The following is a 113,271-nucleotide window of genomic DNA, read 5'->3' as shown; positions in this document are numbered from 1 at the left end:
AGCGACGCGCCGTACCAGTTCGCTGGCGAGTTCTTCGATGTCTCGCTGGTCAACTCGGTCAACCACGAACTGGAAATCGGCTACATGCCCAAGCCGTTCCAGCAGCCATTCCCGCGGGTGGCGACCACCGCCATGAGTCCGTTCTCCGGCACCGCCAAGCTGGCCGGCAGCCGCGACTGGGATTTGATGTCGGCCAACTTCAACCCGACCGCCACCGTCGCCTCCCACTGGCAGGCCTACCGCCAGGGCGCCGAGGCGGCCGGGCACCAGGCCGACCCGCGCAACTGGCGGGTGGCACGCTCGGTGTTCGTCGCCGACTCCAAGGCCCAGGCCGAGGACTACCTGGCCGACCCCGACTGCACCCTGCGGCGCTACTTCGACTACATGATCGACAACCTCGCCAGCAACAACTACATGCAGATCTTCAAGACCCGGCCGGACATGACCGACGCCGAAGTCACCGTCGATCATTGCATCCGCGAAATGGTGATCTACGGCGATGCCGACAGCGTGGTCCAGCAACTGATCGCGTTCAGCGAGCAGACCGGCCCGTTCGGCACCCTGATGACCACCTTCCACGAGTGGGACAACGAGGCCCTGTGGCGCCGCTCCATGGAGCTCACCGCCCGCGAAGTGATGCCGCAACTGAGCCGTTTCATGCAGCCCCGGCTTGACGCCGCGCTGGCCGTCGGCGCCTGAGCGCCGTCCCCGAAAGACTACTGATCCACAGGTGGAAAATGACCCTGACAGTCGATTCAAAGCACGCCGATGAATTTGCCCTGACGCCCGCCGAACTGGCGCGGCTGCGAGACAAGGCGCAGTTCATCCGGCTGGAAACCATACGCCTCATCGAGATCGCCAAGGTCGGCCACTACACCTCGGTGTTCTCCGCGGCCGAGCTGTTCGCCGCGCTGTATTACGACGTGATGTCGCTGCGTCATGGCGAGCCGAAATGGGCCGGACGCGACCGCTTCATGATGGGCAAGGGCCACGCCGCCGTCGGCCTGTTCCCGGTACTGGTGGAGTGGGGCTTCTTCGCCAGGGAGATCCTCGACGGCTACACCCGCCTGGGCAATCCGCTGGGCGATCACCCGGACATGCGCAAGGTGCCGGGGGTGGACTTCTCCTCCGGCTCCATCGGCCACGCCCTATCGGGCGGGCTGGGCATGGCCATGGCCGGGCGCATGCTCGGCCAGGACTTCACCACCTTCGTCATGCTCGGTGACGGCGAGATGCAGGAAGGTCAGGTGTGGGAGGCGGCAATGGCGGCGTCCCACCACAAGGTCGGCAGCCTGGTGGCGATCGTCGATCGCAACGGCTTCCAGCTCGATGGCAGCGTCGATGACGTGATCGGCATCGAACCGCTGGCGGACAAATGGCGTGCTTTCGGCTGGGACGTGTACGACGTCGACGGCCACAACCTCGCCGAACTGACGCCGCTGCTGCGGCGGATCAAGGCCGAGCGCAACCGCGAGCGGCCGGTGTGCATCATCGCTCAGACGCTCAAGGGCAAAGGCGTCTCCTACATGGAGACCGAGCCGGGCTGGCACCTGGGCTACCTCGACCCGGAAGACGCCCAGCGCGCCATCGATGAAATCAAGAGCAAGGTGATCTGAACATGAACACTGCACCCCTGTCCGCGAACTCCTGGCAGTACCGCGCCCTGAACACCCAGACGCCGGGCCTCGACGCGTTGTCCGACGCCTTGCTCGAGCTGGTCGAGCAGGGCGAACCGGTGGTCGCAGGCACCGCCGACCTGCAGTACTCCAACGGCCTGGCGAAATTCGCCGAACACTGCCCGGAGCGCTTCGTGCAGTTCGGCATTTCCGAGCAGAACATGGTGTCTTGCGCCGCCGGCATGGCCGCGGTGGGCATGAAGCCTTTCGTCGCGACCTTTGCCTCGTTCCTGCCGCTGCTGTGCTGTGAGCAGATCCGCATGGACATCGCCTATTCGGCGCTGCCGGTGCGCCTGATCGGCCACCACGCGGGTATCTCGCTGGGCTTCTACGGCACCTCGCACCACGCCACCGAAGACCTGGCGATCATGCGCGCCATCGCCGATATCACCATCGTCGCCCCGGCCGATGCCAACCAGTTGAAGGCGGCGATCAAGGCTTCGGCCCATCACCCGCAGCCGATCTATTTCCGTATTCAGCGCGGGCGTGATCCGGTGGTCTACGAGCAGGAGCCGCTGTTCGAATTCGGCAAGGCCACCGCGCTGCTGACCGGCGAAGAACTGACCATCATCGCCACCGGTTCCACCGTGCACCCGGCGTTGCAGGCCGCTCGCGCGCTCAACGCCCAGGGCCGCTCGGTGGGCGTGCTGGACATGACCACGGTCAAGCCGCTGGATGTCGAGGCGGTGTTGCGCGTGGCACGGCAAAGCCGGGCGATCCTCACCGTCGAAGAGCACAACATCCTCGGCGGGCTGGGGGGCGCGGTCTGTGAAGTGATCGCCGAGGCTGGCATCGGCACCCGTGTCCGTCGCCACGGGATCTATGACGAGTACAGCCTGATCGCACCGCCGACCCACCTGTATCGCCATTACCGCCTGGACGCCGAAGGCATCGAAAGCGTGGCCCGCGAGCTGATCGACTGAGCCTGAGCGGGGCGGGCTCAGTGCCTGCCCCGCATCCCTTGCGTACTTGCCCAACAACAATAATCAGAGCGCAAGCATGAACCTGATCCCCCCTGATTACCGCTGCCCCGGCGGCTGACTCTTCTCGCGACAACCCCACAGCAAACGACTCGCGCTGCGATCTGGCAGCGGGTGAGTGCGCCTGTTTCCGCGCGCCCGCCAGGGATGGCTGTCGCCCGCTGTTTCCGATCGCCCGCACAACAACGACAACAATGAGCGGAGCAAGACCATGAAACGTATTTCCCTGAATCTCCTTGCCGGGACGACCCTGACCAGCCTGCTGTTGCCGGTACCGGCCGGTGCCCTGGAATTTACCGGCTACCTGCGCAGCGGCATCGGCGGCGCCGACGGCGGTGGCACGCAAAGCTGCTTCCAGTTGCCCGGCGCACCGTCCAAATACCGTCTGGGCAACGAATGCGAGCAACTTGCCGAGCTGCAACTGGCCCAAGACCTGATCAAACCCGGCGATGGTTCGACCCTTGGCGTCGAAGGCATGGCCCAGTTATTCAATGCCTATGGCCACGACCTGAAGTTCCGTGGCGAGCATGGCTACTCGCGGATGGTCCAGTTGTACGCGCAATGGCGTGACATGCCCGCGCTCAATGGCGGCTCGTTCTGGGCCGGGCGCCGTTACTACCGACGCAACGACATCCACATCTCCGATTACTTCTACTGGAACCAGAGCGCCACTGGTTTTGGCTTCGATGAAGTGGCGATCGGTGACCTGAAATACAGCTATGTGTTTTCGCGCAAGGACAACCTGTTCCAGGAGCCCTATATCAACCGGCATGACCTCAATGTCGGCGGTTTCCAGAGCAATCCCGGAGGCGAGATCGAGCTGGGCGTGAGCTATCTGCAACGACCGGACAGCCGTGACAGTCACAGTGGCTGGTCGGTGGCGATGCAGCACAAGCAGAAGGGTTTTCTCGGCGGCCTCAACACCGTCGCCCTGCAATACGGTCGCGGGCCGGGCACGGCGCTGGGGTATACCGGCGACCCGACCCTGGACCGCGACAACCAGAGCTGGCGGGTGGTGGAGTATTTCGACTGGCAGGTGACGCCGCGGTTTGGCGGGCAGTTCCAGGTGGTCTACCAGAAGGACAAGCGCCCGCAGGGCGGCGACCAGGACTGGCTGTCGGTGGGTGTGCGGCCGGTGTATGCCTTGAGCGAGCAGTTCAAGTTGATCACCGAACTGGGGCACGACCAGATCGACGCAGCGGATGGCACCCGAAAACTGACCAAGTTCACCGTGGCGCCAACCTGGTCACCCAAGGGACCGGGCTTCTGGACCCGGCCGGAGGTGCGTCTGTATTACACCTGGGCGCAGTGGAACGAGGCGGCGCAGCGGGCGGCCAACCAGTTGATGGCGGGCTCGGCGTTGTCTGATAGCGGGGCGTTTGGTAGCGCGTTGCATGGCGGGAATTTCGGGGTGCAGGTGGAGTATTGGTGGAAGTGAGGTAGGGGGGCTGAGGCCTGGCAACAGCGTCGTTCCCGCCAGGCCTCATCGCTGGCAAGCCAGCGCCCACAGGATCGATGCCATGCCCCGATCCTGAGGTCAGCAAGGACCTTGTGGGAGCCGGTCTTGCCGGCGATGAGGCCGCCAAGCGGCCTAACCGCGAAGCCTTACCAAACCACCTCGGTACTGCGCAGCCATTGATGAATCGACTCCCGTCGCGGCTGCCAGCCCAGCAGTTGCCGGGCATTTACTGCCCGTACCCGGCTGTTCGAGCCGATGGCGAAACGCGCCCAGTCTCCCAGTTCGGCAATCGCATCCTCCGCCGGCCAGCTTTCGATGCGGCCTTCGAAGCCCAGCGCATGGCTGATCGAGGTGGCGATTTCGATAAACGATGCTTCGCCATTCTCGGCAAAGAACAACGACGCCGACGGCGCCTTTTCCACCGCCAGGCGGTACAGCTCGGCGAGGTCTTCGATGTGCACGTTGGACCAGCGATGCACGCCCGCACCCAGGTAGGCACCCGCGCCGAACTGACGGGATTTCGCCAGCAGTTTCGGCAGTTGGTCGCTGGCGGTCGGCAGGCCGAGGGCATCGCCGTAGATCATGGTGGGGCAGAACACCACGGCGCGAATGCCGTCTTCCACGCCGGTACGGCGTACTCGCTGGTTGATCGCCACGCGGTCGCGGCGGATGTCCATCGGTTCGAACGGCGTCTCGTCAGTGAAGATCGCCTCGCGCTCATAGGCGCCACGGGCATCGTCACCGACCACGCTGGAGCCGGAGGTGTGAATGAACGCCTTGCCGCTGCCACGCAGGGCGTTGATGAAGGTCTCGACGCTGGCGAGGTGGTCGGAGTCTGCCGTGTGCACCACGGCGTCGGCGGCCTGCGCCTCGCGGGTGAGGATGAAGGCGTCGTCCAGGGTGCCGAGCACCGGGCGGATACCCAGCGCCTGCAAGGCATCACGTTTGGCAGGATCGCGAATCAGGCCGGTAACCTCGTGTCCGGCATCGGCCAGGTACTTGGCAACGGAACCGCCGATGTAACCGGAGGCGCCGGTTATGAAAATTTTCATTGAAGACCTTTGTTGTTTGAGAGTTGAAGGAAACGCGTTGAGCGCAACCCTAGGGTAGAAATCTGCCGCCACCCCCACCAGCCGCTGACCGGGAACAACAGTTGTGAGGTCAAGTCGTAGCGGTTTTTTGCGAATTCTGTTTACGCGGGAAGTGAATACGCCCGGCGTGCCGATCCGTAATAGATTCGCGCCGATAACAACGACAAGAGGCGCAGCACCATGGATTACCAACTGACCGGCAAGAACGTCCTGATCACTGGCGGTGCCACCGGCATCGGCCGGGCGATCGCCCAGTGCTTTCTCGATGAGGGCGCCAGGGTAGTGGTCAGCGGCCTGACCGACGAACAGGTCGAGCAGGCCTGTCACGAACTTGGTCCGAACTGCAGCGGCATGGCCGGTGACCTGACTCAGCCCGGTGCCGCCGAGGCCCTAGCTGATTTCGCCCGACGCCAAGGGTGCGTGGACTACCTGATCAACTGCGTGGGCATTTTCGAAGTGCGCGACTTCTTCGAGACCGACGATGCCCAGTGGTTTCGGTACTTCGACGTCAACGTCATGACCGCGGTGCGCATGAGTCGCCTGCTGATGGCCGACATGCTGGCGGCGGGCGAGGGCTCGATCGTGTTCATCAGCAGCGAGTCGGGGGTCAAGCCGCAGCCGTGGATGGTTCACTACGGGGCGATGAAGTCCTGCCTGCTCGGCGTGTCCCGCGCCCTGGCCGAGCTGACCAAGGGCACCGCGGTGCGGGTCAACAGCATTCTGCCGGGGCCGACCAGCACCGACGCGGTGAAGCGTTATCACGCAGAGATCGCCGAGGAAAAAGGCATCAGCCCGCAGCAGGTGGTGGCCGACTACTTCGACCAGACCGAACCCACCTCGCTGATCCGGCGCATGATCGAGCCCGAGGAAGTGGCCCGCAGCGTGCTGCACCTGGCTGCATCACCGGCCCTCAACGGCATGGCGATGCGCGTCGAGGGCGGGACCATTCGCAGCATCCTCTGAGGTTGATCAGCAGGCCGCCACGCCGGCCTGACGACGGCGCCACAGCAGCCATGCCAGCGGAAGGTGCACCAGCAGCGCGGCGGCGACCCCGGCCCAGGGCGTCAGCGCCAGTTGGCCGCTTTCCACCAGCAGGCTGCCGGCCCGCTCACCCAGAGTGATACCGAGGTTGAACGCGGAGATATTCAGCCCCGAGGCGAAGTCCACGGCGCCCGGCGTGTGCAGGCGGGCAGTGGAGAGCATGCCGGTCTGGAATGCCGGGGTCATGCCGAAGGCGACCACGCCCCAGATAAATACCGTCACGATCATCAGCGACTTGTACGGTAGCGCCAGCGCCAGGGCCACCAGGGTCAGGGCGAGCGCCACGAACAATAGGCGCAGGGTGCGTTCCCAACCGAGGCTGTCGGACATCCGGCCGCCGAGCAGGTTGCCGATCATGGTCGCGACACCGAACACCAGCAGCAGCGAGCTGGCACCCGTGGTCGAGAAACCGGTGATATCGGTGAGGATCGGGGTAATGAAGGTGAAAGCCGAGAAACTGGCGCCGAAGCCGAGCACCGTCACCAGCATCATCGCCCAGATCGCCGGGCTGCCCAGCGCGGCCAGTTGGCCCAGGGCATTGCCGGCTTTAGCCGCCGGTTGCCACGGCAGCCAGGCGGCGGTGGCGAGCAGGGCCAACAACGCCAGCAGTGACACGGCGTAGAACGGCAGCCGCCAGCCGAGTGCGTTACCGAGGTAGCTGCCCAGCGGTACGCCAATCACCATCGCCAGGGTCAGGCCGGCGAACATCGCCGCGATCGCCTTGCTGGCCTGGCCTTCCCGGGCCAGGCTGGCGGCCACGGTGGCGCCGATGGCGAAGAAGCTGCCGTGGGCCAGAGCGGTGATGATCCGGCCGAACAACAGTACCGGGTAATTGGGCGCCAGGGCCGATACCAGATTGCCCACCAGAAACACCGCGATCAGGCTGAGCAGTACGGCCTTGCGTGGGAAACGGCCAAGGCCGATGACAATGAACGGCGTGCCGATCGCCAGCGCGAGGGCGTAGAGCCCCACCAGACTGCCGGCGCTGGCAAGGGAAATATCGAAGGCGGTCGAGATCGACGGCAGGATGCCGACGATGATGAACTCCGCCACGCCGATGGCGAAGGCGGTGATGGCGAGCGTGAGGATACCGGGGTGCAGGCCGGTTTTTGAGGGGGTGCGCATAGAGGGTTCTCCGGTTCGGTGGTCGCTAGAGGTGCAGCAAGCCGTCGCCGGAGTTCTGGTTCTTGTGGGGCGTTTGGCGGAAGGGGCTGGAGATTGTGATTGTCGCCCCCGGCAGCGCCTGAAGCGCCGCGGTTGATGGGGCGTACTGTGCGGCAAGCGGCGCGTGCGGGGTATCCGGGCGGGCGGCACATCATTTGTGCCGTGGCGTCATGGGTGGTCGTGCATGGGCACAGGTAGGCGTTATCGCGTGCGGTGGGAGCAAAGTGGCAGACCATCCATCCCGGGACGCTTCGGCCTAATGAGCCTCTATTTATGACGCCTTGAAGGGTTCGAAAAAGAGTGGCGGTGTGAACAGTCAGATAAACAGCTTGTGAAGAAACTTCGTATACATTGTGAGTTTTCCGACAACGTGATCTTTACAGTCAAATACATCAGTCAGTGCCCGCCACGGTCGAGTATGTCCAATGCCTGTGAGAAGGCTCAGACATGCGCAGAAGTTGACGCTCACCTTTTGTCTCTCATCGATTGATATCGCGGGGTTTATCAAGTTTCCAGGCGCGCCTGAAGTTATCTTTCGTCTATGTAAACAGTGCGTTTATTCGGTAATACCTGCTGTTCGCTTCTGGAACGCTTGGCCGTTGGAAAGTCTCCAGCGCTGGGGCACTTTGTGGCCGACTTCTCTCGGTCTCACGATAAATGCTTCAAATTATTTATCGGAAAGTGCCACTTGACGCCCAAAGCAGGCGTTGATCATAGTTGGTTGCACTGACCTGCTGGTCGTTCCTGCTGCAACTTAAACTTAGGCTGGTCTCTTTTATTGGTGTTACTTGAGAATGTCCAATAGCGCTCTACCTGTTCGTGATAATAACTTTCAACGGTGCTTGCTGTCGCTGGTCGCATCTTGAAGCTGCCGCCAGATGCCTTTCTTGACCGCGCTGCACTTATCGTCACTTGGGTATACGTGGCCCATAAGTGCCTCGTGGCTAGTAGTGCCCGCGTTCGTGGCATCGAGGTGATTTTCAAGTGAACAGGCTTTTCACCGGCGCGGTGCTCCCGGCGGAGATGCGCACGATCCTCGCGCTCCGCTTGCTGTTTGTCATGGCCAATGTGCTGGGGCCATTCGCAGCCCTGTTTTTCAACCGCCACTACGCTCTCGACGGTCCGGAGGTGGCGCTGGTGATCACGCTGGTATCGGCGTTCTACCTGACGGGCAACCTGTTGGGCGGGGCCTTGGCCAGTCGCTGCTGCTTTCGCATGCTGTTGCGGGGCACCGCCTTGTGCTCGACGTTCTTCCTGCTGCTCGCGATGTTGTTCAGCACGCCGGTCCTGTCCATCGCAATGGTGCTGATGTTCATGCTGTGCGCCGGCCTGGTCACGCCAGTGTTCAGCGTGCTGACATCGCTAGCGGTGGATGACGGCAACCGCATCGCTGCCTTTGGCTATCTGCACCTGGCCAGCAACCTGGGGGCTGCGCTGCTGTTTGTCATAGGAGGATATCTGCTCAGCCTCGATAGCCATTTCCTAATGGTGTTCGCCGCCGTCGTCAGCGTTTCGTGCTGCCTGGCAAGTCTTGTGCTGGCGCTGCCCGACCGTCAGGTTCATGCACCTGAAGCACGATGCGGCATGCTGCGTGCCATGCTCGGCGTGCCGCGAATCGTGATCATCGCTGGCGCAATGTTTTTCGCGTTGTCGGTATTGGATGCGCAGCGTGAGTACCAGTTGCCGCTGTGGCTCGACGTGATCGCCGTCGACAGTGCTGCGCGCATTTTCGCAGCGGTGGGGCTCGTCAACGCGCTATTGGTCATCCTCATGACGCAGCCCCTGATCGCGTTGAGCGCCCGATTCAGCACACTCGCCAATCTGGCTGCGGCGTGCATGTTCTATGGCATCGGATTTGGCGCCTACGCGTTTTTCGAGCACACCGCGTGGATCCTGTCGTTCGTCGTCTTCTGGACGATGGGGGAAATCCTCGGCATCACGCATATCACGGCGTTGATTTCGCGGAAGACTTCATTGCAGGCCCAGGCCAGCCTGTTTTCGCTTATTCCCGTCCTGCTGGCGCTCGCCAGAATGGTCTCGGTAGGGGCGGGCGCCTCGTTGATTTCCAGCGTCGGGTTCACGCTTGGCTGGAGCCTCTATGGTGTGCTGGGTCTGTTACTCGGAGGTCTCTGCTGGGTGGCGGTGGGGCGGGGAGCCTTTGCGTCACAGGGTTCGTCGACGCGAGAAAATTGAGCTCAGCGGGCTCGCTTCAGACATCCAATTGCAAAGCAGATTTACCCTTCTGCAACGCCGGCCACCTGCTCAGATCGAAGCCGTCGGCGGCGCAAACGGATTCCCACACAGCCCAACCCCGCCCTGATGCGGCCAGGTCTCGACGAGGAAGTCCCGCACTGACTTGATCCGCGTGCTTTCGCGCATCGAGCGGTGGGTGCATAGCCAGACTTCGCGGCTCAGTTCGGGCACGTCCATCACCAGTTCCAGGCTGGCGGTCAGGCGGGCGGTGCGTTTTTCGACGATGCCGATGCCGCCGCCGGCAATCACGCAGTCGTAGATTCCCAGGGTGTGATTGCAGCGCAGCCACGGCGCCGGCGCGCCTTCCAGGCGTTCCCACCAGGCTTCCATGGTCTGGTCCATCCGCGATTCATCCAGGCCGACGAAATCCAGCTCGGACCAGTTGCGCTCGGCCAGTGCCTCGCGCTTTTGCGCCGCGTAGCTGCTGGAGGCATACAGGGCGAATTCGATTTCCCCCAGCGGTTCGGCGATCAGGTCGGTGGCTTCCGGGCGGGCATAACGCAGCGACAGGTCGGCCTCGCGCCGGGTGAGGTTGACCGGGAAGGGCGTGGTGAGGATTTCCATGCCCAGCAGCGGGTAACGGGTGCGGATCGGCGCGAGCAGGGCGGTCACCAGGAACGACAGCCATTCATCAGCATTGACCCGCACCGTGCCTTCCACGGTCTCCGGCGAGTCGGCCTCACGCAGCACTTCGTTGGCCGCGCCTTCCATCTGTTCCGCCCAGCCGACGATGCGCTGGCCAAAGGCGGTGGCGAAGCAGCCGGTCGAGGTGCGTTCGAGCAGTTGTCCGCCGAGTTGTTCTTCCAGCGCATCGAGGCGCCGCGACAGCGTGGCGGTGCTCAAGCGCAGGCGCTGGGCCGCGCGTTTCAGGTTGCCGCTGCGGACCACCGCCAGCAGCACATGCAGGTTGTCCCATTCCAGGCGTTTCATATATGCAACCGTACGTTAGGAAGTTGGTGGTTGAGGTGCATAAATGTAGGTCATATGCTGGCCGTGTTCAAACGTTGGGAGTAGAGAAAATGCTGCAGAAAAAGAGCCTGACCGACCGTATCGTCCATGCGCTCGGCTTCGAATTCTTCGCCTTGTTGCTGTGTGCGCCGACCATCGCCCTGGTGATGGACAAACCGCTGATGAGCGCTGGTCTGTTGACCTTGGCGATCTCGGTCACCGCGACCTTGTGGAACATGCTGTACAACGTGCTGTTCGACCGGCTGCAGAACCGCGTCGGTTTCCAGCGCACGCCGCTGATCCGCATCCTCCACGCCCTGGGTTTCGAGGGCGGGCTGATCCTGGTGGTGGTGCCGATGGCGGCGTGGTGGTTGTCCATTGGCCTGGTCGAGGCGTTCCTGATGGAGGTCGGCTTGCTGGTGTTCCTGCTGCCGTACACCTACCTGTACAACCTCGGGTTCGACCGGTTGCGCGAGCGCTATGCGGCGCGGCGGATGGCCGCCGCGGTAAGGTGCTGAGCCAACTTCACTTTGTGAAACAGAGCACCTTCGACGTCAGTTTCTGCAACACCTCATCCCGCTGATTACGGGTGATCGACTGCACCAGCACCATCCCGCGGTCTGGCTTGGAGCGCGATGGCGTGATTTCGAGGATGGTGCTGGTGACCTGGAGCACATCGCCCGGTCGGGTCGCCTGGGGCCAACTGATTTCGCCTCCGGCACCGATGACGCCGCGGCCCAGCGGAAAGCTGGCGACCAGCAGTTTCATGGTCAGCGCTGCGGTGTGCCAGCCGCTGGCGGCAAGGCCCTGAAAGAAGGTGTCGCGGGCCGCTTGCGGGTCGGTATGGAAGGGCTGCGGATCGTACTGGCTGGCAAAGCGGATGATCTCGTCAGCCTCCAGCGGATAGTGGCCGCTGACAAAAACATCGCCAACCGCCAGGTCATCCAGATAGATTGGTGGCTGGATTTTTCCTGCGTCCATTTTGTTTTCCTCTGACAGGGTCTGGTCGATGTTCATCGTCCAGACTCGCGGCCCGACATTCAACCCCTGACGAGTCTTTATGAGCGTTGATGCAAGCACTACCTCCGCCAGCGACTGGCTTCGCATGCGCCGCGATCAGGAAACCGGCATCGAGAGCGTGCACGCGCATTTCCAGGGCCACGCCTACGATCCCCACGACCACGACGAAATGCTGGTGGGCATCACCCAGCAGGGCGTGCAGCAGTTCAGTTGCAACCGCTCGCTGCATGTCAGCACGCCGGGGCGGGCGATGCTGATCGAACCCGGCGCGGTGCACGACGGCCACGCGCCGGAGAAGGAAGGCTTCACCTACGCCATGCTCTACCTGCCGCAGTCCTACGTGTCGGGTATGACCGAGCGCCTGGGCCTGGGCGATGCCTCGGCGCTGCAGGCGGCGTTCCACAACACGCTGACCGACGACGTTGAGTTGGTCGGCGCGATCCAGCAGGCATTCGTCGCCGTCCATCAGAACGAGGGCCGGCTGGCCCGCGACCAGGGTCTGGACCAGTTGCTCGCCAGGCTGTCGCGTCACCTGTACCTGAAGGCACCGTCGCTGCGTCGCGATTCGCCGCTGGAATTGCAGCGGGCGCGGGATTTTCTCCATGCGCAGATGGCCCAGGACGTCAGCCTGGAAGAGCTGGCGACCTATTCAGGGGTCGACCGTTTCCGCCTGACCCGGCAATTCAAGAAAGCCTTTGGCCAGTCGCCCCACGCCTATCTGGTGCGCCTGCGCCTGCGCGCGGCCCGGGCGTTGCTGGCGCGGGGCATGGCGCCGGTGGAAGTGGCGGCCGAAGTGGGCTTCGCCGACCAGAGTCACCTGGGTGTGTGGTTTCGCCGGGCGTTCCGCATGACCCCGGCGGCTTATCGGAAACAGTGCACAAACCTTACAGACTGAACCTGCCTCCCACTCCGATCATGGCGCCTCAGCTTTGATCTGGAGTTTCCGATGTTCGATACCAAAGTCGTCATTGTCGTGCGCAATGACCTCGCCACCTGGCAGCGCCTGAATGTGGTCGCGTTTCTTTCCACCGGCATCGCCGCAGCGGCGCCCGAGGTCATGGGCCAGCCGTATGTCGATGCCGCTGGCCATCAATACGGCAGCCTGTTCGGCCAGCCGATGATGATCTTCGAGGCCGATCTTCCCGGCCTGCAGAAAGCCCACCGCGCGGGGCTGGAGCGGCAGTTGACGATGTCGCCCTACGTCTTCGCGATGTTCTCCACCGGCCATGACGCCGCCAACCGTGAAGTGTTCCTGGCCGAGGATCCCGCCAACCTCAACCTGGTGGGCCTGGCCCTGCGTGGGCCGAAGAAGGCCGTGGACAAGGCGATCAAGGGTCTTTCCCTGCACGGATGAGGTGGTTCGGATGAGCAGTACGACGGTATGGGCCTTCTGGGCGTTTTCGATGATTTTCGTGGTCATTCCCGGCCCGGACTGGGCCTACGCGATTGCCGCCGGTGTGCGCGGCAGGGGCGTGATGGCGGCGGTCTGCGGTTTGCTGGTGGGCTATCTGGCCCTGACCCTGGCGGTGGCCACCGGCTTTGCCGTGCTCGGCGCCAGCAGTTCGGCGTTCATCACCGGTTTGACGGTGGTCGGCGCCCTGTACCTGGGCTGGCTGGGGGTTGGCCTGTTGCAGAACCCGCCGGTGCCACAGGCGGGCGCCAGCGATGCGGACGGTGTCAGCAGGGTCGGGCAGTTTCTGCGCGGCACACTGGTGAGCGGGCTGAACCCCAAGGGCTTGTTGTTTTTCCTCGCCTTCGTACCGCCCTGGACCAGTGCCCAGGCGAGCTGGAGCGTGCCGGTGCAGATCGCTGTGTTGGGCCTGGTCTACACCGCCAGTTGCGCGGTGGTGTACTCGATGGTCGGGCTGGGCGCGAGCGCCGCGCTGAAAACCCGGCCGGCGGCGGCGCGGATGATGGGGCGGCTGTCGGGCGGGGTGATGGTGGTGTTGGCCGTGGTGCTGGTGGGGGAGTTGTTCTGGGTGTGAGGCCAGCGTCGTCGCAATAACAGTCCTTGGCAATCAAATCGCCATGTCTATAATGCGACTCACTTTCATTCGCACGCCTCCCGCCATGACCAAATCCTCGTCCAACCCCGAACTGATCGGCGCACTGGCCCTGCATTACGACGACCTGGTGGCTTATATCCGGCGGCGCTTCCAGGGTTCCCAGTTCGCCCGCGAGGTGGTGCATGAGGTGTGCGTGCAGTTGCTGGAGAAGCCGCCGCAGCAACCGGTGAAGCTGCCGTTCGCCTTTCTGCGCAAGGTGTCCTTCAACAAGGCCATCGACCGCCGCCGGGCGGACAGCACCCGCAACACCTGGATCGACTTCACCCCGGACGTTCCCGACTGGTACGTCCACGACCTGGACGGCGCCGCCAGCCTGGATTTCGAGCAGCAACTGCACGCCCTGCTGGCGATCATCGAAGCGCTGCCGGCGCGGGCGCGGCAGGTGTTTCTGTTGCACCGCATCCACGGCATGGCGCAACGGGAGATCGCCGCCGAGCTGGGTATTTCGCTGAACATGGTCACCCAGCATTTCGCCCGGGCCATGCAGGCCATCGTGCGTGACTGGGAACCGGCACGCCGGGCGCTGGTGACGAAATGAAGCCCGGCGAAACCCCTGAACAGATTCCGGACGCCGACCCGCTGACGCCTTTCGAGCAAGCGCTGCGCAACCGCGTGCCGTCCCGCGAGGCCTTGTTGGCCGAGGCCAAGGCGCAGACCGCGCGTCAGCGCCGACGCAAGCAAACGCTGGGCGGCGGCCTGTCGTTGCTGCTGCTGGCCGGCGGTTTGTGGCTGCTCGATCCGGCGTTGTACAGCGATGACCTCCGCACCCCGGTCGGCACGCGGGACAGCCTGCAACTGGCCGACGGCAGTACGATCAAGCTCAACAGCGCCACCCACCTGCGCATCGAGCATCGCTTGCGCAGTCGCCAGTTCGAGTTGCTGGAAGGCGAGGCCACCTTCACCGTGGTCCACGGGCCGCAACCGTTTATCGTCCGCAGCCACGGCGTTGCGGTGCGCGATATCGGCACGGTGTTCAACGTGCGCAGCGACAGCCGCGGCGTCGCGGTCGTGGTGATCGAAGGCGAGGTGGAAGTGTCCGCCAATGACGCCGCGCCGCGCCGCGTCCACGGTGGGCAACAATGGCTGGCGGGCGCTGCGCAAGCGGGGACGCTCAGCGCCATCGACCCGGGCCGGGCCATCGCCTGGCAGCAGGGCAAGCTGCGTTTCGATGGCACGCCACTGCGCGAGGTGATCGCCGACCTGCAACGCTACCGCCAGGCGCCGATTCGCCTGGTCGATCCACGGCTTGGCCAGTTGCGGGTTTCCGGCGAATTCGACAGCGACGCGGTGGAACCGCTGCTGGACCTGCTGCCGTCGATCCTGCCGATCAGTGTCAGCCGCGCCGCCGATGGCAGCGTGTCGATCAAGGCTCGCTAACGGAAAAGAGAATATTTTTCATTTCAGACCTCAACATGTTCCGGTGCTCATTCGCCACTCCCTGTGAACGTCACTTTTGATCGTGTCATTGGGGAGTCAAATGAGCACCAATCCATCTTCGCGCCGCTCGCGGCTGAGCCGTCTGTCGCTGCTGACCGCAGGCATTACCCTGTCTTGCGCGCTGCACGCCCAGGACGCCCGCCATGCCGTGAACCTGCCGCCACAACCTCTGGACCAGGCGCTGAACGCCCTGGCCGGGCAGACCGGCGCGCGCATCCTGTTCGCCACCGACAGCGCCGAGGGCCTGCAGGCGCCCGGCCTGAGCGGTGAGCTGAGCGTGGAACAGGCGCTGCAACGGCTGCTGCGCGGCACCCGGCTGAAGATCCAGAAGTCCGGCGACGGCAGCTATCTGGTCTCCGCTCCGGCCTCCGCCAGCAGCGCGGTGGAACTGGGCGCCACCAGCGTCAACGCCAGCGGCCTGGGCGCCACCAGCGAGAACAGCGGTTCCTACACCACCGGCAGCATGAGCAGCGGCACCAAGCTGAATTTATCGGCACGGGAAACCCCGCAGTCGGTCAGCGTGGTCTCGCGCCAGCGCATGGACGATCAGGCCATGACCACCCTCGGCGATGCGGTGAAATACACCCCGGGCCTGACCCTCACCAAGTGGGGCGGCGAGCGCGAGCGCTTCAATTCCCGCGGCTTCCAGCTCAACAACCTGATGGTCGACGGCATTCCGGTGCAGTACGAGGAAGCCAGCCTGTCGACCGGCCTGCTGTCGATGTACGACCGGGTCGAGGTGGTGCGCGGCGCGGCGGGCCTGATGGAAGGCGCAGGCTCCCCGGGTGGCTCGATCAACCTGATCCGCAAGCGTCCCACCGATACCTTCCAGGGTTCGATCACCGCCGGCGCCGGCAGTTGGGACAACTACCGCACCGAGCTCGACCTGAGCGGTCCGCTGAACAGCAGCGGCAGCCTGCGCGGGCGCACCGTGGTGTCGTTCCAGGACAAACACTCGTTCATCGACGACTACAAAACCCAGCGCAATCTGGTCTACGGCGTGCTCGAAGCCGACCTGAGCGAGGACACCCGGGTGAGCCTCGGCGCCAGTTGGAGCCAGGACAACAACCCCGGCGCCGACTGGAACGGTCGCGGCACCCAGCCGGACGGCCGCTTTCTCGACATTTCCCGCTCCAGCCGCATGAGCCCGAGCTGGTCGTACTGGGACAAGGAGAGCACCAGCGTCTTCGCCGACATCACCCACCGCTTCGCCGACGACTGGACCGCCAAGCTGGCCGCCACCGCAGTGAAGAGCGAGATGGACATGCTCGGCACCTACCTCTATCGCCCGGATGAAGCGTCGCGGGTGATGGGTTTCGGCGTCGGCGCGTATCACTACGAAAACACCCAGACCAGCCTCGACGGCTATGTCAGCGGACCGTTCAGCCTGTTCGGCCGCACCCACGAACTGGTGGTCGGCGGCAGTTACCGTCAGCAGGATATCGATGACGGCCCTGGTGGCTGGCCGCTCGGTTTCGAATACGAATTCGACCCGCTGGCCTTCGATGGCAAGGCGGTGCCCAAGCCGCAGACCGTCAGGGCCTGGTCCCGCGATGGCCAGATCGACCAGTCCAGCGCCTACGTTACCGCGCGGTTCAGCCTGACCGAGCAACTGAAGATGGCACTGGGCGGGCGGCTGGACTGGTACGAGTACCAGGTCACCACACACTCCGGCACCTGGACCGGCAATGACGGCTACAAAGCCACCCGCGAGTTCACGCCGTACCTGGGTTTCACCTACGACCTCAACGACACCTACACCGCCTATACCAGTTGGACGCGCATCTTCAACCCGCAGAACTACGCGCTGGCCAGCGGCGGCCTGCTTGATCCGCAGACCGGCAGCAACTACGAGATCGGCCTCAAGGGCGAGTACTTCGATGGTCGCCTGAACGCCAGCGTCGCGCTGTTCCAGATCGATCTCGAAAACCTGCCGATGCAACTGGACAGCGGCCTGTGCCCTGGACAGCCTTCCGGTTGCTACGCCGCCTCCGGCGAAGTGCGCAGCCGCGGCGTCGAGTTCGAAGTGAGCGGTGAAGTGTTGCCGGACTGGCAGGTGTCTGCCGGCTACACCTACAACGACGCCCGCCATATGAAGGCCTCGCAGTTCGCGCCGATCGGCACCACCTCCAGCGCCGATCGCTACGCCACCAACCTGCCGCTGAACCTGTTCAAGCTGGCCACCAGCTACCGCCTGCCCGGTGACCTAAACCGCTGGCGCGTCGGTGGCGGATTGCATGTGCAGAGCGACATCTACACCAGCGACGGCATCGAGCAGGGCGGCTACGCGGTGACCGATCTGTTCGCCAGCTACGACGTCGATACCCACCTCACGGTCAGCGTCAACGCCAACAACGTGTTCGACCGCGACTACTACTCCAGCATCATCACCACCACCGGCGGCAACTTTGTCGGTGATCCGCGCAACTACCTGCTGACGGCGAAGTACCGCTTCTGAGGAGGGTTGGCGGCGTTGTGCGGCCTCGGCTGCACAACGTCGTCAGCGGATCGCTGGCTTGTCGAGGCGCCGAACCGCAGCGATCAGGCCGCAACGCAGGCCCCGAACAGCGCTCACATCAACAAAGCTGCGCCTCACCCTCGGTGCAATCCACCAGGCGAATGCTGTCCCGCCCACCGCGCTTGGACTCATACAGCGCCGCATCGCTCTGGTCGATCAGCGCTGCGAGGGTTTCCGGCGGGTGCTGGAACAGGTTGGCGCCGATGCTCAGGGTCACCGCCTCGGGGGTGACGAAGGCTTTGGCGGTGGTGTGGAATTGCTCGCGCAATACGCTGCCCAACCCGACGATGCGCTCACGCGAAGCATTGCCCATAAGGATGACGAACTCGTCGCCGCCCAGCCTTGCTGCCAGGGCATCCTGCGGCAAGGCCGAGCGGATCATCTCGCTCAGCGCCACCAGCAAGCGGTCGCCGGCGGAATGGCCGTACAGGTCGTTGACCAGCTTGAAGTTGTCGATGTCGATCAGCAGCAGGGCGCCGGGGCGGGCGGCGGACACCTCGTCAAGCAGGCGCGGCGCGCGCATTTCCAGGGCGCGGCGGTTGTACAGGGCGGTCAGCGGGTCGCGGGCGGCCAGGCGGGCGATGCGTTGTTCGCGGCGGTAGCGTTCGCTGCCGGTCATCGACAGGGCGATCAGCATGATCGCCATCGCGCCCTCGACCAGGGACACCTGGATGATCTCGCCACGGAAGGAGGCGAGGTCGATCAGCGTGCCGGGCACGATCGCCAGGCCGGCCTTGATGAAATAGAACAGGCCATGGATCAGCATCACGTAACGCAATTGCACCGCGCCGACACTCAGGGACTTGCCGTGAGGACGCAGCAGCAGGCTGGCCCGTAAGGCCAGCAGGCCGACCAGAGCCGAGTTGGCGAGCATCATCAGCTTCGACCAGGCCTGGTTTTCCGGTAACGCCAGCAGGGCCAGCCAGGTGGCGAAGATCAGGTACCAGGCGCGGGAAAGCCGGGTGTCGGTGAAGCGCGACACGCCCAGCAGAAAAAACCAGTGGGCGAGCACCAGCAGGCCGTTGGCGAACCAGATGCCGATCAGCAGAAAACCGTTGCTGCGCAGCAGCGACAGGGTGCAGCCGATGGTGATGGTGGCGAATCCCGCGCTCCAGAACAGCAGTGAAGATTCGCGCACGCTGCGCCATTCGATCGCGAGGTACAGCGCGGCCGAGGCGGCGAGCACGGTGGTGAGCACCAGCAGGGTAGGTGGGTCGAGCGCCATGGATGGACTGGCCTTGTTGTTCTGCCTGAAAGACGGCGATTGTAAGGGGTTGAAACGATTTTTCAGAGCATTTCCCGTATTTCCCGTTACACGCGTAAGCCAAGGGCTTTGCTGTGCAGGGTTGCCGGGACCTTGGCACTTTGCTGTCTACTCACGGCTAGTGAATACTCGCGGGCGACTACCCACCATGAAGCAGTGAGTGAATGGAAAAATCAGCAAGCGTCGAAGGAGCGATCTGGTTTCTGGGGGATGTGCACGGCCGCTTCGAGCATGTCATCCGGCTTGTGAAGCTTCACCGCCCCGAAGCTGTGGTTTTCCTCGGGGACCTCGAGTGCGATTTGCCCTTGGACATGATCCTTCGCCCGATCCTCGATCTGACGGAGGTCTGGTTTATCCATGGCAACCACGACAGCGACAGGCCCGCGTTCTGGCACAACCTGCACGGCAACAGCCTGGCGGAGCGCAACCTGCACGGGCGGGTCACCGAGGTTGCGGGCCTGCGCATCGCCGGCCTTGGAGGAACGTTCGAGTCCACGGTGTGGCGACCGGGTGATCCGGAAACGGGCGTGCAGAACTATCAGGATTACCTTGAGCGGCTGGCGCTTCGACCGCATCACGCGGACATCGTGGCGACCAAGAAGCAGCAGGCCCTCTCGGCGATTTACCCTGACGACTACTTTGCCCTGGCTATGGAGACGGCCGACATTCTGGTTTGTCACGAGGCGCCTGACTGCCATCCCTACGGCTACCTGGAAATCAATGAACTGGCCTTGGCCCTTGGCGCGAAGCAGGTCGTTCATGGTCATCACCACGACAGCCTGGATTACCGGGCCGAATGGAGCCGGATGGGGTTTGCAGCCTACGGCGTTGCGTTCCGGGCGGTGATGGATCTGAACGGAAAGGTCATCAGTTAGTCTGCCCAACAACGACAAAGGGCGCCGCAGTGGCGCCCTTCGTGTTCAGCGGTCAGACCGGATCACGCCCAGGGGCGGTCGCCGTTCTCGTCCTTGACGCGGGTCGGCAGACCCATTTCGTCGAGGGCGTGGAGGAACGGCTCAGCCGGCAGCTCCTCGACGTTGACCATGCGCTGCACGTCCCACTGACCACGGGCTACCAGCAGGGCCGCAGCCACTGGCGGAACACCTGCGGTGTAAGAAATGCCCTGGCTGTCGGTCTCGGCGTAGGCTTCTTCGTGGTCAGCCACGTTGTAGATGAAGACTTCGCGCGGTTGACCGTCCTTGGTGCCCTTGACCAGGTCGCCGATGCAGGTCTTGCCGGTGTAGCCCGGCGCCAGCGAGGACGGATCCGGCAGCACGGCCTTGACCAGTTTCAGCGGCACGACTTCCAGGCCTTCAGCGGTTTTCACCGGTTGCTCGGAGAGCAGACCGAGGTTGCGCAGCACGGTGAAGACGTTGATGTAGTGCTCACCGAAGCTCATCCAGAAGCGCACGTTGGGCACGTCGAGGTTCTTCGACAGCGAGTGCACTTCATCGTGGCCGGTCAGGTACAGGTTCTGCGAGCCTACGACCGGCAGGTCGTCGGTGCGCTTCACTTCGAACATGGTGTTGCTGGTCCACTGGCTGTTCTGCCAGCTCCATACCTGTCCGGTGAACTCGCGGAAGTTGATTTCCGGGTCGAAGTTGGTGGCGAAATATTTGCCATGGGAACCGGCATTGACGTCGAGGATGTCGATCGAATCAATGCGGTCGAAATACTGTTGTTTGGCCAGTGCCGCATAGGCGTTGACCACACCCGGGTCGAAGCCCACGCCGAGAATGGCGGTGATGTTCTTCTGCTGGCACTCTTCGAGGTGTTTCCACTCGTAGTTGCCGTACCACGGCGGTGTCTCGCAGATCTTGCCCGGTTCTTCGTGGATGGCGGTGTCCAGGTAGGCCACGCCGGTATCGATGCAGGCACGCAGCACCGACATGTTGAGGAACGCGGAGCCGACGTTGATCACGATCTGCGATTCGGTCTCGCGGATCAGTGCCTTGGTCGCTTCGACATCCAGGGCGTTCAGCGCGAAAGCCTTGATGTCGGCGGGCTGTTTCAGGCTGCCCTTGGCCTTGACGCTATCGATGATGGCCTGGCATTTGGAGATGTTGCGCGACGCGATGGCAATACGACCAAGTTCATCGTTATGCTGCGCGCACTTGTGGGCCACCACCTTGGCGACACCTCCTGCACCAATGATAAGAACGTTCTTCTTCAATTCTCTATCTCTCCTTATCTGCCAGCTCAGGAAAGGCTGGACAGGTAGTCTTCGAAACCAAACTCACGAACCAGCTCAACGCTACCGTCAAGTTGTTTCACTACGATGGACGGCATTTTCAGGCCGTTGAACCAGTTTTTCTTGACCATGGTGTAACCCGCGGCGTCGACGAACGACAGCCGATCGCCGATGGCCAGCGGACGATCAAATTGGTACTCGCCGAAGATGTCTCCGGCCAGGCAGGATTTGCCGCACACCATGAAGGTGTGCTCGCCCTGGCTTGGCGCCAGCTTGGCGTTGAGGCGGTAGATCAGCAGGTCGAGCATGTGCGCTTCGATCGAGCTGTCGACCACGGCCAGGTGCTTGCCGTTGTAGAGGGTGTCGAGCACGGTGACTTCCAGCGAGGCGCTCTGGGTGATCGCTGCTTCGCCTGGCTCGAGGTAGACCTGCACGCCGTAGGTTTCCGAGAACGACTTGAGGCGTTCGCAGAAGGCGTCCAGCGCATAGCCTTCACCGGTGAAGTGGATGCCGCCGCCCAGGCTGACCCATTCGACCTTGTGCAGCAGGTGGCCGAAGCGTTCCTCGATGGTGCCGAGCATCTTGTCGAACAGGCTGAAGTCGCCGTTCTCGCAGTTGTTGTGGAACATGAAGCCGGAGATCTGCTCGATCACCGCTTCGACCTTGACCGGGTCCCATTCGCCGAGGCGGCTGAAGGGGCGCGCCGGGTCGGCCAGCAGGTAGTCCGAGCTGCTCACCTGCGGGTTGACCCGCAGACCGCGGACCTTGCCTTCGGAGGCGTCGGCGAAACGCTGCAACTGGCTGATCGAGTTGAAGATGATCTTGTCGCAGTTATCGAGCATTTCCTCGATCTCGTCGTCGGCCCAGGCCACGCTGTAGGCGTGGGTCTCGCCGGCGAACTTCTGCCGGCCGAGCTTGAGCTCGTAGAGCGAGGACGAGGTGGTGCCGTCCATGTATTGCTGCATCAGGTCGAACACCGACCAGGTGGCGAAGCACTTGAGTGCCAACAGGGCCTTGGCCCCGGATTTTTCGCGCACGTAGGCAATCTTTTCCATATTGCCCAGCAGCTTTTGTTTGTCGATGAGGTAGTACGGTGTCTTGATCACTACGAGGCTCCGGGAAGGCCGGCCAAAAAAAGATCCGCATTGTGCCCGTACTCGATACATATCGAAAGGGCGGAACGCGGATTTAGCTGAGTCAATGGGTTGGGCGCAAGCCGTGCTGGCGTTTGGCTGGCCAACCTGTTGCTGGATGTTACGCGATGTTGGGGGTGGCTGGGGTTGGATCGGATGAAGGCCACCCTGTGCCTGCCGTGGTTTTGGTGGTGCCGCCTCGCGAGCAAGCTCGCTCCTACAGGGGGCGTTCGTTCTGTAGGAGCGAGCTTGTCGGGGCGCCGAACCGTCGCGATTGGCCCGGTGGCTGAAATCAATACTGATAGCGAAGTGTGACCGCGAAGTTACGAGGATCCCCATAGAACAATCCGCCCCAGTCATTGGAGGTCGGCAGCGACTGGTAGTAGGTTTTGTCCAGTGCGTTGTTCAGGTTGTACTGCACGCTCAACTGACGGTTGATCTGGTAGTTGGCGTGCAGGTTGAGCAGGGCGTAGCCGCTTTGTTCGATGTCGTAGGCTGCGGCGCTGGTGGAGGTGCGGCTCTGGGCATAGACGTCGCCACCCACGCGCCACTGGTCGAGCACACCCGGCAGGCGGTAGTCGCTGGACACCTTGAGCAGCCGGCGCGGGATCCGCGTGTAATAGTCCTTGCCCTTGTTGTTGCCGGCGACGTATTGCGGGTCGCTGTAGGTATAGCCGGCGCTCAGGTTCCAGCCTTCCAGCGGCTGGCCGGAGACTTCGATCTCGAACCCGCGGTTGCGCACCTCGCCGCCTTCTTCATAGCAGGTGCTGGTGCCGGTCACACCGCAGATCCGCGCGCCGGCGATGGACTCGGGCATGTTCATCAGGTCGGTCTGGAACAGCGCCAGCGAGGTGTTGAGCGCGCCGTCGAAATACTCGCCCTTGATCCCCACTTCGTAGTTTTCCCCTTCCACCGGTTCCAGCAGGCGGTTGCCGGTGCCGTAGTAGCTTTGGGTCTTGTAGATCTCGGTGTAGCTGGCATAGAGGCTGTGGTGGCGGTCGAGGTCGTAGACCAGGCCCGCGTAGGGCACGGCGCGACCGTTCTCGCGGTAGCGGTCGTTGGCGACAGGGCTGCTCACCTGGTAGTCCGACCAGCTCAGGCGCGTGCCGACGATCAGGCTCAGGTCGTCGCTCAGGCTGAACCGGGTGGCGCCGTACAGGCCGCGCTCCTGGCGCACGTAGTTGTAGTCAGACTGGGTGGCGTTGAGCACCGGGGCGGGAATGGCGCCGTGCTCGAAGTCGTTGATGTTGATGGTCGGCGTATTGCGGGCCGTGCGAGTGCCCACGTCGAAATCATCCTTGCGGGTGTTGGCGCCGAGCATCAGTTGATGCTCGCGACCGAACAGGGTGAAGGGCCCGGTGGCGTAGAGGTCCACGCCCAGCTGGCGGTCTTCGTAGTCGGCCTGGGAGACCACCAGGCGGTAGTTGTCGCCGCTGACCCGCGCAGGGTACGAGGACAGAAACTGTGCGTCGGACCAGACCGCGTTGAGCGCCAGGGTCAGGTCCCAGCCATTGGCGAAATGATGCTTGAGGTCGCTGAACAGCACCCGGTTGTTGCGGTCCAGGTGGGCCCAGTTGCCGGCCAGCGAGGTCGAGCGCGACAGCGGGTAGAACGAACCGTCGGCGCGGGTGTTGAAGCCGCCCCAGTCGTAGCCGTTGTTGTTGTCCTGTTGCAGGGTCAGGCCCAGGCTCCAGACCGTGCTTTCGCTCAGGTCCATTTCGCCGATCAGGTAGAGCAGTTGGTTGTCCTTGCCGGCGCCGTCGCGGTAGCTGTCGGCACTGTTGTAGTAGGCGACGGCGCGGCCGCGCAGGTGGCCGCCGTCGTCCAGCGGGCCGGACACGTCCACCTGGCCGCGGTAGTTGTCCCAGGACCCGGCGCCCAGTTCGGCGCCGAGGCGAAAGTCGGCGGTGGGGCGCTTGCGCACCAGGTTGATCGCCGCCGACGGGTTGCCGGTGCCCTGCATCAGGCCGTTGGCGCCGCGCACCACTTCGACCCGGTCGTAGAGCGCCATGTTGGCGGTGGACATGACGTCCATCGAGTAGTTTTCCGAGATGTTGCTCGGGATGCCGTCGAACTGCAGGTCATTGACCTCGAAGCCGCGGGCGTAATAGGTCGAACGGTCGGTGCCGAGCTTGGTGTAGGTGATGCCGGTGGTGGTGCGCGCCACGTCGTCGAGGCTCTGCAGGTTCTGGTCATCCATGCGCTGACGGGTGATCACCGAAACCGACTGCGGCGTCTCGCGTGGCGTCAGGGCCATTTTCGTGGCGGTGCGCGCCGGGCCGTTGATGTAGGCGTGGGAACCTTCGCTGGCCTCTGTCGCGCCGAGGCCGTTGACGTTGGTGGCGTCCAGCTCCAGGGCGCTGTCGTCGGCGCGGCGGATCACCAGGGTGTTGCCTTGCTGGCGGAAGTTCAGGCCGCTGCCCTGGAGCAGTTGCGCCAGGGCGCCGAGCGGTTCGAGCCGGCCGCGCACGGCGGGGGCCAGGCTGTCGGGGATGATGCTGTTGTCCACCGCCAGGGTCAGTTGCGCGGTTTCCGCCAGTTGGCGCAGCGACGTGGCCAGTGGCTGGCGCGGCAAGTCGATATCCATCGGGGTGGCCCAGGCCTGGCCGGCGATGCTCAGGGCGACGGCCAGCGCCAGGGTTCTCAAGGTTGCGTGGGGCATGGAAGGTCTCATGTCAGTGTTGGATACCCACTGACGGAGGGGCGGGTGAAATCCCTGATGTGCCGTTGCAAAAAAATTCAAAGCGCCCGCAGCCAGGTCACGTCCTCGGCGTGGCTGACCTCGATGGGCGCAATGGACGGCAATGCCTGGAGGAAGCCTTCGATGTCGTCCAGTTGCACCACCGCGTTGATCGCCGGCCGGCCTTTGCCGGGGCGCACGCGTACCGGTTGGCGGCGATAGCGCGACAGGCTACTGGCGATTTCCTCGACGCTGGCCTGCTCCAGCACCAGCCGGCCCTGGGCGAAGGCGAACGCGTTGCTGGCGGTGATCGGCAGCAGGGTCGGCCCGCGGTCGAGCAGGGTGCTGGCGACCTGACCGGCCTTCAACACCAGCGCGCCTTGCGCGTTGTCGACCCGCACCGAGCCGCGCTCGACGCTGACGCGCAACTCCCGTGCATCCCGCGCCACCACGAAGCGCGTGCCCAGCACGCTGACCCGGGCGAGCCCGGCGTCCACCGCGAAGGTGCGCGCAGTGTCGTGGGCGACATCGAAAATCGCCTGGCCCTGCAGCAGCCAGACCTGACGTCGGCCCTGGTCGAACTGCACGCGCAGGCGGGTATCGGCATCCAGGTGCAGCTCGCTACCGTCGGGCAGGCGCTCGCAACGGCGCTCGCCGATTGCCGTGACATAGGTCTGCTCGAATTCGCCGCGCCCGCCGAACAGGCGCCAGGTCAGGCCGACCGCCAGCAGCCCCAGCAGGCCCAAGGCCCCGCGACGCAGCACCGTGCGCCGACCGTGCTGACGCTCCAGTTCCCCGGCCAGCGCCTGGGTGCTGGCGGTGGACGAAAAGTCGCCCCACAGGTCGCAGAACGCCTGGTACTCGGCGGCATGTCGCGGGTCGGCGTCGAGCCACTGGCGCAAGCGCTGGCGCTCGGGGTGATCGTCCGGCAGGTGCATCAGCCGGGTGAACCAACGTGCGGCCTGTTCGCGAACGCTGCTCATGGCATCAGCCTCTCGCGGGCGGCACGCAGGTCGAGCAGGGCGCGGATCAGGTGGCGCTCGACGGCGCTGAGGCTGATGCCGAGCATGCGCGCGATGTCTGGCTGGCGATGGCCTTCGATCCGCGCCAGCCAGAACACCTCGCGGCAGCGGGCGGGCAGGCAATTGATGACCCGTTGCAGGGCTTCCAGGCGCTGCTGCATGTCGGCCAGGTGTTCGGCGGAAGGGGCGAAGTGTTCGCCGTCGGACTCGTAGGCCGCGGCCAGGCCCTCGGATTCGTCCAGCGAGCAGAAACGCCCGCTCACCCGGAAATGGTCGATCAGCACCGTCTGCGCGACGCGGCGCAGGTAAGCGTTGGGTTGGTCGATACGGGTCTGGCGGTCGGCCAGCAGGTAGCGGATGAAGGCGTCATGCAGCACGTCATAGGCCAGTTGCATGCAACCGGTCCGCCGCCCCAGGCTCAGCAGCAGATCGGTATAGGCCCAGCGCAGATCGATTCGATTCCAGTTCATGCTGCCCGACAATCCCTACAGCCCGCCGGGGCTCCGGCGGGTGACGGGAGGATAATGATCCGACAGGTTTTGCGCAAATACGAATCACTATCATAAGCGTGGCTGGCTGCCAGTCAGCGTTGCGGGCGGCGGTTGCTCGTCTTGCTGGCGGATGGACGCGGCCGTCGCCGCTCCAGCAGCACCAGCCGCAGGGCCTTGGCCAGCAACGCGCCGAGAATGCAGCCGGCCGCGGTGGCGATGATCTGCAGCAACAAGCCGAGCCCGCTGACCAGGGTCATGGCCTGAACCCAGGTGATCACTTCCGGCCACAGCGCCAGCCACAAGGCGATGAAGCCCAGCACCAGGTCATACCAGAGGCCGCTGACGCCCGCCGGGCGATAGCCGCGCACGAACAGGATGAAGGCGCTGAAGGCCATGGCCAGCAGCACGGTGCCGAAGGTCTGACTAAGGGCGTCGGGTCCGGACATGGGATTAACCTCCGTTGCCGGCGCGCAGGCGCAGGCATTGGTGACGGTGCAGGCCGAGGCGCACTTCGTCCATCAGCGCTTCGGCGCAGTCGAAGGCGCGCTGGGCGTCGGGGTTGCCAGCGGCCGCCGTGCCGCTGAAGTCATCGACCCGCAAGCCGTCGACCAGCGCTGGCGCTTCCACCAGCGTCCAGTCCAGGCCGCTGGCCTCCAGGCTGCGGCGCAGGCCGGCGCCGAGGGCTTCGTCATCGGCGGTGTCGGCATCCACCAGCCATTGCCATTGACCGATCAGTAGCAGCCTTGGCACGCCGGCGCGGCCCAGGCTCAGGGCGCCGTCGATCAGGTGGCCGCATTGCACCGGCAGGTCGTCCTGCACCTCGCCGCCGAGGCAGGCGAACACCACATCGAGCCCGGCGATGGCGCGGTTCACCGTCGGTGCCGAATCGAGGCTGCCGAGCTTGCAGCGCAGGCCGGGGCGGGCGGTCAGTTGGTTAAGGTCGTCGAGCACGGCGGTGACTTCGTGCTGGCGGTGCAGCGCGGCGGTGATCAACGCCTGGCCGAGGCTGTCGTGGGGCAGGAACACGCCCAGTTTCAGGCGCGGGGTTTCGAGGTTGTGCATGGGGCCTCCCGAAGGTGGACGGCGGATATGCATATCGAAGGCCGTCCATCGCTCGAGTTCCGCCGGTGTGACGCATGACACCCGGCGGTGACCATGGCTACAGGTCGTCGTTGCCGATGGAATTGAAAATGCGCAGGTTGCTGTCTCGCGGTCCGATGGTCCGGTCAATGCGGATTTCGGCGGTCTTGATCGCCGCGGCGGCACGCAGGTCGACGTCCGGCATGTGCTGGATGTAGTTGGTCATGACGTAGGCTTCGTTGATCGCCTGGATGGGCGTGAGCGTCGCCAACTGACCCAATTGGGGCGGCGCGCCCAGGTCCTGGTACAACGCCTCGAAGTCCGCCAGCACGGTAAAGGGCAGGCCGGACACGCACACGTCATCGGTCGCCAGGTACTTGTGGGTGCATTCGTGGATCAGGGTATTGGTCAGGGTGTTATTGCCGACGGTCGCGAGGGTGCTGAAGCGAATGTTGACGTCATGCGGGTTGTGATAGCCCGCAGGGTCCTTGTTCAGGCAGCCGTGAACCGACGGGCCGCCGAACAGCGCGTGGGACAGCGGCATCTGTACGTAAGCGACTGCACTCGCTGGCCGGAACCAGTGATAACCGTATTCGGCCAGGCGCAGGTCCGGGGAAAGCAGGCCGGTCATCAGCCGCTGCAGCTTCTGGGTCAGGCCCTCCAGGGCCTTGAAGATATCTTCGGGGTCTTGCAGGCGGAAATGGACGATCAGGTGCCGGAAGAAGCTGGTTTCCAGCAAACTCACGGCCTCTTCTGCATCGAAGCCGGTTTCTCTGGCGCTCCTGACCACATGCAAGGCGATCACCGTGGTTTCCGTGGCCTTCTTGACCAACTGCCGCGCCTGGCGCATTGCCTCGCTGAGTTTCTGCAGCCCCGCTGGCGCGATGTCATTGATCGCGATGATGTTCAAACCACCGATCTTGTAGGTCACTGCCATGTGTACACCGTGCCGGAAATAGGGAAGGAGTGCCGATAGTGCATGGATAGGCGGGCTCTGGCGACTGCCGATAAGGGTGCGCGATCACTTTTCCTGCGGCCTTGACTGGGGTCAACCGGCCAGCGCCCGCGCCGCGCTAGTCTGGCGCGCACGACGAGGCCCCTTCATGACCTATCCCTACCTGTTGACCCTGCACCTGTTTGCCGCGCTGATCTTCATCGGCACCGTGTTCTTCGAGGTGCTGTTTCTCGGCAGCATTCGCCGGCAATTACCCGACCGGCTGATGATGATGCTCGAACACGCCATCGGTCAGCGCGCCCGGCAAGTGATGCCCTGGGTGTTGCTGGTGTTGTTCGGCGCCGGGGTGGGGATGGTCCGCGAACGCTATCTGCCGTTGCTGGCGGCGCCGTGGGAATCGTCGTTCGGCACGTTGCTGGCGCTGAAGATCGTGGCCGGCGTCAGCGTGCTCGGGCACTTCCTCACGGCGCTGTGGTTGTTCCGCAGTGGCCGCATGACGGCGCGGGCAGTGACGTTCATTCATGCCAGCGTGTTCACCCATTTGCTGGTGATCGTGTTGCTGGCCAAGGGCATGTTCTTTCTGACGTGGTAAGCCGGAGGCCGCGATGCAAGTGATCGACCGCAACAAGGCGCTGGCTGTCACGCCACTGCTGCGCCTGGCGTTTCGCCCGTTCTTCCTCGGCGGCAGCCTGCTGGCGCTGATCGCCGTGCCGCTGTGGCTGATCGCTCTGGGCGGCAGCCTCGACTGGCAGCCGGCGGGCGGCTGGCTGGCCTGGCACCGGCATGAACTGCTGTTCGGTTTTGGCCTGGCAATCGTCGCCGGCTTTCTGCTCACCGCGGTGCAGACCTGGACCGGCCAGCCGGGCGTGAGCGGCAAGCCGCTGGCGGCGCTGGCGTTGTTGTGGCTGGCGGGGCGGGTCGCTTGGCTGGCCAATCTGCCGTTGCCCTTGCTGGCCTTGCTGGAACTGGGCTTTCCGCTGCTGCTGGCGCTGCTGATGGGCCGCAGCCTGTGGCGGGTCAAGCAGCAGCGCAATTACCCGGTGGTGGCGCTGTTGCTGTTGCTGGCCCTGGTGGACGCCATCGCCGTGACCGGGTTGCTCAACGGCGACGACGGCTTGCAGCGCCAGGGCGTGCTCGGCGGGTTATGGCTGGTGGCGGCGATGATGGGGCTGATCGGCGGGCGGGGAATTCCCTTCTTCACCCAGCGCGGCCTGGGTCGCGCCGCGGCGGTCGCGCCCTGGCCGTGGCTGGACTGGCTGTTGCTTGGCGTTTCGGCGCTGGTGGCGTTGCTGTATGCCGCAGGGCTGGCGTTGACGCCCTCGGTGTGGCTCGGCCTGCTGTTCGCCGGGTTGACCCTGGGCCACGGCATTCGTCTGCTGCGCTGGCATGATCGCGGGTTGTGGCGGGTGCCGCTGCTGTGGTCGCTGCACCTGGCGTATGCCTGGCTGGTGCTGGCGTGTCTGGGCATGACCCTGTGGCATTTCGGCGTGACGCTGAATCCGAGCCTGGCGGTGCACTGCCTGACGGTGGGTGCCATGGCCGGGCTGATCCTGGCGATGATCGCCCGGGTCAGCCTTGGCCATACCGGCCGGCCATTGCAGCCGCCGGCGGGGATGGGTGTGGCGTTTGTGCTGTTGAATGTCGCCGGGCTCGCCCGGGTATTTCTGGTGCCGCTCAATACCCACGCCGGGTTGGGGCTGGCGGCGTTGTGTTGGGTACTGGCCTTCGCGCTGTTCGCCTGGGGCTATGCGCCGATGCTGGTGCGCCCCCGGGTGGACGGGCATCCCGGCTAGCGCAGCGGAGCGAACGTCAACTCCCCAACGCCCGACAATCCTGTGCGGCCCAGCCGACCCGCATCCGCTGCCCCGGCGCCTGGGGCACGAGCCCCAGTGCGTTGGGGGTCTTGATCACGAAATCATCCTGGCCGCACAGGCTGACCCGCGTGCGCAAATGATCACCGTGGTAGATCACCTCGCAGACTTCCACCTCGAAGCTGTTGTCGCTGGCCGCTGCCGGTTGCAGGCAGACCCGTTCGGGGCGCAGCGACAGGCTGGTGCGTTCGCCTGCGGACAGCGGCTTGGCGGCCACGGCGTTGATCAGTTCGCCACTGTCGGTCTGCACCACGCAGCGGTCGCCGGATACCGAACGCACCGTACCGGCGAGGCGGTTGTTTTCCCCGATGAACTGGGCAACGAAGGCATTGGCCGGCCTCTCGTAGAGTTCGCTCGGACTGGCCAGTTGCTGGATGGTCCCGTCGTTGAACACCGCGACCCGGTCGGACATGGTCAGCGCCTCACCCTGATCGTGGGTCACGTAGACCGTGGTGATGCCGAGGCGGTCATGCAGGCGCTTGATCTCGTACTGCATCTGCTCGCGCAGTTGTTTGTCGAGGGCGCCCAGCGGTTCGTCCATCAGCACCAGCTTCGGTTCGAAAATCAGCGCACGCGCTACCGCCACCCGTTGCTGCTGGCCACCGGACAGTTGCGCGGGGCGCCGATCGGCCATCGCGCGCAGGTGCACCATGTCCAGCGCCCGGTTGACCCGCTGCTCGACCTCCGCGCGCCCGAGTTTCTGCACCTGCAACGGGAAGGCGAGGTTCTGCGCGATGCTCAGGTGCGGGAACAGTGCGTAGTTCTGGAACACCATGCCGATATTGCGTTTGTGAGTCGGCAGGGCACCGATGGGCCGGCCATCGAGGTAGATCTCGCCGGCACTGACGCTTTCGAAGCCGGCAAGCATCATCAGGCAGGTGGTCTTGCCTGAGCCGGACGGACCGAGCAGGGTCATGAATTCACCCTCGCGGATATCCAGCATCAGGTTCTTCACCACCAGGTTCTGGCCGTCGTAGGTTTTCTTCACTTCATGAAAACGCACGTAGGCATCGTTTGGTACGGACATGTTTCTCTAGCCTCTTGGTCTTGTCATTGGCAGGACTATGAAATTCAGTGCGTGCTCGGGCTCTTGGCGGCCATCCGGCTGGCGTAGCGTTGCAGCCAGCCGAGGGTCAGCAGAAACAGGGTCGACAGTAGCGTCAGCAGAAACGCGACGGCGGTGATCGACGGGCTGAGGTTTTCCCTGACCCCGGAGAACATTTCCCGGGGCAGGGTGCGTTGTTCCGGGCCGGCCAGCAGCAGCGACACCACCACCTCGTCGAATGAAGTGGCGAAGGCGAACACCGCACCTGAGGCCACGCCCGGCAGGATCAGCGGCAAGGTCACCCGCCGGAAGGTATGCACCGGCCCGGCGCCAAGGCTGGCGGCGGCCCGTAGCAGTGACCTGTCCAGCCCTTGCAGCGTGGCGTTCACCGCAATGACTACGAACGGCGTGGCCAGCGCGGTATGCGCCAGGACCATGCCGGTAAAGGTGCTGGTCAGGCCCAGGGTGGAGAACAGGAAATAAACCCCCACTGCGGTGATGACCGTCGGCACGATCATCGGCGACAGCAGCAGCGCCAGGAGCAGCCCTTTGAAGCGGAACTGCGCAAGGTTCAGGCCCAGCGCGGCCAGGGTGCCGAGGCTGGTGGCCAGGACCATGCTGGCGAGGCCGATGAGCACGCTGTTCTTCAGTGCCAGCAGCCAGCGTGGCGATTCGAATACCTCCGAGTACCAGCGCAGCGAGAAGCCGTCGAGTGGATAGCTGAGAAAACTGCCGCCATTGAACGACAGCGGCACGATCGCAAGGATCGGCGCCACCAGGAACAACAGGACCAGCGCCGCCGCGCAGCGATTGAGGTTCTGCCAGGAAACGAGTGCGTGCATGAAAGTTCTCCTAACGGCCAATGCGCTGGGCGCCGACCAGGCCGACATACACCCGGTACAGCAGCAGGGTGGCGACCAGCAGGAGCATGCCCAATGCCGCCGCGAGGCCCCAGTTGATGGTGCCGCTGGTGTAGAAAGCGATGTAGTAGCTGATCAACTGATCGTTCGGTCCGCCGATCAGCACCGGGGTGATGTAGTAACCAAGGGCGAGGATGAACACCAACAGTGAGCCGGCAGCGATGCCGGGCAACAATTGCGGCAGGTAGACCCTCCGCCAGGCGTACACGGGACCGGCCCCGAGGCTGGCCGCTGCGCGGATCTGCGATGGCGGCACCGCGCGCATGGCACTGCACAGCGGCAGGATCATGTACGGCAACAGCACATGACTGAGGGCAATGAGTACACCGGCGCGGTTATAGAGCATGTGCAAGGGTTCACTGATGATGCCGAGCGTCATCAGCAGCCGGTTGACCACGCCGTTGCCCTGCAGGATCACCACCCAGGCGGTGGTGCGCACCAGCACCGAGGTCCAGAACGGCAGCAGCACCAGCAACATCACCAGCGCCGCCAGCCGTGGCGGGGCGCTGGCGATCAGTTGTGCGACCGGAAACGCCAGCAGCAGGCAGATCAGCGTCACCGACAGGGCGATCCCCAGGGTCCGGGCAAAGATACCCAGGTAGTTCGATTGTCCCTCCGGTACCCGGACCATGTTGCCCGAGTCGTCGCGGGTAAGGTCCAGCGCGGTCAGCAGGTAGAGCCCGGTCAGTGGTCCGCGGGCACGGGCGATGGCGGCCCAGGTCGCGGTATCGGCCCATTGCCGGTCAAGGCCGATCAGGTGCGCCTGCCAGTCCACCGGCTCGCCGGGCGCCGGTTTGCGTGCGGTACTGGTGATGACATTGCGTATGCCCGGCAGGTCGTAGTTCAGGCGCCGGCCGATGGTCCCGACGGTACGCTCCTGGCGGGCCTGTTCGAGGTCGGCAGCCAGCGCGGCGAACGCTGCGGGCGCCGGCAGGGCCTTGCCGTCCCAGCCTTGCAGGGCTGCGAGGGTGCGCGGCAGCAGCGTGGCGATTTCCCGATCGTCTACCGCCAGCTTGAGCATGCCGCCCAAGGGTACGAGGAAGGTGACGACGAGAAACAGCAACAACGGAGCGATCAACAGCAGGGCCTTGCCCCGGCGAACCCGTTCCAGGGGGCAGGGCTGGATCCGTTCGGGGCTGAGGGCGACGGCGAGGCTACTCATGATGATTTCCAGGTCAGCGGGTTCGGGGCGGTCACTTGGCCGACCACGCGGAGAAGCGCTCGGTCAGGCTGTCGATGTTTTCCAGCCAGAACTGCGCATCGAAGGGCACCGATTGCGCCAGTGCCGAGGGCGAGGTGGGCAGTTCGGCCTGCACCGCCGGGTTGATCAGCGCATTGGCGTTGCGGTTGGGGACGCCGTAGCGGATCTTCGCCGGGAAACGTGCCTGGTTGGTGGCGTCGGCAAAGTAGTTGAGGAAGCGGTACGCGTCGTCCTGGTTGCGGCTGCCCTTGAGCATCACCCAGTTGTCGACCATGAAGATGCTGCCGTTCCACACCACGCGGAAGTTGCGCTGGTCGGAGTCGTTGGTGGCGAACACCCGGCCGTTGTAGGTGGTGGTCATCACGACCTCGCTGGAACCGAGCAACTGCATGGGCTGGTTACCCGCTGACCACCAGATCAGGCTGGACTTGATCTGATCCAGTTTGGCGAAGGCGCGGTCCACGCCCTGGGGCGTGCGCAACACCTCGTAGACCTGCGCTGGCGGCACGCCGTCGGCCATCAGGGCGAACTCCAGGTTCATCTTCGGGCCCTGACGCAGGGCGCGCTTGCCGGGAAACTTCTTCAGGTCCCAGAAATCGCCCCAGGATTTCGGCGCCTCGGCGAGGCGGTCGCTGTCATAGGCGATAGCGATGCTGTAGACGTTGGCGCCCAGGCCGCATTCGCTGGTTGCACCGGTAATGAAGTGTTCCCGGTCGCCGATACGCGACCAGTCCAGTGGCTGGAACAGGCCTTCTTCGCAGCCTAGCACCAACTCTTCGGGCTCCACCTGGACCAGGTCCCAGTTACCGTCGCCGGCCTGGATTTTCGAGCGCAGGATACCGATCCCTCCATCCCAACTGTCTTCCTTGAGTTTCAGGCCCTGCGCCCGCAGCGGGTCGAAGAACACCTGGCGCTGCGCGTCCTGGAACACGCCGCCCCAGGACACCACGGTGACATCGGCACTCGCGTTGCCCATCAGTAACAAACCGGCCAGCAGGCCACCCAGCGTGCAAGGTGCATTGAGGGACATGCGCTCATCCTCTTGGTTGGAAGGGGCGACGTCTGTGCGTCGCTGATTCCACGTTACGCATTTGCCTGACTGGCAACGTCACCCTGATGGGTGACCTCGTGCGCTGTGCTTTTGCCCTACCATGGCGGACCCCACCGGGTGCTGCTGCGCTGGCGTGGTTCATGCATCCGCTGTGCGGAGCAATCCCGGTAACAGGGCGTTGCCATGGCCATGCCACGCCCCGGCCGTTCGGGCACGCCGTCTGACCGACCCTTCGCTGAACCGACCACTTTCGAGGTGTACCCACGATGATCGCTGCCATGAACAGAATTGCGGATCTGGTTGGGGGAATTGGTAACAATCACTTCGATCAGGCCTTCTACAGCTTCTGCCACGAGTTGCTGCAGGCCGACCAATGCACGGTGTTCCGCTTCGACCGGCAGGGCGTTCCGCAATGCCTGATCGCCGAGGCCGAGGACAGCCAGTCGCGTTCGCTGGCCCGGCAACTGGCTTGTGAATACACCGAAGGCGCCTACCGGCGTGATCCCAACCTTGCCCTCGAACAGATCGGCCACCCCGGTGAAGTCCCTGTGCTGGTGCGTTGCGTGACGCCATCGAGCATTCAGGACCGCGGCTATCGGCGGCGCTTCTACGATGAGGCGCTGGTGCGCCAGGAACTGGCGATGATCGCGCCGCTGCAAGGCGAGACGCTGTACTGCAGTTTCTACCGCTCTGAAAGCCTCAGCGATTTCGCCCATGAGGATGCCGGGCAGTTGCAGCAGGTGGGCGCGATGCTGGCGCAGATGCTCGGCAAGCATGCTGAAGTCATGCACCTGCGTAATCGCGGTGAGTCACCTTTGCCCGAGCCCGCTCATCTCAATCCCGAGCGCCGCGCGCGCATGCTCGATGATCTGCGGGCGGCGCTGCTCAAGGCGCCTGGCGGCCTGACCCGGCGCGAGGCGGAGATCTGTGCATCGATTGCGCTGGGCTATACCACGCTGGGCATCAGTCTGAATCTGGGCATTTCGATGAATACCGTGGCGACCCATCGCAAGCGTGCCTATGCCAAGCTGGGCATCTCTTCGCAGAACGAGTTGTTTGCGCGGTATTTCGATAGCATGAATCTGGTGGGGCACTGATTTTCGGGCGGGGGTGTAACGAACAGCTTTTTGAAGAGCGCTGCCAGCGGTACGCGTGCAGTCCATCGAAGTGAGAGGCGGACACCGCAACGTCGCGAAAGCGCCGATCAAGCCCGCCCGAACTGCTTGCGGTAGCAGCTCGGGCTGCTGTCCAGTTTTGTCCGAAAGTGATGGCGCAAGGTCGCCGCAGTGCCGAAGCCGCACTGTTCGGCAATCAGCGGCATGGACAGGGAACTGGTCTCCAGCAGCGCCTTGGCGCGTTCCAGTCGGACCCCCAGCAGCCAATCCGCGGGCGTGGTCCCGGTGGCGTCGTGAAAGCGGCGCAGGAACGTGCGGCGACTCATATGGGCGGCATGGGCCATCTGCTCGATGGTCAAGTCGCTGTCGGGTTTGGCGCGCAGTTGATCCAGCAGCGGCGCCAGGCTACTGCCCGGTCTGACGGTAACCGGTTGTTCGATATATTGGGCCTGGCAGCCCAGGCGGTGGGGCGGCGTCACCATGCGCCGGGCGGCCCGGTTGGCCGCGTCGGGGCCAAAGTCCCGGCGGATCAGGTGCAGGCAGGCGTCGAGACCCGAGGCGCAACCGGCCGAAGTGAGGATGTTGCCCTCGTCCACATAGAGCACCGAGGGCTCGACCTGGATGTCCGGATAGGCCTTCGCCAGCGCCTGGTGATGGTGCCAATGGGTGGTGGCGCGCTTGCCTGCCAGCAGGCCGGTTGCCGCCAGGACAAAAGTACCCGCACAGATCGTGACGATCCGGCAGCCCCTTGCGCTGGCGGCGGTGAGCGCCTGGAGCAGATCGGGGGCAACCTCTTCTGCCAGATCGCGCCACCCCGGAATGACGATGGTTCCGGCCCGTTCCAGCAACTCTAGACCACCTTCCACGGTGATCTGCACACCACCGAAGGCCCGCAGCGGACCGGGTTCGGCCGCCGCGACGCGCAGTTCATAAAGCGGTCTTTTCAGCTCGGGATCGTCGCGGCCGAAGGCTTCGATGGCCGTGCCGAATTCAAAGGTGCACAACTGGTCGTAGACCAGCACGACCAGGGATCGATTGAAGGGCTGGGAGGCGGGATGGCTTTTTGGCATGAACTTGACGATACATGGCCTTCGTGCCGATTTCCACAACCCCCTCGGCGCCCGATCATCCTCCGACTATTTGAGTCGACGGAAACGTGCAATGAAGGATTCGGTGAAAGCGCTGGCTGCGGTTTGCCTGGCAGCGATGATGTTCGGTCTGGAGATCTCCAGTATTCCGGTGATCCTGCCCACCCTAGAAACGCTGCTCGAAGGCCGTTTCAGCGACCTGCAATGGATCATGAACGCCTACACCCTGGCCTGTACCACCGTTTTGATGGCGGTGGGCACGCTGGTCGATCGCTACGGGCGGCGGACATTGTTCCTCGCCAGTGTGGCCGTGTTCGGCCTGGCATCGCTGGCCTGTGGACTTGCCGAAGACGCGAGCACCCTGATCATCGCCCGGACTGTGCAGGGCGCTAGCGGCGGCGCCCTGTTGATCTGCCAGATCTCGATCCTGTCCCGGCAGTTCACCGAGCCCCGAGAGCGGAGCAAGGCCTTTGCCCTGTGGGGGATCGTGTTTGGCGCCGGGCTTGGTCTTGGGCCGATTATTGGCGCGGGCATCCTCGCGCTCGCCAACTGGCAGTGGGTTTTTCTGATTCACCTGCCGCTGGCGGTTATCGCGTTCGCCCTGGCGGGCGCCGGTGTGCACGCCTCCAGCGAGGCGCCGACGGGCAAGCTGGACAGCCTGGGAATCCTGCTGCTGGCGTCGGCGGTGTTCGGCCTGACGTTCGTGATTATCCAGGGCCCTGAACTGTCGAGCGCGACCGCCGGCGCGTTGGCCCTGGCGACCCTGCTGGCGTTCGTGGCCTTCCTGATTTCGCAGAGGCTCAACCCGCACCCGATGATGGATTTTTCGGTGTTCCGCATTCGAGGTTTTTCAGGGGCGCTGTTGGGTTCGGCGGGCATGAACTTCAGCTTCTGGCCGCTGATGATCTACCTGCCGATCTATTTCCAGGCGGGCATGGGGCTGGATAACGTCGACGCGGGTTTGCTGCTTCTGGCGTACACCTTGCCAACCCTGTTTGTGCCGCCGTTGGGTGAGCGCCTGGCGCTGAAACTTCAGCCGGGCGTGATGATTCCTGCCGGGCTGCTGGTGATCGGGGCGGGCTTGATGTTGATGTGCATCGCCATCGGCAGTGCCCATCTGCTGGTTCCCGTTATGGCGGCAGGCTGCGTGTTGGCGGGGACCGGGCTTGGTTTGACCAACACCCCGGTGACCAACACCAGCACCGGTTCCGTGCCGCCATCGCGGGCGGGCATGGCGTCTGGTATGGACATGAGCGCGCGGATGACCTCGCTGGCCATCAATATCGCGGTGATGGGCTGGGTATTGGTGCAAGGCATTGCCGGCAGTTTGCGCCAGAGCTTGCCGGGGTTGGGCGAGGGCTCCGCGTTGCAGGCCATGGCCCAGGCAGTGGCGGCCGGCAAACAGGCGATACCCGCCAGCGCCTTTCACACCGCACTGGATCAGGGCTTCGCCTGGGTGCTGATCTATGGCGCCGCCAGTGTGTGCCTGGCGGCAGTGGCCAGCCTTTGTGTGTTCAGGCCGTGGGCTGCAGAGGGCATCACTGATAATCGGGGCTTTGTGGGTCAGTAATGGTCGCGAGGTGCATGCCGGGAGTTTTCTGGCTCCCTTGGGATCAAGCGCAGTGCGGACGGCGCTTGAAAAACCATCGCCACTGCCCAGCCCCCAGCCAAGCCCGACGAGCCATTAAAAAAACCTTCCCTTAGGGCTGGATTCCATCGTTTTTCAAGGGGGCGCGTCCTCCCTATAGTCCTCGCAGACCCAATCGAAACACCGCGGTGTTTCATCGATGCGAGACAACAACATGAACAACGAAGCAAAGGTCGCTCAGGGCGTGCAACCGGGTGTTGGCACCTGTGTGGTGTGGGGCGGGGAGCAGGTCGAACACCCTTATAACGCCACCCAGACCCCGATCGTCGCCAGCGCCGCCTACGGCTATCACGATATCGATGCCTGGCATGACGTCGCGCTGGGCAAAGAGCCGGGCTTCATCTATAGCCGCATGAGCAACCCGACCGTCGCGGTGCTCGAAAACAAACTGTGCGCGCTGGAGCAGGCCGAGTCGGCCGTGGCCTTCAGTACCGGCATGGCGGCGATCAGCGGCGTTCTGCATACCTTCTTGTGCAACGGCAAACGCGTGGTCTCGACCCGCGACAGCTACGGCGGCACCAACAAGATCTTCGAAGAGTTCCTGCCCCGCCAGGGCGTCGAAGTGACGCTGTGCGACACCCTCGACACCGAGGCCATCGAGCGCGAAATCGCCCTCGGCTGTGATCTTGTCTACCTCGAGACGCCCAGCAACCCGACCCTGAAAATCCTCGATATCCGCCGGCTGGTGGCGGCGGCGAAACGTGTCGGCGCGCTGGTCGTCGCCGACAACACCTTTGCCACGCCACTGAACCAGAACCCGCTGGCGCTGGGCGTCGATGTGGTGGTGCACAGCGCGACCAAGTTCCTTTCCGGCCATGGTGATGTGCTTGGCGGCGTGGTCTGCGGGGCCGAGTCGCTGATGACGCAGGTGCGTCACTACCGGGAAATCAACGGCGCCTCGCTGGACCCGTTTTCCGCCTACCTGATCATTCGCGGCATCAAGACCCTCGCCCTGCGCCTGCGCCAGCAACAGGCGAGTGCCCAGGCGCTGGCGGAATACCTGTGCAGCGAGCCGTTGGTGGAAGCCGTCAACTATCCGGGGTTGCCGCAGCATCCCGGTCACCAAATCGCCTGCGCGCAGATGAAGGGCTTCGGCGCGATCGTCAGCTTCGTGCTGGTCGGCGGGATGGACACCGTCGTCAAGCTGCTGCCGTGCCTGCGCTACGCCCACCGTGCCGGCAACCTCGGCGCGGTGGAAACCATCTACGGGCCGGCACGGACAACCAGCCACGTGGAAAACACCCTGCAAGAGCGTCAGGCGCTGGGCATTTCCGAAGGGTTGGTGCGGGTGTCCGTCGGTATCGAGGACACCGCTGACCTGCTGGAAGACCTGCGTCAGGCCTTCGCCACGGTACGTGCCCAACGCACGGATGTGGCCGGCAGCGAGCGGCGCGCCAGCGTGTCCGCCTGAGGGTGAGGGCGGTCTGCCCGGGATGGCGGGCCGCCCTGTTTCATGAAAGCAATAACAATAACAGTCGCTGGTGCATTGGTTGGTACTGCCTCGTTGCGGGTTTCCCGTTGAACACCAGACACTTCATGAGAATCAAACTATGTCCACTGAACACTCAACGACAGCGTCGGCTGATCCGGCCGAATACAAGAAAGAGATGCACACCCGCCATATCGTCATGCTCGCACTGGGCGGGGTGATCGGCACCGGGCTGTTTCTGACCTCGGGCTACACGGTCAACCAGGCCGGCCCCCTTGGCGCGGTGATCGCCTATATCGTCGGCGCGGTGATGGTCTACCTGGTGATGGTCTGCCTGGGCGAACTGGCCGTGCAGATGCCGGAAACCGGCTCGTTCAGCAGCTACGCCACTCGTTACCTGGGACCGGGCACCGGCTACACGGTGGCCTGGTTGTACTGGCTGACCTGGGCCGTCGCCATCGGCTCGGAATTCACCGCCGCCGGGATCCTGATGGTCCGCTGGTTTCCGGACACGCCGGTGTGGATCTGGAGCGCATTCTTCGCCATCACCGTGTTCATCCTCAACGTGGTGTCCGTGCGCCTGTTCGCCGAGACCGAATTCTGGCTGTCGCTGATCAAGGTGCTGACGGTGATTGCCTTCATCGTCATTGGTGCCGGGGCAATTTGCGGCCTGTTCGAGGTCAAGCATGTGCAGGGCATCGGGCTGTCCAACTTCACCCGCGAGGGCCTGTTCCCCACCGGCTTGTTGCCCATCGCGATGACGCTGCTGGCGGTGTCGTTCGCCTTCTCCGGCACCGAACTGATCGGCATTGCCGCCGGCGAAGCCAAGGATCCGCAGGACAGCGTGCCCAAGGCCATTCGCACCACGGTGGTCCGCCTGGCGCTGTTCTTCGTCGGCACCATCGTCGTCCTCGCGACCTTGTTGCCCCGTGAGCAGGCAGGCCTGGTGGAAAGCCCGTTCGTGATGGTGTTCGACATGATCGGCATTCCGTACTCGGCCGACATCATGAACTTCGTGATCCTCACCGCGCTGCTGTCGGCGGCCAACTCCGGCCTGTACGCCGCCTCGCGGATGCTCTGGACCCTGAGTGACCAGGGCCATATGCCCAAGTGCTTCCGCCGCCTTTCGCCGCGCGGCACGCCAGTCAACGCGATCATCCTGAGCATGGCCGGCGCGGTGGCGTCGCTGCTCAGCAGCGTGGTGGCGCCGGACACGGTGTACCTGGCGCTGGTGTCCGTTTCCGGGCTGGCGGTGGTGGTGGTGTGGATGAGCATCGCCGCCAGCCAGATCGCGTTTCGCCGGCACTATGTGGCCAATGGCGGTCGCGTCGAAGACCTGCATTTCCGGGTGCGCGGTTACCCCTGGGTGCCGCTGGGCGCGATCCTGTGTTGCGTGCTGGCTTGCGTCGGCATCGCGTTCGACCCCGAGCAGCGGGTGGCGCTGTACTTCGGTCTGCCCTTTATCGCCTGGTGCTACTTCGTCTACTGGGTGACCCGCAAGAAGCGCGAACAGCGGCTTGCCGCCATGCTGCCGGTGGTCCCGGGCGTTAACGCGACCTGAAGATTCCGGTTCATGATGGACGGATTCAATTCCGAACGAGGTCGTGCCGATGAAGCAAAAATCCCTGCCGCCGCTGAACTGGCTGCGGTCATTCGAGGTATCGGCGCGCGCCTTGAACTTCACCCACGCAGCGGAGGAACTGCACCTGACCCAAGGCGCAGTGAGCCAGCAGATCCGCCAACTGGAAAACCACCTGGGCGTGGCCTTGTTCAAGCGCCTGCCCAGGGGCCTCGACCTGACCGAGGAGGGCCAGTCCTACCTGCCGGTGGTGCAGGATGCGATCAGCCGCCTCGCGGTGGGCACCAACGAGATTTTCGGCCAGCACAAGCGCAGGCCGGTGAAGGTCCGCGGCAGCCTGTCGTTCCTGCAGTACTGGCTGGCCCCGCGCTTGCTCGATTTCAGCCGCGAGAACCCGAACATCGATATCCGCTACATCAGCAACCTGTGGGTCAAGGCGCCGGATGGCGAGGACGACCTCGAAGTGCGCTGGGGCAATGGTGAATGGCTGGGTCTGCATGCCCAGCGCCTGACCTGGGACGTGCTGGTGCCGGTCTGCTCGCCGGCGCTGCTGGCGCGCTCGCCGATCCACCAGCCGCAAGACCTCAAGCACCATCCGCTGCTGCATGTGCTCGGCTACGAAGAGGGCTGGGGCTACTGGCTCAAGCGGGTTGGCGCGGACGATGTCGATTACTCGCGGGGGCTGCAATTCGACACGCTGATTTCGACGATCCGCATGGCGGAGCTGGGGCAGGGCGTTGCCCTGGCGCGTTCCTCGGTGGTCGAGGACCTGCTCAGGGACGGGCAGCTTGTCGCGCCCTTCAGCCAGCGCATCGAAGCCAGCGAATCGTTCTACCTGGTCCGTGAGCAAGGGCGCGCGCTGCCGCCCGATGCCGCGCTGTTTTCAGACTGGCTGGTGGCTCAAGCCCATCGGCCTTCGTAACCCTTTCCTGGAGTTTTCATGCACTACGTGAGCACCCGCAATGGCGATGTACGGGCGGACTTCCGTGAAGTCGTGCTGTCGGGCCCTGCCGCCGATGGCGGCTTGTATGTGCCGGCGCACTTGCCGGTGATCAGCCCGGAGGAAATCGCCAGTTGGTCCTGGCTGCCGTTCGATGAGCTGGTATGGCGGGTGATCGCGCCCTTCGTCGGTGACGCCCTGGATGAGCCGACCCTGCGCGCGCTGCTCAGCGACAGCTACAAGGACTTCACCCATCGCGCGATCACACCACTACAGCAGATTGGCCATAACGAATGGATTCTGCAGTTATTCCATGGCCCGACGCGCACCTCGAAAGACTTTGCCGCGCAGCTTCAAGCGCGGCTGGTCAGGCACTTTCTCGACGAATCCTCTAGCGAAGCGCTGGTGGTGGGCGCCACCAACGGCGACACCGGCGTTGCCGCCATCGAGGCTTTCGCGGCCTGCCCGAACGTGCGCATGGCGATTCTCTATCCGCGTCACGAGGTCCCCGCCGACCGTCTCGCCGCCTTGCTGGCGGCTGACCCTGAACGTGTCCTGCTGATCCCCGTGGAAGGCAGTTTCGATGACTGCCAGACCCTGGTCGCGCGGCTGTTTCGTGCCTGGCCGCTGGAGGGCGTGATTCCGGTCTGCTTCAACTCCACCAACTGGGTCGGCGTGCTGGCCCAGATCGTTTTTTACTTCCATGCCGCGTTGCAGTTGGGCGGTGGCACCCGGCCTGTCGGCTTCAGCGTGCCCGCCGCGAGCTTTGCCGAGATCTACGCCGGCTTCGTCGCGCAGAAAATGGGCCTGCCGATCAATCAGGTGATCGTCTCGACCAACAGCAACGACGCGCTCCACCGCTTCCTCCACCGCAATCGATACGCCACCCACGCCAGCCAGCGCACCCTGGCGCCGGCCATGGATTTTTCCCTGTATTCGAATCTGGAGCGCTTTATCTGGGAGCTGTATGGGCGCAGTGCTGGTTGCGTCCGGACGTTGATGGAGCATTTCGAAGCCTGTGGCGAACTGAGCATCGGCAACCCGCAGTGGCTTCAGGCGCGGGTGTTGTTCGACTCCTATGCGGTGGAGGAGGCCGAGGTGCGCCGCGAGGTCATCCGCCTGCGCGAGGACACCGGCGCCATTGTCGATCCGCATACGGCGGTTGGCGCGCTGGCCGGGCGCATGCATCGCCGTAGCCTGGGCGCGCCGATGGTCACGCTTGGCCAGATCGCACCGGAAAAATCCGCCGCGCTGCTGGCGCAACTGGGTGTCTGGGACGGCGAGGTGGTGCCGCCGCCAGCGTTGGCAGACGAGCCGCCGGCCCTTCAGCGTGGCGATCTGGACGGTCTGTGCCAGGCGCTGCGGGCTGCGCAGGCGAGGGCGCTATGAAGCGCATTCTGGACCCTCTGGACGAGCGCATCCTCGCCGAGCTGACCGCCAATGCGCGGATCGCTCATGCGGAGCTGGGGGCCAAGGTCAACCTGTCGCGCAATGCGGTGCGCCAGCGCGTCGAACGGCTTGAGCGCGATGGCGCGATCCAGGGCTATACCGTGCGGCTGGGCAACGCTCGCCGGCCTTCGTCGCTGATCAGCGCGGCGATTTTCGTATACCGCTACGACCGCATGCGCGGCGACGATGTGCTGGCCAAACTGGGCACCATTCCCGAGGTGGTCCAGTGCGAGGTGCTCAGTGGCGAGTTCGACCTGATGCTGCGGGTCAACGCGGCGAGCCCCGAGCGGGTTCACGCGGTCTGGAAAGAAATCGCGGCCATGCCCGGCGTGGAAAACACCGTGACCTCGTTTGTTCTTTCTGCTGTTTTCTGAAGTAGCCCTTCCGGCCAATGCCAGTCAGTTGAGCCCATCGCGACGGTTCGGCGTCCCGTAGGGCTACAAAGCAGATCCAATTATTAGGTTCTTCACGGAATGGTGGGGGGGCGTGGCTTTGGCTTGGGTGCTGTGAGCTTATCCATTCGATGTGGCGAGGCTGCCGGCCCCTTCCGCCTTTACGGCGTCCTACTTTTTTCTTGGAAAAAGTAGGCAAAACCGCTCGCTCCCACATCCGGCCCTACGCTGCGCTCCGGGTCCCCTCGCTACGGCGCCTTTCGGGGCCACGCGGCCTACGACTTGCTTCGCAAGTCTACATCTCGCGTCTTCGGCTAACGCCGAAGGGTGCTGCGCACCTGCCCCTACAGGCACCTCCGCTCGGCCTCCTGAAGTCGCGAAGTTACGGGCGGCGCCTGTACTGACGGATCTTCGAAATCAGAATCTGATGAAACCACCGACTTGCTCTCGATCTTGCTTCTGCTCTTAGTGCGCGCAAGTCCAGACGCCACAAGGTGCGACGTCAGGAGGCCGAGTGGAGGTGTCTGAAGGGGCAGGTGCGCAGCACCCTTCGGCGTAGCCGAAGACGCGAGATGTAGACTTGCGCAGCAAGTCGTAGGCCGCGTGGCCCCGTAAGACACCGGAGGGAGGGGACCCGGAGCGCAGCGTAGGGCCGTATGCAGGAGCCAGCGGTTTTCGTCCATTTTGCCAAGACAAAAGGACCCGCCGTAAAGGCGGAAGGGGCCGGCAGCCTCGCCACATCGACTGGATAAGCCCACGGCACCTAAGCCCAAAAATCAGCGTCCCACCATCTCTTTCCACTGTGCAAATCGCTCAACAAATACAGCGTTTTGCCGTATTCAAGTGCCCTGGCCCGACTCGTACGCTGATGCCATCAAACAACAGCAAAGAGGAATGCCTTCGTGACTGAATACAACATTGCCCTGGTCGGCTTCGGTGGTGTGAACCGTGGCCTGGCCCAGTTGATCGCAGAACGTAATGCCACCTGGAAGGCGGCCCTCGGTTTCAGCCTGAAGATCGTTGGCGTCACCGACCTGTTTCTCGGCTCGGTGGTCAACCGCAACGGCCTGGACGCCGCCGAGCTGGTCGCGCTGCCTGCCGAGAAGGGTGCGTTGGCACGGATCGCCGGCGGTACCGCCGAAGCCTTCAATGAAACGGTGATCAAGCAGTCCGGCGCCGACATCATTGCCGAGGCGACCTTCACCAACCCGGTCGACGGCGAGCCGGCAGCCACCTTCTGCCGCTGGGCGCTGGAAAGCGGCATTCATGTGGTCACCACCAACAAGGGCCCGATTGCCCTGCACGGTGCCGAGCTCAAGGCGCTGGCCCGTCGCAAGGGCCTGGCGTTCGAATACGAAGGCTCGGTGATGAGCGGAACGCCGGTGATCCGCCTGGCCCGGCAGGCCCTGGCCGGTGCGGAAATCCAAGGTTTCGAGGGCATCCTCAACGGCACTTCCAACTATGTGCTGACCCGGATGAAGGACGGCCTGGCATTCAGCGATGCGGTGGCCCAGGCGCAACAACTGGGCTACGCCGAAGCCGACCCGACCGCGGACGTCGAGGGCCATGACGTGCGCCTGAAAGTGGTGATCCTCGCCAACGAACTGCTGGACGCGCGGTTGAGTGTCAGCGATGTCGCCTGCTCGGGCATCAGTGGCATCAGCGCGGCGGACATCGTCAAGGCGCAGGCTACCGGGCAGTGCTGGAAACTGATCGGCGCCGCCAGCAAGGCGGCTGACGGTTCGGTTTCCGCCAGCGTCGAAGCGCGCTTGCTTCCGGTCGAGCACCCGCTGGCCGGCATCTCCGGCGCGGTCAACGCGATCTCGTTCAACACCGAACTGCTGGGCGCCGTCACGGTGTCCGGGCCAGGCGCCGGCCGGATCGAGACGGCGTTTGCCTTGCTCTCCGACATCATCGCCCTGCACACCACCGACCGACAGTAACGGGAGCCTTTCATGAGCGTATCTCGCATGACCAGTGTTCAATCCGTAGCCCCCAGCCACATCGAGGTGTTCAGCCCGTTCGATGGCCGTGTGGTCGGTCGCGTGCCCAACCTCGACGCTGCAGCGGTGCCGGGCCTGCTGGCGCGGGCGCGGGCGGGCGTCAGCGAAAGCGCGGCGTTGCCACGCCATCGCCGTGCGCGGATTCTCGAGGAGGCCGCGCGACTTGTGGAAGCCGACGCCGCGGCGTTCGCCAGCCTGATCGTGGCCGAAGCCGGGAAAACCCTGCGCCAGGCCGAGAAGGAAGTGAAGCGCTGTGTGAACACGCTGAAGCTGTCCGCCGAAGAAGCGCGGCGCAATGCCGGTGAAGTGGTGCCGTTCGAAGCCTATGAAGGTTCGGAGTCGCGCCAGGGCTGGTTCACCCGCGAGCCGCTGGGGCTGATCGTCGCGATCACGCCTTACAACGACCCGCTGAATCTGGTCGCGCACAAGCTGGGCCCGGCGATTGCCGGCGGTAACGCGGTGATCCTCAAACCGTCCGAGCTGGCGCCGTTGTCGGCGTTGAAACTGGTGGCGTGCCTGGTCCAGGCCGGCCTCCCGGACAGCGTGGTGACCACCGCCACCGGCGGCGTGGAACTGGGCCGGGCGCTGGTCGAACTGCGCGAGGTGCGGATGATTTCCTTCACCGGCGGCTTTGCCACCGGCGAATCCATCGCCCGCAGCGCCGGGCTGAAAAAGCTGGCGATGGACCTGGGCGGCAACGCGCCGGTGCTGGTGCTGGAAGACTGCGACCTCGGGCCGACCGTGGAGTCCTGTGTTTCGGGTGCCTTCTGGGCCGCCGGGCAGAACTGCATCGGTACCCAGCGGATCCTGGTGCACCGCGAGATTTATCCAGCGTTCCGCGAACAGTTCGTGGCGCAGTCGCGGGCCTTGAACCTGGGCGACCCGTCGCTTCGCGAAACGGATGTCGGGCCGATGGTCACCGAGCAGGCGGCCTGCCGTACCGAGCAACTGGTCGAGGACGCCGTGGTGGACGGCGCCAGGGTGCTTTGCGGTCATCGCCGCGAGGGCGCGCTGTACGCACCGACCGTGCTGGAACAGGTCAGCCACGGCAGCCGGATCTGGCAGCAGGAAGTGTTCGCGCCGGTGGTGATCCTCGAACCGTTCGACCACCTCGACGACGCCGTCGCCCTGGCCAACGCGCCGGAATACAGCCTGCACGCCGGCGTGTTCACCCGCGACCTGTCGACCGCGCTGAAGCTGGCGCGGCGCATCGAGGCCGGTGGCGTGATGATCAACGACTCGTCCGACTACCGCTTCGACGCCATGCCATTCGGCGGCTTCAAATACGGCAGCCTCGGCCGGGAAGGGGTGCGCTTCGCCTATGAAGACATGACGCAGCCAAAAGTGGTGTGCATCAACGAACTGGGCTGAGGCGATGCATCGGTGATTGCCGGTCCTGGGGTCCGGTATCTACACCTCTCGCAGGCAATCGCAAACCTTCAGCCACTTGCGATTCTGTGGGAGCGGATTCATCCGCGAAGGGCCGCGCAGCGGCCCTAAACCCATCCACCACCCTGTTCCTGCGTGGATTGGATCTCACCTTCAGGCATCCTGAAGGTCGACAGATATTCCGGATATAGACAGCCACCCCGTGCTGGATGGTTTTGGGGCCGCTATGCGACCCTTCGCGGATAAATCCGCTCCCACAAGTTCCGCGTCAAACCAGTATCTTTGCCGGTGAGATGTGTAGATGCCCATGCGGTCCGCGGGCCGGCCACCAACACCTGTGTCGTTGACCTTCCAACACTTTGATGGTCAGATGCGCGCCTGTTTCAGGTGTCCCATACCGTCGTGTATGGGGTGAAACGGGAAGCCGGTTCGTCACTTTGCTGATCAGTCCGGCGCTGCCCCCGCAACGGTATGCGAGCGAAACATTCGATACGCCACTGTGCCCCGTGCATGGGAAGGTGAATGTTTCATGACCCTCGCGAGCCCGGAGACCGGCCTGAAGCATTGTTTGGCAAACCCGCGGTGGGCGGGCGCAGGCCGGTTTCCGTGGGCTGTCGCGCCCGCGATTCCCTATGCGTTGTTCCCTCCGGGATTCTTTCATTCCTGCTTCAAGTGGAACGACATGTCCCGTAACTCCCTGTTCAACTCCTTCTCGGGCACGCTGCTGTGTGCCAGCCTCGCACCTTGCGTGTTTCTGTCCCTCCCGGCGCACGCCGCCGAAGACGACAAAGCCCTGTCCTTGCCGGCCACCGCCATCAACGAGGTCGCCGAGCAGAATCCCCAGCCTGACCTGCATACCGCGAGCACCAGCGGCTCGCGCCTGGGGCTGACGCCGCTGGAAACCCCGGCCAGTGTGACCAGCATCAGCGCCGAGCAGATCCTCAAGCGCAACAACGCCACGGTGCAGGACGCCGTGACCCGTTCCCCGGGCGTCACCTTCATCGGCACCCCCGGCAACGGCGGCACCGCGCTGTCGGCCCGCGGCTTCACCGGCCACAGCTCGACCATGCAGTTGTATGACGGCACCCGCCTGTATGTCGGCGCCGGCACCGTCACCTTCCCGGTGGACACCTGGGCGGTGGAACGCATCGATGTGCTGCGCGGCCCGGCTTCGGTGCTCTATGGCGAAGGCGCTACCGGTGCGGTGATCAACGTGGTGCCGAAGAAACCGTTCGAGGGCGAGATCCGCAATCACCTGCGCCTCGGCTATGGCTCGGACGACAAACGCCAGGCCGCGCTGGACAGCGGCGGCTCGCTGACCGATACCCTCAGCTACCGCTTCAACCTGAACCAGCAGGCGAGCAACGGCTGGGTTGATCGCGGCAACTCGGAAAGCATCGCCCTCAGCGGCTCGCTGCGCTGGCAGGCCACCGACGACCTGAGCTTCACCTTCAGCCATGACTACGTTGACCAGGAGCCGCAGCGCTACTTCGGTACGCCGCTGGTGGACGGGCATTTCCGCGAGTCGCTGCGCGACCACAACTACAACGTCGAGGACGCGACCGATCACTACAACGACCAGTCCACCCGGCTGGTCACGGACTGGACGATCAACGACAACCTCAGCGCCAGCAACCAGTTGTACTTCCTCAAGGCCCAGCGCCGCTGGCGCAATGCCGAGACTTACACCTGGCTGCCGGGTGACCTCGTGCGCCGCGACAGCTTCATCAGCATCAAGCAGACTCAGGAGCAGGTGGGCGACCGTCAGACCTTCACCCTGCAGCATTCGCTGTTCGGACTGGACAGCCGCACCGTGGTCGGCGCGGACTACAACTCGATCCGCTTCGTGCGCAAGCATGACTTCGACAACGTCTACAGCGACACCGTGCCGCTGGCCGGCTCGGGTGGCGGCGGCTATGTCAGCACCGACCCGTATCGCTCCCGCGACGCCAACCAGGCGAAGCAGTTCTCGCTGTTCGCCGAGAACCGTACCCAGCTCACCGAGCAGTTGTCGCTGATCACCGGCGTGCGCCGCGATCAGGTTCACCTCGACCGTACCGACGTGGCGACCGATACCCGCAGCGATCGCAGCCTGTCCGGCGGCAACTGGCGCGCCGGCCTGGTGTTCGCCGTCACCGAGGACCTTTCGCTGTACGGCCAGTACGCGACCAGCACCGAAGGCGTCAGCAACCTGCTGACCCTCTCGACCGCGCAGCAGCAATGGGACCTCAGCACCGCGAAACAGACTGAAGTGGGCATCAAGCAGCAGTTGCTCGATGGCCGTGGCGAATGGACCCTGGCCGCGTATCACATCGTCAAGAAGAAGCTGCTGAGCACTGATCCGGTCAACCCGACGATCCAGCAGCAGATCGGCCAGCAGTCCTCCGACGGCATCGAGGCCACCCTGGAACTGCGTCTGCCATACGACGTGCAGCTTTCGGCCAACGCCGCCTGGGTTCGCGCCGAGTACGACGAGTTCGCCAGCGGCAGCAACGACTTCAAGGGCAATCAACCGGTCAACGTGCCACGCCGTTCCGCCAACCTGTGGCTGAGCAAGGACTTCGCCGAGCGCTTCAGCGCGGGTGCGGGTGCGCGCTACGTGGACAGCCGTTATGGCGACAACGCCAACACGGTTGAAGTCCCGAGTTACACCGTGGTCGATGCCAACGTCGACTGGCACGTCCAGCCGGACCTGACCCTCGGCCTGCAACTGAACAACCTGTTCGATCGTCAGTACGCCACCACCACCGGCAACAACGGTCGGCAGTGGTACCTGGGCGAGCCGCGCTCGTTCTTCGTCACGGCTGACTACACCTTCTGACTGCCGCGCCCCGGGCGGGGGCGCACGGAGACTGAATGTCCTCACTCAGTATCGAGGGGCTGGCCTGGGCCGCCCCCGGCCGTGACCGCGATCCGCTCTGGCTGCTGCGGGATATCCACCTGCAGGTTGGCCAGGGCGAATTCGTCGGTCTGATCGGCCCCAACGGCAGCGGCAAGACCAGCCTGTTGCGCTGCGCCTACCGTGCCTATGAACCGGCCCTGGGCAGCGTGACGCTGGACGGCGAGAACCTGTGGCGGCGCACCCCGCGCTGGTGCGCACAGCGCATTGCCGTGGTGTTGCAGGAGTTTCCCCAGGAATTCGGCCTGACCGTTGCCGACGTCGTGGCCATGGGGCGTACCCCGCATCAAGGCCTGTTCGACGGTGACAGCGCGGACGATGCCGTGCAGGTGGCGCAGGCGCTGGAGCGGGTAGGGCTCACGGCGTGCGCGCTGCGCAGTTTTGCCAGCCTGTCCGGTGGCGAAAAACAGCGCGTGCTGCTGGCGAGGGCATTGGTGCAACAGCCTGGCCTGTTGATTCTCGACGAGCCGACCAACCACCTCGACCCGCGTTATCAGCTCGAGCTCCTGGGTCATCTGCGCAGCCTCGATCTGAGCGTCCTCGCCAGCTTTCATGACCTGAACCTGGCGGCGGCGTTTTGCGACCGGCTCTGCGTCATTGCCGAGGGCCGCATCGTTGCCAGCGGAACGCCGGCCGAGGTCCTGACCAGCGAGCTGCTGCATGAAGTTTTCGGTGTGCGAGCACTGGTCGACACCCACCCGCTGCACGCCTATCCGCGTATCACCTGGATCACTCAACCATGAACTATCGGTTACTTGCCGGCCTGATGCTGGCGTTGGCGGCGACGCCGTCGCTGGCCAGCGATTACCCCCTCACCGTGCGCAGTTGCGACCGCGACGTCACCTTGAACAAGGCGCCGCAACGGGTCGTGGTGCACGATGTGAATATGACCGGCATGCTCCTGCACCTGGGCGTGCGCGAGCGTCTGGCCGGCTACACTGGCTTTACCGCCACCAAGCACCGCGACCCCTGGATCAGCGAGGTGCTGCAAGGTGTGCCGCAGCTCGCCAGCCGTTATCCGTCCGTTGAAACGCTGCTGGCGGTGGACGCGGACCTGTTTTTCGCCGGCTGGAATTACGGCATGCGCATCGGTGGCCCGCTGACCCCGACGTCCCTCGCGGCGTTCGGCATTCCGGTCTATGAGCTCAGCGAATCCTGCTCATGGATCATGAAACAGCCGCGCGCCAGCCTGGATGACGTGTACCGCGACCTGACGAACCTGGGGCGAATCTTCTCCGTCGAAGTGCGGGCCCAGGCGCTGGTCGGCCAGATGCGCGAGCGTATCGACGCGGTCGCCAGCACCGTTCGGCAGGCGCCGGAAGCACCGCGGGTATTCCTCTACGACAGCGGTGAAGACCGGCCCACCACCTCGGGCCGCCTCGGCATGCCCCAGGCGCTGATCGACGCTGCCGGCGGACACAACATCATGGATGACGTCGCCGCCAGCTGGACCCAGGTGAACTGGGAAAGCGTGGTGGAGCGCGATCCGGAGGTTATCGCGATCGTCGACTACGGCCCGCTGAGCTGGCAGCAGAAACGTGATTTCCTGTTGCGCCATCCGGCGTTGCAAACGGTGCGGGCCATTCGCGAGCAGCGTTTTGTGGTGCTGACCTATCTGGAAGTCACACCGTCGGTAGAGAACGCCATCGCCATCGAAAAACTCGCCGCGGGCCTGCACCCCCGGCTGTTCGCGCAGGACTCGCACTGATGCTGATCCGAAGCCATGCCGCCTATCGCGGGCTGCTCGCGGCCTTGCTGCTGGTCATTCTGCTGTCCTGCGTGGTCGCGCTGGCGTTCGGGCCAGCGGTGATTCCGCTGGGCACCGTCTGGGGGATCGTTGGCCGGCAGGCCGGGCTTGAGCTGCCGGTGAGCTGGAGTGCGGGGCAGGAGCATATCGTCTGGCTGATCCGTGCGCCGCGGGTGCTGCTTGGCGCGCTGGTCGGCGCGGGCCTCGCGTTGGTCGGCACCGCGTTGCAGGCGGTGACCCGCAATCCGCTGGCGGATCCGCACCTGCTCGGCGTCAGCTCCGGCGCGGCGCTGGGGGCGGTGCTGGTGATCCTCTATCTCGGCGAATTCATCGGCATCTTCAGCCTGCCGCTGGCGGCGTTTATCGGCGCGGCGGGCAGCATGTTGCTGGTGCTGGCGGTGGCCCGACGGGACGGGCGTCTCGAAAGCGACCGGCTGTTGCTCGCCGGCGTTGCCGTGTCGTTCGTGCTGATGGCGGGGGTGAACCTGTTGCTGTTTACCGGCGAGCAGCATGCTGCGGCGTCGGTGGTGTTCTGGATGCTGGGCGGCCTGGGCTCGGCGCGCTGGGACGTGATCTGGCTGCCGGCGTTGTGCGTGGCGGCTTGCATGCTGGCGCTGTGGGTGCTGGCCCGCGGGCTGAATGCGCTGATGAGTGGTGAACAGACGGCTATCAGTCTGGGTTTCAGCGGGCGGCGCTCGATCTTGAGGGCGCTGAAAACCTTTCGGCTAGCACCTGGTCGCCAAACAGCCATGAAATGTGCAGATACCCACCCCCAAAAAAACCCGAATTTTTACGCCTTTTTTACGCCCCATCCCAACGCATAAAACGATACTGAGCGCGTTTTTTTGCCCGCACCCGGACGCCCCCCCGGTGAAATACACCAGCTCATGAAGGGCCCGCGTCAGCCCCTCAACCCAGAGAAGTCACCCGTGAGTGAAGCACTGACCGTTGCAGAACCCTCCCATCACGCCAAAACCTCCGGCATCGGCATGCTGATCGCCGCAGCCGGCGTGGTGTATGGCGATATCGGCACCAGCCCCTTGTACACCCTTAAAGAGGTGTTCTCCGGCCACTACGGCGTTCAGCCCAGCCATGACGGTGTGCTGGGGATCCTGTCACTGGTGTTCTGGTCGCTGATCTGGGTGGTCTCGATCAAATACGTGCTGTTCATCCTGCGCGCCGACAACTAGGGCGAAGGCGGGATCATGGCCTTGACCGCCCTGGCGCGCCGGGCCGCTGCACCTTTTCCGCGAATGAGCAGGGCGCTGGTGCTCCTCGGCCTGTTCGGCGCGGCGCTGTTTTACGGCGACAGCATGATCACCCCGGCGATTTCGGTGCTGTCCGCGGTTGAGGGCCTGCAACTGGCCTTCGACGGTATCGACCACTGGGTCGTGCCGTTGTCGGTGATTGTGCTGGTGGCGCTGTTCCTGATCCAGAAACACGGCACCGCGCGCATCGGCATCCTGTTTGGTCCGGTGATGGTGGTGTGGTTTGTGGTGCTGGGCGCACTCGGGCTCTACGGAATCGTGCAGCGCCCGGAAGTGCTGCTGGCGCTCAACCCGGCCTGGGCCGTGCAGTTTTTCGTGGTGCATCCGGGCATCGGCGTCGCCATTCTCGGCGCGGTGGTGCTGGCGCTGACCGGCGCGGAAGCGCTGTATGCCGACATGGGCCACTTCGGCCGCAAACCGATTGCCCGGGCCTGGTTCAGCCTGGTGTTGCCGGGCCTTGTGCTCAACTACTTCGGCCAAGGCGCGCTGATCCTCGACAACCCCGAAGCCGTACGCAACCCGTTCTACCTGCTGGCCCCCGGCTGGGCGCTGTTGCCGATGGTCGCGCTCTCGACCCTGGCAACGATCATCGCCTCCCAGGCGGTCATTTCCGGCGCCTTTTCCCTGACCCGCCAGGCCATCCAGCTGGGCTACGTCCCGCGCATGTTCATCCAGCACACCTCCAGCCAGGAGCAGGGGCAGATTTACATCGGCACGGTGAACTGGGCGTTGATGGTCGGCGTGGTGCTGCTGGTGATCGGCTTCGAGTCCTCCAGTGCCCTGGCCGCGGCCTACGGCGTGGCAGTCACCGGCACCATGTTGATCACCACCATCCTTTCCTCTGCCGTGGTGCTGCTGTTGTGGAAAAAGCCACGCTGGCTGGCCGTGCCGCTGCTGCTGGGTTTCCTGTTGGTGGACAGCCTGTATTTCTCGGCGAACGCGCCGAAGATCGTCCAGGGCGGCGCCTTCCCGGTGATCGCCGGGATCGGCCTGTTTATCCTGATGACCACCTGGAAGCGCGGGCGCAAGATCATCGTCGAGCGCCTGGACGAAACCGCACTGCCGCTTCCGCTGTTCATCAGCAGCCTGCAGGCGCAGCCGCCGCACCGGGTGCAGGGCACGGCGGTGTTCCTCACCGCGAGGACCGACGCGGTACCCCACGCCTTGCTGCACAACCTGCTGCACAACCAGGTGATGCATGAGCAGGTGGTGCTGCTCACGGTCGTGTTCGAGGACCGCCCGCGCGTCAATCCGTCCAAGCGCTTCGACGTCGAGGCGTACGGCGACGGTTTCTACCGGGTCAACCTGCACTTCGGCTTCATGGAAGAGCCCGACGTGCCATTGGCCTTGAGCCAATGCCCGCGCACCGACCTGGATTTCAGCCACATGCGCACCACTTACTTCCTGAGCCGCGAGACCGTCATCCCGACCAGTCGCATCGGCATGGCGAAGTGGCGCGAGCACCTGTTCGCCTTCCTGCTGAAGAATGCCAACAGCAACCTCAAGTACTTCAAGCTGCCGCTGAACCGGGTGATCGAACTGGGCACGCAGGTGGAGATATGAGCGCGGCGCGGGCGGCGCTGTGCGCCGCCAACCCCTCTGTTACTCGCGACCCAAGGTACCCGCCGCAGCGCCCGGTACGAGGATGACCTTGCGGCAATCGTCCTGTTTCTGATCGAACATCTTATAGCCCATGGCGGCTTCTTCCAGCGCCAGGCGGTGGGTGACGATCAGTTCCGGTTGCAGCCGCCCGGCTTCGATATGTTCGAGCAGTTCCGGCAGGTATTTATGCACATGGGTCTGGCCCATCTTGAACGTCAGGCCCTTGTCGAAGGCGTCACCGAACATAAAGGCGTGAATGAACCCGGCATATACTCCGGGCACGCTGACCACACCCCCGCGCCGCACGGCGGCAATGCTCTGGCGCAGGGCTTTGCCGCTGCTGCCTTCGATTTTCAGGGTGGTCAGCAGGGTTTCGGTGGCGCTGCCCTTGGCTTCGAAACCCACGGCGTCGATCACTGCATCGACACCGCGCATCCCCGGCGTCAGGCGGATGATGCTGTCGGCGGGATCATCATCCTGCTCGAAGTTGATCGGCGTCACGCCATACGCGTCGCGGGCGTAGGCGAGGCGGTAGTCGTTGTCGTCCACCATGAAAATCGTCTGGGCACCTAGCATCCGTGCACACGCGGCGCTGAGCAGTCCCACAGGGCCGGCGCCGTAGATTGCCAGCGTCGAGCCCGGGCCGATTTCGGCATTGATGACCGCCTGCCAGGCGGTGGGCAGGATGTCGGAAAGAAACAGCACTTTGTCGTCAGACAGATTGGTGGGCACCTTGAAGGGGCCGACATTGGCTTTCGGCACGCGCACGTAGTCGGCTTGCCCGCCGGGGATTCCGCCGTACAGGTGGCTGTAGCCGAACAGCGCGGCGCCCGACGGAATGCCTTTCATGTTGATGATCGAACCGCGGCCGGTGTTGGTGGTTTCGCAGGCGGCAAACAGGTCGTGCTGACAGAAGAAGCAACTGCCGCAGGCGATAACGAAGGGAATCACCACCCGGTCACCGCGTTGCAGGCCGGTCACCGCGCTGCCCGTGTCCTCGACGATGCCCATGAATTCGTGGCCGAAAATGTCGCCCTGTTCGGTGGCGGGAATCTTGCCCCGGTACAGGTGCAGGTCGGAGCCGCAGATGGCGGTGGCCGTCACCCGGAGGATGATGTCGTCCGCTTCTTCGATCGACGGATCCGGGACGCTATCGACCCGGACATCGTGTGCGCCGTGGTAGGTAAGTGCTCGCATGGGCATGACTCCAGAAGGTGGTTTGCCAGATGGTTTTGCAGGTAGCTATGCAGGGGAAGCCAGCGCGCAGGGCAAAGTTCAGCGCGTCTGTTGCGGGGGAGACGGGTGGTCCGGGTCAGCCAGTGCCTTGCAAGCGCCACCACCGTCCGTCGAAACTCCCCGACTGGCACGGAATTTTCATGGATTGGCTATGCTCTCTCGTCATAAGCACGAACAGGCGTGCCTTTCCCACTACAAAAACAACCCAGGGGGATCCATGAGTTGCCTTATCTGCGCGGGTCGCGCTGAATCCATCGAGTGCTCACCGGGGTGGGAACAACGGCATTGTTTCCAATGCGGGTGTTACCGGATGTCTCAAACTCTGATCCTCAGCATGATGGAAGAGGGGCAGATTTTCGATGCGCGCAAGATGCGCGAGTGGCTGGATGGGCAGCGCGGCAGGGTGCCGGTCCCGTCCATCGAGGTGCACGAAGCCATCTTGATGCCGTGATGTTCGTGCGCTGAATGGCGCCCGTGTGAACTTTGTCCGGGGTCGCGGATTCCCAAGCTGCGTGGGATCCAGTGCGACAACGCTCCTGCATCCCAGCCCCGCGCAACGGACAGGAGCTACCGAGTGCCCCGAATCATTACGCCCGCCACCCCCGATCACCAGATCGACGCCCAGAACGCCCGGATGTTCGGCTCCCAGGAGCGCACGGACTTTTACCGGCGCGAAATCCAGTACGAAACCAGCATCCTCGCCAACCGAACCGACGCCTACCTGGCCGCGCAGTCGTTCCTGGTGATTGCCTTCGTGTCGTCCATGGCCAACCTCAATCCCGAGTGGGGCAAGATGTTCACCATGGTGGTGCCGCCGTTTCTCGCACTGCTGGGGGTATTGAGTTCGCTGAATGCGTGGCCGGGAATTCATGCGGCGTACCGGATCATCGACCACTGGCAGGTCAAACAGAGCCACCTGCTGCACAGCGACCCGCTGATGGGCCTGGCCTATGACGAATCGCCGCTGTTCAGCGAGGCCGAGACGTCCCGCGCCGGTCACCGCAAATCGCTGCTGTTTTCACTGCGCACGCCGTGGATCTTCCTCGGCTTCTGGATGTTGCTCGGCGGCTATTCGCTGTACATCCAGATCGCCTGAGCCGCCGCAGCAAATCAATCTGAACATGCGCGCTCCACTGCCGGTCCCAGCCTTTATCGACCGCAGGATCAAGGAGGCAGCAACCATGTCCAGCACCGTAGGCGACTTTCTCGTGGAACGGCTCAGCCAGTGGGGCGTGAAGCGCATTTTCGGTTACCCCGGCGACGGCATCAACGGCGTGTTCGGTGCGCTGCGCCGCTCCGGCAAGATCGAATTCGTCCAGTGCCGTCACGAAGAAATGGCCGCCTTCATGGCCAGCGCCCATGCCAAATTCACCGGCGAACTGGGGGTGTGCATCGCCACGTCCGGGCCGGGGGCTTCGCACCTGCTCACCGGCCTCTACGATGCGCGCCTGGACCATATGCCGGTCCTCGCCATCACCGGCCAGCAGGCCCGCACCGCGCTGGGCGGCCACTACCAGCAGGAACTGGATCTGATGTCGATGTTCAAGGACGTGGCCGGGGCCTTTGTCCAGCAGGCCACGGCACCGTCGCAAGTACGCCATCTGCTGGACCGTGCCGTGCGCACGGCGGTGGGGGAGCGCAAAGTCACCGCGCTGATCCTGCCCAATGACCTGCAAGACCTACCCTACGAAGAACCCGCCCGTGCCCACGGCACCCTGCATTCCAGCGTTGGCGTTTGCCGCCCACGGGTCGTGCCGCGTGAAGCCGATCTGGTCGACGCGGCGCAGTTGCTCAACGAGGGCAGCAAGGTCGCGATTCTGGTGGGCGCCGGCGCCTTGCAGGCAAGCGAGCAGGTCCGCGCCCTGGCGGAAAAGCTCGGTGCCGGCGTGGCCAAGGCGCTGCTGGGCAAGGCCGTGCTGCCGGATGAGCTGCCGTGGGTCACCGGCTGCATTGGCCTGCTCGGCACCGAGCCGAGCCTGAAGCTGATGAACGAATGCGACACCCTGTTGATGATCGGCTCGGGCTTTCCCTACGCCGAGTTCCTGCCCAAGGAGGGCCACGCCCGCGGCGTGCAGATCGATATCGCGCCGAACATGCTCGGCCTGCGCTACCCGATGGACATCAACCTGGTGGGCGACGCCGCCGACACCCTCAAGGCGCTGTTGCCGCTGATCGAACAGAAGACCGACCGGCGCTGGCGCAAGAAAGTCGAAGGCTGGCGCAAGGCCTGGGACAGCAAACTGGAGAAGCGCGCCTTGACCACCGCAGACCCGATCAACCCGCAGCGGGTCGTTTACGAGCTGTCGCCGCGCCTGCCGGACAACGCGATCATCACCAGTGACTCGGGCTCCTGCGCCAACTGGTTTGCCCGCGACCTGCGCATCCGCGAGGGCATGCAGTGCTCGCTGTCGGGCGGGCTGGCGTCCATGGGTGCGGCGGTGCCGTATGCCATCGCCGCCAAATTCGCCCACCCGGAGCAGACCGTGGTCGCCCTGGTCGGCGACGGCGCCATGCAGATGAACAACCTCGCCGAGCTGATCACCGTCGCCAAGTACTGGAAGCAGTGGGGCAATGGTCGCTGGATCTGCGCGGTGTTCAACAACCAGGACCTCAATCAGGTGACGTGGGAACAGCGGGTCATGGAGGGCGACCCGAAGTTCGCCGCAAGTCAGGACATCCCCGATGTGCCGTATCACCTGTTCGCCATTTCCATCGGCCTCAAGGGCATTTGCGTCGAGCGCGACGAGGACGTTGCCGCGGCCTGGGAGCAGGCGCTGGCCAGCGATGTGCCGGTGGTAATCGATTTCCGTACCGACCCGAATGTGCCGCCGCTGCCGCCGCATATCAGCCTCAAGCAGGCCCGGCAGTTTACCGGCGCGCTGCTGCAGGGCGACCCGGACAGCGTCGGGGTGATCCGGCAGACCGCGCGGCAGGTGCTCAGTAGCGTGTTGCCGAAGAAATGACGCGAGGCCCTGGGCGGATCACGCCCAGGGCCAGCCTTCAGCGCGGCTCGTGGATCGGGCAGCCATTGTGGCTGGCGCGATAATCCGCCGACATCTCATAGGACGGCTTGCGCACCCGCATCACCCCGCCCAGCGGCCGGTGCGCGGCCAGTCCGTGCCACGGGCTGAACGCCATGCCGTCGTCGATTTCCCTGACCTTTTCCGCGTCCCAGGTGCTTTGCGCGGGGATTTCGACCCGGGCCACGGTCACGAACGGGCTGAGTTTCTCGTCCCATTGCACCGAGGCATCCTCGATGGGCATCTGCTCGCTGTCGGTGGCGAGCTGGACGCGCAATTCCCAGGTACCGCCGTGCCCGGCGAAGTACTGGGCGACCGCCGCCCGCAGCCCATCCGGGTTGCCATGGAAATCGACATGCAGGTTGGTCAGCTCGGTCAGCGACGCCGACACCGGCACCATCGCCAGCTTGGCGTAGTAGGGACCGTAGAGCACCGGCACCACGGTGTTGAAGGTTTCGCCGAGGATGTGGGTCTGCGGATGGCCGCCGAGGCTCTTGAGCGTGGCGCTTTCACCGCCCAGGGCTTCCACCGCCGCCTCGACACCGCGCAGTACCGCCGACAGCACTTTCTTCGAGCCCGGCGCCTTGTCCGTGGTTTTCGCCAGCAGCTTGAGGCTTCTCAGAAACGCCTTCGGTGTGGCGGAAATAAACGCCTTGGCGTTCTGCATCACGAAGTCCTGGGTGACTTCGCCCTCGCTGCCCGGCAGGCGCGGCCCCTCGACGCCCACCAGCTTGATCGCCAGGCCCCGGGGCGTGGACACCTTGTCATCGAGGATATCGCCGGGGTTGGTGGACAGCCGCAGGTAGACGGGCAGGGTGGCCGGGCGGGCAAACGCGCCTTGGGCCAGCTCGGGCGGCAGGTTGTCGAGGACCGTCAGTTCGCCGCGCAGCAGACCGTGGCCCTTGGCGTGGACGCTGCGGTCGGCATGACCACGGTCGGCGAAGGTGGTTTCCATGATCGAGCGCAGGGTCTCGGCCAGCTCCTTGCTGGTCTGTGCCTCGTCCTCCGGGATCTGCTCGAAGTCCGGTTGAAAGCGCAGTGGGGTTACGGCGGGGCGTATGGTCGGTAGATCGCTCATCGGCACATCTCCAGTCAGGCTCGGGGATCACGCAGGCGTCGCGCTTCTTTGGATGAGCGCTGTAAAGAGGACTTCGCGGGCAATGACGTCGTTCGCCTGGAACGCGCTGTATGCGACCAGTGGCAAGGTTAAATGCACACGCTGTTTTACTTTGCGCGCAAGTTATAAACAAACTGACAGGCCGCTTAGCAGTAGGTGTTGCCTTGCGTATTGATTTGCATCAGGAAGTTGTCACTTATTCTCAATAAATAAAATATTTACGGTCAGGGTTACAAGGCGATGAAAACTTTACATAGCCTGCCCTCATCACTAATGGCTATGGGCCATTGGTCGGCGTAAGCTATGCGCCGCGCCCGGAAGGGCGTTTCCCGGTTATTGAGGCAGTCCCTGTAATGCGTGTGATGGAAGACGCTTTCATCGAACTTACTGTGCCTTCGCAACTGCAAATATGCTTTTTCGGATCGAGTTGATGCCCATTTCCCAGAACCTCTCTGATATCTTCGTGCAAACGCTGGAACAAGCCATTGATAGTGTTGTGGTAATCGACACCCAAAACTGTGTGGTGTTGTTCAATGCGGCGGCGGAACAGTTGTGGGGATTTTCCAGAGAAGAAGTGCTCGGAAAAAATGTCAGCATGTTGGTGCCGGAAAACATTCGAAGTAAACATGATAATTATGTCGATTCCAATCGACGTACCGGTATCAACAAGATTGTCGGTACGACCCGTGATGTTCCCATTCATAAAAAAGACGGCACGCAGCGTTGGGGTTCGATGTCGATCTCGCGGGTAGTCAGCGAAGGTCAGATATTATTCACCGCGTTTGTCAAAGATGTGACGGAACAGCGCAAGGAACGCAAACGGATCAAACTGTTATCGATGGTTGCCGATCAAACCGATAATGCGATCTTTATTACCGATGGCGCCGGCAAGGTGGTGTATTCGAATAAAGGCTTTGCCACGCTGTTTGGTTGTACCTTCGGTGAAGTTGAAGGCTGCATGCCGGCAAAGTTGCTGGTGCCGCATTTGCCGGCTACCCGTATTGCCAAAGTTCAGGAAGGCCTGAAAGGCGGACGTTCATTCCGCCTCGAAGAGTTGCTGCAAGTCAAAGGCGGCGAACGGATCTGGTGTGATGTTGCAATCAACCCGGTGGTGGGCGCCAATGGCGAACTTGCCCACACCGTAACGGTATTGACCGATATCACCGCATCAAAGATTCATGAAGTGCTGCAACATTGCATTCTCGACGCCATGGTGCGCGAGATGCCGCTGGAGTCCGTGATGGATTTGCTGTGCAAGGAAGTCGAGCGAATGTCGCCGGAGATCCGCGCAACGGTGATCCAAGTCGATGAAGACGGCGCCATGCACCCGTTGGCGGCGCCGAGCTTCTCCGAGCGTTACGGGCATTTGCTCGAAGGCATGCCGATCAAGAACGGCATCGGTTCGTCCAGCCTTGCGGCTGAGCGGGGCGAGATCGTGTTTGTCCGGGACATCGGCAGCGACCCGCGCTGGGCGCTGATCCGTGACGAATTCCTCGACCAGGGAATCAAGAGCTGCTGGTCCATCCCGATCAAGAGCGCCAAGGGCCTCGCCATTGGTGTGTTGGCCTTCTACTACAGCGACCACCGCACGCCCTCGGTTCTGCACCAGCAGATGGTCGATGTGATCATTCCGCTGTGCGCGCTGGCCATGGAGCGCGAGGTCAACCGCGAGAGCATCCGCCAACTGGCGTTCTACGACGCCCTGACGCAATTGCCCAACCGCAGCCTGCTGCATGCCAAGGCCGATCACGCGCTGATCGAGGCGCGGCGCAGCAAAACCTCGCTGGCGGTGTTGTTCATCGACCTCGACCGTTTCAAGCAGATCAATGATTCGCTGGGTCACCCGGCGGGCGACGAGTTGCTCAAGTTGATTGCCCAGCGCCTCAACGCCAACCGCAACGCCGCCGATATCGTCGGCCGGCTGTCGGGCGATGAGTTTGTCATCGTCCTGCCCAATTGCGACAGCGAAAACGTCACCGAGGCCATCGAGGAGATCAAGCATGCGATCTCCCAGCCTTGCCAGATCGCCGGTTCGTGTTTCTCGCCGTCCGCCAGCATGGGCGTCAGCATCTATCCGCGCGACGGCCACGACATGGCCACCCTGATCCACCGCGCGGACATGGCCATGTACCAGGCCAAGCACTCGGGCCGTGGCCGTTTCAGCTTCTTCAGCCATGAGCTGAACGAGCTGGCCCAGGAGCGCCAGGCGCTGGAAAACGCCCTGCGCGACGCCATCGAACAGGGCGGCCTGCACCTCAACTACCAGCCACAGGTGAATATCGAAGACGGCGAGGTGTACGGCGTCGAAGCCCTGGCCCGCTGGACGCACCCGACCTTCGGCGTGGTCTCGCCCGCGCGTTTCATCCCGCTGGCGGAGGAGTGCGGGCTGATTACCGAGCTGGGTCACTGGGCGGTCAAGGAAGCCTGCCGGCAACTGGCGGTGTGGCGCCGCAAGGGCCTGAAGATCCCGTCGGTGTCGGTGAACCTGTCGCCCAGCAACTTCCACAACCTGGACCTGGCCGGGATGATCGGCAACGTGCTCGATCAACATGGCCTGGCGGCCAAGGACCTGACCATCGAACTCACCGAAAACCTGCTGCTCGACACCAACCCCGGGACCATGAAGGTTCTTCACGACCTCAGCGAACGCGGCATCAAACTGGCCATGGATGATTTCGGGACAGGCTACTCAAGCTTGAGTTACCTTCGCAAACTACCCATCCAGGAATTGAAGCTGGACCGTAGCTTCGTGCTGGATCTTGAAGCGGATGAGACCAGTCGTGCGCTCAGTGACGCAGTGATGCGCATCGGCGACAGCCTTCGCCTGAAGGTGGTTGCTGAAGGGGTCGAGGAGCAGGGCCAGTACAAGATTCTCAAAGATCAGGGGTACCACGTTGCCCAGGGTTACCTGCTGTCGAAGCCGCTTACGCCGCAAGACCTGGAAGCCTGGATGACGAAGTACTGACGTATTGAAGGTGCAAGCTGCTTATCTCTTTCGTAATTGGAGGACTTCCTCATGTTTTCAGCATATCGGCGGCTCAAGCAGGAGCTTGCAGAAGCGCGTGAAAAGCTCTCGTCGCTCGAACAGGTCAAGGACAGCCTGGACAGCGAAATGCTCGTTCTGACGTTGAGCTCGCAAGGTGAAATCACCTATGCCAACGGCAACTTCCTCAAGGAAATGCAGTACTCGGCCAGCGCCGTGGAACGCAAGATCCTTTTCGGGCTGGTGCCGGAGTATGCTCAGAGCACCAACCACTTCGGCCTCATGAAGCGCGCGATCCAGAGCGGCGAGCACTGGGCCGGCGCCCTGCAGTTGCGCCGCGGTAACGGCAACGAGGCGTGGCTGCGGGCGATCGTGCAGCCGGTCAGGAACGCACGCGGGCAAATCGACTATGTCTCGCTGTACGCCAACGACCTGACCCGCACCATCGAAACCTCGCGGGAGCGGGAAAACCTCATCGAGGCCCTGCAACGTTCCACCGCCGTGGTCGAATTCGACCTGCAGGGCACGGTGCTGAACGCCAATGAGCGGTTCCTCAACGCGATGGGTTACACCCTCAAAGGCATCCAGGGCAAACACCACCGGGTGTTCTGCGACGCTGAAGAGCAGGGATCTGCGGGCTACGAGCGGTTCTGGGAAAAACTGCGCCGTGGCGAGTTCATCGCCGATCGCTTCAAGCGCATCGACAGCCACGGCCATGTGGTCTGGCTGGAAGCGACCTACAACCCCATTTCCGACGCCCATGGCCGGCTGTACAAGATCGTCAAGTTCGCCACGGTCATCACCGATCAGATCAACCGCGAAATCGCCGTGTCGCAGGCGGCGGAAATCGCCTTCACCACCTCGCAACAGACCGACGACAGCGCCCGCCGCGGCAGCGTCGTCATCCAGGAAACCGTCGATGTCATCCAGGGCCTGGCGGTGCAAATGACTGCGGCGGTGGAAGGTATCGCGGCGCTGGACAAGCAGTCGCAGATCGTTGGCAGCATCGTCAAAAGCATCGGCGGCATTGCCGACCAGACCAACCTGCTGGCCTTGAACGCGGCGATCGAAGCGGCGCGTGCGGGCGAGCAGGGGCGCGGGTTTGCGGTGGTCGCCGATGAAGTCCGGCAACTGGCCTCGCGCACCACCAAGGCGACCGAAGAAATCGTCGACGTCGTGACGCAAAACCAGAAACTGGCCGAAGAAGCCGTGCGCATCATCGAACAGGGCAAGCGCCATGCCGAGCAGGGCCTGGAACTGTCTGCGCAGGCCGGGACCGTCATCATCGAGATTCAGGACGGCGCGCAGAAAGTGGTGAATGCGGTGGGGCAGTTCACGAATCAGTTGTCGGTGTAACGGCGCGCGCAGGCAGAGCACTGCACAACACCGCTTGACTCTCCCCCAAGGGGCAGCCTCTATGTTTTGACGATCAAGAACCCGTTGATCCCAAGGCAAGGAGGTTGTGTGAGCGCGTTATGTCTGGTGACAGGTGCCAACGGGCATTTGGGCAACACCCTGGTCAGGGCGCTGCTCGATCAGGGCTACCGGGTGCGAGCCGGGGTGCGCGATATCACCAGGACCGCACCCTTCGCGGGACTGGGTTGCCAGCTCGTCTACGCCGAGCTGCAGGATGAAGCGGCCATGCTCAAGGCCATGGACGGTGTGGACGTGCTGTTCCAGGTGGCCGCGGTGTTCAAGCACTGGGCCCGCGACCCGCAGGCCGAGATTGTCGAACCCAATATCCGCGGCACCCGCAGCGTGCTGGAGGCTGCGGCACGTGCCGGGGTCAAGCGTGTGGTTTATGTCAGTTCGGTCGCGGCGGTCGGTCACGACGGCACGCCGCTGGATGAAACCAGCTGGAACGACGAGACCGAAAACGCCTATTACCGGTCGAAGATCCTCGCCGAACGCATGGCCTGGCGCACCGCCCGTGAGCGGGGCCTGTGGATGGTGTCGGTGCTGCCGTCAGCGATGGTGGGACCGAATGCCACGCAACTGACCGACACCATGGGCTTTCTCGAATCTGTCCGGCAGCGTCAGGTTCCAATGGACCCGGGATTCCATTTCAATTTCGTCGATGTGCGCGACGTCGCGCAGGGCCTGATCCTGGCCGCTGAAAAGGGCCGCGCAGGCGAGCGCTACATTCTCGCCAATGAACATTCCTCGGCGCTTGTCGATGTGATCAACGCTGCCAATGCGGTCTCGCCGGGGCACCGTCAGCCACCACAGGCACCCGCATGGCTGTTGATGAGTGTCGCCTGGATGCAGGAAGGCCTGGCGAAACTTACGGGGCGGCCGGCCCGCTTGACGATGAGTCAGGTCCGGCTGTTTCACGGCGTACGGCAGGAATACAGCCTCGCCAAGGCGCGCCGGGAGTTGGGTTATTGCCCGCGCTCCCCGGACGATGCGCTAAAAGCCGCGTTCAGTTATCTGGAACGACGATCGACCCAGCCTTACGAGATGCACCCGGCGTCGTCAGCCGTCAGAGCGCCTTCAACATCTTCTCGACCTGCTGCACTTCCCACTGGCTCATGAACTCCACCGGATTGGTCCCGTACGGGTGCGTGGTGTCGTAGAGATAGGCGGCGCCTTCCGGGTCGTAGCAGCGGTCGCAGTGGCTCAGCCGCTCGCCATCGTTGTGCAGGGTGAACACCCAGCCATCGACTTCCACGGTCAGCAGTCCGCTGCCAATCTCCAGCCAGCCTTGTTCACCGATCCGCCGCATCAGGCGAATGCCCTGGGCGATGTCTCGGAGAATCTGGTAGGCCTCGCGGGGTGTCAGGGTTTGGGTCGTCACGTTGGGCAAGTATCCGGGGGATTTCGCCGGAGGGTACAGGAGCGCCTTGTGCGGTTTCCAGTTCGCGGGGCGTTTCTGTGGTCCAGTCGAGGCTACGATGAAAGCCTGGACGCGGAGGGGGTGAGGTGATGATGAGGTTATCCGGGCGCGGTTGGCTGTGGGCGTTGGCCTTGATGCTGGCGCCGCTGCGGTTGCTGGCCGCTGCTGAGGGTGCTTGCAGCGAGCGCGCCGACGCTGCGTGCTTGCGCGCATTCGAGTTGCCGGAGAATGCAGGGCGCATGAGCTATTACGTGTCGGATTCCACCCCCGCGCCACAGTCGGTGTTGGTGGTGATGCACGGTCACCCACGGGACGCCAACCGCAGTTTCGACGCCGGCCTGCAGGCGGTGCGCGGCGCGGGGCGACTGACGGACACCCTGGTGGTCGCGCCGCTGTACCAGGTCTCCGACGCCAGCCGCTGCCAGACCCGCGGCGTGCCGCGTGCGCAAGCGGGCGATGCGGTGTGGACCTGCGCGGGGTGGCTGGCAGGTGAACCTTCGCTGGGTGCTCAACCGATAGGCTCATTCGCCGCCCTCGACGCGCTGGTGGTGGAACTGGTCAGGCAGTGGCCGAGCCTGCGCAGCGTGACCCTGGCCGGGTTCTCGGCGGGTGCGCAGATGCTGCAACACAGCATCGGCTTCGCTGCCGACCCGCCGGCGGGTGTCGCGGTGCGTTATGTGATCGCCGATCCGGGCAGTTGGCTGTATTTCGATCCCGTGCGACCTGCGCCCGAGGGATCGTGGGATACGTGTGGTGATGACTGCCGTTTCACCTTTTCCGTGCCGCAGGCGTGTCCCGGCTATGACCACTGGAAATACGGCGTTCAGGCCCTGCCTGGCCATCTCGGCCGCAGCGCCGGGCAGGCGCGGGCGCGTTATGCCGCGACGCAGGTGGATTATCTCGAGGGCGCGCTGGACAGCAGCGCTGCGAAAGGCACGTTCTACCCGATCCTCGACAAATCCTGCGCGGCCATGGCGCAAGGTCCTTTCCGTTTGCAGCGGGGCCTGGCCTATGCGGCGTACGAGCAGGCGCAGCTCAAACCGCAACGGGCCCGGCGGATGATCGTGGTGCCGGGATGTGCGCACGACGTGGCGTGCGTGTTGCCTTCCGCGGCGGCGCGGGTGGTGTTGTTCGGGCGCTAAAGTCATTCGCAGCTGTAAGGGGAATAACCTCATACGGTAATTGGCCCGGTGCGGTGAGCCGGCTAGATTGGTTGCTGGTTCGATCATTTTTCAGGGAGTTCTCATGCGCGCTCGTCAACTCGGTATCAGCGTCGGTGGCGGTACGCCCGGCCAATTCAATGCCATTACCGACGTGCCCGGTGTTCGCGTCGGCCACAGCACGCTGCTGGCCGACGCCGCCGACGGCAAGCAGGTCCGCACCGGCGTGACGGTGGTGCAGCCGCGGGCGGGCGAAGCGCGTTTGCAGCCGTGCTTCGCCGGCGTTCATGTCCTCAACGGCAATGGCGACGCCAGCGGCCTGGAGTGGATTCGCGAGGCCGGGCTGCTGAGCACGCCGATCGCCATCACCAACACCCACAGTGTCGGCGTGGTGCGGGATGCGCTGGTGGCGGCCGAACGCGATGCGCTGGCCGACCCGTCGGTGTACTGGTGCATGCCCGTGGTGATGGAAACCTACGACGGTGTGCTCAACGATATCTGGGGCCAGCATGTACGCCCCGAGCATGTCCGCGAGGCGCTGGCGGACGCGAAAACCGGGCCGGTGAGCGAGGGCGCGGTGGGCGGTGGCACCGGGATGATCTGTCATGAGTTCAAGGGCGGCATCGGCAGCGCGTCGCGCAAGCTGCCAGTTGCGCAGGGCGGCTGGACGGTCGGCGCGCTGGTCCAGGCCAACCATGGTCAGCGCGGGCAATTGCGGGTCGACGGTTATCCGGTGGGGCGAGTGCTGGATGACCTGCCGTCGCCGTTCTCCGAGCGGGGCGAGCCGGGCATGGGCTCGATCGTGGTGATCATCGCTACCAACGCGCCGCTGCTGCCCCATCAATGCCAGCGCCTGGCGCAGCGCGCAGCCATCGGCATTGCCCGCACCGGCGGTGGCACCGAGGACTCCAGCGGGGACCTGTTCATCGCCTTTTCCAGCGCCGATCAACAACTGCCCCCGGCCGGTTACGGACGCCAGGGCATCGCCTTTTCCCAGGCGGTGCAGATGGTCAACAACGACCATATCAGCCCGCTGTTCCTGGCCGCGGCCGAGGCGGTGGAAGAGGCCATCGTCAATGCACTGCTGGCCGGCACCGACATGCGCAGCGCCGATGGCGTGCTCGTGCCGGGGCTGGGTGGCGAGCGCCTGCTCAAGGCGCTGCGCGAGGTGGGTTGGCGCGGTTGAATCAGGCGGCGTCGGCGCCGGCGAAGCCTTCGGCAGGTGACGGTGCGCGCCGTGCGGCGCGGTCTGGCGCCGCCTGCAAGGCAGGTCGGCCATAGAACACCAGCGCCGTCGCCCAACTGGTCAGCCAGACGAAAATCCCGGCCCAGAAGGTGTGCGACATGTAGTGCCAACCCTGCAGCACGCGGGTGGTGCCGTAGATGAGCCCGATCACCAGAATCGCCACCAGCAACTTGCGCGCGTGAACCCAGCGGTACCGCCGTGCGACGAAGTACAGGGCCAGCAGGGTGAAACCGCTGGACGCGTGCCCGGCTGGCCAGCAACGGCCGTCGCCGGCCTTGCTCAGCAGGCTGAACTGGTTGAACCATTCGAGGTGCGGCTGGGCGCCGCCATACAGCGTGGTTTCCACCGGGCAATACACGCCGGTGTGGCTTTTCAGGTAGTGGATGACTCCAGTGCACAGGGCGAAGGCCACCACCACGAAAACGAAATCGCGGCGATGGCGTGCAGTGAAGCGCAACACCGGGGCAATCCGCGCGGTTTCCAGCAGGCGCACCGGCGCCGTATGGGAAAACTTCGCCAGGCCCGGCCAGAGCAACGACAGCAACATCCCGATGATGGCCGCCTCGCCGGTCCAGTCCGGCAGGATGCGCGGCCATTTGTGGGTCAGCTTCTCGAACAGTTGATCGTGAAAGAACAGGAACTGACCGGTGGCCGGGTCGATCAGCAGGTTGCTGATCCAGCGGTCGAGGTTGGTCAGGTCGAACAGCAGGAACACGGCGAGCGCCAGTACCAGCGGAACACCCAGGTTGAACAGATAGAAACGGCTACGAGACAAAGACGGCATGCTCAACTCCCTGCATGGGTAACGAGTTTTTTCCACTGTTCGGCATTCATCTGCCCGAGAATCCGCGCCTTGCCGTTGTTGCCCATGGAGACGAACAGCGCGCTGGCGTACTCGCTGGAGCGCTCTCCGCCGGGCACTTGCAACTCCCGCTCGACGCGGTCGATGCAACCGCTATGGGTCACCAGGACCAGGTTATAGCCGGCGTCCTTGTGGCTGAAGGCGTTTTTCGCGAAATCGCGGTCGCACTGGCCGAGCCAGTCCTGGGTGGCGATGGCCTTGCCGAACAGGAAATGCGCGGTCTGTTGAGTGCGCACCTCGGGGCTGCTCAGCAACTCGGCGTGCTGCAGACCGAGTTGCGCAATGCCTTTGCCGACCTCGGTGGCTGACTGGCTGCCGGCCACGGTAATCCCGGCGGGATCGCTCAGGCAAGTATTGTCCGAGCGGTCGCAGCGCTCGGCGTGGCGGATCAGCACGATCACCGCGCCTTTGGCCCATTCGCTCAGAAGGCCGCTGCTGTTTATCTGTTGCTCACTGCGAAAGTCCATGACCTTTGTCCGGGTTGCATACCAGGTAGAGAAACCGGCGAGCACGACCAGCATGCCCGTCACCACGGCCAACGCCCTCGTGGACAGTCGTCGGCGTCGGTTGGCCGGGTGGGGAAGCTCGGGATGGGTGATTGCGCCTTGCAACATGAGGTCACTCCGGACAAAAAGACCGGGCACCGCCGAAGAGCAGGCCCTGGGAATGACGGCACTGTAGGGAGCGGGGTGTTGAGCGGGAGTGAAGCGGATGTGAAAAATGCCTTGAGGCGGGGGAAGAGCTTTGGCGTTCAGGCAAAGGCGCCCACAAGGGAGTGAACGCGCCCTGGAGCCAGCATGTGTTAATACCCATGCTTCAGAGAGTGATATCGATTGTTTACAGCTCAACGCCCCTTGCTCTTTTTTTACGGAACCAGCACGTTGGCTGCCATTCGACCGGGAAGGCGAATAAGTGCAGCAGCATTGATGCTAGCGCGATCCACACTAGCGCTGGATGCTTCTCATGCAATTGAGGGAAGCATCCATAAAACATAACGCAGCTTTGTTCCGCCAGCTTCATATGGAATGCGGCCGCAAACAAGTTCAGGAAGACACTACAACAAAAAATCCAACGTTTGAAATTATGTCCTGAGAAATACATTTTTGAGGTGTACGCGATAGCAATCCCTATAGCTGCACAGAAGGCAAACAGCAATGTGATCACTTGTCTAGTTCCTCTATGAGTTGCTCCATTGTCAATCCGTTCGTGAATATTTCAAAACCAAGTCCCCCGAGACCCATTTGCTGGTAGGTACGAGCATAGTCGGATCTTATATGCTTGAATAATTTCCAACTGCCCGGTCTGCGGACTAGCCTGAACAGGCCAGCCCCGGAGAGTGATATGTCTGCAACGCCGTAAGCAAGGTTTCCAGCGCGTTTGCTTTGTCCTGATGACAGTGCGAGTTGTTGATAAATTTTTCTGACGGGGCCTTGAGCGTCAGAACGCCCCGTCCATAGATTTGATCCGTTTTCATAGATGTTGTTGGCTCCATGTGCTGCGAGTGGAAGTCCTATGACGCAACCAACCGTCGTTGCACAGAACGCTGTACCGGTAGTAACTTGAGCAACACCTCCCGCGATGCCGCCGGTCTTTCTAATAATGGCAACCACGCTATTCCGCTCCCCCTCCAACACCACCAACCCTTCCTCACTACTAATCTCCCCCCGCCCAACCGCATCCACCACCCGCTTCGCGTAATACGCCATCTCTCGCTGGAAGTGCCCTCGCAGCGCGATGTCGCCGATATACCGTGAGCCTGTTATCGAGGCGTATTGCGTCAGCTTTGCCGCGGCATCGCTGACGATCCAGTAGTCGTGGGTTCCAAATGGAGAGGGGGAAGGGCGCCGGGTCATTGCTCTTGCGCCGCGTAGGCACGGCCGCTGGTGCTGGCACCGTGGTGGGTCCAGTTGATGCTGTCGTAGCGCAGGGCGATCTGTTCGGTGGCGCTGACGTCATTCAGCAATACCGCGTGCGGTACGTCGACGGTCAGGGCCACGATCCGGGCGCCGTCGATCCTGATGCTGTAGTACTTCTCCACCCCACCGGTCGGCGAGGTTCGATAGAGAAAGAGCACACAGGTCAGCACTTCCCGCGTGGTCAGCGCTTCGGCCAGCAGTGGCGAGGCCTTGTCGATCGGCTTGGTGATGATGAGGGGATTGTGGGTGGCGTGGGCGGTGTTGCTGATGCTGGTCATTTGGTGATCCACCGACAGCACCAGGATCTGGTTGGTGTACCCGGCCTGGTATTTGTTGCCGATGGAGGCATGGGTCGAGCAGCCGGCCGAGATGAGGCCCATTTTGTCGCCGGTGATGGACAGGTAGCTGTGGGTAGCCATGGTCGAACTCCTTGTAGGGGGAGTTCGCAGCCTAGAGACCGAACACGGGGTGCGTCTGTGGGATGTTTCCTAAAGTTAATCGCGAAAAGTTTATGGATTGTCGTATGGCCCGGTAAGACTCATGAACTCGCGGTCGTGCCTGGTATTCCGATGAGCCGCCAGGCACGACAGCCGCACTAACAAATCCGCGGCAACTGCTCCCCCACCAGCCGATCCACAACCCGCCTCCCGCCAAACCGCGTATGCATCTGCACGAACCCGTGTTCATCGGCGATGACGGTGCCGATGCGGGAGGCGTTCTGGCCCAAAGGATGGGCGCGGAGGGTGCGGAGCAGGGCGTCGGCGTCCTGTTCGGCGCAGATGGCGACCAGCTTGCCTTCGTTGGCGACGTACAGCGGGTCGAGGCCGAGCAGTTCGCAGGCGGCTTCGACCTGGGCCTGGACCGGGATGGCGGCTTCGTCGAGGAGCATGCCGACGCCCGACTGTCCGGCGATTTCGTTGAGGGTGGTGGCAAGACCCCCACGGGTCGGGTCGCGCAGTACGCGCAAGCCGGGGGCCACGGCCAGCATCGCAGCGACCAGTTCATGCAGCGCCGCGCTGTCGGAGAGGATTTGGGTTTCGAATTCCAGCGACTCCCGCTGCGAGAGGATGGCCACGCCGTGCTCGCCAATGCTCCCGGAAAGCAGGATCACGTCCCCCGGCCGGGCGCGGTGGCCGCTGGTGTCGATGCCGGCGGCGACCACGCCGATGCCGGTGGTGCTGATGAAGACGCCGTCGCCCTTGCCGCGTTCGACCACCTTGGTGTCGCCGGTGACGATGGCCACGCCCGCTTCACGGGCAGCCTGGCCCATGGAGTCGGCGATGCGCTTGAGGTCGCCAAGGGGGAAGCCTTCTTCGAGGATAAAACTGGCCGACAGGTACAGCGGCTGCGCGCCGCTCATGGCGACGTCGTTGACGGTGCCGTGCACCGCCAGGCTGCCGATGTCGCCGCCGGGGAAGAACAGCGGCGAGATGACGTGGGCATCGGTGGCCATCACCAGCCGCTCGCCGGGGTTGAGCATCGGCGCCAGCGTCGCGCCGTCGTTGCCCTGGCGCAGCCAGGGGTTGTCGAAGGCGCGCAGGAAGATCTCGTCGATCAGTTGCGCCGAGGCGCGGCCGCCAGCGCCGTGGGCCATTTCGATCTGGCCGTCGCGCAGGTTCAGCGGGCGCACGTAGCCGCGTTTGACGCTGGAGCGGGCGTTCATACGGCGCGTACCTCGATGTCTTTGTAGCGCCCGTAGGCGTAATGCGCGGCGCACGCGCCTTCGTTGGAAACCATGCACGAGCCGATCGGGTTTTCCGGGGTGCACACCGTGCCGAACAGGCGGCAGTCGATGGGCTGTTTCTGCCCGCGCAGGATCGGCCCGCAGTCGCACGCCTTGTGGTCGGGCACCGACTGGTAGTTCAGGGAGAAGCGCGCTTCGGCGTCGTGACGGGCGAAGGCCGGGCGGATCTGCCTGGCACTGGCCGGCATCTCGCCGAGGCCACGCCATTCGAAGCTGTCGCGCAGCTCGAAGACCTCTTCCATCAGCGCCTGCATCGGCCGGCTGCCGTGGTCGCTGACGGCGCGGATAAATTCGTTTTCCACTTCGGCGCGGCCGTCGTTGACCTGCTGCACCAGCATCAAGATGGCCTGCAACACGTCCAGCGGTTCGAAACCGGCGATCACCACCGGCTTGCGGTAGCGCCGGGCGAACTCGCCGTAAGGCGCCGCGCCGATCACCACGCTGACATGGGCCGGGCCGATGAAGCCGTCCAGCGCCACCGCCTGTTCGGCGGGGGTGTCGAGGATATGGGCGATGGCCGGCGGGGTGAGGACGTGGCAGCAGAGCACGCTGAAATTGTCCAGGCCGCGCCGGGCGGCCTCGCGGATGACGAGGGCGGTGGGCGGCGTGGTGGTTTCGAAGCCGACGGCGAAGAACACCACATCGCGGCCGGGGTTGGCCTCGGCGATCTTCAGTGCGTCTTGCGGCGAGTAGATCATGCGGATGTCCGCGCCCCGGGCCTTGGCCCGCAGCAGCGAGAGCCCGTCGGACGCCGGCACGCGCATTGTGTCGCCGTAGCTGCAGAGGATCACCCGTTGTTCCAGCGCCAGGCGGATGGCCAGGTCGATGCGCCCGATCGGCAGCACGCACACCGGGCAGCCGGGGCCGTGGATCATGCGCACGTTGCCCGGCAGCAGGTCGCTGACGCCGTAGCGCGAAATGGCGTGGGTGTGCCCGCCACAGAACTCCATGAAGCGGTATTCACGGTCGCTGCGGGCGGCTTCGCGGATGCGCCCGGCGATCTGCCGGGCGAGGTCGCCGTCGCGGTATTCGTCGATGTACTTCATGGCTGTTGCGCCTGATCGAGTTCGTTGAACATTTCCAGGGTGCGCCGGGCTTCTTCCGGGTCGATCAGACCGAGGGCGTAGCCGACGTGGACGATCACGTAGTCGCCGATCTGCGCGCCACTGACCAGCGCCAGGGAGATTTCCTTGCGGATGCCGCCGAGGTCGACCAGCGCCTGATCGTTGTCGCGCAGTTCCACCACGCGGGCGGGGATGGCTAGGCACATGCGGGGAGATCCTCCAGTGGCAGGGCGCTGTGACCGCTGAGGTCGTTCCAGTGCGCGGCGACCCAGGCCTGGCCGGCGGCCAGACCGGCGTCGCCGCAGGAGATGCTGTTGGCGCTAAACACCTGGCGGCCCTGGGCGGTGAGGTGTTGTGCGAGGTGAGTGCTGAGCAGGCGATTGGCGAAGCAGCCGCCGCCCAGCAGCACCGGCAGGTCGCGGGACTGGCGCCCGACCTGATCGGCCAGTGCCGCGGCCAGGGTCAGGTGGAACAACGCGGCGCCTTCGCCAACCCGGCCCTGATCGGCCAGGTCGAACAGTCGCACCAGCAGTGGCAACAGATCAAGGCGGCCATCGTCGCGCAGCCACCAGAGGCCGTCGACACGAGGCGCTGGCGCCTGTTGCAGGTACTCGCTGGCGCGTTGTTCGAGGGCGATGGCGGCTTCGGCTTCGAAGGCCTGGCGCAGGCTCAGGCCGAGAATTCCGGCGGCGGCGTCGAACCAGCGACCGGCGCCGCTGCTCAACGGGCAGTTGAGACGGCGTTCGAGCATGCGCGCCACGGTGCTGGCGGCGGGCGCGCCGACCAGCGCATTCAGGCGCGGGCCGATTTCGTCGTCGCGCCCCAGCAGGTGCAGCGCGGCGGCCATCAACCGCCAGGGCTCACGCGCCGCGACATCGCCGCCGGGCAATGGCAGCGGCAGCAGGGCGCCGAGCCGGCGCCAGGCGCGATCATCGACCCACAACAATTCACCGCCCCAGGCGCCGCCGTCGCTGCCGAGGCCGACGCCATCCAGCGCCAGACCGAGCACCGGGCCGCGCAGGCCGTGCTCGGCTTGCAAAGCGGCGATATGGGCGTGGTGATGCTGTACGCCGAGCGCCGGCACGCCCAGTTGCGCGGCGGTGTCGAGGGCGAGGCGGGTGCTGTGGAAATCCGGGTGCAGATCATGGGCGACGGCCCGTGGCGTCGCGTCGGCGCGGGCTAGCAGGTGCTGCACAGAATCTTCCAGGGCCAGGCAGTTGCGGGCCTCGCCGAGGTCGCCATGCACCGGCGACCAGATCACCTGATCACCCTGCAGCAGGCAGGCGCTGTTTTTCAGCCAGGCGCCACAGGCCAGCACTGGCGGCCAGACCGCCGCGCCGGGCAGGGTTTGCGTGCGCAGTTCACTCATGACGGTCGCCCAGCAGCCAGTCCAGCCATTCCTGCAGGCCGCTGCCGTCGCGGGCGCTGAGCTGGATCACGCGCAGACCGGGGTTGACCCGGTGGGCGTACTCCAGACAGCGCTGCACGTCGAAATCCAGGTGCGGCAGCAGGTCGGTCTTGGTCAGCAGCATCAGGCCGGCAGCGGCGAACATGTCCGGGTACTTCAGCGGTTTGTCCTCGCCCTCGGTGACCGAGAGGATCGCCACCTTGGCGGCTTCGCCGAGGTCCCACAGCGCCGGGCAGACCAGATTGCCGACGTTCTCGATAAACAGGATGCCGGCCGGCCCACGGGCTGCCAGCGGGCGCAGCGCACCGGCAAGCGGCGCGGCACTGGCCGGCGCGAGGGGCGAGGCGGCGTGGCCGTGGGCATGACCCTGGGCGTGCACCGCCGCGTGCAGCGGCAGGCGCGCATAGGCATCGGCGACCATCCGCGCATCCAGGTGGCAGCCCTTGCCGGTATTGACCTGGATCGCCGGCACGCCGGTGGCGCGGATGCGCTCGGCGTCGTTGCTGGTTTGCTGGTCGCCTTCGATCACCGCCAGTGGCAGGTGCGGCCGGCGCTGGCGCAGGGCGTCGAGGGTGGCGCAGAGCAGGGTGGTCTTGCCCGAGCCAGGGCTGGACACCAGGTTCAGCGCCAGCACGCGGTGGCTGTCAAAGTCCTGGCGATTGCGCGCGGCGTGCTGGTCGTTGGCGCCGAGCACGTCCTGCTCGATGCGGATGGTGCGCGACTGGCTCACGCCGGGCAGCGATACCCCGGCGCTGCCGAGGCCGTAATGCAGGTCACCGCCGGCATCGACCACCGCCTCGGTGGCGGGGGATGGCGCGGGGTTATGGGAATGGCCGCTGGAGCAGCCGCAGACGACGCACATGGCGTTTCTCCTGTTGCGGGTTCAGTGATCCTCGACCTGCAGGTCGAGGATGCGCAGTTCGGTACCGCCGTTGGCTTGCAGCCAGAAGCCGCCGCATTCGGGGCAGGGCGCGCCGCGCTGGATCAGCGGCACGTTGCAGGCGCAGTCCAGGCACCACGCCTGGCCGTCGGGTTGTTCGATGTCGATATGGGCGCCGGCGAGCAGGCTGCCGGGAGCGAGGGCTTCGAGGGCGAAACGCAGCGCCTCGACTTCCACGCCCGCCAACTTGCCCGCTTCCAGGCGCAGGCGGCTGACCCGCACGAACGGGTCCTTGCGCGCGGCGGCTTCCACGGCGGCGAGAATGCCGCCGGCCAGACTCACTTCATGCATAGCGCGGCGCTCCTGAATCGTTCGCCGGGTGATCGGGTTGCTGCGCGGCAGGACTTTCCAGCCGGTAAGCCAGACAGGGGTCGAATACCGCCAGCAGCAGTTCGGCCTGGCGCTGCGCGTTGCCGTCGTCGGGCAGTGCTTCCAGGGCGCGGGCCAGTGTGCCGCGAGGATGCAGATTCCATTCGGTGGGCGCCAGTACCTGGTAGTCGTATATACGCCGGTCTTCGGCCGTGAGGTCGAGGTGCACGCGGTGCAGCAGCAGGCCGCGGGCGGTTTCGCTCCAGGCCAGCGCCTGACCGTCGCCGAGCGTGATCGCCCCGAGGGCCAGCACGCGCGGTTGCGCCTGGCTCAGTTCGACCAGGTCCGCCAGCCGCGCACCGAGGCGCAGCCAGGCGCTGTCGTAACGCTGCGCGCCGGTATCGCCCGCGCGGCTCCAGGCACCGGTTTCACGCGGTGCGCCGGCGAGTTCCGGTGCGCTGAGGAAATCGTCCCCGCCGGCCAGACTGGCGCCGATGGCGAGCAGGCTGGCGCGGTCATTCGGCAGCGCGTCGAGCGGCCGCAGCAGCGCCTCGGCGCGTTCACGGCAGCCGTGTAGCAGGCGGGCCACGGCGTGGCGGCCACGGGCGCTCCAGTCCAGCAGCGCCTGGCGCGGGTCGGCGTGCCAGTGCTGCAACCAGTCAGCGGCCGAGCCTTCGAACCAGGCGTCGATCTGCATGTCCAGCCCAGGCGGTGACATCGGCGTGTCGCGCGCGACATCAGCCAGCAGTCGCGGCCAGTCGAGCAGGATGTGCCGCAGGTGCTCGCGGCGGTTTTCGCCCTGGAGGATCCGCCGCGCCTCGCCGCTGGGCTCAACATCGCCCTCGACGGCGGCGTGCAGCGCCAGTTCGGCGGTCAGCCGGTGGGCCTGGCCGCACAGGCTGTAGAGCAGCGGCAGACGCTGCACCGCCGCCTGTGCCGGCTGCCCGCGCAGCAGGCGTCCGGCCAGCGGCGGACGGCCGCCGATCAGCGCGGGACGCTGCGCCGGGCGGACGCGTAAAGAGCCGGCCAGACGCGCCAGCGGATCGTTGGCGGTCATGACCGCTCTCCCCGCAGGCGGCCGAACAGCAGGCCACGGCGGCTCGGGTTGGCCGGCGCCTCCACGGGCGGGCGGCGTAGCAAGGACAGCACGTGCACGGCAGTCTCGCGGGCGCCGTTGGCGTCGGCGAAGTCGAACATCGGCGAGAACAGCGAACAGCTCTGGTACGCGCCAAACACCTCGTCGTGGACGCTGATGAAATCCATCCTTTCGTCACCGATCAGGTACTCGCGCACCTCGCCCTCACCGGGCACTTCAGTGCCGTCCGGCAGCCAGATCAGGTTCATGCACCAGGGCGTGATCAGGATGCCAAGCAGCCCGGGGCTGGCCTGCGGACCGATGTGTTGCCAAGCGAAACCGACGACTTCGACGCCCAGCGCCGGGTGCAGCAACGGCAGGCCGCGCATGCGGGTGTCGGCGATATCGCGAAAACGTCGGGCCAGCGCTTCGGGTCTCGGGTCTGGCTCAGTCATCGAGCACCATGAACTGTTCGGCATCGCCGTCGCAATTGGGGCAGCGCCAGTGCTCGGGCAGGCGCGAGAACGGCGTGCCCGCGGCGATCTGCCAGACCGGGTCGCCCTGCGCCGGGTCGTAGATCCACCAGCAGATCTTGCATTCCAGGCGGGTGGCGTCGGCCAGGCGGCTGCGATCGCCCAGGTAGCTGCCTTCGAAACCGGAAAAGTCGCTCATGCGCCGACCTCGGCGCATTCGTCTTCGAACCACTGGATGATGTCGGCGAAGCGCTCCAGCGAGTCGGTCAGGTCCTCGGGGGCGGCGAGCACCACTTCCGGCAGGTCGGTGACTTCGATGGTGTCGAGGATCAGCGCGTCCTGGGAGTTGAAGTAGCGCACCCGCCAGCAGTTCGGTACGCGGGTGTTGCTGATGCGGCAGTTGCCATAACCGCGGGCGAGCACCAGTACCGCGCCTTCGCCGAGGCAGGCATCGAGGAAGGGCACGTCCTGCTCGGACAGCGGCAGCAAGCTGAGGTTGATCACATGGGCGCTGCTGCCGGGCTGCCAGTTGCCAGTGCGATCCTGCAATTCGGTGAGGATCGCCGGCGCGTTCATTACCCCGGCGGGCAATGGCAGGGTCGGGGTCAGGGCATCGTCGGTAGCGTCGATGCGCGCCGCGTGGCTCAGCAGCGACGGGGCCGGCGCCACTTCGATATGGTCGCGGCCCACGCCGAATACCCGCCAGACCCCGGCGAAGATCGATTCCTGAATGCGCACGCCGGCGGCGCCGCCGATCCGTGCGCTGACTTCACCTTCGCCGAGCAACTGGTCGAGCAGGCGCCGGTCGTTTTCGCTGTAGGCGCGCAGGTCGAGCACCGGCGGCGTGTCGCCGGCGCAGCGGGCGTGCAGCCGCGCGAGGATTTCACCGAGGGCCTGGCGGGCGCCGGGCGCGGCGTCCAGCGCTTCGGGCTCGGGCAGTTGCGGCAGGCTGTGGGTGTACATGCCCTGGGGCATGCTGATGTATTCCAGGGTGGCGTCGTCCTCGGGCTGCGAGCCGGGGCCGATGTCCAGCAGCGGAATGTAGTGCAGCGGGTCCATGATCTGGGCTCCGTTCACTGGCAACCTCCGGGGGCGGGGTGGATGTTTTCGCTGCGCACCGGGATCAGCGCGTTGCTCTGCTGCAGGGCACTTTCGGCCATGCGCAGGTAGACGTCCCAGTCGCGCATGCCGTCGATCTGGGTCACAAAGCCGCCGTCGCGCAGCCAGATGATGCTGGGCCAGCGGCGCAGGGCGAAGCGTTCGGCCAGGGCCTCTTCATCGGCGCGGCGGCCGACGCCCAGGCGCAGGTGGCAGCCGTGGCGCTCGGTCAGGGTCTTGCACAGCTCCGGCAGGATCACCACCACGTCGAGGCATTCCGGGTGACGCACCGGATCGCCGCAAAGCAGCAGCAGGGCGTCGCCGGACTGCGCCAGCCAGGCGTCGACGTTGTCGAGGTCGACCCAGTCGGCGGCGAACTGCTCGACCAGGCGGTTGATCAGCGGCGGGACCTCAGGGGTGGCGGGCAGGGGCGCCAGGAAGGCGGCAGATTCGCTCATAAGGGTTCCTTGGAAGTGGGCTGGCCGAGCAAGCGGGCCAGGTCTTCGGCGCTCATGGCCGAGGGCAGGGCGAACGCGGCGTCCGCGCCCACGGGTTCACCGAGCAACGCGGCATCGAGCAGCGCCAGGGTGGCGTCGATCTCGGCGGCGCGCTCGGCGCTCAGGCGCTCGCGCGCGGCGTCGATAAACACCAACAGCCACTCGCCGGCCACGCAGTCGCCGACCAGCGCGGTGTCGATCCAGCGCTGGCGGGCGTGGCGGTCGACGCACAGCGCCGCGCCGGGTCGCGTGCCGAGTACGTGCATGGGCAGGCCGATGCACATCTCAGTTACGCCGCGCGAGGATGCGTTCGTCGCCGACGCGGCAGGCGTCCTGCTCGGTGGGGCGCTCGTTTTCGTAACGTTGCAGCTCCAGGTGCTGCAGGGTCACCGCCTCGTCGTCGGGCAGGGCGCTGGTGCGCGGGCGCGGTTCACCGCCCCAGTCGGCGAGCACGTCCACGGCGGCGTCGATGACCTGTTCCAGCGCCGCCTTGACGCACGGCCGCAGGCTGCCGCCGTAGTCGTCCATGCGCTCCGGCTGGCAGCCCATCAGCAACACGCGCTGTGGGTAATGGCCGGTGAGTTGGGCGAGGATCAGCACTTCCTGGAAGCCGGTCTGGTGCAGGCTGAGCTTCTTCACGCCGAGAAAGCGCGGCACCTCGTCGTCGGCGACGAACTTCAGGGTGCCCGGCGCCAGGTTGTAGTCCACCGCGTCGAAAATCAGCAGGTAATCGGCCTGCTGCACGTGCTGGATCAGGTACAGGCCCAGGGTGCCGCCGTCGATCAGGGTGACGTTGTCGGCAAACTCGTAGCGTTGTTGCAGGGCTTCGACGCAGCGCACGCCGAAGCCTTCGTCGGCCCACAGCAGGTTGCCGATGCCGAGCACGGTGATGCGCGGAGCGGAGGTGGATTTGCTCATTTCTTGAAGCTCTTGTAGCCCGAGATGATGCCGCCGATCAGGTGCAGGCGGCCGCAGATTTCTTCACGCACGGCGGCGTACACGTGCAGCAGGATGAACAGGATCATCAGCCACATGCCGAGGCGGTGCAGGACGTGGACGTTGTTCGACTGGCCCAGCAACGGCAGCGCCCAGCCGAACAGCTGCTCCTGCCACGAGCCCATCTGCGCGCCTTCGCCGTACAGGGCAAAGCCGGTCACCAGCATGAACAGCGAGGTCAGCAGGAACACGAAGACCATGGCGAAACGCGACAGCGGGTTGTGGCCGAAGATCGGTTCCGGCATCGGGCCGATAAACAGGTAATAGCGCAGCCAGCAGGCGAAATCGCGCCAGTAGGCCTTGCGTGTGAGCGGCACCCAGAACAGTTCGCGGGCATGGTGGTTGCCCACCAGCGCCCAGTAGGCGCGGCCGAGGATACCGATGGCGAACAGGTAGGCTGCGGCGAAATGGGCAAAACGGATGTAGCCCATCAGGAAGCTGGCGCTGGCCTCGCCCGGCTGGGTCGGTGGTGGCAGACCGATGAAGTAACCGGTCACCGACAACACGACGATGCAGGCGGCGTTGATCCAGTGCCACAGGCGCACGGGCGCTTCGTAGACGTATTCGCTGTGCCCGCTCTCGGGGGCGTGGGGTTCGGACATGTCGTCACCTCGAATTGCGCCGGGCGCGCGTTGGCGCCCGGCGACTGGCTGCGGGCGGGTTCAACGCACGGTGACCTTGCTCAACTCGACGCCATCCTCGCTCATCACGTGGGTGGCGCAGGCCATGCAGGGGTCGAAGGAGTGCAGCGTGCGAAGGATTTCCACCGGCTGGTCGGCGACCGCCACCGGGGTGTTCATCAGCGCCGCTTCGAAGGCGCCGATCTGGCCCTTGCTGTCACGCGGGCTGCCGTTCCAGGTGCTCGGCACCACGCACTGGTAGTTTTCGATGCGGCCGTCCTTGATGCGGATCCAGTGCCCCAGCGCGCCACGCGGGGCGGCGACGCTGCCGACACCCTTGGCTTCGGCGGGCCAGGTTTTTGGGTCCCATTTTTCGACGTTGGCGGTGGCGCGGTCGCCGTTGCGGATGTTGAGCATCAGCTCGTTCCAGTCATCGACCATCATCTCCGCGCAGTACTCGGCTTCGAGGGCGCGGGTCAGGGTGCGGCCGATGGTGCTCGGCAGCAGTTGCTTGGCGCTGTAGTCGGTGCTCGCCAGGCCCAGGGCCTTGGGCAGGTCGTGGTTGACCGCACGCAGCGAACTTTCCAGTTGCTCCTTGACCCGCTGGCAATGCGGGTTGCCTTGCTGCGCATGGGCGTAGCCGAGGATATAGCGGGCCAGCGGCCCGACTTCCATGGCGTGACCGCGCCAGCGCGGCGACTTGACCCACGAATATTTGGCGCTTTCGTCGACTTCCTCGATGGCGGTGCGGGTGCCCTTGGTTTTCGCGCCCAGCTCGTAGTGGGGATCGGTGATGCCGTCCCAGGGGTGCAGGCCCTTGTCGTTGTCCGGGTACTGGTACCAGGAGTGGGTGACGAATTCCTGCACCTGTTCCGGGTCGCGCACGTCCACCGGCAGGATCTCGTCCCAGTTGCCATTGAGGATGGCGCCGCCGGGCAACTGGTTGGTGCTGTCGTCGTAATTGACCTTGGCGTAGGTGCCGTAGTCCATGACGTTGGTCGCCGCCAGGCCGCCGCCGTGCAGCCAGCCTTTCTGCTTGTACAGGGTGCCGATGGCCAGCACGTCGGGCACGTAGACGTTGCGGCAGAACTCCAGCGCCTCGTCGATCCGCGCCCGCACGAAGTTCAGCCGCTCCATGTTCAGTGGCGCGCCGGCGGCGAGGTCGCCGTCGATGTTGATCGCGCAGGGCACGCCGCCGACCAGGTAGTTGGGGTGCGGGTTCTTGCCGCCGAAGATGGTGTGGATCTTCACCCACTCTTTTTGCAGGTCGAGGGCTTCGAGGTAATGGGTGACCGCCATCAGGTTGGCTTCAGGCGGCAACTGATAGGCCGGGTTGCCCCAGTAGCCGTTCATGAACGGGCCGAGCTGGCCGCTTTCGACAAACTTCTTCAGGCGGTTCTGCACGTCGCGGAAGTAGCCCGGCGAGGATTTCGGGTGCGCCGGCGAGACCATCTGTTGCAGCGCCGAGGTGGCCTTGGGGTCGGCTTTCAGCGCCGAGATCACATCGACCCAGTCCAGCGCGTGCAGGTGGTAGAAGTGCACTGCGTGGTCGTGGACCTGCAGGGTCTTGGCCATCATTTCGCGGATCAGGTGGGCGTTGGGCGGGATGCGGATATCCAGCGCGTCCTCGACCGCACGCACCGAGGCCAGGGCGTGGCAGCCGGTGCAGACGCCGCAGATACGCTCGACAAAGGCCCAGGCATCACGCGGGTCGCGGCCCTTGAGGATGACTTCCAGGCCGCGCCACATGGTGCCGGTGGACACGGCGTTGCGGATCACGTTGTTGGCGTCGAGGTTGACCTCGACGCGCATGTGGCCCTCGATGCGGGTCACCGGGTCGACGACGATACGCCGGCCGGTGTTGTCCAGGTCGAAGCCCTGGGTGGAGTAATTGCTCATGGATCAGGTTTTCCCGTACGTCATTCAGGCTTCGTGGTTGGCGTGCGCCTTGCCATTGCTGGCGCGCTTGATGGCGGTGACCGCAGCGTGGGCGGTGATGGCCGCACCGACGGTGCCGGCGGCGGCCAGGCCGATCTGGTCGGCGTTGGCCTCGACGCCGAAGGCGTTGACGTCGCTCAGGTGCTGGTAGAACGAGCCCTTGTCCCAGAAGCCTTCCTCGGAACAGCCGATGCAGCCGTGGCCGGACTGGATCGGGAAACTCGTGCCGCCGTTCCAGCGCACGGTGGAACAGGCGTTGTAGGTGGTCGGGCCTTTGCAGCCGACTTTGTACAGGCAGTAACCCTTGCGCGCCGAGTCGTCGTCCCAGGCCTCGACAAACTGGCCGGCGTCGAAGTGTGGCCGGCGGTAGCACTTATCGTGGATGCGCTGGCTGTAGAACATTTTCGGCCGACCCTGGCGGTCCAGTTCGGGGATGCGGTCGAAGGTCAGCATGTAGGTGATGACCCCGGTCATCACCTCGGCGATCGGCGGGCAGCCGGGCACCTTGATGATCGGCTTGTCGGTGATCACCTTGTGGATCGGCACCGCCTGGGTCGGGTTCGGCTTGGCCGCCTGGACGCAGCCCCAACTGGCGCAGGAGCCCCAGGAGATGATCGCCTTGGCATCGCGGGACACGCGCTTGAGCTGTTCGATGAACGGCTTGCCGCCGATGATGCAGCTCATGCCGTCCTGGTTCAGCGGCGGGTTGCCTTCCACGGCGAGGATGTAGTTGCCCTTGTACTTGGTCATCACCTCTTCGAGGATCGCTTCGGCCTGGTGCCCGGCCGAGGCCATCAGGGTGTCGTCGTAGTCCAGCGAGATCATCGACAGCACCACATCCTTGGCCAGCGGGTGCGCGGAGCGGATGAAGGACTCGGAGCAACAGGTGCATTCCAGGCCATGCAGCCACAGCACCGGGGTGCGCGGCTTGTTTTCCATGGCCCAGGCGATCTGCGGCATGAAGGCCGGGCCCAGGCCCAGCGAGGTGGCGGTCAGCGAGCAGAACTTGACGAAGCTGCGCCGCGAGATGCCCTGCCGGCGCATCACTTCATAAAAGGTTTCGGTCAATTGGTTTTCCTCGGCCAGGCTGTCTTTTTCTTTCGAGTGGCCAAGGACTTACTTCAAGAGCTGTGCCATTACGTCGCAGGCGGCTTTTCGACCTTGGTCTAGACTGGCGGACCCCTGAATTGCGGGGTTTCGCCCCGGTCCGCGGCGAGGGCGGACGGGCGGGGCGTGGACGGAGTGGAAAGCTTGTGATCAGTTGGTTGGCGCAAGTGGAAAGGAAATGATCAGGCCGGGTTCAGGTCCAGGCGGTCATAACCCTTGTAGCGATAGAACGCCCAGGACAGCGCCCAGGTGGCGACGAACAGGCCGACGATCAGGTAACCGAGCAGGCCGAAGTTTTCGTTCACCTGGGCGACGAAGTCCCATGCCGCGCCTTGCAGCTCGAACTGTTCGGCGATCAGGTGCAGGGCTTCCATGCTGCCGATCAGCAGCGCCACCAGCACCGAGGCCGAGGTGATAGTCAGGTTGTAATAGAGCTTGCGCGCCGGGCGCACTTCGGCCCAGCGGTAGGCGCCGGTCATCAGCACGCTGTCGGCGCTGTCGACCAGCGCCATGCCGGCGGTGAACAGCGCCGGGAACACCATGATCGACAGCACCGGCAGGTTCTGCACCGCCTGGCTGGCGGCGATGCCGAGCAGGCCGATTTCGGTGGCGGTGTCGAAGCCCAGGCCGAACAGGAAGCCCAGCGGATAGAGGTGCCAACTGCGGCGCACCAGGCGGAACAACGGCCGTGCCAGCCGCGCGATCAGCCCGCCGCCGGCCAGCATGCCGTGCAGCTCGGCCTCACCGATGCGTTCGCCCTGACGGACGCGGCGGAAGGCACCGTAGACCGAGCGCAGAATCACCAGATTGATCAACGCCACCAGCAACAGGAAACCGGCCGAAACCGAGGTGCCGATCACCGCGCCGACGCCGTGGAAGGCTTCCAGTTCGTCTTGCAGGCTGGCGGCGCTGAAGGCGATCAGCGCCGAGGCGATGATCACCACGCTGCTGTGGCCGAGGGAGAAAAACAGGCCGACGCTGGCGGTGGGCTGGCCTTCCTGGATCAGCTTGCGGGTGGCGTTGTCGATGGCCGCGATATGGTCGGCGTCCACCGCGTGGCGCAGGCCGAAGCTGTAGGCGAGCACCGCGGTGCCGAGCAGCAGCGGGTAATCGTGGAAGGCGACCAGGGCCCAGAACCAGGCCAGCAGGTTGACCGTGATCAGGCCGGCGAAGAGGGTGGTGACGGGGGACAGGAAGGCACGGTTGGGCATTTTGGGTCCGGTTGTATGAAGAATTTCAAAGTCTTCATACAAGGGGTGTGCCAATGTTGGGTCGGGCAGGGGATGCGGTCATGGCCGCCGGGGGCATGGCGGGGGATTTTAAGTGTCCTTTAGATCGAGCGCCGCCCGCGCGGCGCATCGCGAGCAAGCTCGCTCCTACAATGGTTGCAACGTGCCTAAGTCTGTCAGGCCATGGTTGACCGCCTTGTTTGTACGACGCGGTATCGAGTCGACCTCAACAGCCTCCCCGCGATTTATCGCCAAACGCCAAAGGCGGGCAACACCTCTCTGACAGGCCATGGCACGTTGCAACCAACTGTAGGAGCGAGCTTGCTCGCGATGCGCCGCGCGGGCGGCGCTCGATCTCAACGGCGCTGAAGATCCACCGACATGCACCTGTCAGCCCTCACACACTCTCCCGTCAGGCGCTCTGCCGTCGCCCTTGTTCAATGACCGTATTCAACATCGACATCACCAGCGCCTGGCTCATTTCCAGCGACTGCTGGGTGGCCCAGGCCAGATCACTGAATTGCTGGTCCACCAGTTCGCTGAGCTGGAGATTGGTTTCGGCGGCCGAGGTCAGTGATGCCGACAGATGCGTGAGCGCATCGCGAAATTCGGCGCCTGCGCAGACGGCGAAGAGGGGGGGATGGCTGCCGTTGGAGGAGCCGAAAGTGATATGGGTGGTGTAGAGGGAGGAGGTTTGAGGTGGGTCTGGGACTAACTTTTTCATTGGCGTATCTCATGCTGATGGAATGAGATGCCACGGTCTGGCTGTCAAACCGGAGGGTGGCAACTGTGCGCGGGTTGACAGACCAGGCAGCATGAGAACCCTGGCGCGCCCGAAGGCGCCCACACGCACAGCCGCCATAACGGTGGCCAGCGCTCATGCTAATCCAGCCTGTCAAAGCCGGTCGTTGAGGTGCAACGACGGGCGAAGACTAGGCAGCGTTTCCCAAGAGCGCAACGGCTGATACGGCGCGGGAGTATGCTTGGGAAATTGCCTACAAGAAAGCCGGAAATAGCCGGGATTTCGTTGCTATATGCGACACCTTTTGAGTAGGTGGGGTGCCTGTCGCGGGATTCGGTCAGGGCTGCCAGGTGCATGCCGGCAAATATTCAGCGCTCGATTTCAAGGGCGCTGGAAAAATCCCGACATGCGCCTGGTGGCCATAACTCGCCCCCAACTGACAACCCTTGCACCGCCCTCAAACCGGAACCCCGCAACCACCGCCGGCAACCGCAACCGGAACACCGCCCCTGCGGGTGATTCCCTGCCTCCAGCGTGCCGCCCGCGCGCTCGATGATGCCGTAGCTGATCGACAACCCCAGCCCCGTGCCCTGGCCCACCGGTTTGGTGGTGAAGAAGGGCTCGAACACTTGGCTCAAATGCTCGGGCGCAATTCCGGCGCCGTTGTCGCGCAAGGTCAGGTTGGCCCAGCCGGGCTCATGGGTCAGTTCGATCCAGAGTTGCGGCGGTGCGCTGGCGGCACTGCGGGCGGCGTCGTAGGCGTTTTGCATCAGGTTCATCAGCACTTGCAGCAGTTGCCCGCTGTTGCCATGAACCGTGACGTCTTCGCCCGGCAGCCAGTGCATGAGCAGGTCCGGCGCGGTGCCGCGGGTGATCCAGTGGATGGCGCGTTCGATAACGTCGTTCAGCGATATCTCGCCGGACTGCCCGCGATCCATCGCAGAAAAGCGCTTCAGCGCGCTGACGATATCGGCGGTGCGCTGGGCGCCTTCGAGGGTGCCGTCGATCAGCGAGGGCAGGTCGGCCAGCAGCGGGTCGATGCGCAGTTGCCGGCGCAGGGCCTCGCGCTCATCACCGATCACCCCGTGGTGCACGGCGCCGAGGTAGTCCTGCAGGCGTTTGCCGTAACCTCCGAGGACATGGGCGTTGGCCAGGACGAAGCTGATCGGGTTGTTTAGCTCATGCGCGACCCCCGCCACCAGACGACCGAGGGCGGCCATTTTCTCGGCGTGCAGCAGTTGCTGCTGGGTGCGCTTGAGCGCTTCGTGGGCTTCGTGCAATTGCCGGTAGGCGTGTTTCAGTTCACCCAGCGGCCGGCCCACCAGCACATGCCCGAGGCAACGCCCGTGAGGCCCGCTGCGCACGGTGCAACTGAGCTCCACCGGCAGCAACGCCCCTTGCGCATCGCGAAAATTCACTTCGAGGTTGGCGCAGGCATTGGTCTGGCGCAGGCCGCCAAGCACCTTGCGCAGGTGCTCGCTGCTGTCGTCGTCGCCGAGCAGCGCATAGACCGGGCTGCCCAGCAGTTGCTGTTCGTCGCCGCCGACCAGCTCGCGCAGCGAGGCATTGGACTGCTCGATCAGGCCCTGGGTATCGCAGGCCAGGAGGATGTCGGACATGGCCCCGAGCAGGCCGGTAATGAACTGCTGCGACTGTTCCAGCTCGGCGTTTTTCTGCTCCAGGGCGATCTCGTCCTGAACCAGTTGCGAGTACACCTCGTCCATTTTGCCGATGACTTCGAGCCAGGCATCTTCGTCGATGGGCGGCGGTGGCGGTTTGCGGGCCATTACCTTCAGCTCGTGGGGTGCAGATGCGCGTGGGCGTGATCGCCAGCGCTCGCCGCCACGGGAATCAGGTTGAGCTGGCCATGGCGCACACCGCGTTCGGCGCTCAGCCGTTCGGCGAAGGCCCGCACCCGTTGCACCGGGCCGCGAAGCATAAGGCTTTCCAGGCAGTGGTCGTGGTCCAGATGAACATGCTGGCTGGCGATGGTCAGGTCATGGTGGTCGTGTTGCAGGGTCATCACCCGTTCGGCGAGGGTGCGCGCGTGGTGGTCGTAGACGAAGCTGAGGTTGGCCACGCATTGCAGCGACTCGGCTTCCTTGTGCAGGCGCTGTTCCTCGATATGCCGGCGCAGGATGTCGCGCAGGGCTTCGGAACGGTTGTCGTAGCCCTGGGCGCGGATCAGTTGGTCGAGCGCTTCGGCGAGGCCGTCGTCGAGGGAGATGGTCAGGCGTTGCATGGGGTTCTCCGGGTCAATGCACAGTACAGACCATGCAGGGGTCGAACGAGCGCACGATGTGTTGCACCGCGACCGGGGTCTTTTCGCCGGGTCGCACCGGGGCGCCTTCCAGCGCGCGCTCCAGGGCGCCGGGGCGACCTTCGGCATCACGCGGGGAAAAGTTCCAGGTGGTCGGCGCGATGATCTGGTAACTGGCGATGCGGCCCTGTTCGACCCGCAGCCAGTGGCCCAACGCGCCGCGCGCGGCTTCGGTGAGGCCGACCGCGCTGCCGCTGTCGGGCAAGTCGCAGGCCGTGTAATAGGGCTCGCCGGGACGCAGCGCGAGCAACCAGCTTTCCATCATGGGCACGACCCGTGCCAGTTCCACCAGGCGCGCCAGCAGACGGGTGTAGACGCTGGCGCCACAACGCGCGGCGGCGTCACGCAGCAAAGGCTGGCCACTGATCAACTGACGCGCCAGGGCACCGGTTTCCAGTACTTCGCCGGCCAGGCGCGGGGCCTTGTTCCAGGTGTAGGCGGCGGGCTTGTCCATGGTTGGTTCGGTCACGCCCTGGGCCGGGTGCAGCGGGCCGCCGCGGTCGTCGAGCCAGGCGTGGCTGGCGTCTTCGCGGATGCCCTCCAGGTGCAGCGGCCGCAACTGGCCGAGGCGGGCGTCCCACAGGCCACGGTCAAAGGCGAGCGAGCCGTCTGCCTGCGGGTACGCGCCGTAAGACAGGTACAAGCCGGGGCCCTGGCCCAGGTGTTCCAGGCCGCTGTCGAGGACGATGCGCAGGAAATGCCGCAGGTCGCCACGCTCCGGCGCTTCGGCGTACCAGGCCCACAATTGTGCTTCGCTGGTGAGCCCAGATATGTGCTCCAGCGGCGCGGCGAACAGCTCGTTTTCGAGGAACTGGCGAAACTCGCGAACCCGCGTCAGCAGGCGCAGGCGCTCGGCCGGGTCGATGGCGCGGGTCGAGCCGCCGGGGTGCACGGAGCCGGTGTGCGGCCACTTGCCGCCGAGGGTGCCGATCAGGTCCAGCCAGCGCTTGCGCGCCGCCAGTGCCAGGCGCTGCTGGCTGCCAGTGTGCGGAGTGAAACGGGCCACGGCATCGGCGTACCACGGCCGCTCGGCGTACAGCGGGCGGACGAAGTCCGGCATGAAGAACAGGTAGAAGTGGCTGAGGTGATCGGCGAGGTTTTCCGTCGCCGCCATCAGGTTGATCGCGATCAGGCCGTTGGCCGGCGGCTCGATCCCGGCCAGGCCGGCGAGGGCGCGGGCGGCGGCCACCGATTGCGACACCGAGCAGATGCCACATACCCGTGGCGCGTAGACCAGCGCATCGAGGGGCGCGTGGTCGCGCAGGATCTGTTCGAAGCCACGGTACATGGTGGCGTTGACCTGCGCCGAGCGCACCTGGCCGTCCTCGATGTCCAGTTGGACTTCGAGGTCGCCTTCGACACGGTTGAACGGGCCGACCAATAAGCGGGTCATTGTGCTAACTCCCTAGCGCCGAGTGGGGCGGATGGCCGGCGCGATCAGCGCGTGGTCGGCGGTGGCGTTCTGCCGGACGCGGTCCGGGGTGGCCGACTTGGACAGCGCGGCGAGGGCGACGAACCAGGCCTTGGGCATGTCGGTGGGCAGGCCGATGGGAATACCGGCGCGCTTGGGCGTGAGGTGGAAGGCGTGGCCCGGCTCCTCGAAACCCGGCGCGGTGCAGTTGATGCAGGCGTAGCCGCCGCGGGTGCACGAGCCTTCGCCGTTCCACAGGCGGTTGTTGCAGTCGCCGTGGGCCTGGGTGCCTTTGCAGCCGAGGTTTTCCATCATGCAGCCGAGGTCCGAGGGCTTCACCGCGCTGGCTTTGTACTCGTAGAACTCATTGCGCGTGCAGCCGTGGTGGACCAGTTGGTCGGCGTAGAAGCGCGGGCGACCGAGGGCATCCAGGTCGCTGCCGGCGAACAATCCTGCGGCCAGCGCCATCAGCGTGTCGGTGACCCAGCCCGGATGGGTCGGGCAGCCGGCGACGTTGATCACCGGCAGGCCTTTGCGCGAGCGGTAGTCGGCGCCCAGCAGCCCACCGCGGCGTTCGCCGTCGTATTGCAGGCCGCAGGCGTCGGTGGGGTTGTGGCCGGCCGCGGTGATGCCGCCATAGGCGGCGCAGGTGCCGATGCCGATGGTGTAATCAGCGACTGCGGCGAGGCGGCTGACCCAGTCGATCATCGCCACCCCGGTGCCGGCCAGCAGGTGGAAACGCCCGGTGCCGTTGGGGCCGCGCAACAGCGAGCCTTCGATGCACAGCGCGTCGAGGTGGGTACGGCCGGCGAGGCAGTCGTCGAGGATCGCCAGCACTTCGTCACCGCTTTCCAGCGACAGCGACGGGTGCCACAGCAGTTCGATCCCGGCGCTGCGCCAGAGGCCGGCGAAGTCCTGGGTGTCGGCGCACAGCAGCGACATATTGCAGCCGCCGCAGCCGCCGGATTGCAGCCAGAGCACGCGGAACGGGGCACTCATGGCGTTTCCTCCAGGCCGAAGCGGCGCAGTTTCTGGCGCAGGCCGACCCGCGACAGGCCCAGCTCGCGGGCGGCGTGGGTCTTGTTCCAGCGGTGGCGCAGCAGGGCTTCTTTCAGCAGCGTCGCCTCGATGGCGTCGAGCTGCTCCTGCAGGGTGCCGGCCGGGCGGCCATCGACGGCAAGGCCGGGCAGCGCGCCACCGGCTTGCCCTTGCAGCACTTTCCAGGAGAACGCCCGGGCGCTGACTTCGGTGCTGTCGGAGAGCGCGGCGGCGCGGTAAACCTCGTTGCGCAGCTCGCGGATATTGCCCGGCCAGGGGTAGCCGAGCAGGCTGCCGAGGGCGTCGCCGGCAAATTGCAGGCCGGGCAGGTCGAGTTCCTTGCTGGCGTCGGCGAGCAGTTTGCTGGCGATCGGGATCAGGTCGCCGCTGCGCTCGCGCAACGGCGGCAAAGCCAGTGAGACACCGGCCAGGCGGTAATAAAGGTCGCTGCGAAAACGCCCGGCCTGGACGTCCGCTTCCAGGTCGCGGTGGGTGGCGGCGATGATCCGCACATCCACGCGCACCGCCGTGGTAGCGCCGACCGGGCGCAGTTCGCCTTCTTGCAGCACCCGCAGCAGCTTGACCTGAAAGGCCGGCGAGGTGTCGCCGATCTCGTCGAGGAACAGCGTGCCGCCGTGGGCGCGCTGGATCAGGCCGATGTGGTCCTGATGGGCGCCGGTGAAGGCGCCGCGCTTGTGCCCGAACAACTCGGATTCCAGCAGCGAATCCGGCAGCGCCGCGCAGTTTTCGATGATGAAGGCGTTGCTGGCCCGCGGGCTGGCGTAGTGGATGGCGCGGGCCAGCAACTCTTTGCCGGTGCCGGACTCGCCCAGTAGCAACACCGACAGGTCGAAGCGCGCCACCCGCGCCGCCAGCTCGCAGAGCGCGTCCAGTGGGCTGCCGGGGGCGCGCACGATACGGGCGAAGTCGAAGGCGTCACGCACCTTGTCCAGCGCCTGCTGGTTGCGTCGGCGCAGCACCGGGGTGGCGGCGCGCAGCTCGACGTCGAGGCGCTGCATGTGGTTGTGCAGGGCGCGGCTTTCCACGGCGTTGCGCACCGTATTGAGCAGATGCTCGGGCAGCCAGGGCTTGAGCAGGTACTGGTAGATCCCGGCTTCGTTGACCCCGGCAATGATGTCTTCGGAGTCGGTGTAGCCGGACAGCACGATGCGCACGACCTCGGGCCAGCGCTCGCGGCTTTCCTTGAGAAACTCGATGCCCTGCATGCCCGGCATGCGCTGGTCGCAGAGGATCACCGCCACCGGGTGGCGTTCGAGCAGCTCGCGGGCCTGCTCGGCCGAATCGGCGAGCAGCACGTCGAACTCGTCGGCGAGCACCCGCGACAGGGATTCGCGGGAACGCAGTTCGTCGTCGATGACCAGGATGGTCCGGACGGTGGAATCAATGCTTTCGTGAGAGGACATGGAAGCCGTTTTCGAGAGTCACAAGGCCGGGGCGGGCTGAGGGCGAATGATGACATTCGCCGCGAGGTGTAGGAAGAGACCCCTACTAACTGACGAATCCGCCAGTGCTTGAGGGGCGTCACGCTACCGAGCTTTTTCATTGCGCCCGAGCATATTTTTACTATTTTTCCTCGCCCCGAGACTGGCGCACCATCCGCCGAAACCATAACAGCCGGCCGTTGCACGGTCGGCCAGGGAGTAGCGTGTGTTGGATCTCAACTACTGGCAGCAGCGGGCTGCCCGGCAAATATTCCTCGATACGGCGCTGATCGGCGGCCAGCAGGTCGCGAGCGCTTCGGGCGCAACCTTCGAGGCGATCAATCCGGCCACCAACCAGTTGCTGGCGCGGGTCGCGGCATGCGGCGAGGACGAGGTGAACCTGGCGATGCGCTCGGCGCGACGGGCGTTCGAAGAAGGGCCATGGGCGCGCATGGCGCCGGTGGAGCGCAAGAAAATCCTGATCCGGCTCTCCGAACTGCTGCTGGCCAACCGTGAAGAACTGGCGCTGCTCGACTCGCTGAACATGGGCAAGCCGGTGATGGATGCCTACAACATCGATGTGCCCGGCGCGGCCCATGTGTTCGCCTGGTACGGCGAGGCGCTGGACAAGGTCTACGACCAGGTCGCACCCACCGCGCGCAACGCCCTCGCCACCATCACCCGCGAAGCGCTGGGCGTGGTGGCGGCGGTGGTGCCGTGGAATTTCCCGCTGGACATGGCCGCCTGGAAACTCGCCCCGGCACTCGCCGCCGGCAACAGCGTGGTGCTCAAGCCCGCCGAGCAATCGCCGTTTTCCGCCTTGCGCCTGGGCCAACTGGCGCTGGAAGCCGGGATTCCCGAGGGCGTGCTCAACGTCGTGCCGGGCCTCGGCGAAAGCGCCGGCAAGGCCCTGGGCCTGCACCCCGACGTGGATTGCCTGGTGTTCACCGGCTCGACCCAGGTCGGCAAATACTTCATGCAGTACTCGGCGCAGTCGAACCTCAAACAGGTGTGGCTGGAGTGCGGTGGCAAGAGCCCGAACCTGGTGTTCGAGGATTGCCAGGACCTTGATCTGGCGGCGGAGAAAGCGGCGTTCGGCATCTTCTTCAATCAGGGCGAGGTGTGTTCAGCCAACTCGCGGTTGTATGTGCAGCGCTCCATTCATGACGAGTTTGTCGAGCGCTTGATCGAGAAGGCCAAGGCCTGGCTGCCCGGTGATCCGCTGAATCCGGCGAGTGGTGCCGGGGCGATTGTCGACAGCGAGCAGACCGCGCGGATCATGCGCGCCATCGAGCAGGCACAAGGGCAGGGCGCCCGGTTGTTGGCGGGCGGTGAGCAGTTGCGTATCAACGGCTCGTCCAACTTCATTCAGCCGACGATTTTTACCGACGTTGACAGCGATTCGAGCCTGGCCCGGGATGAGATTTTCGGGCCGGTGCTGGCGATCAAGGCGTTCGACAGCGAGGAGGACGCGGTGCGCCTGGCCAACGACAGCATTTATGGTTTGGCGGCGTCGGTGTGGAGCGACGACCTGAACCGCGCCCACCGGGTGGCGCGGGGGTTGAAGGCGGGGACGGTGTCGGTCAATACCCTGGATGCGCTGGATGTTTCCGTGCCGTTTGGTGGGGGCAAACAGTCCGGGTTCGGGCGTGATCTGTCGCTGCATTCGTTCGACAAGTACACGCAGTTGAAGACCACCTGGTTTCAGTTGCGCTGAGTTTTTGGGCCTGCTCTGCAGGCCTTCGCGAGCAAGCTCGCTCCCACAGTGGTCCCTGTCGCATCTCAATCTGTGGCCTGACACAACTCCGGTGGGAGCGAGCTTGCTCGCGAAGGCCTGCGAAGCAGGCCCAAAACACAATACCAATACCATCCATCAACTCACCCCAACGGGTGATTTCGGTCCCTCCCACCACGTGGGAACATCCTTTCAACCCCGGCGCCGCCGATCAGGCGGGTGCCGTCCCCAGCGTTCTTTCGGCGAGTCTTTGAAGTGGAAAACGACCAGCTTGTTTCTGCGCAATGGTTCGAACAGATGGCCAAGGTCACCGAGAGCATCGGCCACCCGGGATTCGCCGCAACGCTGTTCGAAACCCTCGGCTGCATCCAGCCCATCCAGGCCACCACGCTCTATCTCTACCCCCACGGCGGCATGCCCAGCGCGCTGTTCGAGCTGGACGGTCCCTGGCTGCCGCAAGGCAATGTGCGTCACTACCTGTCCGGTTTCTACCTGCTCGACCCGTTCTACGGCGCCTGTGTGGAGAACGCGGTGTCCGGTTGCTTCGAGCTGGCCGAGGTCGCCCCCGATCATTTCGAGCTGAGCGAGTATTACCAGTCGTTCTACCGCCATTCGCACCTGCAGGACGAACTGAACTACATCCTGCAGCCGTCCCCCGGGCTGAGCCTGGCGGTGTCGCTGGCCTTTACCGAGAAGCTCGACGCGGCCACCACCGCGCAGTTCAAGCGCATCGCGCCTTGGGTGCTGGCCTTGCTCGGCAAGCATTTCGTCGGCTTCGACGTGCGCGGCACGCGCTTCGAGAACCAGCTGGAGCAGCGCATCCACACGGCGCTGAACAATTTCGGCTCGTCGATCCTCACCGAGCGCGAGTGCCGCATCGCCCAGTTGATCCTGCGCGGTCACTCGACCCGCTCGCTGGCCGAGCGTCTCGCGGTCTCGGAAGACACCATCAAATCGCACCGCAAGAACGTCTACAGCAAGCTCGATATCGGCACGCAATCGGAGCTGTTTTCCCTGTTCATCGATTCCCTGGCGGCCGCCCAGGGCGTACTCAGCAAGGACCCGCTGGAAAGCTACATGAGCAAGCGTCGCTGAACGCATCCGCTCGCCTACCAACAAGAGAGAAAAACGCCATGAATGCACCCTTCGCACCGCAACGCCAGACCCGCGACTACCAGAAGGCCGATGCCGCCCACCATATCCATGCGTTTCTGGATCAGAAGGCGCTCAATGCCGAAGGGCCTCGGGTGATCGTCCGCGGCGAGGGCCTGTATCTGTGGGACAACGACGGCAACCGCTACCTGGACGGCATGTCCGGCCTGTGGTGCACCCAGCTCGGTTACGGGCGCAAGGACCTGACCGCCGCCGCCGCCGCGCAGATGGACCAACTGCCGTACTACAACCTGTTTTTCCACACCACTCACCCGGCGGTGATCGAGCTGTCCGAGCTGCTGTTCAGCCTGCTGCCGGGCCACTACAGCCACGTCATCTACACCAACTCCGGCTCCGAAGCCAACGAGGTACTGATCCGTACCGTGCGCCGTTACTGGCAGGTGGTCGGCAAGCCGCAGAAGAAAATCATGATCGGCCGCTGGAACGGCTACCACGGCTCGACCCTGGCGGCCACCGCGCTGGGCGGCATGAAGTTCATGCACGAGATGGGCGGCCTGATTCCCGACGTCGCGCACATCGACGAGCCGTACTGGTACGCCCAGGGCGGCGAACTGACCCCGGCCGAGTTCGGGCGCCGCTGCGCGCTGCAACTGGAAGAGAAGATTCTCGAACTGGGCGCGGAAAACGTCGCCGGCTTTATTGCCGAACCTTTCCAGGGCGCGGGCGGCATGATCTTCCCGCCGGAAAGCTACTGGCCGGAAATCCAGCGCATCTGCCGCCAGTACGATGTGCTGCTGTGTGCCGATGAAGTGATCGGCGGCTTTGGCCGCACCGGCGAGTGGTTCGCCCATGAGTACTTCGGCTTTGAGCCGGACACCCTGTCGATCGCCAAGGGCCTGACCTCCGGCTACGTGCCCATGGGCGGCCTGGTGCTGGGCAAGCGCATTGCCGATGCGCTGGTGGAGCAGGGCGGGGTGTTCGCCCACGGCCTGACCTACTCCGGCCACCCGGTCGCCGCCGCGGTGGCGCTGGCCAACCTCAAGGCGCTGCGCGATGAAGGCATCGTCCGCCAGGTCAAGGACGATACCGGCCCGTACCTGCAGAAGATCCTCCGCGAAGTGTTCGCCGACCACCCGCTGATCGGCGAGATCCAGGGCGCGGGCCTGGTGGCGGCCTTGCAGTTCGCCGAGGACAAGGCCACGCGCAAGCGCTTCGCCAACGAAAACGACCTGGCCTGGCAATGCCGCACCTTCGGTTTCGAGGAGGGCGTGATCATCCGCTCGACCCTGGGCCGGATGATCATGGCGCCCGCCCTGGTGGCGACCCGCGCCGAGCTGGACGAGCTGGTCGAGAAGACCCGCATCGCCGTGGACCGCACCGCGCGGATCGCCGGCAAGTGCTGAGTTGAACGGCGCGCCACCCCGGCCGGGGTGGCCGCCTTGCGTGCCCTTCCATAACAAGAGTCACAACGGCAGCGAAGCCTTTCGCCTGCCGCGGCGTCCTGCATCCCGATTCCAGGAGTCTGCAATGAATACAACAACAAACGTGGCCGATACGCCGTCTCACCCTTCCTCGCACACCGGGCGTTTTCGCCAGTCCCTGGGCTTTACCGCGCTGGTGCTGTTCGGCCTCGCCTATATGGTCCCGCTGGCGGTGTTCACCACCTACGGGCTGGTCACCGAGATGACCAAGGGGCACTTGCCCACCGCCTACCTGCTGACCCTCGCCGCCATGCTGTTCACCGCCTACAGCTACGGTTGCATGGTCCAGGCCCATCCTTATTCGGGCTCGGTCTACACCTACACCCGCAAGGCGTTCGGGCCCTGTTTCGGCTTTATGGCCGGCTGGACACTGCTGCTCGACTACATCTTCCTGCCGATGCTCAGCTACCTGCTGATCGGCATCTACATGTCCGAATACTTTCCGGCCATTCACCCCTGGGTGTGGGTGCTCGGCTCCATTGCCCTGGTGACCTTCTTCAACCTGATCGGCATCGAATCCATCACCCGGGTCAACTGCGTGCTGGTGGTCGCCCAACTGATCTTCATCGCGGTGTTCGTCGGCTTGTCGGTGCAGAGCCTCTCGGCGCAGGCCGAGCCGGTGTCGTTGCTGGCGCCGTTTCATCATCAGGGCTTCAGCTTCCCGCTGATCATGACCGGCGCGGCTGTGCTCTGCGTTTCCTTCGTCGGCTTCGACGCGGTCTCGACCATGGCCGAGGAAACCGCCAACCCGAAATTCCGCATCCCGCTGGCGATCATGCTAGTCACGCTGCTGGGCGGCGTGCTGTTCGTCGTGGTGTCGTGGTGCGCGCAGATGGTCTACCCGGAGTGGAGCACCTTCAATGACCCTGACTCGGCGTCGGTGGAAGTCATGCGCCGGGTGGGTGGTGATCTGCTCGGTTCGGCCTTCACCGCCACCTATGTCGCGGGCTGCTTCGCCTCGGCGATGGTGTCCCAGGCCAGCGTGTCGCGGGTGCTGTTCGCCATGGGCCGGGACGGCGCGCTGCCCCGCGTATTCGGTCGCCTGGTGTCGAAGAAACGGGTGCCGGCCAGCGCGATCATGCTGGTCAGCGTGTTGTCGCTGGTGGCGCTGTTCATCACCCTCGACACCGTCGCCAACATGATCAGCTTCGGTGCGCTGTTCGCCTTCTCGGCGGTCAACCTGGCGGTGGTCAAGCATTACCTGATCGACCAGAAGCGCCGTGGTGTGCGCAACGGCCTGCTGTACGGCGCGCTGCCGGTGTCGGGCTTCTTTATCACCTTGTGGTTGTGGAGCAGCCTGTCGAGCCTGTCGTTCACCATCGGCCTGATCTGGATGGGCCTGGGGTTGATCTGCCTGCTGGTGGCGACCCGTGCGTTCCGGGTCAAGCTGCCGGAGTTGCAGATGGCCGAGTGAGCGCGGTTTGCCCCGGCTGGCGTGCGCTGCGGGTAGTGGCGTATTGACACGGGGCCGGCCATTTCGTATATGGCTCTACGACAAACGTCCAGGGACGGAACATGCGGTTATGGGTGGCGGACGGCGCAGAGCAGATCGAGCTGTGCGAACAGGCTGAATTCAGCACCAGCCGCCCCGACAGCGGGGCGCTCGCCTGGCAGCGCCGCGTCGAGTTGCACGACGTGTGGCAGGCCGACGCCTTCGTGCAACGCCACCTGCGCGGCACCGGCCAATTGTTCGAATTGCGCCGGGTGCTGGCCCGGCAAACCCTGATGATCCACCAGCTCAGCGACGATCAGGTGCTGCAGCAGGTCGCCAATGAACTGCGCTTCGGCAGTTTGCGCGCTGATGTCTACGTCCACCGGCCGCGCGTGTGGCCCCGCGTCGATACCTTCGTCAGCCCGGCGGTGGTCGCCCCCAGCGAGCGACCCGCCGCTGTTGCCGCCGCCGCCCCGGCCAGCCCACCTCCGCCCGTTGAAGCCGCTGCTACACCAGCGCCCGCACCGGCTCCTGCCGTGGTGGCGGCGGTGGTCGAACAACCGACGGCTGAAGTAGCTGCCGCTCAGGAAACCCTCGCAGCCATGCTGGAGCAGGGCGCGCAAGAGGCGACGCCGTTCTGTGAAGTGTGCGAACAGGCCCGGCAAGCCCAGGCTGCCCGCGCAGTTGCCGACGCGACGCCCTCGCCAGAGGCTGCGGCCGTGCAGGATGCCCAGGCGGCGGTGCTGGAACAGGCCGCCGAGGAGGGCACGCCCTTCTGCGAAGTGTGCGAGCAGGCGAAGCAATCCCGCGCTGCTGCAAGCAACACGGCATCAGCGCCAGTACCGCCGCAACCGGTCGAAGCCGTGCAGGGTGCGCAAGCGGCTGCGCTGGAACAGGCCGCCGTTACCGGCACCCCTTTCTGTGAAATTTGCGAGCGCACCGCATGAGCGAAGAGAACACCGAGAACGTCCCGCCACTGTCGGCGCTGGAACGCTTGCCCGCGCTGCTCTGGCCCGAGGACAGCGAGTCGCCCGACGACCAGATCTACTGGCTGCTCGATGGCGCGCGTGACCCCGGCATCGTGGCCTTGCTCGAACGCAGCGGGCTTGAATCCAGTTGTCTGTACTCCGGCCCGCTGATCTCCCGGCTGAAAGCCGCCGCGCCGTGGCTGGTCAAGCTCACGCCCGGCTCGCCGGCCAGTCTGGATTTGCTGCGGCGAGGCTGGGGCAAAGCCTGGGGGATTTTCATCGAAGTGCCGGCGCAGGTGTCGATCGACCAGTTGCGCCGCCACTGCAAGAAGTTCCTGCGGGTACGCACCGAGGACCGCCGCGTGCTGATGTTCCGCTTCTATGACCCGCGGGTACTCGGGGTGTTTCTGCCTTCCTGCGACTCGGCGCAATACCAGGCGCTGCTCGGGCCCATGAAGCGGCTAGTGGTGGAGCAGCCGAAGGGCACGAATTGGCAGGTATTCCGTGCCGGGGGTGACGCATAGCGTCAGGAGCGTCAGGTCGGCCAGCGCCAACCGCAACCTGTTCAGAACCCCGCCCCTGTGCCAATCTGACACAAATTCTTACCCCGCTCGCCGGGGTAACCGGGAATGGCCACAGGGGCAGCATGAAAAAAGTGAAGCTGGATCGCATCAATCGGGCGATCCTGGAAAACCTGCAGAACAACGCGCGCATCAGCAACTTGGAGCTGGCGGAGAAGGTCAACCTGTCGCCCAGTGCTTGTCTGCAACGGACCAAGGCACTGGAAGACGCCGGGTATATCCGTGACTACATGGCGTCCATCGACCTCGACGCCATTTGCATCAATGTCATGGCCTACGTGATGTTCAGCCTGCGCGACCACGCCGGGCACCTGCGGGTGCAGTTCGAGCGTTTCGTCGCCAAGCGCCGTGAGCTGGTGGACTGCCTGAAGGTCGATGGCGAGTACGATTACATCGCGCTGGCCACCTGTTCCACCGTGGCGGATTTCAATACGCTCTGCGAACAACTGCTGGATGAGAACCCCAACATCCTCAAGATCAGCAGCAACATCATCCTCGACAAGACCAAGTGGTTCGCCGGCTACCCGCTGGAGAACCTGATGTGGCGCGAGTGAGTCCGCGACCCCTGCACAATCTGCGCTAAACCGGCGCATATCCCGCAGCAACTGCCGTCCACGGGCGGCAACTCGACCTTTTGCATTGTCGCGGCTACGGACAATAGCGGTCTTTTCCCAAAGGAGAACCGCGATGTCCGCCTCTGTGTTCGTCACCCTGGAAACCGCCCTCGGGGCCTTTACCGTCGAGTTGTTCGCTGACCGCGCGCCGTTGTCCGTGGCGAATTTCCTGGCCTATGTCGACAGTGGTCGCTACGACGGCAGCAGCATCTTTCGCATCGTCAACCCGGACAACCAGCAGGCCGAGGACCCGGTACGGATCAGCGTGATCCACGGTGGCACGCGGCCGCTGGCGGCGGACAACCTGCCGATGATTGCCCTGGAAACGACTGCGCAGACCGGCCTCAGCCACCGGCACGGCACGTTGTCGCTGGGGCGCGAGGAGGCGGACAGCGCCGAGGGCGACTTTTTCGTGTGCATCGGTGACCAGCCGCATTTCGACCACGGCGGTGCGCGTCATCCCGACGGGTTGGGCTTCGCTGCATTCGGTCATGTCTGCGCCGGGATGGATGTGGTGGAGGCGATCTGGGCGTGTGCGGGGGCAGAGGAATACCTCGCGCCCGACGAAGAAATCGTCATCGTGCGGGCCTACCGCCAGCCGCGGAGCCTGTGATGGAGCGCCTGGAGCTGTTGCGCGGCGAGTTGGCCCTGCGGCGTATCGATGCCTTGCTGGTGCCGCGCAGCGACGGGTTTCTCAACGAAGACCTGGCGCCCGCCGATGAGCGTCTGCACTGGTTGAGCGGGTTCACCGGCAGTGTCGGCCTGGCGGTGGTGACCGCCTCCGGGGCGGCGCTGCTGGTGGACGGTCGCTACACCAGCCAGGCGCGGCAGGAATGTGGCAAGCATTTCGAGGTGCTGACGCTGGAGGACGGCGAGCTGTTTGCCTGGTTGCGGGGGCACCTGCCTGCCGGTGCCAGCGTCGCCTGCGATGCGCGGTTGCACAGCATCGGCGAATGCGCTCGTTGGCAGGCGCTGGCCGTGCAGTCTGGTTTGCAGTGGCAGGAACTGCTGGAAAACCCCGTCGATGCGTGCTGGCGCTACCGGCCCGACACACCCCGCAGCCCGGTGGTTGCCTGGGTGCTCGAACATGCGGGGATGCCCGCCGAGGACAAGCTGGAGCGCTTGGCCGCAGTCCTTCGCGAGGCCGGCTGCGACGCCTTGTGGTTGCCGGCGCCGGACATGCTGGCCTGGCTGCTCAACGTCCGCGGGCAGGACATCGCCATTGCGCCGCTGCCGTTCAGTTGCGGCGTGCTTGACGCCGAGGGCCGGCTGGACTGGTTTATCGAGCCTGAGCGTCTGCACCTGCCAGACCACGGATTGCCGGCCACGGTGAGTGTGCAGTCGCCGGGCAATTTGTACCCGGCCATCGCCAGGCGCGTCGGGCAAAAGGTGTGGGTCGACCGACAATCCTGCAGCGCCGCCGTGTACCGGCAATTCCAGCAGGCAGGCTGCATTTTGCATGAGGCGCCAAACCCGCTGTTGCTCCAGCGCGCCTGCAAGCAGCCCGCCGAGCTGCGCGGCATGCGCGAGGCGCACCGTATCGATGGCGTGGCGCTGTGCCGGTTTCTTTATGAATTCCACTGCCGTTGCGAGCGTTTTCGCGGGCAGAGCGAGCTGTCGGTGGTGGAATCGCTGGAACGCTGGCGCGCCCTGCATGACGACTACCGTGGCGTGAGCTTCGACACCATTGCCGCCACCGGCGCCAATGGCGCGCAGCCGCATTACCTGCCCAAGCCGGGGCGGGCGGCGAAGCTGGCCTGGGGCGATCTGCTGCTGATCGACTCCGGCGGCCAGTATCCGCAAGGCACCACTGATGTGACGCGGGTGCTGGCGTGCAGTCCGCCCAGCGGTCGCCAGTGCTTTCTCTACACCACCGTGCTGAAGGCGCATATTGCCTTGGCCAGTTGCCGCTTTCCCGCCGGCACCAGCGGCCAGCGCCTGGACAGCGTGGCGCGCCAGGCGCTGTGGCGCGAGGGCCTGGATTATGCCCACGGTACCGGGCACGGGGTCGGCAGTTACCTGCATGTTCACGAAGGCCCGCAGCGTATCGCGCCCCACGCCAGCGACGTGGCGTTGCAGCCGGGCATGGTCACCTCGATCGAGCCGGGGGTTTATCTGGACGGTGAGCTGGGTATCCGCATCGAGAACCTCTACGAGGTGGTCGAGTGCGAGACGCATCTGGGGTTCCTGGCGTTCCGCGTGCTGACGCTGGCGCCGCTGGCCGTCGAGCTGATCGACCGCGCCATGCTCACCCAGGCCGAGGCGCAGTGGCTGGACGACTATCACCGTGAGGTCCACGCCAGCCTGGCGCCGTTGCTGGAGCCGGAGGTCGGCGTCTGGCTGGCGCGACAGACCGGCGTGAACAATTTGCCGTTTGAGGGTCGATAACCGCCGATTGTTTTTCCACGGCCCGGCAAAAGCGCAGTTAGCGCGCCGCCGGGCTGGCAACATGTTTCCTGCGTTCGCGAGCGCCTGACACAATTCCAATAATCGGTTCATCCCGTACTCGGGAGAGAACCACAGCCGGTCTAGAGGCGAGCATGAGCAGCAATGAAGAAGTGATTCCCGAGGGCTACGATCGACGGCCCGTTCCCCAGTCCGAAACGGTCTCCGGGGTTGGGCTGGCGCTGATTACCCTGGGCATCGGCATGACCCTGCCGGTGTTCTGGCTGGGCGCGGATGTGACGCAGAAAGTCGGTTTTTCCACCGCGCTGGCGGTGTTCATCGGTGTGTGCGGGCTACTCGGGGTGCTCTGTGCGGCGACGGCACTGGTGGGTGTACGGACGCGCTTGAGCACCTACATGGTCTTGCAGTTTTCCTTCGGTCGCCACGGTGCCAAGCTGATCAACCTGACCATGGCGGTGACCCTGCTGGGGTTCTACGCCGCCACCGCGGATATTTTTGGCAGCACCGTGGCCAGCGCGCTGCAAAGCGCCTGGGGCATTGTCACCCCGGCGTGGCTGCACTGCGTCTGGGGCAGCGTGCTGATGACGCTGATGGCCATTTATGGCTTGCGCGGCCTGGACCGGCTGTCGATCTGGTCGGTACCGTTGATGGCAGCGTTCATGCTGTTCGCCCTGTACCTGGGCCTGCAGCGTACTGCGCCGGGGCAACTGACAGGTTTTGCCGGTTCCGGCGACAGCCTGGCGCTGGTGATCGCCAGCACCATCGGCATGGTGATCCTGACCCCGGTGCTGATGCCCGACTTCACTCGCTACGCCCGCACGGAAAAGGACGCGCTGATCGCCATTCTCGGCATGGCCCTGGGCTTTCCCTTCGTGCTGAGCGTCGGCGGGGTGCTGTCGATCATCACCGGCCAGTCGGAAATCATGCTGGTCATGGCGGCCCTCGGCGTGCTGCTGCCGGCCCTCGCGGTGCTGGTGTTCTCCACCTGGATCACCAACACGGCCAACCTGTATTCGGCGACGCTGACCCTGGCCACGGTCAACCGCGCCGCAAGCTGGAAGCTCACCCTGGCCGGCAGCCTGGTAGCGACGGCGCTGGCGGTGGGCGGCTTCATGAGTCACTTCCTCGATTTCATCATGACCCTGAGCATCGTCGTGCCGCCGCTGGCGAGCATCTATGTGGCCGACTTCTTCGTGGTGCGCCGGCAGCGTTATGACCTCGACGAGCTGGCCCGCTCGAAAGCCTTCGGCTGGCCGGCACTGGCGAGCTGGGCGCTGGCCAGCGGGGTGGCCTGGATGACCTCGTTCGAGGGCTGGACCCTGACCTCGCAACCCACTGTCGATTCGCTGCTGGTGGCGCTGGTCGCCTACCTGCTGCTGTACCGTTTCGCCCCCATGCGCCTGGCGCCGGTTTCCCACCCGAGCCGCTGACACCCGACCTGCAACCGTATTGATTCCGGGGATTTTCCCCGGCGGGCGAAGCCATGCCCGCGAAATACCCATAACAACCTTTAGCGACTTTTTTTCTGCCAACCCAACGCCAATAACAACCTCAAGAAGTTCAGGAGCAGATCCTTTGAAACGCATTTCCTTCGTCTTGCTGAGCACCCTCGGCGGTGCTGGCCTGGCCCATGCCGACATCTCCAGCACCCTGGCCCTGACCAGCGAATACCAGACCCGCGGCATCGGCTACTCCGGCAACAAACCCGCCTTGAGCCTGAGCCTGGACTGGGCCGGCGACAGCGGCGCCTTCATCGGCACCTGGGCGTCGAGCACCGACAGCTTCAAGAGCGGCGACCCTTACGACGACGGCGCCAACATCGAGTGGGACTTCTACGGCGGCTACAACGGCCAGCTGGAGAACGGCCTGCGCTACGGCGTGATCGGCTACTACTACACCTTCCCCTCGACGAACTACAACATCAACTACACCGAGGTCGGCGCCAGCCTCGGCTATGGCAACTTCAACACGTATTTCTATTACACCCCCGACCTGATCAGCTCGTCCCGGGCCTCGCGCTACGTCGCCGCCGACTACACCTTCAACCTGCCGCTGGACGTCAACCTGACCTTCCTCGCCGGGCATGCCTATGGCGACTACTACCGTCGCCGCGACGAGACTGGCGGCCACGAATACACCACCTGGGAAATCGCCCTCAAGCGCAGCTTCGGCCCCATCGACACCAAGCTGAGCTGGGTCGATACCGACCTGTCCGGGCGCTTCTACAACGACGGTGAATACCTGCGCAACGATGGCCGCCTGATCTTCGCGGTTTCCCACACATTCTGAGAACAGCCCCGGCGGCCCGTGGGCTGCCGGCTTTTGCAGCACTGCCGGAGGACTTATGACAATCCGTGTGGCTACCGATATCGGTGGCACCTTCACTGACCTGGTGTACCTGCAGGACGGCGTGATCAACGCCGTCAAGGCCGACACCACCGCGCCGCAGTTCGAACAGGGCCTGCTCGATGCGGTGGCCAAGAGCGGGGTGGACTACCGCGACATCAGCTTCTTCGCCCACGGTTCCACCGTGGTGATCAACACCCTGACCGAGCGCAAAGGGGTCAAGACCGCACTCATCACCACCCGCGGTTTCCGGGATGTGCTGGAAATCGCCCGCGGCAACACCCCGGACATCTTCAACACCCGCTACCAGAAGCCGCCGCCCTTCGTGCCGCGCCATCTGCGCCTCGAAGTCAGCGAGCGCCTCAACCATCACGGTGAAGTGCTCACGCCGCTGGACCTCGGACCGCTGCCGGCGATGCTCGACCGCCTGCGCGAGGAGGGCGTCGAAGCCATCGCTATCTGCCTGCTGCACGCCTACTGCAATCCGCAACACGAGCAGCAATTGATGGCTGCGGTGCAGGCGCACTGGCCGCAGGTCGCGGTGATCGCCTCGCATCAGGTCAGCCGTGCCCTGCGCGAATACGAGCGGACCAACACCACCGTGCTCTCGGCCTACGTGATGCCGGCCACCCGCGACTACCTCGACAACCTGTCCCGCCACCTCGGCGAGCGCGGCCTGCAGCCCGAGCCGTTCATCATGAAATCCAACGGCGGTATCTCGCCGGTCCGCGCCGCGCGCCAGGACCCGATCAGCCTGGTGGAGTCCGGCCCGGTCGGCGGCATGCTCGGCGCCCAGGCCTATGGCGAGCTGATTGGCGAAGGCCAGTTGCTGGCGCTGGATATCGGCGGCACCACCGCCAAGTGCTCGCTGATCCACCAGGGCAAGGTGGAGATCAGCAACGACTACGTGATCGAGAAAGACGCGGTCAGCGCCGGTTACCCGATCATGACCCCGGTGGTGGATATCGTTGAAATCGGCAATGGCGGCGGCAGCCAGGCCTGGATCGACGCCGCCGGCAGCCTGCGTGTCGGCCCGCAAAGCGCCGGTTCGCGACCCGGCCCGGTGGCCTACGGCCGTGGCGGCCAGGCGCCGACTACCACCGACGCCAACCTCTACACCGGGCGGATCAACCCGGACGACTTCGCTGGCGGCCATATCACCCCCGACCTCGACGCCGTGGAGCGCGCCTTCGCCCGGCTCGGCGAGCAGATCGGTGTGTCGCCGGGCCTGCTGGCCCATGGCGTGCTGCAGATCGCCAACGCCAACATGGTCAACGCGCTGAAGCTGATTTCCGTCAACCGTGGCCACGATCCCCGCGACTTTGCGCTGATGGCCTTCGGCGGCGGCGGCGCGCTGCATGCTTGCGCGCTGGCCAGCGAACTGGGCATCCCGAAGGTGATCATCCCGCCGTTCGCCGGGGTGTTCTCGGCCTGGGGCATGCTGATGCTCGACGCCCGCCGCGACTACATCCAGACCTACCTGCAAGGCCTCGACGAAACCCGCCTGGCCGGCCTTGCCGCCGCCTTCGAGCACCTTCAGGGCGAGGCCGTGGCCGAGTTCGGCAAAGACGGCATGGCCCGCGACACCCTGCGTTTCGAATGGCATATCGACGCCCGTTACAGCGGCCAGGAACACACGGTCAAGGTGATGCTCGACAGCCTTGAACTGGAGGCGATCCTCGAACGCTTCCACACCCAGCACGAACAGGCCTACACCTTCCGCCTCGACCTGCCGATCGAAGTGGTCAACCTGCACCTGGTGGCGTTTGGCGCGGTGCCGAAGTCGCCGATGAACCCCATTGGCAGCACCGACGAGCCCTCGGCAGAGGTGGCGCTGTTCGGCCATCGCCGGGTCGAGTTCGAACCCGGCCAACCGCTGGAGACGCCGCTGTACCGGCGTTCGGCCTTGCTCCACGGCATGCGCATCGACGGTCCGGCGATCATCGAAGAAGCCACCACCACCACCGTGATGGGTCCGGCCGAGCGGCTGGAAGTCGATGCCTACGGCGGTCTTCACATCCACATCAACGTTCAGGAGCTGGCGCCATGATCACGGCCAACCCGTTCACCCGCGAAATCATCAAGAACGCCCTGGTGGCCATCGGCGAAGAAATGTTCCTCGCGCTCAAACGCACCAGCATGAGCCCGATCATCTACGAGGCGCTGGACTACGGCATCGGCCTGACCGACGCCCGCGGCCAACTGATCTCCCAGGGCAACGGTATCCCCGGTTTCATCGGTACCCTCGACGGCGCCGTGCGCAGCGTGCTGGACAAATTCCCGCTGGCCGAGATCCGCCCCGGCGACATGTTCATCACCAACGACCCCTATGCCGGCGGCGGCACGCACCTGTCGGATGTGTCGATGATCATGCCGGTGTTCCACGAAGGCCGGCTGCTGGCCTGGACCGCCAACAAGGCGCACTGGACCGAAGTCGGCGGCAAAGACCCCGGCAGCTTCAGCGCCGATGCCTCGGAGATCTATCAGGAGGGCCTGCAGTTTCCCACCGTGCGGATCTACGACCAGGGCCGCATCAACCAGGCGCTGGTGGACATCATCGCCGCCAACGTGCGCCTGCCGCAGATGACCCTCGGCGACCTGCACGCCTGCGCCGCCGCCTTGCGGGTGGGCGAACGGCGGCTGTTGTCCATCGTCGGCAAATACGGCGAAGCCACCACCCTGGAGGCCATCGAGCGCTTGCTCGAACATGGTGAATCCATGGTGCTGGCGGCGTTCAAGGGCCTGCCCAAGGGCGTGTTCCATGCTGAAGACGTGATCGACGAAGACGGCCTCGGCAATGGGCCGTTCACCGTCAAAGTGCGGGTCGAAATCGGCGAAGGGCGCTTCGTCGCCGACTTCACCGGCTCCAGCCTGCAGGCCCAGGGCCCGATCAACAACACCTTGTGCGGTTTGCAGTCGGCGGTGCGGGAAGTGTTCATGGGCGTGGTGCGCCCCGGCATTCCGGCCAACGCCGGCTGCTTCCGGCCGATCGAAGTGATCTGCCCGCCGGGGACCATCTGCACTGCGCAGCGCCCGGCGCCGGTGTCGGCGTACTTCGAATCCATGGTCACCGCCGCCGACGTAGTGCGCCGCGCCCTGGCCCTGGCGCTGCCGGACCGGCTGATTGCCGGCCAGCTCGGCTCGGTGTGCTCGATGGTGCTGAACGGCCGGGATTCCCAGACCAACGAAGAATACCTGCTGGTGCAGCCGCTGGTGGGCGGCTGGGGCGCGGGTAACGACAAGGACGGCGAGAGCGGCCAGTTCTGTGTGGGCAACGGCGAAACCAGCAACATCCCGGTGGAACTGACCGAGCGCTGCTACGAAGTGCTGGTGGAGCATTACGGCTTCCACGACCAGGACGGCGGCGCCGGGCGCCACACCGGTGGGCGCGGCGTGCGGCTGGACTACCGGATTCTTTCGTCCAAGGCCTGGATCTCGACCTTCTTCGGCCGCGGCATCACCCCGCCCTGGGGGATCGATGGTGGAGGAGAGGGCTCGTGCAACTTTGCCGAAGTCATCCGTACTGACGGCCAGAAACAGCGCTTCAGCCGCGCCAACCGGGTGGCACTGGAGCAGGGCGATCTGCTGCGGCTGGTGACGGCCAACGGCGGCGGCTGGGGGCCGGCGACGGAGCGCAGCGTCGAGGCGATTCGCGCGGATATCCGGGCCGGGTACATCTCGCTGGAGCAGGCGCGGCGGGACTATCCGGGGCAGATGGCGGTGGAGTAGCGTCGCAGGTCTGCGCGGACCTCTTAATCAGCTACCCAGTTGGTGTTGCATAAAGCTACGAAATTCAGGCTGCGTCCGACTTTCGTGTAGGCAATTTCCCAATCATGCTTCCGGCCCTTATCAGCCGTTGCGCCCCTGGGAATCCCTGCCTAGTCTTCGCCGGTCGCTGCACATCAGCGATCAGGTTTGGTCACTTGGAACGTTCGACGGCGCGTAAGCGTCCATTCCGCTAGGTGGTCGCCGTCTCGCGTTATGGCGGCTGTGCGCGGGGCACCTTCGGGTGCGCCGGTTTCCTCGAACCCCGGTTGACCAACCTGCGTACAGCCGCCACCCATTGTTCGGTCACATGGGCGGCGGCTCAACCCGGTTTGATGAGCGGTGGGAGCGGCGCTGCGCGCTCCCGTCAGGGCCGTGCCTGTGCCGTCAGAAGTCGTACCGCACACTCACCGTGGCATTACGCGGCGCACCGTAATGCCCGTAGCTGCCCGCCATCCCGGCGTAGTACTTCTCGTCGAACAGGTTGTTGACGTTGAGGGTCGCCGCCACGTGTTCATTGAACTTATAGCGCGCCATCAGGCTGGCGACGAAGTAGTCGTCCTGGGTGATACGGCTGTTGTAGCGGGAGAAGTACAGCGACGAGCTGGAGTTCCAGTTCACGCCACCGCCCAGCGTCAGCTTTTCCCACTCGCCCGGCAGGCGCCAGGTGTTCCAGAAGCGGAAGGTGTCCATCGGCAACTGGGTAGTCAGGCGCACGCCGTCGGCGTTTTCAGTGCGGGTGTGGCTGTAGCCGGTGTAGACGTTCCAGCCGGTGGCGACTTCCCCCGAAAGCTCAATATCCACGCCTTTGGTTTGCGCACCGTCCACCATCTTGTAGGCCGTCGCTCCGCTCGGTGTCAGCTCGTCAGTCGCTTCGGCGAAGTTGTCGCGTTGGACCAGATACGCGGCGAGGTTGGCGTTCAGGCGACCCTCGAAGAACTCGCCTTTCCAGCCCATTTCGTAGTTCTTGCCGACTTCCGGGTCCAGCGGCTTGCCGGTGACATCGGTGTTGCTTTGCGGCTTGAAGATGTCGGTGTAACTGGCATAGATCGATTGCTCCGGCGTCAGGTCGTAGACCAGGCCCGCATAGGGCGTGACCACCCCGCGTTCGTGCATCGAATAAGTGGCGGCCGGCCGGCTGCTGTCGACGACTTGCAGGTTGTAGTCGAACCGGTAGGTCGAAGCGCGGGCGCCGATGATCAGGTGCAGTTGATCGGTGAAGTTGAGGCGTGTGGCGGCAAAATAGCCGCTTTGGCGGTTGAACACGTCGTACTGGATGCCCGGCTCGATTTCGTCGTCACTCGGCTTGGGGCTCTGGTTTTTCCAGGTGAAGTAGTTGATATCGACATCCGGGCCGCCATCGCCCCGGTGGTTATTTTTGTACTCCAGGTAGTTGAACCCGACGATAAGGTCGTGGGTTTGCCCAAGCAGTTCAAAGGGGCCCTGGAGCGTCGTGTCCACGCCTTTCTGGTACTGCTCGGCGGTGACCACGCCAGCGCTGATGGCGGTCGAGCCGTCCGGCGCCAGCCAGGACCGGTTGGTAGTTGACGAGACGTACGAGGTAAAGGCGTCGCGATCAACATCCATGTAGTTGGCCGCCACCTTCAACTGCCAGTCGTTGGCCAGTTGTTGCTCGACATTGAGGGTGTAGTTGGTGGTTTGGTAGTCGTCGTAACCCCAGCGTGCATCTGAACTGTTCGAGCGGGAAAAGTGGGTTTTCTGGCCGTTGCTAAAGAGCAGCGGAACCCCCGGTGCACCGTTGACTTTGTAGGTCTGGCGATCAATACCGAAGCGCACCAGCGTGGAATCGGTGACGTCGGCTTCCAGCACGCCATACAGCACGCTACGGTCCTGGCTGTACCAGTCCATGAAGGTGTGGTTGTTCTGCTCGGCCGCGACGATCCGCCCGCGCAGCTTGCCGTCGTCGGTCAACGGCCCGGAAACATCCGCCTCGGCGCGGTAGTAATCCCACGAGCCGATACCGGCCTGAACGTGGGCCTTGAACTCGCGGGTCGGGCGCTTGCGGATCACGTTGATCACCGCGCTCGGGTCGCCGGCGCCCGTCATCAGGCCGGTGGCACCGCGGACTATTTCGATCCGGTCGTACAGCGCGACGTCCAGCAGGGTGCTGGGCATGTTGCGGGTCTGGTTGTCCTGGAAGGTGGTCACGCCATCGAACTGGTAGGTGTTGATGCCGCTGCCGCGGGAGTAGATGTTGAACCGCTCGCCGCCGTCCTGGGACATGGTGATGCCGGGCGTCTGGTTGAGCACTTCGGTCATGCTGCCCAGGTGCTGGTCGTCCATGCGCTGGCGGGTGACCACGGTGATGGTCTGCGGCGTTTCGCGAATCGACAGGTTCATCTTGGTCGCGGTGCTGGTCGAGCCGGTGGTGTACGAGCCGGTGCCTTCGGTGGTAGCACCCAGGCCGTTGGCGTCGATGTTGGTGGCGCCGAGTTCGAGGGCGTCGTCGGCGCCGCGTGGCAGCAGCACGTAATCACCGTTGCCGCTGCGGGTCACCTGCAGCGGATTGCCGTGCAGCAGTTGGGCGAAACCTTGCTCGAGGCTGTAGCTGCCTTGCAGGCCGGGGCTGGTTTTGTCCTGGGTGAGGCGGGCGTCGAACGACAGCACCACGCCCGACTCGCTGGCGAAGCGGCTGAGTACCGCGCCCAGCGGGCCGGCGCTGATTGCGTAGTGGCGCTGCGCTTCTTGCGCATTGGCCAGGCCGGCCGCGCTCAACGGCTGGATGATCCCGGCCTGCAAGGCCAGGGCGGCGCCGAGTACGGCGACGGCCAGCGGCTTGCGGGCAAAGGAATGACGGGTTTCGCGGTGAGACATGCAGCGCTCCTTCAAGTGCATTGAGGCAGGTTTGGAGGAGGGGTCGTGCGAGCAGGGGGCAATCGTCAATGCCGGTAAAACTATTTTTCTCATCGACTCAGGCGAGGCCGCGCACCCGCACCCAGTAACGGCTGCGCTGGTCGATGTGTATCGGCAGCACCTGGGCGAGGGCGGCCAGGGCGCGGTCGGTGTCGTCCAGCGGGTAGGCGCCGGACACCCGCAGGTGGGCGACCGCGTCGGCGCAGGTGATAACGCCCGGGCGGTAGCGCTGCAATTCTTCCAGCACATCGTCCAGCCGCCAGCCGTCGATGACCAGCCGGCCGTGCGCCCACTCGGCGCGGTTGGGGTCGAACGGTTGCGGCGACGGCAGCGGACCCAGGCCGAAGCGCAGGCCCATGCCGGCTTCCACCCGGACTTCAGCGCCACCCGGCTGGTTGCGCACGGCGACGGCGTGTTCCAGCACATCGACTTCGGTCAGCGCGTCCTGCTGGCGCACGCTGAAGCGAGTGCCCAGCGCGCGGATCTCGCCGTGGGCACTGCGCACTTTGAGTGGACGCGGGTCCTTGCCGGTTTCCAGGAGGATCTCGCCTGCGCGCAGGATGATCAGGCGCTGGCGCTCGTCGAAGCGGATATCCACGGCGCTGGCGGTGTTGAGGGTCAGGCGCGTGCCGTCTTCCAGGGTCAGGTTGCGCCGTTCGCCGGTGGCGGTGCGTTGGTCCGCCAGCCACAGCGGCGCCTGGCGATAGCCCGTCCAGCTCAGCCCGGACACGCCGAGGCCCAGCACCAGGCCCTTGAGCAGGGTGCGCCGCGCCGGTTGCGCGAGGTCGGTGGCCAAGGTGCGCCGCGCGAGGCCGGACGGCACGCCGCACAGTTCGGCGCGGAAATTTTCCAGTTGCTGCCAGGCCCATTGGTGCAGGGCGTCCTGCTGGTGCCAGGCCTGCCATTGGTCCCGGGTGTGCAGGCATTCCGGCGCGGCACCCAGGCGCGCATGCCACTGCGCCGCATCGCGCAGGGCCAGGCGCTGACCGGCGGGGCTCATGTTCGTGCATCCAGAATGAACAGC

102 protein-coding genes, 2 pseudogenes and 1 riboswitch (2 of these 105 cut by a window edge) are annotated in these 113,271 nt (G+C 64.7%); of the genes and pseudogenes, 52 read left to right on the top strand and 52 right to left on the bottom strand.

Annotated features, from left to right (window positions below; all coding sequences use genetic code 11):
• The 4 genes from HWV67_RS09095 to HWV67_RS09080 all read left to right on the top strand — a co-directional run.
• Positions 1-699 carry the 3' portion of an LLM class flavin-dependent oxidoreductase gene (locus tag HWV67_RS09095; RefSeq protein WP_175650903.1) on the top strand. 420 nt of this gene lie to the left of the window's left edge, so only the last 699 of its 1,119 coding nucleotides appear in the window; its start codon lies beyond the left edge, outside the window; the stop codon is at positions 697-699.
• Between the two features lie 38 nt (positions 700-737).
• Positions 738-1,616, top strand: a complete 879-nt coding sequence (locus HWV67_RS09090; protein ID WP_175650902.1) for a transketolase — start codon at positions 738-740, stop codon at positions 1,614-1,616.
• 2 nt (positions 1,617-1,618) lie between these two features.
• Positions 1,619-2,599, top strand: coding sequence for a transketolase family protein (locus HWV67_RS09085; protein ID WP_175650901.1), 981 nt, complete (start codon positions 1,619-1,621; stop codon positions 2,597-2,599).
• Positions 2,600-2,867: 268 nt separating this feature from the next.
• Positions 2,868-4,094 (top strand): maltoporin, encoded by a 1,227-nt coding sequence (locus tag HWV67_RS09080; protein ID WP_175650900.1) that lies wholly within the window; start codon positions 2,868-2,870, stop codon positions 4,092-4,094.
• 167 nt (positions 4,095-4,261) lie between these two features.
• Here the strand turns inward: HWV67_RS09080 and HWV67_RS09075 are convergent, their stop codons facing one another.
• Complete coding sequence (locus HWV67_RS09075) at positions 4,262-5,167, bottom strand: NAD-dependent epimerase/dehydratase family protein (RefSeq protein WP_175650899.1); 906 nt, start codon at positions 5,165-5,167, stop codon at positions 4,262-4,264.
• 219 nt (positions 5,168-5,386) lie between these two features.
• Here HWV67_RS09075 and HWV67_RS09070 point away from each other — a divergent pair, with 219 nt between their 5' ends.
• On the top strand, positions 5,387-6,169 hold the full coding sequence (locus HWV67_RS09070; RefSeq protein WP_175650898.1) for an SDR family NAD(P)-dependent oxidoreductase: 783 nt from the start codon (positions 5,387-5,389) through the stop codon (positions 6,167-6,169).
• Positions 6,170-6,175: 6 nt separating this feature from the next.
• Here the strand turns inward: HWV67_RS09070 and HWV67_RS09065 are convergent, their stop codons facing one another.
• Positions 6,176-7,372: an MFS transporter gene (locus HWV67_RS09065; RefSeq protein ID WP_175650897.1), complete on the bottom strand. Its 1,197-nt coding sequence runs from the start codon at positions 7,370-7,372 to the stop codon at positions 6,176-6,178.
• Positions 7,373-8,395: 1,023 nt separating this feature from the next.
• Here HWV67_RS09065 and HWV67_RS09060 point away from each other — a divergent pair.
• On the top strand, positions 8,396-9,604 hold the full coding sequence (locus HWV67_RS09060) for an MFS transporter (protein ID WP_256680042.1): 1,209 nt from the start codon (positions 8,396-8,398) through the stop codon (positions 9,602-9,604).
• A gap of 69 nt (positions 9,605-9,673) precedes the next feature.
• Here HWV67_RS09060 and HWV67_RS09055 read toward each other — a convergent pair whose 3' ends face one another.
• A complete protein-coding gene (locus HWV67_RS09055) occupies positions 9,674-10,594 on the bottom strand; it encodes a LysR family transcriptional regulator (protein ID WP_175650896.1) in 921 nt (306 codons plus the stop codon).
• Positions 10,595-10,683: 89 nt separating this feature from the next.
• Here HWV67_RS09055 and HWV67_RS09050 point away from each other — a divergent pair, with 89 nt between their 5' ends.
• Positions 10,684-11,130, top strand: a complete 447-nt coding sequence (locus HWV67_RS09050; RefSeq protein WP_175650895.1) for a multidrug/biocide efflux PACE transporter — start codon at positions 10,684-10,686, stop codon at positions 11,128-11,130.
• Between the two features lie 7 nt (positions 11,131-11,137).
• Here HWV67_RS09050 and HWV67_RS09045 read toward each other — a convergent pair whose 3' ends face one another.
• Positions 11,138-11,593 carry a MaoC family dehydratase gene (locus tag HWV67_RS09045; RefSeq protein ID WP_175650894.1) on the bottom strand — a complete coding sequence of 152 codons (456 nt, stop codon included), beginning with the start codon at positions 11,591-11,593 and terminating at the stop codon, positions 11,138-11,140.
• Between the two features lie 79 nt (positions 11,594-11,672).
• Here HWV67_RS09045 and HWV67_RS09040 point away from each other — a divergent pair, with 79 nt between their 5' ends.
• The 6 genes from HWV67_RS09040 (at position 11,673) to HWV67_RS09015 (ending at position 17,593) form a co-directional block, all read left to right on the top strand.
• Entirely contained in the window at positions 11,673-12,527 is an 855-nt protein-coding gene (locus tag HWV67_RS09040) for an AraC family transcriptional regulator (RefSeq protein WP_175650893.1), read from the top strand.
• A gap of 51 nt (positions 12,528-12,578) precedes the next feature.
• Entirely contained in the window at positions 12,579-12,986 is a 408-nt protein-coding gene (locus HWV67_RS09035) for a DUF2000 family protein (RefSeq protein ID WP_175650892.1), read from the top strand.
• A 10-nt stretch (positions 12,987-12,996) separates the two neighbouring features.
• The gene (locus HWV67_RS09030) at positions 12,997-13,617 is read left to right on the top strand and encodes a LysE family translocator (RefSeq protein WP_175650891.1); all 621 of its coding nucleotides are present in this window, start codon (positions 12,997-12,999) and stop codon (positions 13,615-13,617) included.
• An 85-nt stretch (positions 13,618-13,702) separates the two neighbouring features.
• Positions 13,703-14,236 (top strand): RNA polymerase sigma factor, encoded by a 534-nt coding sequence (locus HWV67_RS09025; RefSeq protein WP_175650890.1) that lies wholly within the window; start codon positions 13,703-13,705, stop codon positions 14,234-14,236.
• Positions 14,233-15,075, top strand: a complete 843-nt coding sequence (locus tag HWV67_RS09020) for a FecR family protein (RefSeq protein ID WP_175650889.1) — start codon at positions 14,233-14,235, stop codon at positions 15,073-15,075. The genes HWV67_RS09025 and HWV67_RS09020 overlap by 4 nt, the downstream gene beginning before the upstream one ends.
• Before the next feature lie 100 nt (positions 15,076-15,175).
• A complete protein-coding gene (locus HWV67_RS09015) occupies positions 15,176-17,593 on the top strand; it encodes a TonB-dependent siderophore receptor (protein WP_175650888.1) in 2,418 nt (805 codons plus the stop codon).
• A 118-nt stretch (positions 17,594-17,711) separates the two neighbouring features.
• On the opposite strand, the gene HWV67_RS09010 is transcribed toward HWV67_RS09015, so the two are convergent.
• A complete protein-coding gene (locus HWV67_RS09010; RefSeq protein ID WP_175650887.1) occupies positions 17,712-18,878 on the bottom strand; it encodes a GGDEF domain-containing protein in 1,167 nt (388 codons plus the stop codon).
• Positions 18,879-19,081: 203 nt separating this feature from the next.
• Here HWV67_RS09010 and HWV67_RS09005 point away from each other — a divergent pair, with 203 nt between their 5' ends.
• On the top strand, positions 19,082-19,792 hold the full coding sequence (locus HWV67_RS09005) for a metallophosphoesterase family protein (protein ID WP_175650886.1): 711 nt from the start codon (positions 19,082-19,084) through the stop codon (positions 19,790-19,792).
• Positions 19,793-19,854: 62 nt separating this feature from the next.
• On the opposite strand, the gene HWV67_RS09000 is transcribed toward HWV67_RS09005, so the two are convergent.
• From HWV67_RS09000 to HWV67_RS08965, 8 genes are all read right to left on the bottom strand, one after another.
• Entirely contained in the window at positions 19,855-21,090 is a 1,236-nt protein-coding gene (locus HWV67_RS09000) for a saccharopine dehydrogenase family protein (RefSeq protein ID WP_095159681.1), read from the bottom strand.
• A gap of 26 nt (positions 21,091-21,116) precedes the next feature.
• Entirely contained in the window at positions 21,117-22,214 is a 1,098-nt protein-coding gene (locus HWV67_RS08995; RefSeq protein ID WP_095159682.1) for a carboxynorspermidine decarboxylase, read from the bottom strand.
• Between the two features lie 319 nt (positions 22,215-22,533).
• A complete protein-coding gene (locus HWV67_RS08990; protein ID WP_175650885.1) occupies positions 22,534-24,903 on the bottom strand; it encodes a TonB-dependent siderophore receptor in 2,370 nt (789 codons plus the stop codon).
• 77 nt (positions 24,904-24,980) lie between these two features.
• Positions 24,981-25,904, bottom strand: a complete 924-nt coding sequence (locus HWV67_RS08985; protein WP_175650884.1) for a FecR family protein — start codon at positions 25,902-25,904, stop codon at positions 24,981-24,983.
• Positions 25,901-26,413 (bottom strand): sigma-70 family RNA polymerase sigma factor, encoded by a 513-nt coding sequence (locus tag HWV67_RS08980; RefSeq protein ID WP_095159685.1) that lies wholly within the window; start codon positions 26,411-26,413, stop codon positions 25,901-25,903. Before HWV67_RS08980 ends, HWV67_RS08985 begins: the two co-directional genes overlap by 4 nt.
• 113 nt (positions 26,414-26,526) lie before the next feature.
• The gene (locus HWV67_RS08975) at positions 26,527-26,880 is read right to left on the bottom strand and encodes a hypothetical protein (protein ID WP_175650883.1); all 354 of its coding nucleotides are present in this window, start codon (positions 26,878-26,880) and stop codon (positions 26,527-26,529) included.
• A gap of 4 nt (positions 26,881-26,884) precedes the next feature.
• The gene (locus HWV67_RS08970) at positions 26,885-27,496 is read right to left on the bottom strand and encodes an NAD(P)H-binding protein (protein ID WP_175650882.1); all 612 of its coding nucleotides are present in this window, start codon (positions 27,494-27,496) and stop codon (positions 26,885-26,887) included.
• A 97-nt stretch (positions 27,497-27,593) separates the two neighbouring features.
• Positions 27,594-28,451, bottom strand: a complete 858-nt coding sequence (locus HWV67_RS08965) for a hypothetical protein (protein ID WP_175650881.1) — start codon at positions 28,449-28,451, stop codon at positions 27,594-27,596.
• Between the two features lie 166 nt (positions 28,452-28,617).
• Here HWV67_RS08965 and HWV67_RS08960 point away from each other — a divergent pair, with 166 nt between their 5' ends.
• Together HWV67_RS08960 and HWV67_RS08955 are read left to right on the top strand one after the other, a co-directional pair.
• Positions 28,618-29,061: a CopD family copper resistance protein gene (locus HWV67_RS08960; RefSeq protein ID WP_175650880.1), complete on the top strand. Its 444-nt coding sequence runs from the start codon at positions 28,618-28,620 to the stop codon at positions 29,059-29,061.
• Between the two features lie 13 nt (positions 29,062-29,074).
• A complete protein-coding gene (locus HWV67_RS08955) occupies positions 29,075-30,262 on the top strand; it encodes an NnrS family protein (RefSeq protein ID WP_175650879.1) in 1,188 nt (395 codons plus the stop codon).
• Between the two features lie 16 nt (positions 30,263-30,278).
• Here HWV67_RS08955 and HWV67_RS08950 read toward each other — a convergent pair whose 3' ends face one another.
• Genes HWV67_RS08950 through HWV67_RS08935 form a run of 4 tightly spaced genes read right to left on the bottom strand, consistent with a single transcriptional unit; the run spans position 30,279 to position 34,536 of the window.
• The gene (locus tag HWV67_RS08950) at positions 30,279-31,367 is read right to left on the bottom strand and encodes an ABC transporter ATP-binding protein (RefSeq protein ID WP_175650878.1); all 1,089 of its coding nucleotides are present in this window, start codon (positions 31,365-31,367) and stop codon (positions 30,279-30,281) included.
• A 44-nt stretch (positions 31,368-31,411) separates the two neighbouring features.
• The gene (locus HWV67_RS08945; RefSeq protein WP_175650877.1) at positions 31,412-32,227 is read right to left on the bottom strand and encodes an ABC transporter permease; all 816 of its coding nucleotides are present in this window, start codon (positions 32,225-32,227) and stop codon (positions 31,412-31,414) included.
• A 10-nt stretch (positions 32,228-32,237) separates the two neighbouring features.
• Complete coding sequence (locus HWV67_RS08940) at positions 32,238-33,467, bottom strand: ABC transporter permease (protein WP_175650876.1); 1,230 nt, start codon at positions 33,465-33,467, stop codon at positions 32,238-32,240.
• 31 nt (positions 33,468-33,498) lie between these two features.
• A complete protein-coding gene (locus HWV67_RS08935) occupies positions 33,499-34,536 on the bottom strand; it encodes an ABC transporter substrate-binding protein (RefSeq protein ID WP_175650875.1) in 1,038 nt (345 codons plus the stop codon).
• Positions 34,537-34,835: 299 nt separating this feature from the next.
• On the opposite strand from HWV67_RS08935, the gene HWV67_RS08930 reads away from it, so the two are divergent.
• The gene (locus HWV67_RS08930; RefSeq protein WP_175650874.1) at positions 34,836-35,654 is read left to right on the top strand and encodes a helix-turn-helix transcriptional regulator; all 819 of its coding nucleotides are present in this window, start codon (positions 34,836-34,838) and stop codon (positions 35,652-35,654) included.
• A gap of 107 nt (positions 35,655-35,761) precedes the next feature.
• On the opposite strand, the gene ftrA is transcribed toward HWV67_RS08930, so the two are convergent.
• Positions 35,762-36,742, bottom strand: coding sequence for a transcriptional regulator FtrA (gene ftrA, locus HWV67_RS08925; RefSeq protein ID WP_175650873.1), 981 nt, complete (start codon positions 36,740-36,742; stop codon positions 35,762-35,764).
• A gap of 91 nt (positions 36,743-36,833) precedes the next feature.
• On the opposite strand from ftrA, the gene HWV67_RS08920 reads away from it, so the two are divergent.
• The 13 genes and pseudogenes from HWV67_RS08920 (at position 36,834) to HWV67_RS08860 (ending at position 55,066) form a co-directional block, all read left to right on the top strand.
• On the top strand, positions 36,834-38,330 hold the full coding sequence (locus HWV67_RS08920) for an MFS transporter (protein ID WP_175650872.1): 1,497 nt from the start codon (positions 36,834-36,836) through the stop codon (positions 38,328-38,330).
• 232 nt (positions 38,331-38,562) lie between these two features.
• Positions 38,563-39,819: a cystathionine gamma-synthase family protein gene (locus HWV67_RS08915; RefSeq protein ID WP_175650871.1), complete on the top strand. Its 1,257-nt coding sequence runs from the start codon at positions 38,563-38,565 to the stop codon at positions 39,817-39,819.
• 139 nt (positions 39,820-39,958) lie between these two features.
• Positions 39,959-41,398, top strand: coding sequence for an amino acid permease (locus HWV67_RS08910; protein WP_095156654.1), 1,440 nt, complete (start codon positions 39,959-39,961; stop codon positions 41,396-41,398).
• A 49-nt stretch (positions 41,399-41,447) separates the two neighbouring features.
• Complete coding sequence (locus HWV67_RS08905) at positions 41,448-42,338, top strand: LysR substrate-binding domain-containing protein (protein ID WP_175650870.1); 891 nt, start codon at positions 41,448-41,450, stop codon at positions 42,336-42,338.
• A gap of 18 nt (positions 42,339-42,356) precedes the next feature.
• Complete coding sequence (thrC, locus tag HWV67_RS08900; protein WP_175650869.1) at positions 42,357-43,745, top strand: threonine synthase; 1,389 nt, start codon at positions 42,357-42,359, stop codon at positions 43,743-43,745.
• Positions 43,742-44,179, top strand: a complete 438-nt coding sequence (locus HWV67_RS08895; protein ID WP_175650868.1) for an Lrp/AsnC family transcriptional regulator — start codon at positions 43,742-43,744, stop codon at positions 44,177-44,179. Before thrC ends, HWV67_RS08895 begins: the two co-directional genes overlap by 4 nt.
• A 920-nt stretch (positions 44,180-45,099) precedes the next feature.
• On the top strand, positions 45,100-46,140 hold the full coding sequence (locus tag HWV67_RS08890; protein ID WP_175650867.1) for a homoserine dehydrogenase: 1,041 nt from the start codon (positions 45,100-45,102) through the stop codon (positions 46,138-46,140).
• Between the two features lie 12 nt (positions 46,141-46,152).
• Positions 46,153-47,571, top strand: coding sequence for an aldehyde dehydrogenase family protein (locus HWV67_RS08885; RefSeq protein WP_175650866.1), 1,419 nt, complete (start codon positions 46,153-46,155; stop codon positions 47,569-47,571).
• Positions 47,572-47,957: 386 nt separating this feature from the next.
• A riboswitch (cobalamin riboswitch) is annotated at positions 47,958-48,163 on the top strand.
• A 108-nt stretch (positions 48,164-48,271) separates the two neighbouring features.
• Complete coding sequence (locus tag HWV67_RS08880) at positions 48,272-50,410, top strand: TonB-dependent receptor (protein ID WP_175650865.1); 2,139 nt, start codon at positions 48,272-48,274, stop codon at positions 50,408-50,410.
• Between the two features lie 35 nt (positions 50,411-50,445).
• On the top strand, positions 50,446-51,231 hold the full coding sequence (locus tag HWV67_RS08875; protein WP_175650864.1) for an ABC transporter ATP-binding protein: 786 nt from the start codon (positions 50,446-50,448) through the stop codon (positions 51,229-51,231).
• Positions 51,228-52,196, top strand: a complete 969-nt coding sequence (locus HWV67_RS08870; protein ID WP_175650863.1) for an ABC transporter substrate-binding protein — start codon at positions 51,228-51,230, stop codon at positions 52,194-52,196. Before HWV67_RS08875 ends, HWV67_RS08870 begins: the two co-directional genes overlap by 4 nt.
• Positions 52,193-53,059: a FecCD family ABC transporter permease gene (locus tag HWV67_RS08865; protein WP_371929290.1), complete on the top strand. Its 867-nt coding sequence runs from the start codon at positions 52,193-52,195 to the stop codon at positions 53,057-53,059. Before HWV67_RS08870 ends, HWV67_RS08865 begins: the two co-directional genes overlap by 4 nt.
• Before the next feature lie 105 nt (positions 53,060-53,164).
• Positions 53,165-55,066: pseudogene (locus tag HWV67_RS08860) on the top strand (potassium transporter Kup).
• A 39-nt stretch (positions 55,067-55,105) separates the two neighbouring features.
• Here the strand turns inward: HWV67_RS08860 and HWV67_RS08855 are convergent.
• Positions 55,106-56,302, bottom strand: coding sequence for a zinc-dependent alcohol dehydrogenase (locus tag HWV67_RS08855; protein ID WP_175650861.1), 1,197 nt, complete (start codon positions 56,300-56,302; stop codon positions 55,106-55,108).
• 349 nt (positions 56,303-56,651) lie between these two features.
• Here HWV67_RS08855 and HWV67_RS08850 point away from each other — a divergent pair, with 349 nt between their 5' ends.
• From HWV67_RS08850 to HWV67_RS08840, 3 genes are all read left to right on the top strand, one after another.
• Positions 56,652-56,792: a hypothetical protein gene (locus HWV67_RS08850; protein ID WP_175650860.1), complete on the top strand. Its 141-nt coding sequence runs from the start codon at positions 56,652-56,654 to the stop codon at positions 56,790-56,792.
• A gap of 123 nt (positions 56,793-56,915) precedes the next feature.
• A complete protein-coding gene (locus tag HWV67_RS08845) occupies positions 56,916-57,437 on the top strand; it encodes a hypothetical protein (protein ID WP_175650859.1) in 522 nt (173 codons plus the stop codon).
• An 85-nt stretch (positions 57,438-57,522) separates the two neighbouring features.
• A complete protein-coding gene (locus HWV67_RS08840; protein WP_175650858.1) occupies positions 57,523-59,304 on the top strand; it encodes a thiamine pyrophosphate-requiring protein in 1,782 nt (593 codons plus the stop codon).
• Between the two features lie 37 nt (positions 59,305-59,341).
• Here HWV67_RS08840 and HWV67_RS08835 read toward each other — a convergent pair whose 3' ends face one another.
• Positions 59,342-60,439, bottom strand: a complete 1,098-nt coding sequence (locus HWV67_RS08835) for a catalase family protein (RefSeq protein ID WP_175650857.1) — start codon at positions 60,437-60,439, stop codon at positions 59,342-59,344.
• A 448-nt stretch (positions 60,440-60,887) separates the two neighbouring features.
• Here HWV67_RS08835 and HWV67_RS08830 point away from each other — a divergent pair, with 448 nt between their 5' ends.
• From HWV67_RS08830 to HWV67_RS08820, 4 genes and pseudogenes are all read left to right on the top strand, one after another.
• Complete coding sequence (locus HWV67_RS08830; RefSeq protein ID WP_306167775.1) at positions 60,888-63,443, top strand: EAL domain-containing protein; 2,556 nt, start codon at positions 60,888-60,890, stop codon at positions 63,441-63,443.
• 51 nt (positions 63,444-63,494) lie between these two features.
• A pseudogene (locus HWV67_RS32065) lies at positions 63,495-64,271 on the top strand (PAS domain-containing protein); the annotation flags it as partial.
• 135 nt (positions 64,272-64,406) lie between these two features.
• Positions 64,407-64,817 carry a methyl-accepting chemotaxis protein gene (locus HWV67_RS32060; RefSeq protein ID WP_371929289.1) on the top strand — a complete coding sequence of 137 codons (411 nt, stop codon included), beginning with the start codon at positions 64,407-64,409 and terminating at the stop codon, positions 64,815-64,817.
• 108 nt (positions 64,818-64,925) lie between these two features.
• Positions 64,926-65,996, top strand: coding sequence for an NAD-dependent epimerase/dehydratase family protein (locus HWV67_RS08820; protein WP_175650854.1), 1,071 nt, complete (start codon positions 64,926-64,928; stop codon positions 65,994-65,996).
• Here the strand turns inward: HWV67_RS08820 and HWV67_RS08815 are convergent.
• On the bottom strand, positions 65,944-66,258 hold the full coding sequence (locus HWV67_RS08815; RefSeq protein ID WP_175650853.1) for a DUF7693 family protein: 315 nt from the start codon (positions 66,256-66,258) through the stop codon (positions 65,944-65,946). The genes HWV67_RS08820 and HWV67_RS08815 overlap by 53 nt on opposite strands.
• A 128-nt stretch (positions 66,259-66,386) precedes the next feature.
• On the opposite strand from HWV67_RS08815, the gene HWV67_RS08810 reads away from it, so the two are divergent.
• Together HWV67_RS08810 and HWV67_RS08805 are read left to right on the top strand one after the other, a co-directional pair.
• The gene (locus HWV67_RS08810; RefSeq protein WP_218585586.1) at positions 66,387-67,439 is read left to right on the top strand and encodes a hypothetical protein; all 1,053 of its coding nucleotides are present in this window, start codon (positions 66,387-66,389) and stop codon (positions 67,437-67,439) included.
• 103 nt (positions 67,440-67,542) lie between these two features.
• A complete protein-coding gene (locus tag HWV67_RS08805; protein ID WP_175650852.1) occupies positions 67,543-68,643 on the top strand; it encodes a DmpA family aminopeptidase in 1,101 nt (366 codons plus the stop codon).
• Between the two features lies 1 nt (position 68,644).
• On the opposite strand, the gene HWV67_RS08800 is transcribed toward HWV67_RS08805, so the two are convergent.
• From HWV67_RS08800 to HWV67_RS08665, 28 genes are all read right to left on the bottom strand, one after another.
• Positions 68,645-69,487, bottom strand: a complete 843-nt coding sequence (locus HWV67_RS08800) for a phosphatase PAP2 family protein (protein WP_175650851.1) — start codon at positions 69,485-69,487, stop codon at positions 68,645-68,647.
• Positions 69,488-69,489: 2 nt separating this feature from the next.
• A complete protein-coding gene (locus HWV67_RS08795; RefSeq protein ID WP_175650850.1) occupies positions 69,490-70,179 on the bottom strand; it encodes a histidine phosphatase family protein in 690 nt (229 codons plus the stop codon).
• Positions 70,180-70,402: 223 nt separating this feature from the next.
• Positions 70,403-70,729 (bottom strand): hypothetical protein, encoded by a 327-nt coding sequence (locus tag HWV67_RS08790; RefSeq protein WP_175650849.1) that lies wholly within the window; start codon positions 70,727-70,729, stop codon positions 70,403-70,405.
• Positions 70,726-71,418, bottom strand: coding sequence for a DUF4225 domain-containing protein (locus HWV67_RS08785; protein WP_175650848.1), 693 nt, complete (start codon positions 71,416-71,418; stop codon positions 70,726-70,728). The genes HWV67_RS08790 and HWV67_RS08785 overlap by 4 nt, the downstream gene beginning before the upstream one ends.
• Positions 71,415-71,900, bottom strand: coding sequence for an Hcp family type VI secretion system effector (locus HWV67_RS08780; protein ID WP_175650847.1), 486 nt, complete (start codon positions 71,898-71,900; stop codon positions 71,415-71,417). The genes HWV67_RS08785 and HWV67_RS08780 overlap by 4 nt, the downstream gene beginning before the upstream one ends.
• Before the next feature lie 176 nt (positions 71,901-72,076).
• Entirely contained in the window at positions 72,077-73,111 is a 1,035-nt protein-coding gene (gene hypE / locus HWV67_RS08775; protein ID WP_306167777.1) for a hydrogenase expression/formation protein HypE, read from the bottom strand.
• Between the two features lie 29 nt (positions 73,112-73,140).
• Positions 73,141-74,271, bottom strand: coding sequence for a hydrogenase formation protein HypD (gene hypD, locus HWV67_RS08770; RefSeq protein ID WP_175650845.1), 1,131 nt, complete (start codon positions 74,269-74,271; stop codon positions 73,141-73,143).
• Positions 74,268-74,495, bottom strand: coding sequence for a HypC/HybG/HupF family hydrogenase formation chaperone (locus HWV67_RS08765; protein ID WP_095156680.1), 228 nt, complete (start codon positions 74,493-74,495; stop codon positions 74,268-74,270). The genes hypD and HWV67_RS08765 overlap by 4 nt, the downstream gene beginning before the upstream one ends.
• Positions 74,486-75,658: a Kae1-like domain-containing protein gene (locus HWV67_RS08760; protein WP_306167774.1), complete on the bottom strand. Its 1,173-nt coding sequence runs from the start codon at positions 75,656-75,658 to the stop codon at positions 74,486-74,488. Before HWV67_RS08760 ends, HWV67_RS08765 begins: the two co-directional genes overlap by 10 nt.
• On the bottom strand, positions 75,651-76,559 hold the full coding sequence (gene hypB, locus HWV67_RS08755; protein ID WP_175650844.1) for a hydrogenase nickel incorporation protein HypB: 909 nt from the start codon (positions 76,557-76,559) through the stop codon (positions 75,651-75,653). Before hypB ends, HWV67_RS08760 begins: the two co-directional genes overlap by 8 nt.
• A gap of 21 nt (positions 76,560-76,580) precedes the next feature.
• Positions 76,581-76,928: a hydrogenase maturation nickel metallochaperone HypA/HybF gene (locus tag HWV67_RS08750; RefSeq protein ID WP_175650843.1), complete on the bottom strand. Its 348-nt coding sequence runs from the start codon at positions 76,926-76,928 to the stop codon at positions 76,581-76,583.
• Positions 76,921-78,003, bottom strand: coding sequence for a HoxV (locus tag HWV67_RS08745; protein WP_175650842.1), 1,083 nt, complete (start codon positions 78,001-78,003; stop codon positions 76,921-76,923). The genes HWV67_RS08750 and HWV67_RS08745 overlap by 8 nt, the downstream gene beginning before the upstream one ends.
• On the bottom strand, positions 78,000-78,476 hold the full coding sequence (gene hybE, locus HWV67_RS08740) for a [NiFe]-hydrogenase assembly chaperone HybE (protein ID WP_175650841.1): 477 nt from the start codon (positions 78,474-78,476) through the stop codon (positions 78,000-78,002). Before hybE ends, HWV67_RS08745 begins: the two co-directional genes overlap by 4 nt.
• A complete protein-coding gene (locus HWV67_RS08735; protein WP_175650840.1) occupies positions 78,469-78,693 on the bottom strand; it encodes a rubredoxin in 225 nt (74 codons plus the stop codon). Before HWV67_RS08735 ends, hybE begins: the two co-directional genes overlap by 8 nt.
• Complete coding sequence (locus HWV67_RS08730) at positions 78,690-79,571, bottom strand: hydrogenase expression/formation protein (protein WP_256680041.1); 882 nt, start codon at positions 79,569-79,571, stop codon at positions 78,690-78,692. The genes HWV67_RS08735 and HWV67_RS08730 overlap by 4 nt, the downstream gene beginning before the upstream one ends.
• Positions 79,568-80,050: a hydrogenase gene (locus tag HWV67_RS08725; RefSeq protein ID WP_175650839.1), complete on the bottom strand. Its 483-nt coding sequence runs from the start codon at positions 80,048-80,050 to the stop codon at positions 79,568-79,570. The genes HWV67_RS08730 and HWV67_RS08725 overlap by 4 nt, the downstream gene beginning before the upstream one ends.
• Entirely contained in the window at positions 80,047-80,373 is a 327-nt protein-coding gene (hypC, locus tag HWV67_RS08720) for a HypC/HybG/HupF family hydrogenase formation chaperone (protein WP_175650838.1), read from the bottom strand. The genes HWV67_RS08725 and hypC overlap by 4 nt, the downstream gene beginning before the upstream one ends.
• A 1-nt stretch (position 80,374) precedes the next feature.
• A complete protein-coding gene (locus HWV67_RS08715; protein ID WP_175650837.1) occupies positions 80,375-81,007 on the bottom strand; it encodes a HyaD/HybD family hydrogenase maturation endopeptidase in 633 nt (210 codons plus the stop codon).
• Complete coding sequence (gene cybH, locus HWV67_RS08710) at positions 81,004-81,687, bottom strand: Ni/Fe-hydrogenase, b-type cytochrome subunit (protein WP_175650836.1); 684 nt, start codon at positions 81,685-81,687, stop codon at positions 81,004-81,006. Before cybH ends, HWV67_RS08715 begins: the two co-directional genes overlap by 4 nt.
• A gap of 60 nt (positions 81,688-81,747) precedes the next feature.
• The gene (locus tag HWV67_RS08705; RefSeq protein WP_175650835.1) at positions 81,748-83,604 is read right to left on the bottom strand and encodes a nickel-dependent hydrogenase large subunit; all 1,857 of its coding nucleotides are present in this window, start codon (positions 83,602-83,604) and stop codon (positions 81,748-81,750) included.
• A gap of 24 nt (positions 83,605-83,628) precedes the next feature.
• Positions 83,629-84,711, bottom strand: a complete 1,083-nt coding sequence (locus HWV67_RS08700) for a hydrogenase small subunit (protein WP_175650834.1) — start codon at positions 84,709-84,711, stop codon at positions 83,629-83,631.
• 221 nt (positions 84,712-84,932) lie between these two features.
• Positions 84,933-85,961, bottom strand: a complete 1,029-nt coding sequence (locus HWV67_RS08695) for a HoxN/HupN/NixA family nickel/cobalt transporter (protein ID WP_175650833.1) — start codon at positions 85,959-85,961, stop codon at positions 84,933-84,935.
• Positions 85,962-86,391: 430 nt separating this feature from the next.
• Complete coding sequence (locus HWV67_RS08690) at positions 86,392-86,703, bottom strand: DUF3077 domain-containing protein (protein ID WP_175650832.1); 312 nt, start codon at positions 86,701-86,703, stop codon at positions 86,392-86,394.
• A gap of 386 nt (positions 86,704-87,089) precedes the next feature.
• Complete coding sequence (locus HWV67_RS08685; protein ID WP_175650831.1) at positions 87,090-88,508, bottom strand: PAS domain-containing sensor histidine kinase; 1,419 nt, start codon at positions 88,506-88,508, stop codon at positions 87,090-87,092.
• A 5-nt stretch (positions 88,509-88,513) separates the two neighbouring features.
• Positions 88,514-88,963 carry a nickel-responsive transcriptional regulator NikR gene (gene nikR / locus HWV67_RS08680; RefSeq protein WP_175650830.1) on the bottom strand — a complete coding sequence of 150 codons (450 nt, stop codon included), beginning with the start codon at positions 88,961-88,963 and terminating at the stop codon, positions 88,514-88,516.
• A 13-nt stretch (positions 88,964-88,976) separates the two neighbouring features.
• Positions 88,977-90,434: a nickel-dependent hydrogenase large subunit gene (locus HWV67_RS08675; RefSeq protein WP_175650829.1), complete on the bottom strand. Its 1,458-nt coding sequence runs from the start codon at positions 90,432-90,434 to the stop codon at positions 88,977-88,979.
• 12 nt (positions 90,435-90,446) lie between these two features.
• The gene (locus tag HWV67_RS08670; RefSeq protein ID WP_175650828.1) at positions 90,447-91,451 is read right to left on the bottom strand and encodes a HupU protein; all 1,005 of its coding nucleotides are present in this window, start codon (positions 91,449-91,451) and stop codon (positions 90,447-90,449) included.
• The gene (locus tag HWV67_RS08665) at positions 91,448-92,914 is read right to left on the bottom strand and encodes a sigma-54-dependent transcriptional regulator (RefSeq protein WP_175650827.1); all 1,467 of its coding nucleotides are present in this window, start codon (positions 92,912-92,914) and stop codon (positions 91,448-91,450) included. The genes HWV67_RS08670 and HWV67_RS08665 overlap by 4 nt, the downstream gene beginning before the upstream one ends.
• A gap of 244 nt (positions 92,915-93,158) precedes the next feature.
• Between HWV67_RS08665 and HWV67_RS08660 the strand changes: the two genes are divergently transcribed.
• The 13 genes from HWV67_RS08660 (at position 93,159) to HWV67_RS08600 (ending at position 109,337) form a co-directional block, all read left to right on the top strand.
• The gene (locus HWV67_RS08660) at positions 93,159-94,649 is read left to right on the top strand and encodes an aldehyde dehydrogenase (protein WP_175650826.1); all 1,491 of its coding nucleotides are present in this window, start codon (positions 93,159-93,161) and stop codon (positions 94,647-94,649) included.
• A gap of 315 nt (positions 94,650-94,964) precedes the next feature.
• The gene (locus tag HWV67_RS08655) at positions 94,965-95,762 is read left to right on the top strand and encodes a response regulator transcription factor (protein WP_175651004.1); all 798 of its coding nucleotides are present in this window, start codon (positions 94,965-94,967) and stop codon (positions 95,760-95,762) included.
• Positions 95,763-95,800: 38 nt separating this feature from the next.
• Entirely contained in the window at positions 95,801-97,183 is a 1,383-nt protein-coding gene (locus HWV67_RS08650) for an aspartate aminotransferase family protein (RefSeq protein WP_110970211.1), read from the top strand.
• 124 nt (positions 97,184-97,307) lie between these two features.
• The gene (locus tag HWV67_RS08645; protein ID WP_175650825.1) at positions 97,308-98,675 is read left to right on the top strand and encodes an APC family permease; all 1,368 of its coding nucleotides are present in this window, start codon (positions 97,308-97,310) and stop codon (positions 98,673-98,675) included.
• A 101-nt stretch (positions 98,676-98,776) separates the two neighbouring features.
• Positions 98,777-99,640 (top strand): hypothetical protein, encoded by an 864-nt coding sequence (locus HWV67_RS08640; RefSeq protein ID WP_175650824.1) that lies wholly within the window; start codon positions 98,777-98,779, stop codon positions 99,638-99,640.
• On the top strand, positions 99,637-100,185 hold the full coding sequence (locus HWV67_RS08635; protein ID WP_175650823.1) for a DUF4123 domain-containing protein: 549 nt from the start codon (positions 99,637-99,639) through the stop codon (positions 100,183-100,185). The genes HWV67_RS08640 and HWV67_RS08635 overlap by 4 nt, the downstream gene beginning before the upstream one ends.
• Positions 100,186-100,307: 122 nt before the next feature.
• Positions 100,308-100,796, top strand: coding sequence for an Lrp/AsnC family transcriptional regulator (locus HWV67_RS08630; protein WP_175650822.1), 489 nt, complete (start codon positions 100,308-100,310; stop codon positions 100,794-100,796).
• Positions 100,797-100,929: 133 nt separating this feature from the next.
• Positions 100,930-101,469, top strand: coding sequence for a peptidylprolyl isomerase (locus tag HWV67_RS08625; protein WP_175650821.1), 540 nt, complete (start codon positions 100,930-100,932; stop codon positions 101,467-101,469).
• The gene (locus tag HWV67_RS08620; protein WP_175650820.1) at positions 101,469-103,244 is read left to right on the top strand and encodes an aminopeptidase P family protein; all 1,776 of its coding nucleotides are present in this window, start codon (positions 101,469-101,471) and stop codon (positions 103,242-103,244) included. Before HWV67_RS08625 ends, HWV67_RS08620 begins: the two co-directional genes overlap by 1 nt.
• A 152-nt stretch (positions 103,245-103,396) precedes the next feature.
• Positions 103,397-104,692 carry a purine-cytosine permease family protein gene (locus HWV67_RS08615; RefSeq protein WP_175650819.1) on the top strand — a complete coding sequence of 432 codons (1,296 nt, stop codon included), beginning with the start codon at positions 103,397-103,399 and terminating at the stop codon, positions 104,690-104,692.
• Between the two features lie 145 nt (positions 104,693-104,837).
• Positions 104,838-105,551 (top strand): TorF family putative porin, encoded by a 714-nt coding sequence (locus tag HWV67_RS08610; protein ID WP_175650818.1) that lies wholly within the window; start codon positions 104,838-104,840, stop codon positions 105,549-105,551.
• A 55-nt stretch (positions 105,552-105,606) separates the two neighbouring features.
• The gene (locus tag HWV67_RS08605) at positions 105,607-107,658 is read left to right on the top strand and encodes a hydantoinase/oxoprolinase family protein (protein ID WP_175650817.1); all 2,052 of its coding nucleotides are present in this window, start codon (positions 105,607-105,609) and stop codon (positions 107,656-107,658) included.
• Positions 107,655-109,337, top strand: coding sequence for a hydantoinase B/oxoprolinase family protein (locus HWV67_RS08600; RefSeq protein WP_175650816.1), 1,683 nt, complete (start codon positions 107,655-107,657; stop codon positions 109,335-109,337). Before HWV67_RS08605 ends, HWV67_RS08600 begins: the two co-directional genes overlap by 4 nt.
• A 423-nt stretch (positions 109,338-109,760) precedes the next feature.
• Here HWV67_RS08600 and HWV67_RS08595 read toward each other — a convergent pair whose 3' ends face one another.
• The 3 genes from HWV67_RS08595 to HWV67_RS08585 form a co-directional block, all read right to left on the bottom strand.
• Positions 109,761-112,208 (bottom strand): TonB-dependent siderophore receptor, encoded by a 2,448-nt coding sequence (locus tag HWV67_RS08595; RefSeq protein ID WP_175650815.1) that lies wholly within the window; start codon positions 112,206-112,208, stop codon positions 109,761-109,763.
• A 97-nt stretch (positions 112,209-112,305) separates the two neighbouring features.
• Positions 112,306-113,247, bottom strand: coding sequence for a FecR domain-containing protein (locus tag HWV67_RS08590; RefSeq protein WP_175650814.1), 942 nt, complete (start codon positions 113,245-113,247; stop codon positions 112,306-112,308).
• A protein-coding gene (locus HWV67_RS08585) for a sigma-70 family RNA polymerase sigma factor (RefSeq protein ID WP_175651003.1) crosses the window boundary here: on the bottom strand, positions 113,244-113,271 show its 3' end. The gene runs 458 nt beyond the window's last position; the window shows 28 of its 486 coding nt (coding positions 459-486); its start codon lies off the right edge, out of view; its stop codon occupies positions 113,244-113,246. Before HWV67_RS08585 ends, HWV67_RS08590 begins: the two co-directional genes overlap by 4 nt.

The sequence above is a fragment of the Pseudomonas sp. Marseille-P9899 genome (assembly GCF_903166565.1).
In the GTDB taxonomy this organism is placed as follows: domain Bacteria; phylum Pseudomonadota; class Gammaproteobacteria; order Pseudomonadales; family Pseudomonadaceae; genus Aquipseudomonas; species Aquipseudomonas huaxiensis.
Note: the sequence above shows the minus strand (reverse complement) of the source record. Positions and strands in the feature narration are given on the sequence as shown.

Excerpts from the sequence above, each read along its gene's own strand:
- HWV67_RS09090 (WP_175650902.1), top strand. The coding sequence starts at position 738 with ATGACCCTGACAGTCGATTCAAAGCACGCCGATGAATTTGCCCTGACG.
- HWV67_RS09085 (WP_175650901.1), top strand. The coding sequence starts at position 1,619 with ATGAACACTGCACCCCTGTCCGCGAACTCCTGGCAGTACCGCGCCCTG.
- HWV67_RS09080 (WP_175650900.1), top strand. The coding sequence starts at position 2,868 with ATGAAACGTATTTCCCTGAATCTCCTTGCCGGGACGACCCTGACCAGC.
- HWV67_RS09075 (WP_175650899.1), bottom strand. The coding sequence starts at position 5,167 with ATGAAAATTTTCATAACCGGCGCCTCCGGTTACATCGGCGGTTCCGTT.
- HWV67_RS09070 (WP_175650898.1), top strand. The coding sequence starts at position 5,387 with ATGGATTACCAACTGACCGGCAAGAACGTCCTGATCACTGGCGGTGCC.
- HWV67_RS09065 (WP_175650897.1), bottom strand. The coding sequence starts at position 7,372 with ATGCGCACCCCCTCAAAAACCGGCCTGCACCCCGGTATCCTCACGCTC.
- HWV67_RS09055 (WP_175650896.1), bottom strand. The coding sequence starts at position 10,594 with ATGAAACGCCTGGAATGGGACAACCTGCATGTGCTGCTGGCGGTGGTC.
- HWV67_RS09050 (WP_175650895.1), top strand. The coding sequence starts at position 10,684 with ATGCTGCAGAAAAAGAGCCTGACCGACCGTATCGTCCATGCGCTCGGC.
- HWV67_RS09045 (WP_175650894.1), bottom strand. The coding sequence starts at position 11,593 with ATGGACGCAGGAAAAATCCAGCCACCAATCTATCTGGATGACCTGGCG.
- HWV67_RS09040 (WP_175650893.1), top strand. The coding sequence starts at position 11,673 with ATGAGCGTTGATGCAAGCACTACCTCCGCCAGCGACTGGCTTCGCATG.
- HWV67_RS09035 (WP_175650892.1), top strand. The coding sequence starts at position 12,579 with ATGTTCGATACCAAAGTCGTCATTGTCGTGCGCAATGACCTCGCCACC.
- HWV67_RS09030 (WP_175650891.1), top strand. The coding sequence starts at position 12,997 with ATGAGCAGTACGACGGTATGGGCCTTCTGGGCGTTTTCGATGATTTTC.
- HWV67_RS09025 (WP_175650890.1), top strand. The coding sequence starts at position 13,703 with ATGACCAAATCCTCGTCCAACCCCGAACTGATCGGCGCACTGGCCCTG.
- HWV67_RS09020 (WP_175650889.1), top strand. The coding sequence starts at position 14,233 with ATGAAGCCCGGCGAAACCCCTGAACAGATTCCGGACGCCGACCCGCTG.
- HWV67_RS09015 (WP_175650888.1), top strand. The coding sequence starts at position 15,176 with ATGAGCACCAATCCATCTTCGCGCCGCTCGCGGCTGAGCCGTCTGTCG.
- HWV67_RS09010 (WP_175650887.1), bottom strand. The coding sequence starts at position 18,878 with ATGGCGCTCGACCCACCTACCCTGCTGGTGCTCACCACCGTGCTCGCC.
- HWV67_RS09005 (WP_175650886.1), top strand. The coding sequence starts at position 19,082 with ATGGAAAAATCAGCAAGCGTCGAAGGAGCGATCTGGTTTCTGGGGGAT.
- HWV67_RS08990 (WP_175650885.1), bottom strand. The coding sequence starts at position 24,903 with ATGCCCCACGCAACCTTGAGAACCCTGGCGCTGGCCGTCGCCCTGAGC.
- HWV67_RS08985 (WP_175650884.1), bottom strand. The coding sequence starts at position 25,904 with ATGAGCAGCGTTCGCGAACAGGCCGCACGTTGGTTCACCCGGCTGATG.
- HWV67_RS08980 (WP_095159685.1), bottom strand. The coding sequence starts at position 26,413 with ATGAACTGGAATCGAATCGATCTGCGCTGGGCCTATACCGATCTGCTG.
- HWV67_RS08975 (WP_175650883.1), bottom strand. The coding sequence starts at position 26,880 with ATGTCCGGACCCGACGCCCTTAGTCAGACCTTCGGCACCGTGCTGCTG.
- HWV67_RS08970 (WP_175650882.1), bottom strand. The coding sequence starts at position 27,496 with ATGCACAACCTCGAAACCCCGCGCCTGAAACTGGGCGTGTTCCTGCCC.
- HWV67_RS08965 (WP_175650881.1), bottom strand. The coding sequence starts at position 28,451 with ATGGCAGTGACCTACAAGATCGGTGGTTTGAACATCATCGCGATCAAT.
- HWV67_RS08960 (WP_175650880.1), top strand. The coding sequence starts at position 28,618 with ATGACCTATCCCTACCTGTTGACCCTGCACCTGTTTGCCGCGCTGATC.
- HWV67_RS08955 (WP_175650879.1), top strand. The coding sequence starts at position 29,075 with ATGCAAGTGATCGACCGCAACAAGGCGCTGGCTGTCACGCCACTGCTG.
- HWV67_RS08950 (WP_175650878.1), bottom strand. The coding sequence starts at position 31,367 with ATGTCCGTACCAAACGATGCCTACGTGCGTTTTCATGAAGTGAAGAAA.
- HWV67_RS08945 (WP_175650877.1), bottom strand. The coding sequence starts at position 32,227 with ATGCACGCACTCGTTTCCTGGCAGAACCTCAATCGCTGCGCGGCGGCG.
- HWV67_RS08940 (WP_175650876.1), bottom strand. The coding sequence starts at position 33,467 with ATGAGTAGCCTCGCCGTCGCCCTCAGCCCCGAACGGATCCAGCCCTGC.
- HWV67_RS08935 (WP_175650875.1), bottom strand. The coding sequence starts at position 34,536 with ATGTCCCTCAATGCACCTTGCACGCTGGGTGGCCTGCTGGCCGGTTTG.
- HWV67_RS08930 (WP_175650874.1), top strand. The coding sequence starts at position 34,836 with ATGAACAGAATTGCGGATCTGGTTGGGGGAATTGGTAACAATCACTTC.
- ftrA (WP_175650873.1), bottom strand. The coding sequence starts at position 36,742 with ATGCCAAAAAGCCATCCCGCCTCCCAGCCCTTCAATCGATCCCTGGTC.
- HWV67_RS08920 (WP_175650872.1), top strand. The coding sequence starts at position 36,834 with ATGAAGGATTCGGTGAAAGCGCTGGCTGCGGTTTGCCTGGCAGCGATG.
- HWV67_RS08915 (WP_175650871.1), top strand. The coding sequence starts at position 38,563 with ATGAACAACGAAGCAAAGGTCGCTCAGGGCGTGCAACCGGGTGTTGGC.
- HWV67_RS08910 (WP_095156654.1), top strand. The coding sequence starts at position 39,959 with ATGTCCACTGAACACTCAACGACAGCGTCGGCTGATCCGGCCGAATAC.
- HWV67_RS08905 (WP_175650870.1), top strand. The coding sequence starts at position 41,448 with ATGAAGCAAAAATCCCTGCCGCCGCTGAACTGGCTGCGGTCATTCGAG.
- thrC (WP_175650869.1), top strand. The coding sequence starts at position 42,357 with ATGCACTACGTGAGCACCCGCAATGGCGATGTACGGGCGGACTTCCGT.
- HWV67_RS08895 (WP_175650868.1), top strand. The coding sequence starts at position 43,742 with ATGAAGCGCATTCTGGACCCTCTGGACGAGCGCATCCTCGCCGAGCTG.
- HWV67_RS08885 (WP_175650866.1), top strand. The coding sequence starts at position 46,153 with ATGAGCGTATCTCGCATGACCAGTGTTCAATCCGTAGCCCCCAGCCAC.
- HWV67_RS08880 (WP_175650865.1), top strand. The coding sequence starts at position 48,272 with ATGTCCCGTAACTCCCTGTTCAACTCCTTCTCGGGCACGCTGCTGTGT.
- HWV67_RS08875 (WP_175650864.1), top strand. The coding sequence starts at position 50,446 with ATGTCCTCACTCAGTATCGAGGGGCTGGCCTGGGCCGCCCCCGGCCGT.
- HWV67_RS08870 (WP_175650863.1), top strand. The coding sequence starts at position 51,228 with ATGAACTATCGGTTACTTGCCGGCCTGATGCTGGCGTTGGCGGCGACG.
- HWV67_RS08855 (WP_175650861.1), bottom strand. The coding sequence starts at position 56,302 with ATGCGAGCACTTACCTACCACGGCGCACACGATGTCCGGGTCGATAGC.
- HWV67_RS08850 (WP_175650860.1), top strand. The coding sequence starts at position 56,652 with ATGTCTCAAACTCTGATCCTCAGCATGATGGAAGAGGGGCAGATTTTC.
- HWV67_RS08840 (WP_175650858.1), top strand. The coding sequence starts at position 57,523 with ATGTCCAGCACCGTAGGCGACTTTCTCGTGGAACGGCTCAGCCAGTGG.
- HWV67_RS08835 (WP_175650857.1), bottom strand. The coding sequence starts at position 60,439 with ATGAGCGATCTACCGACCATACGCCCCGCCGTAACCCCACTGCGCTTT.
- HWV67_RS08830 (WP_306167775.1), top strand. The coding sequence starts at position 60,888 with ATGCTTTTTCGGATCGAGTTGATGCCCATTTCCCAGAACCTCTCTGAT.
- HWV67_RS32060 (WP_371929289.1), top strand. The coding sequence starts at position 64,407 with ATGACTGCGGCGGTGGAAGGTATCGCGGCGCTGGACAAGCAGTCGCAG.
- HWV67_RS08810 (WP_218585586.1), top strand. The coding sequence starts at position 66,387 with ATGATGAGGTTATCCGGGCGCGGTTGGCTGTGGGCGTTGGCCTTGATG.
- HWV67_RS08805 (WP_175650852.1), top strand. The coding sequence starts at position 67,543 with ATGCGCGCTCGTCAACTCGGTATCAGCGTCGGTGGCGGTACGCCCGGC.
- HWV67_RS08800 (WP_175650851.1), bottom strand. The coding sequence starts at position 69,487 with ATGCCGTCTTTGTCTCGTAGCCGTTTCTATCTGTTCAACCTGGGTGTT.
- HWV67_RS08795 (WP_175650850.1), bottom strand. The coding sequence starts at position 70,179 with ATGTTGCAAGGCGCAATCACCCATCCCGAGCTTCCCCACCCGGCCAAC.
- HWV67_RS08785 (WP_175650848.1), bottom strand. The coding sequence starts at position 71,418 with ATGACCCGGCGCCCTTCCCCCTCTCCATTTGGAACCCACGACTACTGG.
- HWV67_RS08780 (WP_175650847.1), bottom strand. The coding sequence starts at position 71,900 with ATGGCTACCCACAGCTACCTGTCCATCACCGGCGACAAAATGGGCCTC.
- hypD (WP_175650845.1), bottom strand. The coding sequence starts at position 74,271 with ATGAAGTACATCGACGAATACCGCGACGGCGACCTCGCCCGGCAGATC.
- HWV67_RS08765 (WP_095156680.1), bottom strand. The coding sequence starts at position 74,495 with ATGTGCCTAGCCATCCCCGCCCGCGTGGTGGAACTGCGCGACAACGAT.
- HWV67_RS08760 (WP_306167774.1), bottom strand. The coding sequence starts at position 75,658 with ATGAGTGAACTGCGCACGCAAACCCTGCCCGGCGCGGCGGTCTGGCCG.
- hypB (WP_175650844.1), bottom strand. The coding sequence starts at position 76,559 with ATGTGCGTCGTCTGCGGCTGCTCCAGCGGCCATTCCCATAACCCCGCG.
- HWV67_RS08750 (WP_175650843.1), bottom strand. The coding sequence starts at position 76,928 with ATGCATGAAGTGAGTCTGGCCGGCGGCATTCTCGCCGCCGTGGAAGCC.
- HWV67_RS08745 (WP_175650842.1), bottom strand. The coding sequence starts at position 78,003 with ATGACCGCCAACGATCCGCTGGCGCGTCTGGCCGGCTCTTTACGCGTC.
- hybE (WP_175650841.1), bottom strand. The coding sequence starts at position 78,476 with ATGACTGAGCCAGACCCGAGACCCGAAGCGCTGGCCCGACGTTTTCGC.
- HWV67_RS08735 (WP_175650840.1), bottom strand. The coding sequence starts at position 78,693 with ATGAGCGACTTTTCCGGTTTCGAAGGCAGCTACCTGGGCGATCGCAGC.
- HWV67_RS08725 (WP_175650839.1), bottom strand. The coding sequence starts at position 80,050 with ATGAGCGAATCTGCCGCCTTCCTGGCGCCCCTGCCCGCCACCCCTGAG.
- hypC (WP_175650838.1), bottom strand. The coding sequence starts at position 80,373 with ATGTGCATCGGCCTGCCCATGCACGTACTCGGCACGCGACCCGGCGCG.
- HWV67_RS08715 (WP_175650837.1), bottom strand. The coding sequence starts at position 81,007 with ATGAGCAAATCCACCTCCGCTCCGCGCATCACCGTGCTCGGCATCGGC.
- cybH (WP_175650836.1), bottom strand. The coding sequence starts at position 81,687 with ATGTCCGAACCCCACGCCCCCGAGAGCGGGCACAGCGAATACGTCTAC.
- HWV67_RS08705 (WP_175650835.1), bottom strand. The coding sequence starts at position 83,604 with ATGAGCAATTACTCCACCCAGGGCTTCGACCTGGACAACACCGGCCGG.
- HWV67_RS08695 (WP_175650833.1), bottom strand. The coding sequence starts at position 85,961 with ATGCCCAACCGTGCCTTCCTGTCCCCCGTCACCACCCTCTTCGCCGGC.
- HWV67_RS08690 (WP_175650832.1), bottom strand. The coding sequence starts at position 86,703 with ATGAAAAAGTTAGTCCCAGACCCACCTCAAACCTCCTCCCTCTACACC.
- HWV67_RS08685 (WP_175650831.1), bottom strand. The coding sequence starts at position 88,508 with ATGGCCCGCAAACCGCCACCGCCGCCCATCGACGAAGATGCCTGGCTC.
- nikR (WP_175650830.1), bottom strand. The coding sequence starts at position 88,963 with ATGCAACGCCTGACCATCTCCCTCGACGACGGCCTCGCCGAAGCGCTC.
- HWV67_RS08675 (WP_175650829.1), bottom strand. The coding sequence starts at position 90,434 with ATGACCCGCTTATTGGTCGGCCCGTTCAACCGTGTCGAAGGCGACCTC.
- HWV67_RS08670 (WP_175650828.1), bottom strand. The coding sequence starts at position 91,451 with ATGAGTGCCCCGTTCCGCGTGCTCTGGCTGCAATCCGGCGGCTGCGGC.
- HWV67_RS08665 (WP_175650827.1), bottom strand. The coding sequence starts at position 92,914 with ATGTCCTCTCACGAAAGCATTGATTCCACCGTCCGGACCATCCTGGTC.
- HWV67_RS08655 (WP_175651004.1), top strand. The coding sequence starts at position 94,965 with ATGGCCAAGGTCACCGAGAGCATCGGCCACCCGGGATTCGCCGCAACG.
- HWV67_RS08650 (WP_110970211.1), top strand. The coding sequence starts at position 95,801 with ATGAATGCACCCTTCGCACCGCAACGCCAGACCCGCGACTACCAGAAG.
- HWV67_RS08645 (WP_175650825.1), top strand. The coding sequence starts at position 97,308 with ATGAATACAACAACAAACGTGGCCGATACGCCGTCTCACCCTTCCTCG.
- HWV67_RS08640 (WP_175650824.1), top strand. The coding sequence starts at position 98,777 with ATGCGGTTATGGGTGGCGGACGGCGCAGAGCAGATCGAGCTGTGCGAA.
- HWV67_RS08635 (WP_175650823.1), top strand. The coding sequence starts at position 99,637 with ATGAGCGAAGAGAACACCGAGAACGTCCCGCCACTGTCGGCGCTGGAA.
- HWV67_RS08630 (WP_175650822.1), top strand. The coding sequence starts at position 100,308 with ATGAAAAAAGTGAAGCTGGATCGCATCAATCGGGCGATCCTGGAAAAC.
- HWV67_RS08625 (WP_175650821.1), top strand. The coding sequence starts at position 100,930 with ATGTCCGCCTCTGTGTTCGTCACCCTGGAAACCGCCCTCGGGGCCTTT.
- HWV67_RS08620 (WP_175650820.1), top strand. The coding sequence starts at position 101,469 with ATGGAGCGCCTGGAGCTGTTGCGCGGCGAGTTGGCCCTGCGGCGTATC.
- HWV67_RS08615 (WP_175650819.1), top strand. The coding sequence starts at position 103,397 with ATGAGCAGCAATGAAGAAGTGATTCCCGAGGGCTACGATCGACGGCCC.
- HWV67_RS08605 (WP_175650817.1), top strand. The coding sequence starts at position 105,607 with ATGACAATCCGTGTGGCTACCGATATCGGTGGCACCTTCACTGACCTG.
- HWV67_RS08600 (WP_175650816.1), top strand. The coding sequence starts at position 107,655 with ATGATCACGGCCAACCCGTTCACCCGCGAAATCATCAAGAACGCCCTG.
- HWV67_RS08595 (WP_175650815.1), bottom strand. The coding sequence starts at position 112,208 with ATGTCTCACCGCGAAACCCGTCATTCCTTTGCCCGCAAGCCGCTGGCC.
- HWV67_RS08590 (WP_175650814.1), bottom strand. The coding sequence starts at position 113,247 with ATGAGCCCCGCCGGTCAGCGCCTGGCCCTGCGCGATGCGGCGCAGTGG.